We start from the raw sequence: 111,498 nt of genomic DNA, 5'->3' as shown, positions 1-111,498 counted from the left end.
GCGCTGTCGGGTGAACAGGCCGGCATCGTGCTTGGTGCCTTCGTCGGCGCGATGGTATTCGCCACGCTGCGCGCGGAAATGACCGTGCGTGAGAAGGTCTGGCAGGGCGTGCTGAGCTGGGTGCTCGGCATGATCGGCGCCGAGACGGCAGCCAAGGCCGTCGCCAAGGTGTCGCTTGGCGCTGTCGAGCCAAGCAACCCGGTCGGTGCCGTCATCGCAGCCACGGTGTCGCTGATCCTGCTGCGCGGCCTGATGAAGCTGGCCGACGGCAACCTGCTGAACAGCCTGATCGGCCGGGGAGGTGCGAAATGATCCTGCTGACCATCAATGCACTGATCTGCGCGGCCGCGTGCCTGCGGCTGATCACTTACCGTCGCGACGGCGCCAGGCATCGGGTGCTGATCTCGATGCTGGCCTACGTGCTGATCGTCGCCACCGGCACGGTCGCGCTGCGCACGTTGCTGGGCTTGTATCACGCACCGGTTGACCCGTCCGAGGTCGTAATCAACGCCGTGCTGTGCTTCGCCGTGTTTGGCGTGCGCGGCAACGTCGCCGAGCTGTTCCGCATTGCCGCTGGGCCGTGGGACGGACACGAGCGGCGCAAGGAGGTGTCACCATGATCTACAAGAACACGCCGATCGAATGGCCGCTGGATAGCAATGTCATCCGCCGAGGTTCGGTCGGCAATACCTTCGGCATGGTGCGCAACGGCGGCACACGGGCGCACCAGGGCTGGGACTTTTTCGCGCCGGCCGGCACGCCGTGCTACGCGGTCGCCGCCGGCAAGGTCGTGTTCGCCGGTGACCGCGGCGATTTCGGCGGGATGGTAGTGATCGAGCTCGCCGGCCTTGGCCTGTATGCGGCCTACGCGCATCTGTCGCGCATCGACGTGAAGCAAGGCCAAGCGGTGACGCTCGGCCAGCGCGTTGGAACGACCGGCTGCACCGGGAACGCTGCGGGCATGGTCGGCGCCGACCAGCACCTGCATTTCGAGATCCGGACGGAGCCGCTGCCCGGGCTTGGCCTTGGCGGGCGCATCAGCCCGCTGCAGGTGTTCGGCGTCTGCCCGATGACGAAAGCCGAGGTGCGCCATGCTTGAGCTGATTCCGTTGCAATATCGTGAGCTGGCCGGCGCAGTTGCGTGTGGATTGGCGGCGCTGGCGCTGATCGCTCTTGGTGGTGTCCTCAACGGCTGGCGCCTGACCGCAGCGTACGCCGGCGAGCTGGCCGACCTGAACTCGACCATTGCCCAGCAGGCAACCGAACTGGCCGCGCTGCGTACGAGCGTCGCTGCGCTCGACGTGGCGGCATCCGAGGCCGCGGCCCGGCGTGAGCGGGCCGAGCGTGAGGCGGAAACGCTACGCGCCCAAGCCAAGCGCAAAGCATCGTGGGTCGCGTCGCTGAATGCCTCGAGCTGCGACGACGTGCTGCGGCAGAGCTGGGGCCGGCTATGAGGGCGCTGCTGCTGGTCCTGCTACTAACCGGCTGCGCGTCGACGCCGGCACCGGTGCGCGTGCCCGTCGCCGTCTCGTGCCTCGGCCGCGACCCCGAGCCGCCGGTGTACCGCTACGGCATCGGCGATTACCCCGGCGCCACCGAAGCCGCCCGGTTTCTGGCTGCCGACCTGATCGAGGCGCAGCGCTATATCAGCGATCTGCGCAGGCAGATGGCGGGGTGCCGGTAGCCTGTGAATAACTGGCTATTGTAGAAGCTTCTACAAATGAACGGCCGCAAAGCCGCGTAGTTACGTCTTTTCCATATTCTTGGTCATCACCTTGCCGTTGATGAACTGGATGGTGATCGTCGTGCCGCGGCTCTTCCAGGTTGCGCTTTCGCCGCTGATGCCAAACACGCTGCCGCCATCGGTGGCGTCGGGTTCGCCGAGGAGGGTAACGACATCCTCGCGCGTCATTCCGGTCTGGAGCTTCTGGTAGTTCTCGCTGCTGACCTTGGAGCAGGCCATCAGCGTCAGCGAGAGGAGCAGGGCGGCGATCAGGCGCATGGACGGTTCCGGACAAGGTTGGATGGCCGCTACCATAGCAGATCACCGGCCGGCGGGGCGTGTCGGGCGTCACGCGTCATACGGGTAAGCGCTTATCAAACTGCCTGTCAGCCTGCTGCTAGCATGAAAGCTCGGCTTTCAATTCCGGGGGCAACATGAAGCACAGGGCATGGCTGGTCAGTATCCTGATGATGGCATCGTTCGCCGCGATCGCGAAACAGCCGGTGGCCACCGGCCACGGCGGCGCAGTGGCGACGATTTCCGATCCGGCGAGCAAGGCGGCGATGGACATCCTCAACGCCGGTGGCAATGCCGTCGATGCCGCGGTGGCCGCGGCCGCGGCGCTCGGCGTCACCGATCCGTTCAGCTGCGGCATCGGCGGCGGCGGCTTCATGATGATCTACTCGGCCAGGGACAAGCGGGTGATCACGGTCGACCACCGCGAGTCGGCGCCGCGCTCGTTCAGCCCGATGGTGTTCCAGAAGGACGGCAAGGCGATGGCGTGGGACGACGCGGTGCCCAACGGCATCGCCGTCGGCGTGCCGGGCACCGTGCGCGGCTGGGACGAAGCCTTGCGCCGCTACGGCACGATGAGCTTTGCCCAGGTGCTCAAGCCGGCGATCCGCATCGCCGAGCAGGGCTTCAAGGTCGAACCGAACTTCAACCGGATCAGCAAGCTCAACGAGGCCAAGTTCTCCCGCTTCAGCTCGACCAGCAAGCTCTACCTGAAGGACGGCAAGGCGCTGCCGGTCGGCACGCCGTTCCGCAACCCGGACATGGCGAAAACCTACCGCGCGATCGCCAAGGGCGGCGTCAACGCCTTCTATGAAGGCCCGATCGCCCAGGCCGTCGTCGATGCGGTCAACCTGCCGCCGGTCACCGCCGGCACCAAGGTGATGGCCGGTGCGATGACGCTGGCCGACCTCAAGGATTACGAGGCGCGTTTCCGCCAGCCCATCGTCTCGACCTACCGCGGCTACGAGGTCTACGGCATGCCGCCGCCGTCGTCGGGCGGGATTGCAGTCGCCGAGGCGCTGAACATCCTTGAAACCTTCGACTTCTCGCGGATGACGCGCGCGCAGGCGCAGCACCTGTATCTGGAGGCCAGCCGGCTGGCGTTTGCCGACCGCAATGCCTATGTCGCCGACGGCGAGTATGTCGACGTGCCCGTCGCCGGGCTGATCGCTAAGGACTTCGCCCGCGAGCGCGCCAGGCTGATCGACCCGAAGCGCGATCACGGCAAGATGGCGCAGGGCGATCCGTTCGCCTTCCAGCAGGACCCGTCGGTACCGCTGCGGCCGGCACCGAAACGCGCACCGGAGCCGGCGCACACGACGCACCTGACCGTCAGCGACAAGGACGGCAACGTCGTCGCCTACACGTTCACAATCGAGGACTGGGGCGGCAGCGGCATCGTCGTGCCGGGCTACGGCTTCCTGCTCAACAACGAGATGACTGACTTCGACTTCAGCGGTCCGCATCCCAACGTGGCCGAAGCCGGCAAGCGGCCGCGTTCGAGCATGAGCCCGACCATCGTGTTCAAGGACGGCAAGCCGGCGTTCACGCTCGGCTCGCCCGGCGGCTCGACCATCATCACCACGGTGCTGCAGACGATCTTCAACCACGTCGACCTCGGCCTGCCACTCGCCGACGCGCTGGCCGCGCCGCGGATGTCGCAACGCAACCGCGACAAGGTGCAGGTTGAATCGCTGCTCAACTTCATCGGTAGCGACGAGGCCAAGGCGCTCGAAGCCTACGGCCACGTCTGGGAAGACAGCGACCAGATCGGCGCCGCCAACGCGATCCGCTTCAACGATGACGGCAGTGTCACCGCGGTCAGCGAGCCCAGGCGGCACGGTGGCGGCAGCGCCATCGTCCAGCGCAAGTAATCTCTCAGTGCTTCAGGCAAAAGAGAAGGGCGGGAAAACATCCCCGCCCTTTTTCATTGCCTGCATCGCTTGCCGCAGTGCCTGTTTTGCATCGCGCCGCCTGACCTTCTCGGTCTTCTCGTGCGCACCGGCCTTGCGCCGGCTGGCCGCGGCCGCGAACGGATTGCGCGGCACCAGGGTGTTGCCGATTTTCTTCATGGATGTGTCCTTCAGATCGGGTTACTGCCACGCCGCAGCATACCGACGATGTTCAAACCGCGCACCAGATAGCCGGCGTAGCGTTCGGCCAGCGTGGTGGGCATGGTATCCGCTGCGATGCGGGTAAAGCCGATCTGGCCGTAGAAGCCTTCGAGATGAGCGTAAGGCAGGCAATAACACGGCCTGTCCATCATCGTCACAAGGGTGTGCAGCATTGCAGTACCGAGACCGCTGCGCTGCTGCGCAGGATGGATCTGCATACCCCGCAAGCACCAATCGTCGTCCAGCGGTGACAGCCGGACGACGCCGACGATTCCGGCGCCATTTCTAGCCAGCAAAACGCGATCCGCTGCTGCAATCGCATCGCCACCGTAGCCGCAGGCATCGTAGAAGCGCTGTGCTTCGTATACGTCTTCCGCAGTGGCGAGGGCGATGGTGTGCGTCAGCTGTTCGGCCATGGCGTGAGGATTTCAAAGCCGTCGTCGGTCACCGCGATCATGTGCTCCCACTGCGCCGACAACGAGCCGTCGCGGGTGACGACGGTCCAGCCGTCCTGCAGCTGCTGCACGCCGGCGCCGCCGGCGTTGATCATCGGCTCGACGGTGAAGGTCATGCCCTTCTTCAGCAACAGGCCGGAGTTCGGGCGGCCGTAGTGCAGCACCTGCGGGTCTTCGTGATAGACCTTGCCGATGCCGTGGCCGCAGTATTCGCGCACCACCGAGTAGCCGGCGGCTTCGGCCAGCGTCTGGATCGCGTGGCCGACGTCGCCGAGGCGGGCGCCGGGACGGACGGCGTGGATGCCGGCCATCATCGCGTCGAAGGTCACCTCGGCGAGCCGTTTCGCCGCCGGGCTCGGCGTGCCGGAGAAATACATCCGGCTGGTGTCGCCGTGCCAGCCGTCCTTGATCACGGTGACGTCGATGTTGATGATGTCGCCGTCCTTGAGGATGTCGCGCGGGCTCGGAATGCCGTGGCAGACGACGCCGTTGATCGACGTGCACAGCGTCTTGGGAAAACCGTGATAGCCGACGTTGGCCGGCGTGGCCTTCTGCTTTTTGGTGATGTGCTCGAAGCAGCGCCGGTCGAGCTCCTCGGTCGAGACGCCGGGAACGACGTACTCGCGGATCATCTCCAGCACTTCGGCGGCGAGCTGGCCGGCGACGCGCATCTTGGCGATCTGGGCTTCGGATTTGAGGCTGACGGACATGCGGTTTTCCTTTGTACAACGGCCATTGTCCCACAGCGGCGGCGGCTTGCGACCGATTCCCGTCCCGTGCGGATGCGTGGCGGATCGGCGACGTCGTGGGCGAAGGCGGCCGCAGCGCCACGGGCATTCCGTAAGATGGCGTTTTGCCCCCAGACGAGAAGCCCATGACCGGTTTGAGCCGCGTTTACGTCGGCTGCTACGGCGATGCCGAGCAAGCGACGATCCATGCCTTTGATTTCGATGCCGAAGCGGGCGTACTGGCACCGTTGCAGTCGCTGTCCGGCGTCGCCAACGCGTCGTATCTGCTCCCGGGCGGCGACAAGCTGTACGCGGTCAGCGAAACGTCCGAGGGCGAGGTGTGCACGCTGGCGGTCGACCCGCAGGGGCGCTTGGCGCTGCTGAACCGCGTCGGCAGCGGCGGTGATTCGCCATGCTACCTGTCGCGGGCCGGATCGGGAGGGGGGCCGGCGGGCGGCGCGCTGCTGGTGGCCAACTACTTTGGCCACAACGCGGCACTGTTGCCGCTGGACCACGACGGATTGGTACAGCCGCTCGCCTTCGAGGTTCGCCATCACGGTGCCAGCGGCGTCAACGCCGAACGCCAAGATGCGCCGCACCTGCACAGCATAACCCCCAGCCCCGATGGCCGCTATGCACTGGTCTGCGATCTGGGCCGGGACGAGATTGCCGTTTACCGCATCGACGGCACGACACTGCTGCCGCATGGCGTGGCCGCCACCGCACCGGGCGACGGTCCGCGTCATCTGGTCTTCGATGCCGCCGACCGCTTTGTCTATGTCGTCGGCGAACTGACCAGTACCGTGCTCGTTTACGCGTGGCACGACGGCGGGCTCGAACACCGCCAGACCGTCTCGTCGCTGCCGGCCGGTTTTGCCGGCGACAACACCGGTGCCGAGCTGCAACTGAGCCCGGATGGCCGTTTCCTGTACGCGTCGAACCGCGGCCACGACAGCATCGCGGTTTTCCGCGTCAACGACGGCCAGCTCGAAGCGGCCGGCCACGCGGCTTGCGGCGGCCGGATGCCGCGCAACTTCGCGCTGTCGCCGTGCGGCCGCTGGCTGCTGGTCGCGAACCAGGCCGGCGGTGTGCTGGTGCTGTTTTCCCGCGATGTGGCCAGCGGCGCGCTGACACCGGCCGGAGAAGCGATTGCCGTCGATCGGCCGGTCTGCGTGAAGTTTGCCTGAGCGGGCAATGGGCGACCTGACCCCGAGCGAGTTCCGACTCGCTCACCTTGAGGCTGGAAATTTCTAGCTTAGACCGCTCGGTTAGCCGAGGGATGCCATTCTCTTGGCGTGTAGTCGCCGCATTGTGGCATTACGCCGGATGGATGATCATCAAGTGTAACTAATGCGGCGCAATGCCTGCGGCGACTGCATCTCTGCCGAGATTGTTGTAACTATAGCCAATAAATTTGATTGTCTTATCTTTCAGAAAATATTGCAATAGATTGGTTTTTTGGTGCTTTTCTAAAAGAAAGATGCAGTTTCTTCGAAAAATTTGCCTGCAACCTCAATGGAGAGGTCTTTTTCATCTTGTCCATTGATAATTGCTTTTTGATCTGCGTATTCTTTGTAGTGATATATTCCGCTCGAAATCAATACTTGACCTTTGTATAAGTCTTTCTTTGAGCCTGAGTCCATGAGGGAGAAGGCCACATCTGTTCGTGTAGCACACCACGTTATATGGCACATTACGTGTCCAGTCCCGGACGATTAATCACGCGTTTATGGAATAGATCAGGCCGGTTCCGCGCCCAATCCTTCATTGCCTGAATCGGCGTTCGGTGCTGTAGCGCCAATTGCGGCAGGTGCTGGTTGTACAACCAAACGTATCGCATCAGCGTTTGTGCCAGATCTTCACCCGACGCGAAGCGGTGCGTCGCCAGCACGTCGGCAATCCGGCCGTTGAAGCGCTCGACCATGCCGTTGGTTTGCGGATGCCGTGGCTTGGTGAGCCGGTGCTCGATGCCCAAGGCGGTACACAGTCGATCAAACTCGTGCTCGCCGCTGGCCTGCTTTTGCTTGTTGAACAGCCGGTCGGTGAACTCGCTGCCGTTGTCGGTCAACAGCGTCTGCAGCTTGAACGGTACGGCTTGGCTCAGCGCCGCCAGGAAGGCTTTGGCAGCCGCAGCCGTCTTGTTGGGTTTGATCTGCACGAACACCCAGCGGGTGGCACGGTCGATCGCGACGAACAGGTAACGCCGTGTCGTCTCGTCGGCCATTTGCGGCAGGTATTTGACGTCGACGTGAATGAAGCCCGGCGCATAGTCCTTGAACGGTTTGCTGCGCGGTGACGGTACGGCCGGTTCGAGCGTCCGCAAGCTGCCAACGCCGTAGCGGCGTAGGCAGCGATCGAGGCCGGAACGGGAGACCGCAGGCGTGAGGAATTCGCGCACGACCACCAGCAGATCATCCAGTCCCAGCTTGAGCAGTTTGCGCAGTTCGACGGCGATGGCTTCCTGGGCCGGCGTCAGCGTCGTTTGCAAGCGGTGTGCGGTATGCGAGCGGTCCTGCACGGACTCTCGCCGACGCCACTTGGCGATGGTGGGCGAGCTGACGTTGTAGCGCCGGGCCAGCTCGGTATCGGTGATGCTGGCCGGTGCGGCCTGGATTTCGGCGCGGATGGCGGGTGTGGTGCGGGCGCGGCGGTGCAACTGGACGATCATCGGTTGGACTCGGAAAGCGAGGTGATCAGCGTAGCCAAAGCCGAGCGAGCCAGATAGAGCTGCCAGCTTCGGGGGCTTAAATTATCGTCCGGGATGCAACAATTACGTCCAGAGTTTCTGGGGTTTTTAACTTGAAAATCAAGTCGGCATTATTGATTTTGTCGACAACTTTTATGTTGTGCTTTTTGTAGGTGTTGCCAAGTTTTTCGGGGATTTCTTTTTTTACCCTTCTATTGAATTCGGAGATGCTTTGATTCATTGCTTCATTTAACTGGCTGGGGGTCCCGGCTTTGTTTCTTGTTATTTTTAGTTTGCGTGATTCGGCAGTATTTACCTCAATATAAATGCTGGTGTACTTTTTGTCAGTGCTTATTTTTTGGACGTTTCTCATCTGCCCCGCGCAAGCAGATAATGATATTGCCATAAAAATGCTGGTTATTGGTCTAGTGATTTGCCGTCTTCGTTTTTGGGTAGGCATGGTTGATTTTTATTTGAAGTTTTTGAGTCGGTAAGTAAATTGTCTCGGGTTGCTGGATTTTTATTGATCCGACCTTAGCGTAATTTATACCTATTTGATCGGCAAACACATCTTGGTGATGTGTTGCAGTTTGTCATCATGCAAAGCAGGCACTTATTTGCGACTTGAAAAACCGGCCATCTGGCCGGTTTTTTTGTTCGTGGAAGGCTGATCGGCCGACTCACTTTCGCGAATTGCGGAATATTCGGACCATGCGCCATCCTCGCCTCAGTTTTCCGTGAGCCACGAGTTCTGCGTTGTGTGGAACACGCGTTCCAGGGGCGGCATCATGATCGAGAGGGGCCGTCGGCGATGGTGACGCTGACTTGGTGCGCTTCGGAGTTCGAGGCACTCAAGGCCAATTTCAGCGAGCAGGAAATCGCCGAGCTGACCTATGCCGTGGCGCTGATGAACGCCTTCAACCAGCTAGCGGTGAGCATGCGGATGCCGGTGTCGGCGGAGGGATGAGTTCGCCGGTCAGAAGCGGACGTCGGCGTACTCATCACCTTTTTTCTTGAACACGCTGGCCGCAAACGGGCACAGCGGCAAAATCTTCATGCCGTTGGCCCGGGCATGGGCGACGGCGGCGTCGACGAGCTGGTAGCCGATACCCTGGCCGCCGTAGGCTTGGTCGACGTCGGTATGGTCGATGATGAAGCGGTCGTCGCCGAGTGGCGAATAGGTCATCTCGGCGATGACCTTGCCGGCGTCGGTTGCAACGAAGCGGGTCTGTTCCAGTTGGTGGACGATATCGACCATGAATGTCTCCGGGCGGGAATGGCGAGCGTCCAGCCTAGCACGGGCAAGAAAAAACCGGCCCAGAGGCCGGTTTTTTGTCGCGACGACCGAGGATCAGCCGACCCAGCGCCGCGCATTGCGGAACATCCGCAGCCATGCGCCGTCCTCGCCCCAGTTCTCCGGGTGCCACGAGTTCTGCACCGTGCGGAACACGCGTTCCGGGTGCGGCATCATGATCGAGAAGCGGCCGTCGGCGGTGGTGACGCCGGCGATGCCTTGCGGGCTGCCGTTCGGGTTCAGCGGATAGGTTTCGGTGACCTTGCCGCCGTGGTCGACGTAGCGCATCGCAACGATTGCCTGCTGCAAGTTGCCCTGCTGGCTGAAGTTGGCAAAGCCCTCGCCGTGACTGACGACCACCGGAACCTGCGTGCCGGCCATGCCGCCGAAGAACAGCGACGGCGAGTCGGTCAGTTCGGCCATGACGAAGCGCGCTTCGAACTGCTCGCTCTGGTTGCGGGTGAACTTCGGCCACGCCTGCGCGCCCGGAACGATGCCCGAGAGGTTGGCCATCATCTGGCAGCCGTTGCAGACGCCGAGGCCGAAGGTGTCGGCGCGGTTGAAGAAGGCTTCGAACTCGGCACGGGCGCGTTCGTTGAACAGGATGGACTTGGCCCAGCCCTCGCCGGCGCCGAGCACGTCGCCGTAGCTGAAGCCGCCGCAGGCGGCGAGGCCGGCGAAGTCTGCCAGCGAGACGCGGCCGGCGATCACGTCACTCATGTGCACGTCGGTCGCGGCGAAGCCGGCGCGGGTGAACGCGGCGGCCATTTCGACGTGACCGTTGACGCCCTGTTCGCGCAGTACCGCAACGCGCGGCTTGGCGCCGGTGCTGATGAACGGCGCGGCGATGTCGTCGGACGGGTCGAACGACAGCTTGGCGAACAGGCCCTTGTCGCCCTTGGCGTCGAGCTGTGCGTATTCCGAGTCGGCACAAGCCGGGTTGTCGCGCAGGCGCTGGATGCGCCAGCTGGTTTCCGACCACGCCTTGTGCAGCGCAACGCGGCCTTCTTCCAGCACCAGACGGTTGCGCTTCTTGATCTTGAGCTTGTCGTCGTGGTTCAGCGTGCCGATCACGTGCAGTTCGCTGCGGATGCCGGCGTTGGCGAACGCGGCGATCACCGCGGCGGTGTCGCTGCGCTTGACCTGCAGCACGGCGCCGAGCTCTTCGTTGAACAGCACGCCCATCATCCGGCCGTTTTCGGCACGGGCGATGTCTTCCGGTGTCAGCTCGTCTTCCTCGCGGCCGCGGCGGCGGCGCTCGATGCAGAGCTCGTCGATTTCCAGCGTCACGCCGACGTGGCCGGCGAACATCATCTCAGAGACCGCCGCGAACAGGCCGCCGTCCGAGCGGTCGTGATACGCGAGGATGCGGCCCTCAAGGTTGAGCTTCTGCACCGTTTCAAAGAACGACTTCAGGTGCGGCACATTGACGACGTCCGGCGCCCACTGGCCGACCTGTTTGTAGACCTGCGCCAGCGCCGAGCCGCCGAGGCGGCACTTGCCGTCGCCGAGGTCGATCAGGATCAGGTCGGTATCGGCTTCATTGCGCAGTTGCGGCGTCAGCACGCGGCGCACATCGGTGACCGGCGCGAAGCCGGTGATGACCAGCGACAGCGGCGCGGTGACCTGCCTGGCTTCGCCGTCTTCCGACCAGACGGTCTTCATCGACATCGAATCCTTGCCGACCGGGATCGAAATGCCCAGCTCGCGGCAGAGGTCGAGGCCGACGGCCTTCACGGTGTCATACAGGTTGGCGTCCTCGCCGGGGTGGCCGGCCGGTGCCATCCAGTTGGCCGAGAGCTTGACGTCGGACAGCTTGGCGATCGGCGCTGCGGCCAGGTTGGTCAGCGCTTCGGCCACGGCCATCCGGCCCGATGCCGGCCCCGAGATCAGCGCCAGCGGCGTGCGCTCGCCCATCGCCATCGCTTCGCCCAGATACGTGTCGTAGCCCATCGCGGTGACCGCGACGTCGGCCACCGGCACCTGCCACGGGCCGACGAACTGGTCGCGCGCGGTGTAACCGCCGACGGTGCGGTCGCCGATATTGATCAGGAACGATTTGTCGGCCACGGCGGGCAGCTGCAGCACGCGGTAGGCGGCTTCCTTCAGGTCGATGCCCGACGAGTCGAACACCTTCAGCTCAGGCTTCACCCGCGTTACGTCGCGGGTCATTTTCGGCGGCTTGCCGAGCAGCACTTCCATCGGCATGTCGACCGGCTTGTTGCCGAAGTGCGGGTCTTCGACGACGAGCTGCTTCTCGTCGGTGACGCGGCCGATCACCGCGTAAGGGCAGCGCTCGCGCTCGCAGATTGCCTCGAAGGCCAGCAGGTTGGCCGGCGAGATCGCCAGCACGTAACGCTCCTGCGATTCGTTCGACCAGATTTCCTTCGGGCTCATGCCGCGTTCTTCGATATTGACCTTGCGCAGGTCGAACACCGCGCCCTGGCCGGCGTCGTTGACCAGCTCCGGGAAGGCGTTCGAGATGCCGCCGGCGCCGACGTCGTGGATCGACAGTACCGGGTTGTGCTCGCCCTGCTGCCAGCAGCGGTCGATGACTTCCTGCGCACGGCGTTCGATTTCCGGGTTGCCGCGCTGCACCGAATCGAAGTCGAGGTCGGCGGCGTTGGCGCCGGTTGCCATCGAGCTGGCGGCGCTGCCGCCCATGCCGATCAGCATGCCCGGGCCGCCAAGCTGGATCAGCAGGCTGCCGTCGGGCAGGCCGTGCTTGCCGACGTGCAGCGCGTTGATGTTGCCCATGCCGCCGGCGATCATGATCGGCTTGTGGTAGCCGCGGCGCTCGCCGCCGAAGTCTTCCTCGAAGGTGCGGAAGTAGCCGGCGATGTTCGGACGGCCGAATTCGTTGTTGAACGCGGCGCCGCCGATCGGGCCTTCGATCATGATGTCGAGCGCCGACGCGATGCGGTCGGGCTTGCCGTAGGCCGGGTCTTCCCACGGCTGGATTGCGCCGGGGAGGTTGAGGTTCGACACCGTGAAGCCGGTCAGGCCGACCTTGGGCTTGGAGCCGCGGCCGGTGGCGCCTTCGTCGCGGATCTCGCCGCCCGAGCCGGTCGCGGCGCCGGGGAAGGGCGAAATCGCGGTCGGGTGGTTGTGCGTTTCCACCTTCATCAGGATGTGGGTGGTTTCGTCGTGGTAGGCGTATTCGGCACTGCCCGGCTGCGGGTAGAAGCGGCCGATCCGCGCGCCCTCGATCACCGAGGAGTTGTCCGAATAGGCGACCACCGTGCCGGCCGGCGCGGCCTTGTGCGTTTCGCGGATCATGCCGAACAGGCTGTACGGCTGCGCCTCGCCGTCGATCACGTAATTGGCGTTGAAGATCTTGTGGCGACAGTGTTCGGAGTTCGCCTGCGCGAACATCGTCAGTTCGACGTCGGTCGGATTGCGCTTCAGCTTGGTGAAGTTCTCGAGCAGATAGTCGATTTCGTCGTCCGACAGGGCCAGACCGAATTCGACGTTGGCTTTTTCCAGCGCTGGCCTGCCGCCTGCGAGCACGTCGACGGTGGCCAGCGGCGCCGGTTCGAAATGGCGGAACAGCTCGCGGCCGGCGTCGAGCGTCTCGAAGACCTGTTCGGTCATCCGGTCATGGATCAGCGGCAGCAGCAGGTTCTTCTCGGCACTCGACAGCGGTGCGCCGTTCTTGCTCGCGTAGACGGCGATGCCGCGCTCGATCCGGGCGACCTTGCCCAGACCACAGTGCTCGGCGATGTCCGAGGCCTTGCTCGACCAGGGCGAGATCGTGCCCAGGCGCGGCAGTACCAGCAGCAGCGAGCCGGCCGCCTGATCCGGATTACACGGCTCGCCGTAGTGCAGGATGCGCTCCAGCGTCGCGCGTTCCCCGTCGTCCAGTGGCGCGTTCACTTCCGCGAAATGCCAGAACTCGGCGTACAGCTCCGCGCTGATGCCGTTTTCCATCAGCGCGTTGCGCAGTTTGTCGAGCCGGAAGGCGGAGAGCGCGGTGCCACCGCGCAGCTGGAGAACGTCTGCCATGTCGTAAGGTCCGGAAATCATGGGTAAAAATCGGAGGCGCAATTGTACCGAAAATCCGGCTCGCCCGCTTTGTGCCGAACCGTCCGTCCGGCTGCACTTTTCTCGGGTTGTTGCGTGTCAGGAAAAGCGCAATCCGGGCGCTGTTCCACTTAAGCACTTGCTTCTACACTGTCGCAGTCGGGTGGCAAAGACCACCGTCCTACGAACCGGATAGAGGAAGAGAAAGATGACCCAGCCCGCAGGCAAGCAGCTGGCACTGCAATGGCAGTGCATCACCAATGCTCACAACGGCGACAACTTCATCGCCGAACTGACGCTGAGCAACCGCTCCGCCGCGCCGCTGGCCGGATCGGGCTGGGCGATCTATTTCAACACCTGCCGCAAGATCAAGCCCGAAGGCATCGAGGGCGGCGTGCAGATCGAACAGGTCAACGGCGACCTGTGGCGCATGGTGCCGGCAGCCGGCTTCGGCACACTTGCAGCCGGCGAAAGCCGTCTGATCCGCTACGAAGGCCTGTTCTGGGTGATCCAGGAGACCGACGCGCCGCTGGGTTTCTACATCGTTTACGGCGACGGCACGCCGCAGGCACGTGCCGAAGCGATCGGCGATCCGGTGATCCTGCCGTTCGTCACCGAGGGCCAGCGCCACCGCAACGCCAACGACAAGGTGCCGCTGGTGACGCCGGCGACGCGCTTTGCCGACAACGAAAAGCTGACGCTGCTGGCACCCGAGGCGGTCGGCAAGATCACCCCGACGCCGCTCGAGGCCAGCTTCGGGGGCGGCCAGTTCGTCATCGACGGCTCGACCGCCATCGTCCATCCGGATGCGCTGAACGCCGAAGCCGCGTTGCTGCAGGCTGCACTGGCCGACGTCGGCGTAGCGGCGCAGCGTGCCGCGGCCGGCAAGGGCATCGTGCTGCAGCTCGGCACGGTCAACGTTGCGCAGACCGGTGCGGCGGGCGAGGCCTATTCGCTCGAGATCGGTGCCGACGGCATCGTCATCACCGGCGCATCGGCGCACGGCGTGTTCAACGGCATCCAGAGCCTGCGCCAACTGCTGCCGGTCGATGCCTTCGTCAACCCGCTGCCGGCACTGGCCGTGCCGTTCGGCCGCGTCGTCGACGCGCCGCGCTTCGCGTATCGCGGCCTGCATCTGGACGTCGGCCGCAACTTCTCGTCCAAGCAAAGCGTGCTGCGCCTGCTCGAATGCATGGCGCTGTACAAGCTCAACCAGTTCCACTTCCACCTGACCGACGACGAAGGCTGGCGCCTGGAAATCCCGACGCTGCCGGAGCTGACCGAGATCGGCTCGGGCCGCGGCTACACCGCGACCGAAACCGACCATCTGGTGCCGTGCTTCGGCTCGGGTGCCGAGGTCGAAGGCTCGAGCGGCACCGGCTTCTACAGCCGCGCCGACTTCATCGAGATCCTCCGCTTCGCGACCGCGCGCCATATCGAGATCGTCCCCGAGTTCGACGTGCCGGGCCATGCGCGTTCGGCGATCAAGGCGATGAACGTCCGTTACGAGCGGCTGAAGGCCGCCGGCCAGCTCGAAGCGGCCGAGCAGTATCTGCTGACCGATTTCGCCGACAAGTCCGAGTACGAGTCGGTGCAGCTGTGGCACGACAACGTGATCTGCATCGCCCGCGAAGGCGCGTACAACTTCATCGAGACGGTGATCACCGACGTCAAGTCGATGTACGCCGAGGCGGGCGCACCGTGGACCACGCTGCATACCGGCGGCGACGAAGTGCCGCACGGCGCCTGGGAAGCATCGCCGATCTGCCAGGCGTTCATGCAGCAACACGGCATGACGACGATCCAGGAGCTGCAGGACCACTTCCTCGGGCGCTACCGCGACATCCTGAAGAAGCACGGCCTGACCTTCGGCGGCTGGGAAGAAATCGCGCTGAAGAAGGAAACCGTCGACGGCGTCGTCCATCACGGCCCGAACCCGAAGTTCGTCGACGCCAACTTCCGCCCCTATATCTGGAACAACATCTGGGGCTGGGGTCAGGAAGACTTTGCCTACCAGCTGGCCAACGCCGGTTATCAGGTCGTGCTGTGCAACGTGACCAACCTGTACTTCGACCTGGCCTACGAAAAGGATCCGGTCGAGCCGGGCTACTACTGGGGCGGCTTCATCAATACCCGCAAGGCGTTCGAGTTCTGCCCGCTGGACATCTACACGACGGCGACGCTCAATCTGTTCGGCCATGAACTCGGTGACTCGCTGAAGAACAGCGCGCGGCTGACCGAGCAGGGCGTCAAGAACGTGATCGGCATCCAGGGCGAGCTGTGGGCCGAGAACATCCGCGACGCCGGCCGCCTCGAGTATCTGGCGATGCCGCGTCTGGTCGCACTGGCCGAGCGCGCATGGGCGAAGGACCCGGGCTGGACCTTCGTCGCCGACAAGGCCGTGCGCGACGCACGGATGGATGCCGACTGGAACCAGTTTGCCAACCGCCTCGGCCAGCGCGAACTGCCGCGTCTGGATGGCCTGGTCGGCGGCTACGGTTACCGCGTGCCGGTGCCGGGCGCCACGGTCGACGGCGGCAAGCTGCTTGCCAATGTCGAGGCGCCGGGCTTCGTGCTGCGCTACACCACCGACGGCAGCGAGCCGACCAACGCGTCGGCGCAGTACACCGGCCCGGTGGCTGTCTCGGGCACGGTCAGGCTGGCGGCGTTCACGACCACCGGCCGTCGCGGCCGCGTTGTCAGCGTCGGCTGATCACCGTCACCGAGCCAACAAAAAACCCCGCGCATTGCGGGGTTTTTTGTTGGCCGAACCTGCCGGTATCCGGCTGGCCAGCTCGACCGCCAGCCTCAGCTGGCCAATTCGACCAGATGCAGCTCGATCTCGACGTTTTCGTCCGAATGGCGGATCTGCGCGAGCAGCACCGCGTCGACGAAGTTGGCGAAGCGGCGCAGCAGGATCGAGTTCGCCAGCGCCGGGACCATCTCGTTGCGGAAGCCCGACACGTAGCGCAGCGCGCCGACGCAGTTTTCCTCGAGCTCGTCCTCGTACTCGCCGAGCAGGTCCTTGATCGCCTTGCGAATTTCCTTCACTTCCTTGAACAGGTCGCTCGAGATGTCGCACAGGTCGGTAAAGCGCAGCGCGACGTCGATATGGCCGCGGCCGGCAACGCGGCGCGCTAGCGTGCGCGATGCCTCGCACAGCCGGTCGAGGTCGTGGTCGGACAGCTGGACGTCGTCGAGCGGGAAGTATTCGTGTACGGCGGCGAGCGCGTGGCGGATGCCATCGCTGTTTCGCAGCGACTCCGGCAGCGCGCTGCTGGCACGTGCGGTGATCTTGTAGATTTGGGCCATCTTGATGTCTCCTTTTCCAGGCGGTGCCGGTGCCCGATTTTTCGGCCAGACGGGCTGCGGCAGTGCAAGGCTACACCATCCGGATGGCGTCGGTCCTAACGGCGCTCGCGCTGGCGTAGCGACTGTGTCAACAGCATCAGTTCGCACAGGCGCTGCTGGCCGGTCTGCACCGCGATCGCGTACGGCGTGTCGCCGTCACGGTGCCGCGCCTCGGGGTCGGCGCCATGGTCGAGCAACCGTACGGCGACGTCGGTGTGCCGGTTGGCGACGGCCTTGTGCAGCGCGGTCCAGCCTTCCGGCGTGCTGGCGTCGACGCGGGCGCCGGCGGCGATCAGCCGCTTGACGATGTCGAGGTGGCCGCGGCTGGCGGCCTGGATCAGCGGGGTGAAACCGCTGTGGCTTGCCGCGTTGACGTTGGCGCCGCGGCCGACCAGCATGCCGGCGACGGTGTCGTAGCCGTTCAGCGCCGCCCAGTGCAGGGGCACGTAGCCGCCGCGGTCGCAGGCATGGATGTCGGCGCCGCGCGTCAGCAGCCATTCGGCCGACGCCGCACTGCCGTCGAAGCTCGCGCGCATCAGTGCCGTCCAGCCGTTGTCGTCGGCGCCGTCGATCTTGACGCCGGCGTCGAGGTAGAGCTGCAGCGTTTCCGGCGTGCTCTGGCCGATGCTGCGGTGAAAGTCGCCGACCGTGGCGCGCAGGCCCAGTTGCCCGAGCCGGTCGACCGCGGCTTCGCGCACGTGGTCCCAGACGTCGCCGCTGTCGGCCGGGCGGCGCATGATCTCGTCGTGGGCGATGCCGAAACTCATCAGTTCGAGGCCGATCTCGGGCGGAAAGCCCTGGCGGTCGGGGCGGTCCATGATCATCAGCGACTCGAGGTAGCCGTTGATGGCATCGGTGCCCCACAGCTCGGCCAGCCGGTTGGCGATGCGCGGAAAGCGCTCGATCAGGCGGACGGGGCTGCGCTGGGCTTGTCCATGTTGGTCCAGCAGCTTGTGCAAGGGATGAGTCATGGGGCAGGAAGGATTGGGCCGATCGCTTATTTAATAGCGAATTCGCCCGGCGGCACAAGGCAAGCATGACCATGGCTTTTTTCGATTCGGCGCTGGACAGCCCGGATGTGCTGACGTATAGTCCCGTCTCTCGCAAGACGCACCATCCTCAGCGTCGAGAGAGTTGCAACATCGATTGTGAATGCCGACATGGTGAAATTGGTAGACACGCTATCTTGAGGGGGTAGTGGCTTCGGCTGTGTGAGTTCGAGTCTCACTGTCGGCACCATTCAAATCGATGACAAGCCGAAGCGCATGCTTCGGCTTTTTTGTTGCCCGCACCGGCGCGGCAGTCAACGTATAATGAAACGCTGATTGACGGAGCGCGACGTGAACATCGCCAACGAGCCTGGATTCCACCGCGAGCTGCAGGGCGGCCAGATCGACACCGACTGGCACGCGCAGCGTGGCGAGCCGCGCTATCTGGTGCACTGGCGGGTTTCGCTGGTGTATCAGGATGCCGGCAAGCGCCAGACCTTCCGCGGCCGGATCTTCGACCTCTCGCCGTCGGGTTTCAGCCTGCTGTCCGATTACAATCTGCCGGTGTCCGATCAGGTCACCGTGCTGATCTCGGTGCCGCCGATGGTTGCCGGCCAGCGTGCCCGCATTCTCGAAGCCAAGAGCCGCGTGCTCTACACGGTGCTGTCGAACGAGTTCGACGCCTTCCGCATCGGCGTGCGCTTCCTCGGCTTCAAGGCCGACGGGCGCGACTTCCTCGAATCCAGCCTTGCCGCGCGCGTACCCGCACCCATGTCAACGCGGGGCGAGGCGTGACACGCTAGACTGGCGCATGCTGCGCATCAAACCTTCCTTCCGCCTGCTGTTGCTGCTGTCCTTCGTGCTGGCCGCGACGCTGCTGGGCGCGACCTCGCTGCGCGCGCTGTCGACGCTGGAGCGGGCGGCGGAACAGAGCCGCTCGCTGTCCGACGCGGCTGTCCGGCAGACCGAGGCCGTCGAACGGCTCGACGAGCGCACCCAGCTGTTCGAACGCAGCCTGCGCCAGTACCTGGTGCTCGATGACGCGAGCTTTCTGGCGCGGGCCAGCCAGGCGCGCGACGACGCGGCGGCCACGGTGGGCTGGCTGCACGCGCAGGCCGGTGGCGACGACACGCTGAAGGCGGCGCTGCTGCACTGGCAAACGCTGGCCGGCGACGCCCGCGACGCGATGGCGCACGACGTCATCCACGATCGGGCCGCACAGTTCGCGCTGCTCGAGCGGGTCACGCAATTGCGCGGGCTGAACGCGCAGATCGCCCAGGAAAGCCGCCGCGAGCTCGAGCGCCGCAACGATGTGCTGCTCGACGAACTCGACCGCGAACGCCGCACCATCTCGGTGATGATCGCGGTGGCGATCGGCATTGCCGTGCTGATCGCGCTGGCGCTGGCCGGCTGGCTGGCGCGGCCGCTGGCAAAGATCGAGGCGGCGATCCACCGGCTCGGCGAAGGCCGGCTTGACGCGGAGATCGTCATCCGCCGCGGCCCGGCCGACCTGCGCCGGCTGGGGACGCAGCTCGACTGGCTGCGGCAGCGGCTGGCCGAACTCGACGCCGAAAAGGCGCGTTTTGTCAGCCATGTGTCGCACGAACTGAAAACGCCGCTGGCGTCCTTGCGCGAGGGCGTCGCGCTGCTCGGCGACGAGGTGCCGGGGGCGCTCAACACCGGCCAGCGCGAGGTCGTGGCCATCCTCGAGCACAACGTCGCAGCCTTGCAGCGACAGATCGAGGACCTGCTGCGCTATCACGCCATGCAGTTTTCGGCGCGCACGCTGGCGCGGGTGCGGGTCGACCTCGCCGCGCTGATCGCCACCACCATCGCCGCACAACGGCTGCAGTGGCAGGCGCTGGCGCTGTCGGTGCAACTCGATGGCGCCGCGCCGGTCTACCATGGCGACACCGACAGGCTGGGCGCGGTGATCGGCAACCTGCTATCGAATGCGATCCGCTTCAGCCCGCGCGGCGGGACGATCCGTTTCGTGCTCGCCCACGCAGCCGGCACGACCACGCTCGACTGCATCGACCAGGGACCCGGCGTCGCCGATGCCGACGCCGAGCGGATCTTCCGGCCCTTCGTCCAGGGCGAACGCCAGCCCGGCGGTGCCCGCCGCGGCAGCGGCCTGGGGCTGTCGATCGTCAGCGAATACCTCGCGGCCCACGGTGGCCGTATCGCCCTGCTGCCCAGTGCACAGGGTGCCCACTTCCGGATTGAACTGCCCGATGATGAAACGACCTGAACTCCTGTTGCCGCTGGCGCTGCTGCTCGCGGCCTGCGTGAACCCGCCGGTGGCGCCGCCGCTGCCGATCGCCTCGGCGCCGGCCAAGGTCGCACCGGTTGCCAGCGCACCGGTGGCGGTGCCGTCCACCGACTGGCCGGCGCTGTTTGCCTACGCGGCGTCGTTGCACGCGCGGACGCCGGCGGAGCTGAACCGCGAGGTTGCCGGTCTGGCCAGCGAGGCAGGCGAGCTTGCCTTGATACGGCGGGCAATGGCCTATGCGCAGCTGCGCGGCAATGGCGACCTGAGTCGAGCGATCGGCCTGCTCGACAACGCACAGAAGGCGAGCGGACCGCAGGCCGCTACGCTGCGTCCGCTGGCGCAGTGGCTGTCGTCGGTCTACGCCGACCAGCGTCGCCAGGACGGCGAGACCGACAAGTTGAACCAGCAGCTGAAGGACGCACAGCGGCGCGCCAATGACCTCAACGACAAGCTCAACGCACTTAAGGCGATCGAGCACGGCCTGCCGCCCAAGCCGAAGGCCGCGCCATGAGCGGTGCCGCGCTACTGCTCGTCGATGACGATGCCGATTTGCTGCGCCTGCTGTCGATGCGGCTGACCGCCGCCGGCTACCGGGTGACGACCGCCGAAACCGTGCAGGCGGCGCTGGCGCAGCTGGCGGTGGCAACGCCGCAACTGGTGATCAGCGACGTGCGCCTGCCCGATGGCGACGGCCTGGCGCTGTACGGCGAAATCCGCGCGCGCCTGCCGGCTTTGCCGGTGATCCTGCTGACGGCCCACGGCACGATTCCGGATGCGGTCGAGGCGACCAGCCGCGGCGTGTTCGGTTACCTGACCAAGCCGTTCGACAGCAAGGTGCTGCTCGATAAGGTCAGGCAGGCGCTGAGCGTGTCGGCGGCGACGCCCGAAGCCGGCGACGACGCATGGCGCAGCGAAATCGTCAGTCGCAGCAGTGCAATGACCGAGCTCCTGACCGAGGCGAAAATGATCGCCGCATCGGACGCCAGCGTGCTGATCCGCGGCGAGTCGGGCACCGGCAAGGAGTTGCTGGCGCGGGCGATCCACAAGGCCAGCCCGCGTTCGGCCCGGCCCTTCGTCGCGGTCAATTGCGGTGCGATTCCCGAAGCCTTGCTCGAATCCGAGCTGTTCGGCCACGTGAAGGGCGCGTTCACCGGCGCGCTCGCCAACCATCGCGGCCTGTTCCAGGCCGCCGACGGCGGGACGCTGTTTCTCGACGAGATTGGCGACATGCCGCTGGCCTTGCAGGTCAAGCTCTTGCGCGTGCTGCAGGAGCGCGCGGTGCGGCCGGTCGGCAGCAGCGAGTCGGTGCCGATCGACGTGCGCATCCTCTCGGCGACGCACCGCGACCTCGACGCGGCGATGGCGGAGGGTGAGTTTCGCGAAGACCTTTATTACCGGCTCAATGTTGTCGCGATGACGCTGCCGCCGTTGTCCGAGCGGCGCGAGGACATCCCGCTGCTTGCCAACCACCTGCTGCAGCGGCTGGCCGCCAAGTACGCGAAAAAGCTCAACGGTTTTGCGCCGGACGCGCTCGAAGCGCTGTCGACGGCGGCGTGGCCGGGCAACGTCCGGCAACTGTTCAACGCGATCGAGCAGGTCTGCGCGCTGTGCACCGCCAGCATCGTGCCGCTGGCGCTGGTGCAGCGGGCACTGCGCCAGCCGTCGACCGAAGTGCTCGGTTACGCCGAGGCCAAGCGCCGCTTCGAGCTCGACTACCTGACGCGCTTGCTGAAGCTCACCGACGGCAACGTTGCCGACGCGGCCAAGCTCGCCGACCGCAACCGGACCGAGTTCTACCGGCTGCTGCAGAAGCATGCGCTGAACCCGGCGATGTTTCGCGGCGACGGTGTCGCCGAGTAGCGACTCGAAAATCATCCGTTGAAACAAGGGCTTGCTGCCGGTGCGGCCGTCGTTGTCGGCATTTGGCGACGATTTGCCCTTCCGGCCGCGTGCCGAGCGGGGCGGTCTGCCCCGGTTTGATGCCAGTCTGTTGATTTTCATCGGGTTTTTCACTCTGGCACGGCACTTGCATTAGTGAGGGCACCGGCGCATTTCGACGCCGGACAAAGCACCAATCACATCTGCAAGAGAAACGCCCCTGCCGGTCGACGACCGGCAGGGGTGTGGCCAGTCGGGCACGCATGCCGCGCCGGGCGCCGATGACCGTCGTCGAACCTACCGTGCAGGAGATGTCGTGAAAACCCGAACCAAGACCGCGCTGATCGCCACACTGTTGTCGCTGGGGCTGTATGCCCATGCGGCCGTTGCAACCGGTGACGCAGGGCCGTCGGACCCGCAGATTGCCAGGGCCGCGACGACGGCGCTGCAGCAGAACAAGCAGCTCAAGGCATTCGATTTGCACGCAGTCAGCCAGAACGGCGTGGTGACGCTCAGGGGCGTCGTCGATACGCCGTCGACCGGTGCGCTGGCGGTGTCGGTGGCGTCGGGCATCGACGGTGTGCGGGATATCCGCAGCGACATGCAGTTGCCGGGCGGGCCGCTGAAGATCTGACGGTTTGCCGCGGTTTGCCGTGGCGCGCTCGGCAGGGCGCCATGACCTTGCCGGGCGCTAGCCGGCCGCGCCGCACAGGCCGCTGGCGACATCGAAAAAGGAGCGCAGCAGCAGGCTTTGGCGACGCTCGGTCAGGCAGTAGAGATGCGTCTCGGTGCAGGCCGGATCGCCGACGAGCCGTACCGGCCGCAGCCGTTCGTCCGGAATGTACTCGGCCTCGGAGACCGCGCCGATGCCGATGCCGCGCGCAGCGGCTTCGCGCAGCGCTTCGCGGCTGCCGATTTCCATCGCAATGCGAGGCGTGATGCCGGCTTCCCGCAGGACTTTTTCCAGTGCCAGGCGGGTGGTCGAACCCGCTTCGCGCTGCAGCAGCGGCTGGTCGTGCAATGCGGCCAGCGGCACCGCGTCGCGGCCGGCAAACGGGTGGTCGACATGGACGAACAGGATGACCGGGTGCCGGGCGTAGTCGAGACTGGTCAGGTGCGGCGCATCGTGAAAGCGCGCCAGCACGCCGAGGTCGATGTCATAGTTTTCCAGCGCGGCGAGAATCTCGGCCGAGTTGCCGAGCTGGATCGCCACCTCGATCCGCGGATGGCTCCGGCGGTAGGCATCGACCATTTCGATCACGTGGATCGGGCTGACCGCGCCGACCTTGAGTTCGCCGCGGTTGAGCTCGCCGCAGTCGTGCAGCAGATTGTAGGCCTCGGTTTCCAGCGCGGCCAGCTGGCGGGCAATGGGCAGCAGCTGCTGGCCGACGCTGGACAGTTCGATGCGATGGCCGCGGCGGTGGAACAGCATGACCCGGTGCTGCTGCTCCAGCGCCTGCACCTGGGTGGTCAGCGTCGGCTGGGTCAGCCCCAGCGTGCGGGCGGCGGCGCTGAAGCTGCCGTGCTGGGCCACGGCCAGGAAGGCACGCAGTTTGGCGGCGGACATGTATAGCTCCGATCAATGGGTGCCTGAAAAACCGGATATTGAATCGATGGGATGACAGTCATGTGACCTTCCTACGCTGGTGGCTCCTTTCACCGTATGGAGCCGTCATGCACGTTTCTTCCCCTTCCCCTTCCCCTTCCCCTGTCTGGCGCCGGGCCGGTCTGGCGCTGTGTGCGCTGTGGCTGGCCGGTTTCGCCTCCGCCGGCGTACTCGATGCCTTTGTCCAGACCCCGAATGCCGCGATCCCGGGTCACAACCGCGAGCGGCTGCACAATGCCACGCCGGAAATGTGTGCCACCGCCTGCACCGACAGTGCGCGCGCCGGCTGGTGCGTATCGTTCGATCACCAGCGGGCCGAGCAGTGGTGCGACCTGAGCGACAAGCGCGCGGCCGATGCCGGCGGCCTGAAGACCGATTACCCTGGCAATCCGTACGACCACTACAGCCTCAGGCCCGATCCGCTCAAGGCGTTTTACCGCACGCCCGATGCGGCGATCTCCGGCTACAACAGCGCGCACCTGAGCAATGTGCAGCCGGCCGACTGCGCGGCGGCATGCACCGACACCAGCCGCAGCGGCTGGTGCAAGTCGTTCGACTACTACAAGAGCCAGCAGGCCTGCGATCTGAGCGACAAGCGTGCCGGCGAGGTCGGCGGGCTCAAGACCAGCTATGCCGGCAACCCTTACGACCACTACGCGCTGATCGCCGGGGCGGGGGTGCCGAATCCGCTACCGGGCAACAGGCATGTGTTGCTGATCGGCATCGACGGCCTGCGTGGCGATGCGGTGCTGTGCAGCACCTGCGTAGACACGCCGGCGATGGCCGCGCTGGCCTACGGTGGCGCGTATCACCGCAATGTGCTGGCCGGCGGCAGCCAGGCGACCGTCAGCGGCCCCGGCTGGGCATCGGTGTTCACCGGCTACTGGGCCGACCAGCACGGCGTGACCGGCAACGGCACCGGTCTGGTCATGGGCAAGCCTCACGTCTTCGACCGGATCAAGACCGCCTACCCGACGGCAACGGTGGCGGTGGCCGGTGACTGGTTCAACATCACCCACAACCTCAAGCCGGCCGGTGCCGATTTCGTCGTGGCGAACGCCGAGAAGCATTCGCAGCAGGCCACCGATGCGGTCAAGGGATGGCTGGCTTGGGAAAACGCCCCGACGGCGATCTTCTACTACCTGCACAACGTCGACATCCACGCCGCCAGCTACGACCCGGCCAACGCCCTCTACCGGAGCAAGATCGCGGCCGAGGATGCGCAGATCCAGCAGGTGCTGAACGCACTGGCGGCGCGTCCGAACTACGCCGGCGAGGACTGGCTGATCGTGATCACGTCGGATCACGGCGGCCTGGGCAGCGGTCACGGCGGGCAGTCGGCCAGCGAGCGCAATACCTTGCTGGTGCTCAACAACAGCTATCTGCGCTCGGGCAAGACACCGTACTGCAGCGGCGACCTGAGCGGCACCCCACTGACGCAGATCGACGGCACCACGCCGCACATTCTCGACTTCCTCGGTCTGGCCAACCCGACCCCCGGGCGGAAGCACCCTGCCTGCGGCGCCGGGCGCTAGCGCCCGACGCCCGCCGGCACGGCTGCCGGCGGGCGGTGCATGGCGAATGGGTATTGATGTTCTCAATCGTTTCAGGTCGAAACCTTTATCGAGTCGATGGGTTCGCTGTCACATTCGCTTCTTAAAGTGGCGGCGTTTCCCCCACAACTGGAGTGCATCGCATGAAACGCCTGCTGTCCCGGGCCCGTCTGGCCCTTGTCTCCCTGATGTTGACCGGCCCGTGTCTGGCCGCCCAGCCACTGAGCATCGGCCTGATCCCGGCCGAGGACTCCCAGGCCATGATCGAGTCGAGCCGCCAGGTGCTCGACGCGCTGGAAAAACAGCTGGGTACGCCGGTCAAGCCGTTCGTGGCGACCGACTACAACGGCGTGATCGAAGCGCTGCGCGCCAAAAAACTGGACGTCGCCTACCTCGGGCCGTTTTCCTATGTGCTGGCCAGTTCGGTTGCCGACGTCGAGGCCTTCTCGGTGGCCGTGACCAAGAAAACCGGCCAGAGCGCCTACAAGAGCATCATCATTGCCCGCAAGGACAGCGGCATCAGCACGCCGGCCGAGCTGAAAGGGCGCAACTTTGCCTTCGTCGACCCTAGCTCGGCTTCGGGCCACCTGTTCCCCAAGTCGGGGCTGCAGCAAGCCGGTTTCGATCCGGACAAGCTGTTCGGCCGCGTGCTGTTCTCCGGTTCGCACGATGCGAGCATTCTGGCCGTCGCCAACGGCAAGGTCGACGCCGCCGCCGTGGCCGACCGCATCTTCAATGCCGCGGTCGCCAAGGGCCAGATCAAGGCCGAGGACTTCAAGATCGTCTGGTCGTCGCGGCCGATTCCGGAGTCGCCGATGGTCTGGCGCAAGGACCTGCCGCCGGCGGTCAAGGACAAGCTGGCCAAGGCGCTGGCCAACCTCAAGGACGTGAAGTGGGGTGACCAGGGCATGCTCAACGGCTTCCAGCCGACCAATGACGCGGCGTATGACGTGGTTCGCGATACCGCCAAGGTGCTCAAGCTCGACCTGCGGAGCATGAAGTGATCCGCGTCCGCGAGCTGCACAAGCAGTACGGCGGCAACGCCGTATTGCGCGGGGTCGACTTCGACGCCGCACCGGGCGAGTTCGTCGTCATCCTCGGCCAGTCCGGCGCCGGCAAGTCGACGCTGCTGCGTTGCCTGAACGGGCTGGTCCGGGCGGATGGCGGCGAGTTGCGGATCGACGATCTGGACGTGATGGGTTGCCGCGACCTGCGCCTGCTGCGCCGCCACGTGGCGATGATCTTCCAGCATCACTGCGTGGTACCGCGGCTGTCGGTGCTGAAAAACGTGCTCACCGGCCGGCTCGGTTCGCTGCCGACGCTGAGTTCGGTGCTGCAGCTGTTCCGCGGCGAGGACGTGGCGCTGGCGATGGACTGCCTCGACCGCGTCGGGCTGGCGCACAAGGCCCGGCAGCGTACCGATTCGCTCTCGGGCGGGCAGATGCAGCGTGTCGGCATCGCCCGGGCACTGGCGCAGCGGCCCAAGGTCATCCTGGCCGACGAGCCCGTCGCCAGCCTCGATCCGCATACGGCCCGCATGGTGCTGCAGTACCTGCGCGATGCCTGCCGCGAGCTGGGCATTACCGTGCTGTGCAATCTGCATCAGGTCGAATACGCCCGCGAATTCGGCGACCGTGTCGTCGGTCTTGCCGCCGGCCGGGTGATGTTCGACTGCTGGCCGGAAGAGCTGACCGAAGCCGACCTGCACCGGCTGTATACCGGCAACGAGCAGTCGATCGACCTGGCGGCCAACGAGCCGGCACTGCCGTCGCCGGTTCTGGAACGGAGCGCCTGAGATGAATGAAGCCAATCGTTATCGCTGGGTGGTCGACCTGCCGCAGACACCGCGTGGCTGGAGCCTGCTGCTGGCCGGATTGATCGCTGCGTTGTGGCTGCTGCACTGGAGCGCACAGGGCGCGCAACTGAGCTGGCGCGAACTGATCGCCGGCACGCCGCAGATCGTCGATTTCATCGGCCGCACCGTGCCGCCCGATCCGGGCATCCTGGCGCGGCTGGTACAACCGGCAGTGGAAACCGTCCAGATCGCCGTCTGGGGCACGCTGCTCGGGATCATGGCCGCCGTGCCGCTGTCGTTCTTCGCCGCACGCAATATGCACATGCCGGGCTGGCTGTACCAGCTTACCCGGCAGGGGCTGAACGTCACGCGCAGCATCAACGAGCTGATCCTTGCGCTGGTGTTCGTGTCGGCCGTCGGTCTGGGGCCGTTCCCCGGTGTGCTGGCGCTGGCGCTGCATGGTGCCGGCATGCTCGGCAAGTTTTTCGCCGAGGCGATCGAGGAGATCGACGAAGGCCCGCTGCAGGCGCTGCGCTCGACCGGCGCCCGGCCGCTGCAGGTGATCGTGTTCGGCGTCCTGCCGCAGGTGATCACCGGCTGGATCGCCGTGGTGCTGTACCGCTTCGAGGTCAACCTGCGTTCGGCCACCGTGCTGGGCATGGTCGGCGCCGGCGGGCTGGGGTTCGAGCTGGTCGGCAGTCTCAAGCTGTTCAAGTACCAGGAAACGGCGACCTGCATCATCGTCATCACCGTCATGGTCATCGCCGCGGACATGGTTTCGAGCCAGTTGCGCCGGCTGATCCGCGAGAAGGGGCAACACTGAGATGTGGCATTACAACAATCCGGTGGTCGTGCATGCCGGTACCGGCAGCCTCGAACGTCTGCCGGCCTTGCTGGGCGCGCGCCGCGCCATCCTGATCGCCTTTCCCGAAGCGCACGTGCTCGGTCTGGTCGGACGGGTGCAGACCCTGCTCGGTGCACGGCTGGTCGCCGTCGAAACCGACGTCCGGCCCAATCCGGATGTCGCCTGGCTGGCGCCGATGTACGAGCGGCTCTGGCGCGAGCATGCCGACGCCGACTGCGTGATCGCGCTGGGCGGCGGCAGCAGCATTGATTGCGCCAAGGCCATGCTGACCGTGACGAAATCCGGCCGTTTCGACGAACTGCTTGCACACCTGAACGGCGCGCCACTCGCCGACGCCGGCCGCCATCGCGCGCTGATCGCGATTCCGACCACCGCCGGCACCGGCAGCGAAGTGACGCCGTGGGCCACGCTGTGGGATGCCGAAGCGGGGCGCAAGCATTCGCTGCACCTGCCGTGGACCTGGCCGGAAGCGGCGCTGATCGACCCGGCGCTGATGCTCAGCCTGCCGCACGGCGCCACGCTCGCCAGCGGTCTCGATGCGCTGTCGCACGCGTTCGAGTCCTTGTGGAACGTGCACCGGAATCCGGTCTCCGCCGCGCTCGCGGTCAGCGCCGCGCGCCAGATCGTCGCAACGCTGCCGGCACTGCTGCGCGCACCGCAGGACCTGCGCCTGCGCGAAGTGCTGGCACACGCCGCGCTGCTCGCCGGCATGGCGTTTTCCAACACCAGGACCGCGCTGGCGCACTCGCTGTCGTACGACATCACGCTGCAGCGGGGCACCGCCCACGGTATCGCCTGCTCGTTCAGTCTGCCGCGCATCCTGAGGCTGGCGTTCGGCCGAGATCCCGGCGTCGATGCCCAGTTGCTGGCGATCTTCGGCGCTGCGGATGCCGGGGCCGCGGTGGCCGCGCTGGAGCGCTTTCTCGCCGAGCTGGGCGTCAGCACCGATCCCGCCGACTACGGCATTGCCCACGACGATTGGGACCGTCGGGTCGGACTGGCACTGACCGGCCCGAGAGGCCGCAATTTCCTTACCGTTTCCGAGGTCTGAACATGAATGCACCACTCACTTCCGTACTGCCGTTGCAGGCGGTGATCTTCGACTGGGCCGGCACTCTGGTCGATTACGGTTCGCTCGCGCCGACGCAGATCTTCGTCGAAGCGTTTGCCAGCTTCGGCATTACCGTGACGCTGGCACAGGCCCGTGGCCCGATGGGCTTGTCCAAGCGCGACCACATCCGCAGCTTGCTGGCCGATCCGGCCATCCAGCAGCAGTGGCAGCAGCGCTTTGGCGCCGCGTCGGCCGACGCCGACATCGACGCGATCTATGAACGCTTCATGCCGATGCAGATCGCCAAGGTCGGCCAGTACTCGCAACCGATTCCCGGAGCCATCGACACGCTGGCCTGGCTGCGCGGGCAGGGGCTGAAGATCGGCTCGTGCTCCGGTTATCCGCGCCAGGTGCTGGACGTGCTGCTGCCGCTGGCCAGGGTACAGGGCATCGAACCCGACCATGTCGTGGCCGGTGACGATCTGGCGGCCGGCGGCCGGCCGGGGCCGTGGATGGCGCTGGCGAACGTCATTGCGCTGGCGGTCGGCGATGTCGGCCGGTGCGTGAAGGTCGACGACACGGTGCCGGGCATCCTCGAAGGCCGCAACGCCGGGATGTGGTGTGTGGGGCTGACGCTGTCGGGCAACGAGGTGGGCTGCACCGAACAGGAAGTGGCGGCAATGCCGGCCGAAGAGCGCAGCGCGCGGCGCAAGCAGGCTGCTGCCAGACTGTCCGCGGCCGGCGCGCATTATGTGATCGACTCGGTCGCCGACCTGCCTGCCGTGCTGCAGCAGATTGCACAGCGCTGCCGGGCGGAAGGGCATCGCTGAGGCCGGAGCGGCTCCGCCAGCGACGCACACGACAATGCCCCGGTCCTGCGACCGGGGCATTGTCGTATCCCGCTTGGCCGGCCTTCACCGCCAAGGGTGTCGGCCAGCCATGAGGGCTTAGTGCTGCATGGCCAGCATCAGGCCGTTCAGCCGCTTCACGAAGCCGGCCGGATCGTCGAGCTGGCCGCCTTCGGCCAGCAGCGCCTGGTCGTAGAGCAGGTGGGTCCAGTCGCCGAAGCGCTCGCCTTCAAGCTCCGCCTTGAGCTTCTGCACCAGCGGGTGGGCCGGGTTCAGTTCGAGGATGGGCTTGGCGCCGCCGACATCCTGGCCGGCCGACTTCAGCAACCGCTCGAGGTTGGCGCTCATGTCGTGGTTTTCGACCACGAGGCAGGCCGGGCTGTCGGTCAGCCGGGTGGTGACGCGCACATCCTTGATCTGGCCGTCGAGCGTGGTCTTGACCTTGTCGAGCACGGTCTTGAACTCGGTCTCGGCGGCTTCCTGCTGCTGCTTTTCTTCCTCGTCGGCAAAGGCGTCGAGCTTGAGCTCGCCCTTGGCGACCGATTGCAGCTTCTTGCCGTCGAACTCGGTCAGGCTCGATGCAAACCACTCGTCGACGCGATCCGACAGCAGCAATACCTCGATGCCCTTCTTCCTGAACACTTCGAGGTGCGGGCTGTGCTGCGCGGCGGCAAAGGTGTCGGCGGTGATGTAGTAGATCGCGTCCTGGCCCTCCTTCATCCGGCCGATATAGTCGGCGAGGCTGACGTTCTGCTCGTCGCCGTCGTTCGCGGTCGAGGCGAAGCGGGCGAGGCCGGCGATCCGGTCCTTGTTGACGAAGTCCTCGCCGACGCCTTCCTTGAGCACCTTGCCGAACGCCTGCCAGAACATGGCGTAGTCGTCCGGGCGGTTGTCGCGCAGGTCTTCGAGCAGGCCCAGCACCTTCTTGACGCAGCCGGTCTTGATCGCCTCGACGTCACGGCTCTGCTGCAGGATCTCGCGCGAAACATTCAGCGGCAGGTCGGCCGAGTCGATCACGCCGCGTACGAAGCGCAGGTATTGCGGCATGAGCTTCTCGGTGTCTTCCATGATGAAGACGCGCTTCACATAGAGCTTCACGCCGTGGCGGCGCTCGCGCTCGTACAGGTCGAACGGCGGCTGCTTCGGGATGTACAGCAGCTCGGTGTATTCCTGCCGGCCCTCGATGCGGGCGTGGCTCCACGCCAGCGGCTCGTCCCAGTCGTGCGAGACGTGCTTGTAGAATTCCTTGTACTGCTCGTCGCTGATCTCGCTCTTGCTGCGCGTCCACAGCGCATTGGCCTGGTTGACCGCTTCGAACTCGCCCGACGGCGGCAACGGTTTGCCTTCGTCGTCGTGTTCGGCGGGCTTGGCCATCAGGATCGGCAGGTTGATGTGGTCCGAGTAGCGGGTGATCACGCTGCGCAGGCGCCAGTCGTTGAGGAATTCGTCCTCGCCTTCCTTCAGGTGCAGGACGATTTCGGTGCCGCGGCCGGCCTTTTCGACGTCTTCGAGCGTGTATTCGCCGTCGCCGAGCGACTCCCAGCGCGTTGCGGCGGTTTCGCCGGCGCGGCGCGTGGTCAGCGTGACCTTGTCGGCGACGATGAAGGCCGAGTAGAAGCCGACGCCGAACTGGCCGATCAGGTGCGAGTCCTTGGCCGAGTCGCCGGTCAGCTGGCTGAAGAATTCCTTGGTGCCCGAGCGGGCGATGGTGCCGATATGGGCGACGACCTCGTCGCGGCGCATGCCGATGCCGTTGTCGGCAATGGTGATCGTGCGCGCATCCTTGTCGAACGAGACCCTGATGTTCAGCTCGCCGTCGCCCTCGTAGAGGTCGGTGTGCTGGGTCGCCTCGAAGCGCAGCTTGTCGCAGGCGTCCGAAGCGTTCGAGACCAGCTCGCGCAGGAAGATTTCCTTGTTCGAGTACAGCGAGTGGATCATCAACTGCAGCAGCTGCTTGACCTCAGCCTGAAAGCCCAGTGTTTCCTTGCTCATGGGTGCTCCTTGCATTCAAAACGGTCGGGGGCTTGGCCCCGGAGTGGGGAAGAACGTGGGGGCGTGATGTCCCTTTTCAAGGCAGGGTCAATCAGCGGCATGACGGTGGCGCCAAACGCAAAAACGGAGCCCGAAGGCTCCGTTCTCGTTGACGCCACTTCCAAACGATCGGTGATCGGTTAGAAGTAGGTACGCACACCCAGGATACCGCGTTGGGTGTCTTGACCCGCTTCGGTAGCGCTGTAGTTGTACAGATCGTCGTCGGCGCTGTACGACGAGTTTTCGTCGTTCTTCACGTAGCGGTATTCGGCGTACGCGAAGGTGTTCTTCGACATGTGGTAGTTGTACCGCAGCGAAAGCGCTTGAGCACCCGAGTCGGACGGTGCGCTGCCACCCTTCAGGTCGTCCAGGTAGGTGTACGCGGCGTACACGTCGTGACGGCCCTGGTTGTACGACAGCATCAGGTTGTACATGTTCTGATGGTAATCAGCACCGGCGTCCAGCGCCTGGCCACCGTAGGTAGCGCCAGCGGTATTCGGGGTGAATTCCATGTACTTGTAGCCGCCGGTCACGCCGAAGCCGTTCTGGAACTTGTACTGCACGCCGACGTAAGCGGTCTGGCTGTCGGTATCGTCCGAACCGCCGTTCAGGCTGTTGCCGTACTGGTAGGAACCGTCGGCTTGCTCGTACGAAGCACCTGCGGTTGCATCCTTGGTGCCGTCGAAGCCTTGACGACCCTGGTAGCCGCCCAGAACCTTCAGGCCGCCGTTGGTGTAGGTACCGGCAACGTCGTAACCGTTGCTGCTGGACTTGCCAGTGCTCTGGTTCTCGAGAATGTAGTCGGCCGACAGCTGGAAGCCGCCGAACACCGGGCTGGTGTAGCCGACGATGTTGTCAGCACGCTGATCCATGCCGCGACCGTAGTCGGAGAAGAACCAGTCAGCACCGGTATCGCCGTACAGATCGTCGGTCAGTGCGTACACGCCGGTACGGAACTTACCGACGCGAACGGTACCGAAGTCGCCTTCCAGGCCGCCGTATGCATCGCGGTTGCCCCAGGTCGCCGAAGTTGCGCCGTCGGCGTTGATGTTGTTGACTTCCTGGTTCAGGGTCCAGATGAAGTTCATGCCGTTGTCGAGCTTGTCACGGCCGCTGAAATCGATTTCGCCTTGGTACTTGACGGCGCCTTGGGTGCTGTCGCCGGTGTCGCGTGCTTGAACACCGAAGTCAGCCTTACCGCTGATGGTTACTTCTGCCTGTGCAAGGCCTGCGGCGCCGAATGCCAGAGCGATGGCGAGAGCTGCATGCTTCATTTTCATTTGGTTTTTCTCCTTCGAGGGAAAGGGTCTTTGCACGTCCGGTTCGAAACTCCCGAACCACGCTGTGCAGTCTACGAACCCCGCGAAAGCGAATCCGGTAACTATTTCCACTATTGAATCGGTAATTATTACTGCCGCATGGCAAGGCTTCGTCCCTTACGCGCGCGCGGAAACGTGCGTGCTATATTTGCTGCGGCGCAATCGGCGTCTTGGCAGGATTCAGCGATGCTTCGTCGGGTGGTTTTCAACCAGAAGGGCGGCGTGGGCAAGTCCACGATCTCGGTCAACCTTGCCGCGGCTGCGGCGCAGGCCGGCCGGCGCGTGCTGGTCGTCGATCTCGACCCGCAGGGCAATGCCAGCCGCTACCTGCTCGGCGATGCGCTCGAATCCGCCACGCCGACGCTGGCCGGCTTCTTCGATCAGGTACTCAATTTCAGCTTATACGCCAAGCCGACCTCGGCCTTCGTGCATCCGACGCCATTTGCCGGACTGTCGGTCATGGTCTCCGATCCGGAGATCGCCGAGCTCGAGGGCAAGCTCGAATCGCGCCACAAGATCTACAAGCTCAGGGAAGCGCTGGCCGAGCTGGCCGGCGATTTCGACGAGGCATGGATCGATACCCCGCCGGCGCTGAATTTCTTCACGCTTTCGGCACTGATCGCCGCCGATGGCTGCCTGATTCCGTTCGATTGCGATGCATTCTCGCGCCACGCGCTGCTGTCGCTGATCGGCCGGGTCGACGAGATCCGCGCCGACCACAACGCCGGGCTGGCAATCGAAGGCATCGTCGTCAACCAGTTCCAGCCGCGTGCGAGCCTGCCGGTGCGCATGGTCGAGGAACTGGCCGAGCAGGGGCTGCCGCTGTTGCCGACGCGGCTGTCGAGCTCGGTCAAGGTGCGCGAATCGCACGAGCGCTCGGTCCCGCTGCCTTTCCTCGACGCACGCCACAAGCTGGCGGTCGAGTTCACGTCGCTGTACGCCGATCTGGCCGGTACACGGGCTTGACGGGTATGCTGTCGGCTAACGGTTAGCAGACAGGGAGAAGACATTGCCGGACGCCCGTATCCTCGTCGTCGACGACGAACCGTTCAATCTGGAAATCCTCGGCGAACACCTGACCGACGTCGGCTACGAGGTCGTCACCGCCGAGGACGGCGAGGCGGCGTGGTCGCTGCTGACGCACGACCGCGATTTCGACGCGATCCTGCTCGACCGGATGATGCCGCGCATGGATGGCATGGCCCTGCTCGCGCGGCTGAAGCAGTCCGAGCTGAACCAGGTGCCGGTGATCATGCAGACCGCCGTCGGCGCCGCCGAAAACGTCCGCGAGGGCCTGGCCGCCGGCGCCTACTATTACCTGATCAAGCCGTTCCAGCGCGACATGCTGCTGGCCATTGTCGCCGCAGCGGTCAAGTTCTTCCGCGAAAAGCGCCAGCTCGAGACGCAGCTCGAGGCCCAGGCGTCGACGTACCGGCTGCTCGAGCGCGGCGAATTCCGCTTTCGCACGCTCGACGAGGCGCGCCAGCTGACCCTGCTGCTGTCGAACGCCTGTCCGGAGCCGCAACGCGTCGCGGTCGGCCTGTCCGAGTTGCTGATCAACGCGGTCGAGCACGGCAATCTGGGTATCAGCTACACCGACAAGACCCGCCTGCTGCAGCAGGGGCGCTGGCAGGAGGAGATCGAGACCCGGCTGCAGAGCGCCGATTTCCGCCGCCGCAATGTCCACGTCGCGTTCGAGAAACGCGCCGACGCGCTGGTGTTCACGATCACCGACGAGGGCGACGGCTTCGATTGGCAGCCTTTCCTCGAGTTTTCCCCCGAGCGTGCGTTCGATCCGCACGGTCGCGGCATTTCGATGGCGCGGATGCTGTCGTTCGACAGCGTCGACTATCAGGGGCGCGGCAATGCGGTGATCGCGAGGGTACGGATCGCCGGCGACTGAGCGCGCGCGCTGGCCATGCCATCGAGAACCCCGGCCCAGGCCGGGGTTTTTTGTTGGATGCCGGTCAGGCCAGCACTTCGACCGGCATGCCGACGGCGATCTCGCCGGCCGTTTCGGCGATGACGTTCTGGCCGAACAGCACGCCGCCTTCGCCCTTGCGGCGCTTGGCCAGCGTGCGCAGCGGCTCCTGATCGGCCGATTTCTCCCCGGTGTCCGGGTCGACCGTCGTGAACACGCAGCGCGTGCATGGCTTGACCATGCGCAGCACCACGTCGCCGATGCGGATGCGTGTCCAGCCGTCTTCGGCGAAGGCATCAAAGCCGTCGACGACGAGATTGGGGCGGAAGCGCGCCATCGCGAAATCCTGGCCGGCCCAGTCGGACAACTGCCGGCGCGAGGCCTCGCCGATCAGCAGCAGCGGGTAGCCGTCGGCAAACGACAGCGGGATGTCCGGATGGTGCTTGACCCGGCGCTGGCTCTCGTCGCCGGTGTACAGCAGCCGCGCCTCGGTGCCGAGATAGCCGGACAGCCAGCGATCGGCCTCGAGCGGGCCGTGCCAGGCGCCGAATTCGTCCTTCCACACCTGCGCCGGATGCGCGCTATCGAACGCCGCGCGGGGGACGGTCAGCGTCGGCATGCCCGGCGCGTTCAGCGTCAGGCTCGTGGTGCCGACGTCGGCGCGGACGCGAACCAGTTGCGGCCAGTCGCGTCCGGTCATGAAGCGGCCGTTGCGGTCGGCGACCAGCCAGGCGCGGTCGTCGGGCAGGCCGGTCGGGCCGATCGCGCTGTGCGTCAGGGCTTCGCCGTGGATCGATTTCACCGGGTAACGGTACAGTGCGCTCAGGGTCGGCATGGTCGGGCTTTGCATGGGGATGGCGAGAGTGCCGACTCTATCAGTCGGCGGGGCCGCTGTTCAGTGACAGTTGCCCGCCGGCCCCGGCCGACCAGTAACGGCGGTGCCCGGCACGCCAGCGATGCACGCTTAGGCCGCTGCCGACGTCGAAGGTGACCGCGCCGTCCTGGTCGGTGCGCAGGATCGTACTGCCGGCACCGGCGTAGCGTTCGACGACGTGCGGGTGCGGATGGCGGAAGCGGTTCAGGTAGCCGCTGGAAAACACCACCCAGTGCGGCGCTGTCGCGTCGACCAGCGCTTGCGACGATGACGAACGGCTGCCGTGATGCGGTGCGACGACGATGTCGGCCGGCGAAAGCCCTTGCGACACGAGGCCGGCTTCCTCGTGGCGGCCGATGTCGCCGGGCAGCAGCAGCGTGCGGTCCGCCGCACTGCGGATGCGCAGGGTGCAGCTTCTCGCATTGTCGCTGGCCGCGGCCAGCCCGGCCGCCGGCCAGAGCACGTCGAAACGCACGCCGTCCCAGGTCCACGTCTGCCCGGCGCTGCAGTCGCGGTGCATCGTGGCGGCTGCGCGCGCCGGATGGCCCGGTGGCAGCGTCGAATGCAGCTGTCCGACGGCCAGCGCCTGCAACACCGCCTCGGCGCCGCCGCTATGGTCGTTGTCGTCGTGTGACACGGTCAGCGTGTCGATCCGCCGGATGCCGAGCGCGCGCAGCGCCGGCAGCAGCGCACGGTCGCTCGCGCCCGGCGGCCCGGTGTCGTACAGCAGGGTGTGCGAGCGCGTCTGTACCAGCACCGCCAGGCCCTGGCCGACGTCGATCACCGTTGCGCGGAATGTGCCGTGTTCAAGCGTTGCCGCCGGTGGCGCGAGCAGCGGCAGCAACAGCACCGGCGCATACAGCCGGCCCGGCAGGCCGCGGGGCGACAGCCACAGCACGACGCCGAGCGCCGCCGGCAGCCACGCCCACGCCGGCGGTGCCGCCACCGTCAGCACCGGCGCTTGGGCGCACAGCTGCAGGTAGCGGTCGGTCAGCGCGAACGCGCGCTCGGCCAGCCACGGCAGGCTGCCGGTCGGATCGAGCACGCCGGCCAGTGCCAGCGGCGTGACGACCATGCTGACCAGCGGAATCGCCACGGCATTGGCAAGCGGCGACACCAGCGGCAGTTGCTGGAACACCAGCGCAAGTACCGGGAAGCTCGCCAGCGTGGCAACCCATTGCGCGCCGATCCAGCCGTGCCAGCGCGGCGCCTCGCCGAGCGTCGCGGCACAGCCGTAGAGCAGGGCGCCGACGGTGAGGAAGGACAGCCAGAAGCCGACCGACAGCACCGAGAACGGATCGAACAGCACGACCGCTGCCAGTGCGACCAGCCAGGTCACCAGCGGCGTTCCGCTGCGGCCGCGCCAGAGCCCGGCGGCGGCGATCAGCAGCATCAGCAGGGTGCGCTGCGTCGGCACGCTCAGGCCGGACAGCACGCTGTAGCCGAGCGCGGCGAGCACGCCGGCGGCCAGCGCCGCGCGTTGCGCCGGAACGCGTGCGGCCAGCCAGGGCACGCGGCGCCAGCCGAGGTTGACCAGACCGCCGAGCAGCGTTGCCCACAGCGTGATGTGCAGCCCCGAGACGCTGATCAGGTGGGTGACACCGGTTGCGGCAAAGCGCTGCCACTGGTCCTTCGGCACGCCGCCCTGATCGCCGATCGCCAGCGCGACGATCACGCCGGCATACGGCGCGTCGCCGAGCTGGCGGTGCAGGCGGTCGCGCAAGGCGTCGCGCAGCCGGTCGACGCCGGCCTGCCAGGCGTGACCGGGCAGGCGCTCGGCAGCTTTGACGCTGGCGGTTGCGCCGATTCCCTCGGTCAGCAGCCAGCGCTCCAGATCGAAGCCGCCGGGGTTGGCCAGGCCGTGCGGGCGCTTCGGCCTGAGCGTCAGCCGCCAGCGCTCGCCGGTACGTGGCTGCAGCCGGTCGCCGTAGCTGCTGACCTGGACGCGTTCGGGCAGCCCTGGCGGATCGCTGTGTTCGACGACGAGGGTAAATCGCCAGCCGTAGCGGTTTTGCTGCGGCAGACCGGCGATATGGCCGTCGGCGACGACGCTCTGCTGCTCGAGCGCCGCCGGCAGGCGATCGGCCAGCCGCCACCGGGCGCGCAGGTCGGCGTAGCCAAAGCCGGCGCAGACGGCCAGCACCAGCATGGCAAGCGGGCGCCAGCGCACCGAGCCGAGCGGGACCATCGCCAGCGAGGCGACGAACAGCGGCTGCCACAGCGGCGGTAGCACGGGAAGCGCCTGCAGCGCGCAGACACCGGTGACGAAGGCGATGAGGATCAGGCAGGAAAGCACGCATCAGCGTAGATGCGGCATTTCATTCGGGCAAACCGGCCTGCTACACTCTGCGCCATGCATTACGACGCAGATATCCTGATCATCGGCGGTGGCCTTGTCGGAACCGCACTGGCCGCGGCACTGGCGCCGGGCGGGCATTCGGTGCTGCTGCTCGAAGGCCGTACGCCGCAGACCGAGGCGCCGAGCGCGCAGTGGGACAACCGTGTCTACGCGATCAGCCGCGCCAGCGAGAAGCTGCTGCGCGAGATCGGCGCGTGGCAACGGCTCGACATCGACCGAATCCAGCCGGTTTCGCAGATGCGGATCACCGGCGACGACGGCCGCAGCGGGCTGAAGTTCGATGCACTCGATGCCGGCATCGACGCGCTGACGACGATCCTCGAAAGCGGCAATCTGCAGGCCGCGCTGTGGCAGACCGCGCTGGCGGCGCCGAATGTCGGCGTTCTGGCGCCGGCCGAGCCGACCGCGTTTGCCCACGACGCCGACGGTGTTACCGTCTCGCTCGCCGATGGCCGCGTGCTGCGCGCCCGGCTCGCGGTCGGTGCCGACGGCGCCAGCTCGTGGCTGCGCCGCAGCGCCGGGATCGACAGCACCGCACGCGCGTACGAACAGTGGGGCGTCGTCGCCAATTTCGAGACCGAGCGGCCGCACTATGGCGTCGCACGGCAATGGTTCTTCGACGACGGCATCCTCGCCTGGCTGCCGCTGGCCGGCAAGCGCATCTCGATCGTCTGGTCGTGCGTCGAGGCGCGCAAGGATGAACTTCTGGCGCTGCCGGCAGCCGAACTCGACGCCAGGGTGGCCGCGGCCGGTGGTCGGGCGCTGGGCGAGCTGCGCTGCATCACGCCGGCGGCGGCATTCCCGCTGCGGCTGACGCATGTGCGCGAACTCGTGCGCGAAGGCGTGGCGCTGGTCGGCGACGCCGCGCACACGGTGCATCCGCTGGCCGGGCAGGGGGTCAACCTCGGTTTCGGCGACGTGGCCGAGCTGGCGAAGCTGCTGGCGGCCACCGAGACGCGACTGCTCGGTGACCGGCTCAACCTGCGCCGTTACGAGCTGGCGCGGCGCGAAGCGATTTACCTGATGCAGGGCGCGTGCGACGGCCTGCAGAAGCTGTTCAACAACCGCAACCCGATTTTGAAAACGCTGCGAAACGCCGGGCTGGGCCTGACCGATTCGCTTCCCTGGATCAAGCAGCAGTTGATACGCCACGCGATGGACGCGTGAACGCTACAAAGGAAACCGCATGAAGTTGACCCGCATCACCAAGAGTCTGGCCGTCATCGGCATGGTCGCCCTGACCGCGTGCTCGGCACAGGCCGACAGCAAAACCGACGTGAAGCAGATCCGCGACAAGCTGGCGCCGACGCTGCAGGGGCGCGAGATCACCGCGGTGAACCCGAGCCCGATCAAGGGCGTGTACGAAGTGGTGATCGCCAACCGCCAGATCGTCTACACCGACGCCAAGGCCAACTTCGTCATCGTCGGCGACATGGTTGACGTGGCCAAGAAGGAAAGCGTCACCGAGCGCCGCATGGCCGAACTGATGAAGACCGACTTCAGCAAGCTGCCGCTGGATCAGGCGATCAAGGAAGTGCGCGGCAACGGCGCGCGCAAGCTGGCGGTGTTCTCCGACCCGGACTGCCCGTTCTGCAAGCGGCTCGAGCAGGAAAGCCTGAAGGGTGTCGACAATGTCACCATCTACACCTTCCTGTTCCCGCTCAACATCCACCCGGACGCCGAGCGCAAGTCGAAGCTGATGTGGTGTGCCGACGACAAGGCGGCCGCATGGAGCAACTTCATGAACAACGGCAAGCTGCCGGAAGGCAAGGCCGATTGCGCCAACCCGATCGAGAAGAACCTGGCGCTGGGCGAATCGCTCGGCATCACCGGCACGCCGGCGCTGATCTTCGGCAACGGCCGCATCGTCTCCGGCGCGATTCCGCGCCAACAGATCGAACAGCTGCTCGACGGCAAGTAATCGCAACTGCTGTGGCGAAAAAGCCCACCGAACGGTGGGCTTTTTTGTATTTTTCTGTCTGACTGATAGTTGTAAGTCGTGCTCCACGGAGGCCACTACGTGTACACTTTTAGGCAGTAAATTGTTGAATTTATGAAAGAATGTGGCGTGTTGCAGGTGTTATCGGATATGTCGAATATATTTTCATTTGTCGTGTTATGCGCCATGGTGCATACACCACGTTAGGTATCTTCCAAGATGCAGTCATTTAGCCAGCGAAAAGGTCTGAAGCCAGTTTCGGAAATCATCCAAGCTGATTCTATGAACAGCGACCTTCGCAATTCGATTTGGAATGCCCTAGACGTTGCACTCTGGTCAACGACGGGATTTCTTTGGAAACAGTACGGTGTCCCTGGAATGGAGCCACTGAGCAGGGCGCTCTGGTTCAATCACTTTAAAAAGCCGCTGGACTCGCGGCCTGATAGCAAGCAGCGGGTACTGGCGGCGCTTCGCAAGTATTTCTTTGAATGTGAGTGGTTCGAAGCATATGACTTTCTTGAATTCATCCTCAAATTTTACGAACATTCAAATTCACGTCTGATCGATTTTGTGAACGGCATACTTGAACGAGAACTATCCGCCTATCGCTTTGTTTCGGGTCATTTGTCTGACATCACAGACGCCCAAGAACTCGCGATGTTGAACGACGCCCTCTTGGATTCACGATTTGCCGGAACCACGGCACATCTCCAGAGAGGGTTCGAGTTGTATGCTGATCGCGAAAGACCCGATTACAGAAATTCGATCAAAGAGTCTATTTCTGCAGTTGAGAGTATGGCTAGGATTGTTGCCGAGAGCCCGAAGGCAACGCTGGCCGATGCTCTCAAAGCAATCGAGAAACGCGGGGCGTTACATCCAGCATTGAAGGACGGTTTCGTCAAGCTCTATGGTTATACAAGCGACGAAGGCGGTATCCGTCATGCCATGCTCGATGAACCGAATCTCACGCAATCGGACGCGCGCTATTTTCTGTTGTCGTGTACTTCGTTCATCAATTACCTGAAAGCACAACTGGTGTGACGCGACCCCTCCCTATCATTCCACCGTATCTGTGCGAAAAGACCCGCAGGCGGGTAAATTCAGCCCGTAGGTTGGGCTGAATGAAATGAGGCCCAACGCTCAATCCATCACTTTATGGGGCGTTGAATCATGCGCTCTCGACGGGCTCGTTTGAAAGGCGGTGCTTATTTTAGGCCAAACTGGCTGACTGCACGTCAAGACAGACTGACCTGCCATATTTTTCAAGTAGGGCGGGGTGAGTGTCAACGTTGGACTTCATTTTATTCGGTCCAATCTACGTGCTGGTGTATGGATAGCAGGATTTATTTCTGATGGGTTCAGATTTGCAGGTTCAGCGTTTCACAACAGGCTGGCGTCTTGTATTCCTGATGCAGCTGATGCTGCTCGGCGTTTGCGTGTGGATGTCCTGGGATGTTTATTATGATCCGTATGGCGGGTTTTATCAGGATCTGCCCGGCATTATTCTTTTCAATTTTTGTTTCTTTTTCATGAGTTTCGTGATCGCTGCCGGTATTGGTGTTCAGCGAGTCTGGCTGGATCGGGGGCGGAAGAAACTGGTTTATGCCAATTATTCGACCTGCCATCGCTGGAAGGAAGTCGATGTTGCCGATGTCCAGCGTGTTTCCATATGGTCAGCCTCGCGCTCGACGGAGGCGCTGGTGGACTCGCTGCTTGTCGTCGTCCGTTCCCACCAGCCGGATCGGCCGCCTGCAGGGGTGACATTGTTGGACTACCGGATTACGCCCGTGAACAGGAAAAGCCATTCGCCGCTGTTTGTCGCGGTCATTGATTTCATCAGGGAGTCGAATCCGGACTCCGATCTTCCAGTCTTGCAGTAGTACGCTGCCAGTGGCTCTTGCGGTCATGATCCACGCCTGTGCCGCAAACATAATTCCGAGTAAACCACACGCAGGTTCGCATGCTGATTACCAATATTGTCTTTGCATTGTTTTGGCTGGCTGTTTTTGTCGCCGAGCTGCTGTTCGGCTTCTTCGCTGCGCCAGGCTACTTGTTTGCCGCCGTCGGCTTTGCGGCTGCGCTGTCCACGATCCTCTCCACCCGGTCTCTTCAGGCAAGCCATCCTGTCGCCCTGGCTGGCTTGGTGAGCAACGCCGTACTTTGCGCTGGAATCGTGCTGTTTTCGGTACGGTCACTTGCCGGTGGCAATCCGGTCGGAAGTATCGTCATTGCAGTGCCGGGTTTGATCGCAATGAGGAATGTGCTGTGGCACCTTTCCTCGCTCCGACGGCTGAAAGTGGTGACTGCAGCGGTGACCCGACCGGATTCCTCAGCCCGCTGAAGCCGGTGAAGTACCGGCCTGCCGCATCATGGTGTTGCACAATCGCTGTGTTCACCCAGTGGACTTGCTATCGCTTCAGCAACGCCGGTGCCGAGTGCGCAACGAAATCCGCCAGCAGCGCACTGGCGCCGTCCCAGACGATCTGCACGCCGAGGCAGAACAGGATGAAGGCCGAGAGCCGCAGGAAGACGATGGTGCCGGTGCTGCCCAGTAGCCGCATGATGCGCTCGGCGTAGCGGTAGCAGAAGTACAGCGAGTAGGCGACCAGCGCGGTGGCGATGATGCTGGCGATCGGCATGTCCAGCCGGTGCAGGAGGCCCGGGCCCTTGAGGCCGGCGCCGAGGGTGATGGCGACGGTGATGGTGCCGGGGCCGACGGTGATCGGGAAGGTGAGCGGGTAGAAGGCGCGCGAGCGCAGTTCCTCGGTGCTGTGTTCGAGCGCTTCGGCCTGCTCCTCGAGCTTGCGGTTGCTGCTTTTGCCTTCTTCGGACAGCAGCTTCCAGCCGGCCGCGGCGACGAGCAGGCCGCCGGCGACACGGATGATCGGCAGCGAGACTTCGAAGAAATCCAGCACGTAGCTGCCGGTGAACATGCTCACCAGAATCAGGAAGAAGCTGTAGATGCCGACGCGGCGGGCGAGGATGGCTTTTTCCTGCTCGTTGTACGCCGTCGTCATCGACAGGAAGATCGGCGCGTGCCCCGGCGGGTTGAGGATGGGCATCAGCGCGGCGACAACCAGCAGGATGTTGCCGAGGAAGGTGGTGATCGTTTGCAGCATGCAGCAAGCTCCGGGAGCCGTGGCCGGGCGGCGCCGGCAATGTCCCGATTGTAGTGCCGCCAGCCAGTGCCGTGCTGCGGGTTTCCCGCCGTCATCCCGCCGGCGTGACAAATTCACCAGCTGACATGCGTAAGGCTGGCCGCACGCCGCGCCCGTGCGCAGGGTGCGCGGTGCCTGGGCGGGGATGGCGCTGGCACGCCGCCGCCGGTGGCCGGTGCCTACTTGCTGCGGCCGTCGTACTGCCGGATCTGCAGCTCGCCGATCTCGATGCCTTCGATGCAGCGGACGTTGACCGCGGCGATCGGGTTGCCGGCCGGATCGACACCCTCGCCGAACGGGCCGCAGCCGCAGGTCGGGCAGAAGCGGTGCTGGATCACGTGTTTGTTGAAGGTGTACGTGCTCATGTCCGCTTCCGGCGTCAGCAGCCGGACGCTGGCGCGCGGCACGAACCACAGCAGGTGGCCGCGGCGCTGGCAGATCGAACAGTTGCAGGCGGTCACCGGGCCGATTTCGCCGTCGACCTCGAAGGCAATGCGGCCGCAGTGGCAACTGGCGCGATGGGTCATGGTTCTTCCTTATGTCGATGGCGGGGTGGCCGTGTTTTTATAGAGCGCGCCGCAGCCGGCTTCCAGCCGGCCGGGGCCACGGTGGAATGCGGATTGGATATAATTCATCTGTAAGTAAGAAAATTACAAAATACTAATGTGACACGAAGCCCGCCACGAGCGGGCCATACCACGTCAAACCGCCTCGTCAGGGAGGCGCTGGAGCAAGCCAATGAAGCTATCCACCCGTCTGGGGCTGATCGTCGTCTGTGCGGTCGTCGGCCTTGTCATCATCGCGGGCTATGCCCTGCAAACCATCCGCTCGAGCATGATGCAGGAGCGCCGTGCCGAAATCCGCCTGCTGCTCGATCTGGCGGCCAACCAGATCCGTTCGTTCCAGAAGCTCGAGCAGAGCGGCAAACTGACGAAGGACGAGGCGCAGGCGCGCGCGATCGAGGCTGCGTCCGGGCTGGCGCAGGGCGATGACTACATCTTCATCCGCAGCATGGACGCGAGGATGCTGGTCCACCCGGATCCGCGCAAGGTCGGCAAGGTCAGTCAGGGCAGCAAGCTGCCCGACGGCCGGACCACGCACGAGGCGTATCTGGAGGTGCTGTCGAAAGGCGACTTCGGCTACACCGACATCGTTACCAAACGCCCCGGCAGCGATGTCGAGGTGTCCAAGGTCAACGGCGTGATCAAGATCGCCGGCTGGGACTGGATCGTCGGATTCGGCCTGTTCACCGACGACATCGACCGCGCCTACTGGCACTACGCGCTGACCTTCCTGATCATCGGCCTTGTCGTGCTGGCGGTGGTCGTCACCGTTGCGGTGATGATGTCGCGGCGCATCTACGGCCGGCTCGGCGGCGAACCCGACTACGCGGCCGAGGTGGCGCAGGCGATCGCCGGCGGCGACCTGAGCCGCAGGATCGACGGCAAGGTGAGCCGCGACAGCCTGCTCGGCGCAGTGGCGGCGATGCAGGCCAGCCTGCGGCAGATGATCGAGGGCATCCAGCAGGGGGCCGGCAGCCTCGGCCAGGCAGCGGCGAGCCTCTCGGGGCAGATGACGCAGATCAACCAGGCGGCGCGGCAGTCGTCCGATGCGACCGCGGCGACCGCGGCGGCGATCGAGCAGATGTCGGTCAGCGTCGACCAGATTTCCGAGAGCGCCCGCGAGACCGAGAGCAATTCGTCGCGCTCGACCGAGCTGGCCGGGCAGGGCGAGGCGCTGGTCAACGATGCGTCGGCCGAAATCCAGCGGGTGTCGGCGCAGATCGGCGAGGCGTCGGTGCTGATTGCCGGGCTGGTCGAGCGCTCGCGCGAGATCGACGGGATCGCCGCGGTGATCAAGGACATTGCCGACCAGACCAACCTGCTGGCGCTGAACGCGGCGATCGAGGCGGCGCGCGCCGGCGAGCAGGGACGCGGCTTTGCCGTCGTCGCCGACGAGGTGCGCAAGCTGGCCGAGCGGACCACGCAGGCGACCGGCGAGATCGCCGCGATGACGCAGGCGATCCAGGCCGATACCGGCTCGGTGGTCGACAGCATGGAGTCGGTCAGGCCGCAGGTGGCGCGCGGCGTCGAGCTGGCCGGCCAGGCCGCCGGCGCGCTGCGCGAGATCAGCGCCGGCTCGGCGGCGACGCTGGGCAAGATCCGCGATGTTGCCAACGCGACGGCGGAGCAGAGCACGGCCAGCGCCAGCGTCGCCAGCAATGTCGAGCGGATTGCCAATATGGTCGAATCGTCGGCCGACTCGGTCGCCGCGGCCAACCGCAACGTGCACGAGCTCGAGGCGCTGTCGGCACAGCTGAAGGACTCGGTCGCCCGTTTCCGGCTCTGATCGCGCCCGGCTGGCGCAAAGAAAAACGCACATTACGCGTTATGCGGAGCAAAAACGAATATATTTGTTCGTAAGCCAGTGGTAGCAATGATTTCGTATTGTTAATAGCAATACATCGGCCAGCCTTTGTGCTGGCCGATTTCATTTGAAGCTCTAGCCTTAGCTCTGAGGATCATTTCACTGATTGTGGATTCTAGCCAACATGACCACCCGCTCTGATCATTCGTGACCGCCTCGCGGTTCACTCATGCGCAGGCTACGGGTTAACTGATCTTCATCTATTCTTCTGCAAATCGGCCAGAGCTGCCTTTGGTTTGAGGAGCGTTTGGGGCAGCAATGTGCAGGTTACCTGCCGCACAGGTCAGGAGTTTTGTCAGCTCGGATACGATCGTCGCCACGAAAGCTAATGATTAGGCCGCGCTAGCCTGTGGGGAGCTAGAATATCCTTATACTTTGAAGGAAGTTGTTAGTTGCCGATTTCTTCTGAGCTGAGCCTGCAGCATCGACTATCGGATTCATGGTGATGAGTGGGAGTTGTGTGCCCGTCACTCTTACCAATTCGTTGTATGCGTTGGCGGCTTCAAACATTTGAGCTTGAAGTTCATGCATTGGATCTTCGGCCAACACAGCCCTACTCAAAGTAATTGGGTGTCCGTCCAAGTCCGTGACCCAGCGAATACATAGTGGATATTCGAACATCGTTTCTACGATGTGCTGCTGCCCATCAGGAGATGTTCCGAGGTCACGAATCCAGCTGAACCAGCTTGATGGGTAGTTCATCGACAACGTTAGCAATACCACGCAATCTCCAAAGGCCCCTAGGATGTCGTCCAGCTTGAGGTACTCGGTGCCCACCGTAAAAGCCTCAGCATCAAGGTGTGCACCAATCTTGTTGCGAACCCACCTAACGGGACCCTGCAGACGACTTTTCCTTAAGCGCTTAGCTACCTCGTGATAGGTCTTTCGATCTGCATTTAGCCACTGAGCACGGGCGTCGCGGGTTGTTTTGTCATTCATTCTCGACACTAGAAGAGCCGTAACGTCCATGAGTTTGCAGACAGGCACAGTGACGCCCCTCATGGCTCTCCGTCGTGTCTTCGAGTCAATCAGGCGTTCTGAGTAAAACGTAACATCACGACATGCTTCGGCGGCAAGCACGAACATGCCAGTTCGATCGTCGTTAGGCATCCAACGAGAAATGGTGTGATCGGCGTCAAGTAGGTCAACAGTACCCGGAGCCAGCATTTTTCCGTCAGGCCCCATAGTGATTGGTAGACCGGTAAAGCTGGCTACAATTCGTTCGAGCATGCTCTCATCGATGATTAGCTTTGGCATGGCCATTTTAATATGTCATCCATGAGTTTACGACGGTATGGGTCATGCCATGTCTTCCAGAATTTTAGTCCGCAGAGAGCCCAAGGCCACTTGACGCTGTGACGGCGCTTCGAGGATTTGCGGGGCATGCTTTCCAGGTGGGCTCAGCTCCATCTGTTGTTGGTCAGAGAGATTGTTAACTGAACTCATAGTAGTAGTACAAATACTCCATACATGTTGGGTTTCGTCTGATTGGCTTCCAAAGCGCAGCTGGCCACTCTTCCAGGCACGCGCGCTTTTGCGTACCTTGATCACTCAGTCTGTCAATGCGAGCCAGCCATGAGCCACCGCCTGCACAGCAATGCCCGCACCACACCGCTCACCCGCGAGGAAATCCGCCACTCCAGCCTCTCGCAGCGCGAGCTGATGCTGCGCTACAGCGTCGGCAAGGACACCATCCGCAAATGGCAAACGCGCGACGAATTCACCGATCGGTCGCACCGCCCGCATACCCTGCACACTACCTTGTCCCAGACGCAGGAAGCGCTGGTGCTGATTCTGCGCACCACCTTGCTGCTGCCGCTCGATGACCTGGCCGCGGTGGCCCAGCGTTTCATCAACCCGAACGCCACCCGATCCGGCATCAACCGGCTGCTGGTGCGCGAAGGCGTCGGCAACCTCAAGACACTGCAGGCGCAACTGCAGCCGGAAGAACCCGCCGCGCCCTCCAAGGGCTTCAAGGACTACGCACCGGGCTACTTCCATTTGGACATCAAGTACTTGCCGCAGATGCCCGACGAAACCTCGCGCAGCTACCTGTTCGTCGCGATCGACCGGGCCACCCGCTGGGTGTTCCTGCACATCTACCCGGATCAGTCCGAAGCCAGCAGCGTCGACTTCCTGCAGCGCCTGTACAAGGCGGCGCCGATGAAAATCGAGAAACTGCTGACCGACAATGGCAGCCAATTCACCGATCGCTTCACCAGCAAAGCCAAGACCCCGAGCGGACGGCACGTGTTTGATCGCCGTTGTGCAGCCTTGGGGATCGAGCATCGGCTGATCCCGCCGCGCACGCCGCAAATGAATGGCATGGTCGAGCGTTTCAACGGCCGGATCAGCGAGCTGGTGAAGCAGACCCGCTTTGCCAGTGCAGCGGAATTGGCGCAGACGTTGGACGATTACCGGAACGCCTACAACCATCACATCCCGCAAAAAGCGCTGGGCTTCCGGTCACCGATCGAGTCGCTGAAAATGTGGCAAACAGAGCGACCGGAATTGTTCAAGAAAAAAATCTACAAACAAGCGGAACCCGACACATACAAACTCAACGTCAAACCCAAAAAAACCGCCTCTTGGTGCAGAAGCGGTATTTTTGGCCCTCAAATATTAGTGGTCAGTGACTTCACATAACCGTGGATGTGCGTTTTTTCATCGCCGCTGCGTGTTCAGACCTTTTTCAGGAAACAGGCCTTGAGCATGAACTGGCCGGCGTCGAGTTTGCAGTCGACCTCGTGATCGCCGCTGCCGACGAGGCGGATGCTCTTGACCTTGCTGCCCTGCTTGAGCGTGATCGACGAACCCTTGACCTTCAGGTCCTTGACCAGCACCACCGCGTCGCCGTCTTGCAGCACCGTGCCGTTGGCGTCGCGGACCACGCGGGCCTCGTCGTCGCTGGTGCCGGCCGCCTGCGGGTTCCACTCGTGGCCGCAGTCGGCGCAGACATACTGCTCGCCGTCCGGATAGGTGTTCTCCATCGCGCATTGCGGACAGGCGGGAAGGGTGGACATGGCGGGCTCCGGTTCGGTTGTCTGGGCCGGCAGTATAGCCGGCCACTCCCTTTGTCCCGGCGGGCAGTATGCACAGTCGGCCGGCCGTTTCGCGGGTCCGCACCGCGATCAGCGCGGCGTGGCGAAGTGCCCGAGCAGGTCGAGCGCGGTCTGCGCCAGCCAGGCGGCGCCGAGCGGTAGCGCGGCCTCGTCGACGATCATTTTCGGGCTGTGCAGCGAGTACGGGCTGCGCTCCGGCCCCTGCGTGCCGAGCAGCGCGAAGCACGACGGCACTGCCTGCGCGGTGAACGAGAAGTCCTCGCCGCCCATCAGCGGCGGCAGCTCGATCAGCGCCGCATCGCCGAGCACGGTGCGCGCGGCGCCGCGCGCAATGGCGGCGATGCCGGCGTCGTTCATCGTCACCGGGTAACCGTTGGCGATCCGGCAGTCGACCGTGGTGCCGTGCATCGCGCCGGCGTGCTCGCAGATCGCGGCGACGCGCGCATGGACGTTGGCGCGCGTCTCGGGATTGAGCGTGCGGATCGTCCCGGTCAGACGGACCGCCTCGGCGACGATATTGGTCGCCGTGCCGCCCGAGATCGTGCCGACGCTGACGACGGCGGTATCGGTCGGGCCGACATTGCGCGCGACGATGGTCTGCAGCGTGGTGACGATCTGCGCGGCGATGACGATGGCGTCGATGCCGGCCTGCGGCGACACGCCGGCGTGCGCGGCGCGGCCGTGGACGACGATCTCGAACTCGTCGCTGGCGGCCATCACCGCGCCGTCGCGGATGCTGATCCGCCCGGTCGGCATGACCGGCACCTGGTGCAGCGCGATCGCCGCGCTGGCACCGAGGTGCACGCCTTCGCGGACCATGCGCTGGCCGCCCGAGCAGCCGTCCGGATCGTCGTAGCAGCCTTCTTCGGCCGGCTGGAACACGAAGCGCACCGTACCGGCGAAATCGGCGTCGAGCAGCAGTCGCGCCGCGCCGAGCCCCATCGCGACGTGGGTGTCGTGGCCGCAGGCGTGCATCACGCCGGGGTGTTGCGACGCGAACGGCAGGCCGGTGTCCTCCATGATCGGCAGCGCGTCCATGTCGGCGCGGATGATCACGGTTGGCCCGTCGCCCTTTTTCAGCTCGGCGACGACGCCGGTACCGGCAATGCCGCCGCGGTAGGGCAGGCCCAGCGCGGTGAGCTGCGCGATGACCTGCTGCGCGGTGCGCGTTTCGCGGTAACCGAGCTCCGGGTGCTGGTGCAGGTCGCGGCGGATCGCGACGATGTAGTCGCGGAGGGCTTCGGCTTGGGCGCGCATGGTGAACTCCTTTCCGCTGGCCTTGAGGGTAAAGCTGGCTTTGAGGGTAAACGATTCAGTCGGCGAGCGAGCCAAAACAGTTTGGTCCCGCCCGAAGCGCAGAAACCGGCATGGACTCTGAGTCTACGAGGATGATCGAAAATTCTGTACCGAGCGAGCGGAAAAACCCAGCGCAGCGGTGCTGGCAAGGCGCACGCGCGTAGACAGTACAAACGGGTACGGCAAGCGCGTGCAACGCCGCCAGCAGGGTTTTGCCGTTCGCGACTACAGGGCGGGGCTGTGATATTGACGGTATAGCTTTTCGATGCCGGCTTCGAGTTCTTCGGACAGCACGATTTCGCTGCTGCCGATGTTCTCGGAAAGCTGCGCGAGCGTCGTCGCGCCGATGATCGTGCTGGCGACGAACCAGCGGCTGTGGACGAAGGCCAGCGCCAGCTGCGTCGGCGTCAGCCCGTGTTCGAGCGCGAGCTGCGCGTAGGCGGCGACCGCGTCGTCGACGAACGGCTTGCGGTAGCGCGAGCCGAAGGCAGGAAAGCGCGTCAGCCGGGCGTCCGCCGGGTGGTCGGCGATGTACTTGCCGCTCAGAAGGCCGAAGGCGAGCGGACTGTAGACCAGCAGCGACACCTGTTCGCGGTGGCAAGCCTCGACGAGGCCGGTCTCGAAGGTCCGGTTGATCAGGTTGTAGACGTTCTGGATCGTCCTGATCCGCGGCAGGCCGGCGGCATCGGCGGCCGCACCCCATTTTGCGACGCCCCAGGCCGTCTCGTTCGACGTGCCGAGGTAGCGGACCTTGCCGGCGGCAACCAGTTTCGACAGCGCTTCGAGCTGTTCGTGGATCTCCGGCGTACCGGGTTTCTCGTCGGCCGGATCGTACTGGCTGGTGCCGAACATCGGCACCGCGCGTGCCGGCCAGTGGACCTGATAGACGTCGATGTAGTCGGTCTGCAAGCGGGCGAGCGACGCATCGCAGGCTTTGATGATCTGCGCGGCATTCAGTTGCGGACCACCGCGTATCCAGTCCATGCCGCGGTTCGGGCCGGCGACCTTGGTCGCGACGACGACCTTGTCGCGCGGCTGCTTCACCAGCCAGCTGCCGACGTATTCCTCGGTGCGGCCCGCCGTGTCGGCCTTGGCCGGCACCGGGTACATCTCGGCGGTGTCGATGAAATTGACCCCAAAGGCGGTCGCGGCGTCGAGCTGGGCGTGCGCGTCGGCCTCGCTGTTCTGCTCGCCGAAGGTCATCGTGCCGAGGCAGATCGACGAGACTTCGAGCTCGGTGCCGGGCAGGGTGCGGTAGTGCATGAACCGGTTCTCCAGAATGCAGAAAGCCGGGAGGCCCGGCTTTCTTTGTCGTGGTCAGACTACTACTTGCGCTTGCGGTCGTCGATCGGGGTCAGCGTGTAGCCCTGCTTCCTGAGCTGGGCGACGAGGCCGGTCTTGCCCGGCAGGTGCAGCGCGCCGACGGCGATGAAGCTGCCGCCCTTGGCCAGTTGCGGCTGCATCCGTTCGGCCATCCGGTCGTTGCGGTCGTCGATCAGCGTCTTCTGCTTCCAGGTGTTGAAGAACGCCTGGTCGGCGGCCGGCAGCGTCACTTCGTCCTTGTCGGCGAAGCGGACGATGCCTTCGATGTCGCGCTGCACGTACATCGCGATCAGCTTCTTGTAGTAGGCGTCGACGTCGGGCTGCTGGTCGATCAGCGCGTACAGCAGCGTCTTCTGCTTGTCGGCCGGAATCGCTTCGAACACCGACGCCTGCTCGGAAATCGTTTCGAGCCCGGTGTATTCCTTGCTGCCCTCGATCGCCATCTTCGCCAGCATCAGGTCGAGCGGCAGGTCGCCGGCCTTCTTCTTGGGCACCATCAGCAGCATCGCCGCGGCCCACGGCTTCATGCGCTTGGCGGCGACTTCGGGGTAGTCGCGCGCAGCGAGTTCGGGCAGCAGCTTCTTGTAGTGGTCGGCGTCGATCTGGTTGGCGAGCAGCTCGCCTTCGGGCATCAGCACGCGCTTGGCGAAGTCCATCATGCCGTTGAAGTCGATGCGCACTTCGGTGGTGACGGTGTCGGCGTCGTCGAACGCCTTCTGCACCTGCGGCGACAGCTGCGTGACCTTCGGGTCGCTGACGTGGGCGGTGCCGAACAGGTACGACGGCTTCTTGGTGCCGGGCTTCTCGATCTTCCACAGCACCGCGCGCGGGAAGGTCTCGGCCTTGGCGGCGGCCAGCGCCGGCAGCGGCGCCAGCAGCGAAGCGGTACAGAGTGCGGCGGTCAGTGCCGCAAGGGGCGAGCGAAGGCGGGCGAACATCCGGCGAGTCTCCTGATTTGTACGGGCATCGTGCCCTGTGGTCGACCGCCAGTATAAACATGCCCGGCCCGCCGCCGAAGCACCGTGGCGCCGGCGTGACGATCCGGCCCCGCTCCGGACGCTACAGCCCGGTCAGCACCTTGACCGCCTGGACGAACTCGTCGGCGTAGGGGCCGGCCTTGCGCGATTCGCGCAGCGCCATGTTCCAGCGTGCGATCGCGTTCTTCAGTGTCGTCGTGTCCGACACGGCCTCGATCTCGCTGATCAGCCCGCGGCCCATCAGGCCGAGGAAGGTCTGCGCGCTCTCGGTCATCAGTTCCTTGGCCTTGACGATGCGGATCGGGTCGACCGCGTCGATCGGCCGGGGCTGCTGCGTCGCCGCCGCCGGTGCCACCGGCGCGGGAGACGGCGCCGGCGTCACTGGCGCTTCGGTCGCGATCCCGGACTGGTCCGGCGCGGCGATGCAGCCCTGCGCCTGCAGTTCGGCGAGCAGCGGTGCCAGCCCGGCGTGGCCGAGCGCCGCGGCGATGTCGGCCAGCGTGCGCCGGCCGTCGATCAGGATCAGCAGCCGGCGCGCCCTGGCCGACAGGCCCAGGCTGCGCGCGTCGATCTCGGCCTGCCCGACGGCGGTCTTGCTGTAGACGGTGTGCGGCATGGTCGTCGCTCCTCGGGGCGCCCGGACGGTTGAAGCCGGCGAGGCTAGCAGCGGCGTGTTTCAATCCTGCGACGCCGGCCCGGGCGAACCCCCAATGGCATGCGCTCGCCGCATCGTGCTACCTACTTGGTCGCGATCAAGGCGGCCCGGCGCCGCCTTGGGCATCATCGTGGGCAGACTCGACGGATGACGACATGGCGGTACGCAGGAAGGACACGATTTACCAAGAGCTCGAACGGCTCACCCGGCAGCTCAAGGCGCAGGCGCTGCGCGACGGCGGCGGCATCGACGCCGAAACCATCGGCTACAACCTCGGCGTGGCCCGCAACTCGGTCAGCAAGGACCTGACCGAGCTGTGCAACGAGGGCAGGGTCATCAAGATCAAGAGCCGGCCGGTGCTGTTCCTGCACCGCGCCGCGACGGCCGAGCTGCTCGGCGCCGAGCTGGACCCGGCGCTGAACGAGGTGCGCGAGCTGGCCGAGCTGCTGGGCGAGCGGGACGAGGCGCTGGAGGCCGACCCGTTCACCGCGCTGATCGGTTACGACCAGAGCCTGAAACAGGCGGTCGAGAAGGGCAAGGCCGCGGTGCTGTACCCGCCCAACGGGCTGAACGTGATGCTCACCGGGCCGTCCGGCGTCGGCAAGACCTACTTTGCCGAGCTGATGCACCGTTTCAGCGATTACGCGCGCGACACCGCCGTGCCCTTCGTTTACTTCAACTGTTCCGAGTACTTCAACAACCCGGAGCTGCTGACTTCGCACCTGTTCGGTCACCAGCAGGGCGCGTTCACCGGCGCCGGTGCGGCCAAGGAAGGGCTGGTCGCCAAGGCCGAGGGCGGTTTCCTCTTTCTCGACGAAGTCCACCGGCTGCCGTTCGAGGGTCAGGAAAAGCTGTTCTCGATCCTCGACAAGGGCGTGTACCGGCGGCTGGGATCGAGCGACAAGGAGATCAGCAGCAACGTCCGGCTGATCTGCGCGACCACCGAGAACATCAGGTCGACGCTGCTGCGCACCTTCCTGCGCCGCATCCAGGTGGTGATCGACCTGCCGGCGCTGGCGGCGCGCTCGTTCGACGAGCGGCTGGACATGATCGTGCGCTTCTTCCACGCCGAAAGCCGCAAGACCGGGCTGACGCTCAAGGTGGCCAAGCCGCTGCTCGGCGAGCTGCTGTGCCGCGAGTACGAGGGCAATATCGGCGAGCTGAAAAGCGACATCCAGTTCATCTGCGCGCAGGCCTACGCCAACCAGTTCGGCAGCCGCAGCGCGGTGCTGACCGTCGATCAGGCGCAGCTGGACGGCAAGGCCGCGCACTACGACATCCGCACCCGGCTGATCCTCGACGAGCTGGTCGGCGGCGACTGGCTGTCGATCGCACCGAGCGACGTGCAGAAGCTCGAACGCACCGCGCTGCTGCCGCTCGAACGCAAGGACGCCGACCTTTTCTACGCCTATCTGGCCGACGAATACACGCAGCTGCAGCACAGCAACATCCCGGCCAACGAGATCAGCCTGATCCTGCGCAAGAAGCTGCAGACGGTGTTCGAGCACAAGATCCACCACGCCGCGGTCGAGCCGCTGCCGACGCTCGACGGCGTCTACGGCCTGCAGATCGAGCAGAAGATCAAGCTGCTGACCGCCTTCATCGACGGGCTGGCCGGCTACAAGATGAGCGACACCGTCGCCGGCCATCTGCGCAACCACCTGATCACGCTGCTGGCCTATGTGAAGAAGGGCAAGGTGCCGGGGCTGTACTCGGCGAACCTGATCGCCGACGCGGCCAAGGCCGAATACGAGAACGCCCGGCTGGTGTGCAGGAAGATCGAGGAAACCTTCCTGATCGTCTGCCCGTCGGCCGAGCTGATCTTCATGTGCCTGCTGCTGGCCGAACTCAAATCGCAGCGCCACGCGCACCGGCTGCAGCAGGATTGCGGCGTGATCCTGATCTCGCACGGCGACAGCACCGCGAGCAGCATGGCCGGCTACGTGAACCGGCTGATCGGCCGCGAGCTGGTGACCGCGATCAACATGCCGTTCGAGCAGTCGGTGCACGACACCCTGGCGCTGTTCCTCAAGGAAGTGGCGCGCTACCAGTACCGGAAGCTGATCCTCGCGGTCGACCTCGGCTCGCTGGTGCACTTCGGCGCGGTGGTGCGCAAGATGTTCAAGGTCGAAACGCTGCTGATCCGCAACGTGACGATGCTGGGCCTGCTCGAGGTGGCGATGAACCTGTCGTACGAGACGACCGAGCTCAGGGCGCTGGGCGAACTGCTCGAGGCGCAGGGGCTCGAGCACGACCTGTACGACGCCGCCGGAGCCGACGAGGTGCGCGTGGTCGTCGTCTCGTGCGTCACCGGCCTCGGCACCTCGGTGAAGATCCGCAAGATGATCGAGGATGTGTTCGACGACATGATCACCGACCGGGTGCGGCTGGTCACGCTCGACTACGCCGAGATCGAACAGCTCGACCGGCTGAGCCAGCACATCGGCGAGAACGAGCGGCTGGCCGGCATCATCGGCTCCTTCCTGCCCAAGCTGCCCGACGTGCCCTTCCTGTCGCTCGAGGAGCTGTTTTCCGAGCACGGCGCCGAGCTGGTGATGGACATGCTCGACGTCGACATGGCGCCGGACGAGCGCGAGCTGATGCTCGAGAAGGTGTCGATGAAGTTCATCTCGACGGTGACGATCGAAAGCATCATCAACCAGATCTCGGTGCTGAACCCGCACCGGGTGCTGCAGGAAATCGAGGGCGTCTACCACCGGATCTGCAGCGAGCTGGACATCAAGCCGTCGCGAAAGGTGACACTGCGCTTCATGATCCACTGCTGCTGCATGGTCGAACGCATCGTGATCGAGCGCAAACCGTTACAGATGACGCTGCCGCAGGGCGCGATCGTCAACGATGCGGCATTTGCCGTCATCAAGGCCGCGTTCGCGCCGATCGAAACCGCCTACAACATCCGGCTCTCGGACACCGAGCATTTCTACATCTACGAACTGCTGTTCAGGTAAGCGCGGCCGGCGGCGGCGCCCACCTGCCGTACTTGCGCACGGCCCCGGTGCCGTGCGCCTTGCCGGAACCGCTGCGCCGGCTTCGTCGCGCCCGCCGGCACCGGCCGCCGCACACACCGGCCCGCGCCGGTACCGTGACACTAGCCTGCATTTGCCCCCGGTTTGCCCGTCCGCATCTGTCACGCCGCCTGGCGTGACTGGCATTTTCATGGCTTTTTTCGCCGTTCCGGGTTGCGGCTGTTTTTCTATCTTGCTGATTTTGTTGTTGTTTTCTCCGTTTTTCGGCCGGCGTGACAGATGCTGGCACGCATCTTGCCCTTATCGGGTCAGGGCGGCGCAACGATGCATTTGCGCTGCAAGCAACCGACAGGAGAAGAACCGATGACCCAACCCGTATCCGAAATCCTCACGCTCACCCACGGCGGCTGGGGCGCCAACCTGATCGACTGCCTGAAGATGGTCGCCGGCGAAATCCACGGCGTATCCGATCTGGCGCTGATGCCGGTCGACACCATGGGCGAGTTCTACGAGAAGGTGAAAGCCCGCGTCGAGGCGATGCCGGCCGGCTCGCTGATCATCGCCGACTTCACCGGCGGCTCGACCTCGAACGTCGCCGCGCGCCTCTCCGCCGATTTCGACATCGGCGTGATCACCGGCCTCAACGCCACGCTGATGCTCGCCGCGCTCGACCTGCGCGACGAAGGGCGCCTGGCCGATCAGGTCGACGACCTCGTCGACGTCGGCCGCAACAGCTTCAAGAACATCGTCAAAAGCCTGCAGCAACGCTGAACCTCATTCAATTCCAGGGAGAACCATCATGGCCAAAATCGTCCTTTGCCGTATCGACAGCCGCCTGATCCACGGTCAGGTCGTCACCAAGTGGGTCGGCCAGTCTCAGGCCAACCGCATCGCCGTGGTCAGCGACGAACTCGACGCCGATCCGTTCATGAAGAACATCTTCATGATGGCCGCGCCGCCCAACATCAAGGTCGACTGTTTCGGCGTCGCCGGCTTCTGCCAGCAATGGCGCGAAGACCAGCTCGGCAGCGGCAACGTGCTGGTGCTGTTCCCGAATCTGGCATCGGTGCGCCAGGCGGTGATCGACGGCTTCGACATCGCGCAGATTCAGGTCGGCGGTCTCGGCGGCGGTCCGGGCCGCAAGGTGGTGTTCCAGAACATCACGCTCGACGACGCCGACGAGGTCACGCTGCGTGACCTGCAGGAGCGCGGGGTCGACGTGTACTTCCAGACGATTCCGGAAGACAAGCCGCAGAAGCTGGCCGACATCCTCAAGCGTCTGTAACCCACCCTGAACGAGGAGCCTCGTCATGAGTACCCTGATGCTCGCGACCCTGATGGGTCTGTACTACTGGTTCGCCCGGCTGCGGCTGGGTTACACCTTCTCCGGCATGCTGGTGCAGCCGATCGTGATCGCCGTGTTCGTCGGCCTGATCACCGGCGACATGCAGACGGCGATGATCGTCGGCGCCGGCATCCAGCTGGTCTACCTCGGCGTGACGTCGACGCCGGGCGGCAACGTGCCGTCCGACCCGGCGCTGGCGGCGTGCATCGCGCTGCCGATCGCGGTGAAGACCGGCATGGACGCCAATCTGGCGATCGCGCTGGCGATTCCGTTCGGGGTGATCGGCGTCTTCGTCGACCAGCTGCGCCGGACGATCAACGCCGCGTGGGTCCACATGGCCGACAAGCACGCCGAGACCTGCAACACCGCCGGCATCATGCGCTGCGCCTTCCTGTGGCCGGCACTGATGGGCTTCGTGATCCGCTTCCCGGTGGTGTTCGCGGCCAACTACTTCGGCCAGTCGGTGGTCGAGCAGTTCCTGGCCTTCATGCCGCGCTGGCTGACCCACTCGTTCGAGATCATGGGCGGCATCCTGCCGGCGCTGGGCTTCGCGATCACCATCATGGTGATCGGCAAGAAGACGCTGATTCCTTACTTCGTCGCCGGCTTCTTCGCCGTGCTCTACCTGAAGGTCGACATCATGGCAGTGGCCATCTTCGGCACCTGCATCGCCTTCCTGATCCGCAGTTTTGGCAAGAACGAGGAAGCATGATCATGAACGCTACCGTTACCGACAAGGCCGTCACCGATGTCCAGCATGGTCCGCTGCTGACCAAGGCCGACATCACCAAGTCCTGGCTGATCTACTACATGGGCGCCGAAGTCTCGAACTCGTACGAGCGCCTGCAAAGCCTGATCTTCTGCGCGTCGATGACGCCGGTGCTCAAGAAGCTCTATCCGAACAAGGAAGAGCAGGCCGAAGCGCTGAAACGCCACCTGAACTTCTTCAATACCGAAGGCGTGATGGGCGGGATCATCCAGGGCGTGGCGATCGCGATGGAAGAGCAGAAGACCCGCGGCGAGCCGATCACCGATTCGTCGATCATCGGCATCAAGACCGGGCTGATGGGCGCCTTGGCCGGCGTCGGCGATTCGATCATCTGGGCGGCGCTGATGCCGCTCCTGATCGCGCTGTTCATCCCGTTCGCCGCCAAGGGCAGCGCCATGGGCGGGATTGCGCCGCTGGTGCTGTACACCGGCATCACCATCGGCATCAGCTACGCGCTGTGCCACAAGGGCTACAAGCTCGGCCGCGAATCCATCGTCACGCTGTTGCAGGGCGGCAAGATCAAGGAGCTGATCTACGGCGCCAACGTGCTCGGCCTGATCATGATGGGCGCGCTCGCCGCCAGCTACGTCAAGCTGACCACGCCGCTGAAGTTCAGCTTCCTGCAGGGCTCGGAAGTGGTGGTGCAGCAGGTGCTCGACTCGATCGTGCCGGGGCTGCTGCCGCTGGCCGCCGTGTTCGCGATCTACCTGTACATGCTCAAGAAAGGCCCGCGCTACACGGTGATCCTGCTGTCGGTCGTCGCCTTCAGCCTGGTCTGCTCGATCACCGGCATTCTCTAAGGGGATCATGATGAACATCTACGAGCGCATCGGCCTGAAGCGGGTGATCAACGCCTGCGGCAAGATGACCATTCTCGGTGTCTCGGCCGTCGACAGGACGGTGATGGACGAAGTCGCCGAGGCCGCATCGAACTATGTCGAGATCGACACGCTGATCGACCGCGTCGGCGAGCTGATCGCCACGCATACCGGCGCCGAAGACAGCTGCGTCACCTCGAGCGCCTCGGCCGGGATCGCGATCTCGGTCGCCGCAGTGATCTCGAAGGGCGATCCGAACCTGGTCGAGCGTCTGCCCGACAGCTCGGGCCTCGCCAACGAGGTGATCCTGCTCAAGGGCCACAGCGTCAATTACGGCGCGCCGGTGACGACGATGATCCGCCTCGGCGGCGGCGTGCCGGTCGAGGTCGGCCAGGCCAACGAGTCGGAAGCCTTCCATGTGGCATCGGCGATCACCGGGCGCACCGCGGCCATCCTGTACGTGAAGTCGCACCACGCGGTGCAGAAGGGCATGGTGCCGCTGGCCGAGATGATCCGCATCGCCCACGAGCACGGCTTGCCGCTGATCATCGACGCCGCCGCCGAGGAAGACCTGAAAAAGTACGTCGCTGCCGGTGCCGATCTGGTGATCTACAGCGGCGCCAAGGCGATCGACGCACCGACCTCGGGCTTCATCACCGGCCGCAAGGCGCTGATCGGCGCGTGCAAGGCGCAGTACCACGGCATCGGCCGGCCGATGAAAATCGGCAAGGAATGCATGCTGGGTCTGGTCAAGGCGCTGGACCGCTACGCGGTGCACAAGCACGATGGCCGCGCCGACATTCCGGCGCTCGAAGCGGCGATTGCCGAGATCAACGGCATCCGTGGCCTGTCGGCCGAGCTGGAGCAGGACGAGGCCGGCCGCGAGATCTACCGCGCCCGAGTCCGTGTCCATGCCGACGTGCTCGGCGTCGACGCCGCAGCGATCGAAGCGCAGCTGCGCGGCGGCAGTCCGGCCATCTACACCCGCAAGTATTACCTCAACGCCGGCGTGTTCAGCATCGACCCGCGACCGCTGCAGGGCGATGACCTCGCCGTCATCGTCGCGCGGCTGCAGCAACTGGCCGGTGAGTGCACGAAGGAGAATGCATGATGCAGCAAGCCATTTCGTTCTATCACGATCGCGTCGCGATCAACGTGCTGGCCCGCGACCTCGACAACGCCGCCGCCGCTTTCGAAGCCGCCGAAGGCCATGCCGCCATCGGCCTGCTGTCGGCACGCTTCGACACGGTCGAGGAGGGTGTCGTCGCCGCAAGGCAGTGGCAGGACCGGGTCTGCGTGTCGGTCGGTCTCGGCGCCGGCGATCCGACCCAGTACTACAAGGCGGCGATGATCGCCGCGGCGACCGCGCCGGGCCATGTCAACCAGACCTTCAGCGGCGCCGGCTTCGCCGCCGGGGCGCTGGCGGCGCGCGGCGTGACCAACACCCGGATCAACGCGCTGATCCGCCCGACCGGCACACCGGGCAAGGTGATCGTCTCGACCGGCGTTGCCGGCAGCGGTGCCGAGGTCCCGGCGCTGGTCGATACCGACACGGCGGTGCTGATGATCCGCGACCAGGGCGCGCATGCGGCCAAGTTCTTCCCGATGGGCGGGCTGAAATCGCTGGCCGAGCTCGAAGTGCTGGCGAAAAGCTGCGCACGCCACGGGCTCGAAATGATCGAACCGACCGGTGGAATCGATCTGGCCAACTTCGGCGAGATCCTGCAGGTCTGCCTCGACGCCGGCGTGCCGAAGGTCATGCCGCATGTCTACAGCTCGATCATCGACAAGGAAAGCGGCAACACCCGGCCCGCCGACGTGGCCGAACTGTTGCAGATGGTGAAGCAACGGGTGTGATACCCCCCACGACCCGTGATTGACGCCGCCGGCCCTGCCGGCGGCTTTTTTCATGCGTGCCTACGGGGCGTTCGTCCGCTTGATCGACCTGATGACCTGCCTGAAGATGACATCGTGCAGCCGGTTCGCCTTTTCGGAGGCACTCCACTGGAACGCGCCCTGTTCCGTTCGGCGGATGTCGTCGAGCAGGCCCACTTCCTTCAGCCGGTTCAGGTTTTCCTCGGAAACCTCTTCGCCGTGGTACTGGATCGGACCGCGCTCCTTGCCGATCACCAGAAAGAGCTGCAGCTGGGTGTCATTCAGCATCTGCAGCGCGGCGAGCTCGTCCGACAGGTCTCCCGCGCTGGCCTTGGCCCGCAGCGAAACCTCGAAGCTTCCGGCCCTGACCGTCGTGTCACCGCTGCCGACGACGTCGAGCAGCGGCTCCTTCACGTAAAACAGCCACGAGATGAATGCGGCGCCGAGCACGAGATAGACGACGGGCCGGATGGCATGTTCGATCAGGGCAACGACGATTTTCTCGGACACGGGCATCTCCTCTGCGGATCACCGCGTCGGCGCGGGGCGATCCTCCTGTATTCCAAGTAGACCAAACGCCGCGGGTTTTCAGCCCGGTCATCGGCAAGGCGCGCGGCAGCACCGACGACGCGGCCGGGCTGTTGCAGAGGCGGAAGCAAAGGGGGGACTCCCCGGGCGGCGGATCCCCGGGTCGAGGCCGCTAGCCGGCGTTCATGCCTGCCTGACGGCCCGCGTCGCCAGAAACGTCGGCATGTAGCGGTCGAGCAGGAAACGCGGCCGGGGCTGGGCATCCTCGTAGAAGCCGGTGATCGCCAGCCCGGCGTCGGTCTGGCCGGCGATCAGCTCGGTCAGGCTGTGGCCGAAGACCAGCGCCTCGCCGTTCTGCCGCTTGGCGTCGAGCGCGTCGGCATCCAGATCGGCGAGATCGGAATAGGGCAGCGCGTAGCGCGGCTTGACCACGCCCTGTTCCAGCCAGGCCGGGTCGCGGTCGCCGACGAAGACCACCGGGTTGTAGAAGCTGGCGAGCAGCGCGCCGCAGGGCGAGAGCACGCGACGGCACTCGCGCCAGACCGGGCGGACGTCGGGCACGTAGAGATTGGAAATCGGGTGGACGATCAGGTCGAACGACGCATCGGCAAATGCCGACAGGTCGCGCATGTCGCCCTGCACCGTGACGAGCTGCAGCCCGTCGCGGTCGGCGACGAAGCGGTCCTGCGCCAGCTGTTCGTCCGACAGGTCGAACACGGTGACCTCGGCGCCGGCGGCGGCGAGCACCGGTGCCTGCTGGCCGCCGGCGGCGGCAAGGCAGAGGATGCGCCGGCCGCGGACATCGCCGAGCCAGTCGCCGGGCAAGGGCCGCGGCGTGATGTGGACCTGCCACCGGCCGGCCCGCGCCGCGGCGATGACGTCGCTGCCGACGGGAAGCGACCACTCGCATTGCTGCCGGGCCTGCCGGTTCCACGCCACGCGGTTGTGGGCGATGAGTTCGGTAGCGTGCATGGCTGCTCCTGTCGTTGCGCAAAACCGCATCATAGACCCGTGCCGCTGCGGCCTGGCGCCCGGTCGCATTGTTCACGCATCGGGATGAGGCCGTGGCTGCGTCAGCGGGGCGCGGTGTAGGCTAGCGCGATGTAATGCCCGACCCGCAGGGCCGTGATGTCGTCAATGCCATGGAGCTTCAGATGGCGACGCATCTTCCCCTTGCCTTCGAGCAGGCCGTACTCGTCCGGCAGCGACGCGCCATGGCTGAATTCGATCGATACATGGTTGGCGTAGGCAAACACGCCGCAGAAGGGCTGCGGGGAGCCGAACAGGATGCCGCCGTACTTGACCTGTTCGGTGACGTCGTCCCCGATGGCGAGCACCGCGTGTCGAACGGCCTGCACGATGGCGTAATGGCGGTCGCTGGACAGGCTGATGTCCTGCAACAAGGTAGTAATCCGTTCGTCCTGCATGGCGTTTCCCCGGTGGTCTGGCTAGCGGCTGTGCCCGAGCCGTATCGGACATCGACGCGGCGCAAAAGCTTGCCGGCATGGCGGGTTTTTGCGGCTTCTCATGGATGTGGCGCGAGATCGGCCCGGTGAACTCGCGCGTCGCCACACGGTCATGCTCGGGGGAACAGGCAAGCCCATCATCCGTCGCAAACCGCGGCGACACGCAAACCAGGAGTCGATCATGCCCAAAACCGTCCTCAATCCCGACAGCGTATTCGATTCGCGGCAATACGGCTTCAGCCAGGCCGCGATCGTAACCGGGCAACGCAGGCTGCTGCTGTCCGGTCAGGTCGGCGTCGATGCCAGCGAGCGGACCGTCGGGCCCGGACTGCAGGCGCAGACCGAAGCGGCGCTCGACAATATCGAGCGTGTGCTGGCGGCGGCGGACGCCAGGCTGGAACAGGTGGTGATGTTGCGGATCTATATCTGCGAAGCCGCGAGGGACGAGCAGGACGTCATCGCAGACGCGCTACGGCGGCGTTTCCCGACCGATCCGCCGCCGTCGTCATGGATCATCGTCAGCGGACTGTCTTTGCCCGAATGGCTGATCGAGATCGAGGCGGAAGCCATCTTCGACTAAGCGCGGGCATCAGCGCAGCGCACTCACGGCAATCCGGGTCGCCGCCGCAATCACCTCGTCCTGCCACTTCGCTTTGGCATCCGGCTGGGTGAAGTAAACGGCGAGGACCACGGGTGCGCGGCCCGGCGGCCAGAGTACGGCGATGTCGTTCGTCGTGCCGTAGTCGCCCGAACCCGTCTTGTCGCCGACCCGCCAGCCGGCCGGGACGCCGGCGCGGATGCGCTTGTCGCCGGTGGTATTGCCGCGCAGCCAGTCCTGCAATTGCGTGCGTTGCGGTAGTGGCAGCGCGTCGCCGAGCGCCAGTGTCTGCAGGCTGCGCGCCATGGCGGCCGGGGTCGTCGTGTCGCGCGGATCGCCGGGGATGGCGGAGTTCAGCGCGGTTTCCCAGCGGTCGAGGCGGAATTCGCGGTCGCCGATCGAACGCGCGAACGCGGTCACGGCCGCCGGCCCGCCGAGCAACTTGATCAACAGGTTGGCGGCGGTGTTGTCGCTGTACTGGACCGCTGCCGCGCACAGCCCGGATACCGTCATGCCGTCGGCGACGTGCTTGCCGCTGACCGGCGAGTAGCTGACGACCTCGCTTTGCTTATAGCTGATCCGTTGCTGCAGCAGTCCGGCAACCCGGGTGCTGCGCTCGAGGATCGCCCCGGCCAGCATCACCTTGAAGGTACTGCAGAAGGCAAAACGCTCGTCCGCACGGTAGCCGGTTTGCACGCCGCTGGCGGTATCGAGCAGGCACACGCCCAGACGGCCGCGGTATTTCTTTTCAAGCGCCGAGAACTGCGCCGATGCCGCGTTCGGCGCCGATGCTTCGCCCGCGCGAACCTTGGCGAGTGCCAGGGCGAAAGGTGTCGTTGCTGCGGCCAGCAACAGGGTGCGGCGGGTCGGGGAATGGTTCATGGGGTTCGCCCTTGCAAACGGGTTGATCGGGAAACGGCTTGCGAGGTCCCGACTATCAGCGCTTTGCAGCGCGTTTACAAACGAGAATAATTGCGCCCTGACAAAAGAAAATCTTCAGGCCGGGTGTGATGCGATCCCATTTACCGCTGAACGCGCTGCGGGCGTTCGAGTCATCGGCCCGGCATCTGAGCTTCACGCGCGCGGCGCAGGAGCTGAACGTCACGCAGGCCGCCGTCAGCCAGCAGGTGCGGGCGCTCGAAGCACGGCTCGGCTGCGTCCTGTTCAAGCGCCTGCCGCGCGGGCTGGGGATGACCGACGAAGGCCGGGCGCTGCTGCCGGTCCTGAGCGATGCATTCGGCCGGATCGAGCGCGTGCTCAAGCAGTTCGACGGCGGACATTTCCACGAAGTGCTCACCGTCGGCGTGGTCGGCACCTTCGCCATCGGCTGGCTGATGCCGCGGCTGCGGCTGTTCCGGGAGGCGCACCCCTTCGTGGTGCTGCGGCTGCTGACGCACAACAATCTGGTCGATCTGGCGGCCGAGGGGCTCGATTTCTCGATCCGTTTCGGCGAAGGCGGCTGGCCGGGCACCGACAGCACCCTGCTGCTCGAGGCACCACTGGCGGTGCTGTGCGCCCCGGAGATAGCAGGCCGCATCGCCACGCCGGCCGATCTGGCCGGGGAGACGCTGCTGCGCTCGTACCGCAGCGACGAGTGGCTGGACTGGTTCGCCGCCGCCGGGCTGACGCCGTGGACGGTGAACGGCCCGGTGTTCGATTCGTCGCGGCTGATGGTGGAGGCGGCGATGCAGGGGGCCGGCGTCGCCCTGGCACCGACCGGGATGTTCGCCCGCGAGCTGCAGGCCGGCGCGCTCGTGCGGCCGTTCGATCTCGAGCTGCATGCCGGCGGCTACTGGCTGAGCTGGCTAAAGTCGAGGCCGGTGTCGCCGGCGATGGCGTCGTTCCGGCAGTGGATCGCCTCTCAGGCTGGCGACGGCCTTGCCGGGGCGGCGGACGACTGATTCATCGGTTTGTCCGGCTGGGCGCCTTTTCAGCCGGCGGCCAGGGGAGGCGGCGTGAGTTTTGTAGGGAGGTGTTTGGCGGCAGAGCGGGCGGGCAGAGCGTGAAGACGCCGACGCCATGCCGTTGTTCTAATTTGCGAATTTTCCTAAAGTTGCCATCCGGCTGGTCGTAATAGGCAATGCGGGGCGCATAGACGCCGGCGCATGACCAATAAGGAGAGATGCAATGAAAACACTGGTTTTTTCGGGCCTGTTTCTCGGGAGCGTCTTCACCGCGGCCTACAGCGGTGCAGCGGACGGTACGATCCATTTTGTCGGCAGCATCGTCGAAAGCCCTTGCGCGGTAGAGCATGTGGCCAGTTACAGCCTGAGCCCCGCCCCCAGGGGCGCGACCTCTACCGCGGACCCGCTGTTCCAGTCGGCGAACATCTCGATGGGCCTCGGGGCCTGCCGGTCACAAGCGCCGGTCACGCTCTCGCTGGCGCTGACCGATCCGGCGCTGCTGCTGCGCAATGCAGCCGGCAAGCCGGTGACCGCCGAGCGCCAGCGGCTTGCGTCGGGTGATCGGGCATCGTTCTACGTCGCTCAAGCCGCGAACCAGGCCGGTAATCGTGGCAGCATCCTGACGGTGGAATACCACTGAGCGGTATTCCACCGTAGTCCGGGCGGTGGCACCCCTGCGGTGCCTTTGCGCCCTTCTGGCTTGGCCGGCCCTGCATGCCCGTGTGCGGTAATCCACGGATGAGCAATCGTCACTTGCAGGCCCGCATGGCCGGGAGATTCGGACAGCCGCGGTGCCTCAGGCCCGCTCCAGGTTACCGAGCATCGTTGCAAGAACGTCCATCATCGCCTGAAGCGCTTGGATCACGACCGTACATTCATCGGCACACTCCGCCGGTGCGCGGCTGCCCAGCGCGGTTTCGAGCGTGTCGCAGGTCGCCGCCAGCACTTGCTCACCGAGCAGCAAAGCACCGCCCCTGATCTTGTGCGTCGCGCGGGCCAGCGCTGTCACGTCATTCCTTGCCATTGCCCCGATGAAATCGGCCATGTCCTGCTCGGCGGTCTTCAGCAGCACCGAGAGATACCGGATGGTCAGATTCCGGTCACCCCGGCAGACGGTGAACACGGCCTGCTCAAGGGCAGCCCGACTGCCCGCCACGGCCGGGGCCGGTGGTTCCGTCTTGATTGGTTGATCCGCACGGCAGAGCGCGCGCTGCAGCATGTCAATGCTGACGGGCTTGAGCAGGTAATCGTCCATGCCGGCGGTTAGCGCCCGCTTGCGCGCTTCGTCGCGCGCATCGGCCGAATAGCCGATGACCACGAGGTGCACCCAGTCCGGATTGGCGCGAATGCGTTGCGTCAGTTCATAGCCATCCACGTTCGGCATTGCGCCGTCGGTCAGTACCAGATCGAACGGCTGCTCGGCCAGCCGGGTCAGTGCCTCGGCGCCATCCGCGGCGGTGACGATGGTGCCGACGCCGAGGAAGGTCAGTTGCTCGGCGATGAGCATCCGGTTGGGTGGGTGGTCATCGACGACCAGTACGCGTTCGGCTTGCACTGCGCCAACCGACTCGGTCGGCTGCGGCGGCTCGTCTTCTGCCTCGGACAGTTGCAGTGGCAGTGTGACGGTAAAGCGTGATCCGTGCCCGGCTTCGCTGTCGACCGTGATCGTGCCCGCCATACGGTCGACGAGATGCTTGCAGATCCACAGACCGAGACCGGTGCCGCTAAGCTTGCCCAGCTGGTCGCCCTGCGCCTGCTGGAAGGGTTGGAACAGCCGGGCCTGCACGTCGGGTGGCATGCCGATGCCGGTATCGCTGACCCTGATGACGAGCCTGCCGCAAGCTGTATCAAACGCTTGCCAGCTGGCGTTGAAACCGACTTCACCCTGTGTGGTGAATTTGAATGCATTGGTCAGCAGGTTGCTCAGTACCTGCCGCAGCCTGAGTCCATCGACCTGTACCCACGCCGGCAGGTCGGCCGCAAGCTGCGCGTTCAACTGCAACTGCCGTTCCTTGGCCATCGGCCGGTAGATCGTCAGTAATCGCTCGAACTCGACAGCCAGTGCCGTTGGCCGCGGGTGGATCGACAGCTCGCCGGCTTCGATCTTGGCCTGATCGAGCACGTCGTTGAGCAGCCCCAGCAGCGAGTAGGCACTGGCATGGATCGTGTCCAGCGCCGCCTTGCTCGCCGGACCATGCCGGCGGACTTCCAGCTCCAGCAGGCCGAGGATGCTGTTCATCGGCGTACGGATTTCATGGCTGATCGTCGCCAGGAAGGTGCTCTTGGCGCGGTTGGCCTGATCGGCCTCCAGCCTTGCAGCGGCAAGTTCACGCTCCGCCTGCTTGCGATCGCTGATGTCGATCCAGCCGCCCATCAGGTCCTGCCGGGCTGCGTCCTGCAGTGGTATCGCCCAGAGAAACAGGTCCCTGCTGCCTTGAGGCAGCGCAAGCTGTACGTCGGCCTGGGTGTATTCGCCGTGTTGCTGCGCGGTGCTGCACAGGTGGTTGAGGCTTTCGATCAGCGGGAACGCGTCGAGCGCCGCGAGCCGGTCGGCCGGCTGGCCGGCCAATGCCTCGGCATTCAGGCCGAATGCGGCAGCGAAATGCGTATTGCAGGTGACGATGACCCCTTGTGCATCTTGCATGAACACTGCGAAAGGCAGTCCGTTGAGTACGGTCTGCTTGATGGCCAACCGAGCACGCAAACGGCGTTGCTTCACCGCATTGCGCCACCCGTTGAACGCGAATGCCGCCAGGCCCAGCACCACGAGCAGCGCGCCGAACAGCAGTAGCAACCGGAGCTGGCGGTCGGCATGCACGCGCTGTGTATCGGCGAACTCCGACTCCGTCCATTCATGCTGCATGGCTTTCAGTTCGTTGCGGGGAATGCTGTCGATTACCTTGTTGATGATGCCGACCAGTTCGGGGTGCTGCTTGTTGACGGCGAAGGCCAGTGGGTCGGGCTGGCTGCCGACGGTAAACGCCAGCTTCAGCTTCCCGGGGTAATGCTGTGCCGCCAAGATCCGAACGGTTGACGGATAGCCGGAAATGGCATCGATCCTGCCTTCGACCAACCATTGCAACAGCTTCAGCATGTCCGGTGCGATAACAAACCGCACGTTCAGGCTGCGGGCTGGCGCCAGCGCTGCCATTGCCTCTTCGGTTTCAGTCCGCTGCAGCAGGCCGACTCGCTTGCCCGCCATATCGTCGAGGCCGCTGATCCTGTTGTTATTGCTCAGTACGAAAATGCCGGCGGGTGCTGCGGTATAGGGCGTGGAAAACAGGTAAAGCAGTCGGCGGTGCTGGGTGGGAGATAACTGGGGCAGCAAGTAGCTGCGGCCTTCGATCACACTCCGGTGCGCGGCCTCGGCCGAGGCGGCGAGCACGGGCTGGAATGTCAGGCCGGATTTGGCCGCAATCAGCGCGATCAGACTGACGCTCAACCCTTCCAGCCGGGGATTCGGTCCCTTGCAGGCTGATTCGTCCCTGCAGAACGCATAGGGCGGAATATGCGGCATCACGCTATAGGGCACGGTCTTGTGTTGCGCAATCCATTGCCTCTCCCGGCCGGAAAAAACAATCTGCTTCATTGGCAAAAACCCTTCCAACGTGCCCTGCCAGCGTTGCTGAATATCGATCCGGATGAGTTCAGGGAGCTGTTCGATGGCTTGATCAAGCTGCTGAAGCAGGAGCGGGCTGTTTGCCCGGACGACAAATGCGCTCGGCGCTCGACTCAGTGGCGAATAAGCAGAAATCTCCAGCTCTTGAAAATGCTGCTGGCCAATGAGGTAGACCGCACTGACTCCGCTGCCGACATATAGATCGGACTCGCCCTGTGCTACCGCATTGAATGCAGAAATCTGGCTGTCGTAAACGCCGATTTCGGCATCCGGATAGTGTGTTTTCAGGATCGCCGGCGCGATATCGTCAGCCAGTACGGCAACCCGACGTGCATCGGGGCGAGTACCGACATCCAGATTTTTGCGGCGAACCTCGACCTGCAGGTCATCAAAGTACGGCTTGCTGCTGGTCAGCCCATCAGATCGAACCATGCCCGCCAGGCTACCCGGCACCATATCGACATCGCCTCGCCGCAACGCTGCGATGGCTTCTGCTTGCGCCCCGAATGCGTAAATTACCGGCGACGCATTCAGCGTTCGGGCAAGCGCCGCGACATAGTCGGCGGTAATGCCTTCAAAAAAACGCGAGTTCTTGTTGAAGTGAAAGGGTGCAAGTGTTCGCGTCACAACACCCAGTCTCAACTCAGTCCGCTCACCGGTCTGCTGCCCGGCACCTGCCGGTGCAGTCGGGCTGGCGAAGACACTGCGTAATTGCAATTGCATTGTTGCATCTATCGGTAATGCACCCCAGACCGATTGAACCGCAAGCATCAGAATCAGCGCCAGCAGGTGCTTGCTACAGCAGGTCATGATCGTTGGCGTAGGCAATCAGCTCGGCCACAGAATGGATGCCCAATTTGGCATAGATATTGGCCTTGTGGGCGCTGACGGTCTTGTTGCTGATAAACAGCCGTTCGCCGATGTCTTTGTTGCTCAGGCCGCTGATCAAATGGCGAACAATCGAAATCTCCCTGTCCGTCAATGGCACGGCAGAACCCAGGCCTTTCTTTTCCGCGGTGCGGGCGGCCTGCAGCGCCTGCGGTGAAAAGGCCGTGTAACCCGCCAGAATGCTTTTGGCCGCCATGGCGATCCTGTCCATACCTTCCTCTTTGCTGATAAAGCCGCTGGCGCCGGCCATGAAAGCGCGGCTGGCATAGACGGATTCTTTCTTTGACGACAGAAAAAGTACCTTGATACGGGGGTCGAGATGCTGGATTTGCTTCATGACCTGAAAGCCGTCGGCACCGGGCAATTCGATATCGAGAATGACCAGATCGGCCCCGTTGTTGCGCAAATGCTGAATGGCAGCGGTATTGTCATCGGTCGCCAAAGTGACCTCGATATCGTCGTCGCGCTCGAATAGCAGTTTGAGCGAAAAGGAGACAATCGGGTGGTCGTCAATGATGATAATTGATTTTTTCATTCGGTCATTTCTCGTCTGGGGATGGGCAAGTTCAAGCATAGCAGAAAAAAACAATGTTCATATAGGAAATGGACTATGTGCAAGTATGAATTCAGGCCGATGAATTGGTCTGTCTCCTATGTTGACAACAAAATTTGGTGCGTAGAGTGGCACCCTAATTCGTTCAGGTTGAATGCCGTTGAAAGAGAGGGGCTGCACACTGTGCCCTGTTACGTATCGAAGATGCTATTAGCTGGATTTTTCTGGAGTCAATAATAGATGAGATTGAACCTTGCAGTCGTCGCTGCTGCAATATCGGCGGGTTTTGCCATTTCAGCGGCACCTGTGCAGGCCGGAGGGTCGATTGCAGTTGTCGGCGCAGTCAATAGCAGTACTTGCGTGGTTGACGGTGCGGCTGCCGGCCAAGCCGTAGTATTGCCATCGGTAGGGGTCTCCGCATTGCCCAATCTTGCTGATACCGCCGGCGACACCCCTTTCAGCATTTCGATGACCGATTGCGCGGTGGATGCCGGAAAAACGCATCTGGTTCACGCGTTTTTTGAGGCCGGCCCGCGCACCAATAGCGAAGGGCGCCTGACGCCAGACCGTGATACGGGCGGGGCCGACGGGGTGGAGATCGAGGTGCTGAATGAAGACCGCACCCCCGTCAGGTTGGGTTGGGATGATGCCTCGCAGAATTCGCAAAAAGTGGTGGTCAATGCGGATGGCAGCATTCAAATGCAATATGTTGCTCGTTATTACCGATCCGGCGAACTCCGTCCGGGCGAGCTGGATGCCAGTGTGCAATATTCGATTGTTTATGAGTGAGGAAAGAAGCTTGTAGTTTGATTCTGTTTGTTTTTGTGGATAAATTTGGATGAAAAATTTTTACTTGCGGCTTCAATTGCGGCCGCCTTTGGTATTTCGTCGTCATTGGTGCAGGCGTCCGACGGAACGATTACGGTCAGTGGTTCGGTCAATGCTGGCACTTGTGTGATTGGCGGTGCCGGGGCCGATCAGACCGTGGCATTGCCATCAATCGGCACGACGGCACTGGCAGCGGTGGCCGATACCGCAGGCGCCACGCCGTTTTCCATTGCCCTGACCGGCTGCGGAATTCTGAAGTCGGTGCATGCGCACTTCGAGCCGAGCGACAAGACCAATGATCAGGGTCGTCTCAAACCGAAATTCAAGCTGCTGAGTGGCGCGAGCGGCATTGAACTTGAAATTCTGAATGGCGATGGCTCGTTGATCAAGCTCAATGAGGCGAGTGACGCACAGAATTCAAAAAGCGTGATTTCGGGGGTCGACGGTTCCGCTACGATGAAGTATATCGCCCGTTATTACCGCTCTGGCACGCTGAAGGCGAGTAACGTGAATGCCAGTTTGCAATATTCGGTTGCTTATGATTGATCAGTTTGCTGTTGGCGGTACAAGGCAGTTGTTCGTGAGGTCGGCCTGCGAAGGGTAGGAATAATCCTACCTTTTGATCGGAAAATGGTGCGTCAGACATGCGCCGCGGCTGATTAATTGATTTGCCGAGTATGTGTAAAGTGTTGCTTGTTGAGAGGGGATGTCCTTCCGTGATTATTGGTAATAAATTGGTAGTTCGGTTTGATTTACCTTTTGCTATGCTTTGTCGGCTGTGCCGGCTTGATTTTTGATTGATGAAAAGGTTTGTTATGAAAGCAAAAATGACGCTTGCTGCAATTGCCATTGCGGCCGGTTTTTCGGCGATGAGTGCTTCGGCTGCGGACGGGACTATTTCGTTCACGGGTGAGATCAGCGCTTCGACTTGCGAGGTAAGCGGCGCATCTGGTGCTGTGGATGTGACTCTACCAACGGTGGGCCTGACCTCCCTGAAGGCGGCTGGTGATACCGCCGGTGCAACGCCGTTCAGCATCAGCGTGACCAATTGTGCCATGGGCGGCAAGACCTATGCCTATTTCGAGGCGGGAGCCAATACCAACAGCCAGGGCCGGCTGGATTCGACCGGCTCCGCTACCGGTGTCGAAGTCGAGATCCTGAACAAGGATGAAACGCCGATCAATGTGGGTGGCGCCGGTGATCAGGGAGTCGCCAAGGTGGATGTCGATGCCTCTGGTGACGCCACGCTGCAATATCTTGCACGTTATTACGCAACTGCAGCAGCTGGTGCGGGTAATGTGGCGACCTCTGTCCAGTACTCGGTGATTTACGAGTAATTGCAGCAATAAGGCCATAAAAATGGGCTTGTCCTTTTTTATGGCCTTTTGGAATCGGTTATGTTCATATTTTTACGTTCAAGTATCATCCGACGGTTTTTGCTATGCCTCGGGATTGGTGTGGTGCTGTTGGTGCCGGCGCAGGCCGCCATTGTCATTTCCAATACCCGTGCCATTTTCAATGGTGCGGATTCTGAAGTAACGGTTAAGTTGCAGAACGCCGGCGAACGTCCGGTGTTGATTCAATCCTGGCTGGACAAGGGCGACCCGAAGGCAGAGCCCGGTGCGGTGGATGTGCCGTTTATCGTGACGCCGCCCATTGCCCGTGTTGACCCTAATGGCGGGCAGGTGCTGCGCATTGTGCGGGCCGAAGAGACGCTGCCGCAAGATCGTGAATCGGTATTTTGGCTCAACGTGCTCGAAGTGCCGCCCAAGGCGGACAAGCCGGATGTCAATACGTTGCAACTGGTGGTGCGTACCCGGATCAAGATGTTCTATCGCCCTGAGGGGCTGGCCGGCAATGTCAAGGATGCCCCGGGGCAATTGCAATGGCATGTCAAAACTGAAGGCAGCAAGCAGATGTTGTCGATCAACAATCCTGGTCTTTATCACGTTTCCATTGTGGATGCAAAACTTGTCAGTGGCGGAAAAGATATGCCGCTGGACGAAGTCGGCATGATTGCACCGGGCGAAACCAGAGAGGTCGAGTTGAAGGCGGGTGTGGCCAATGGTGGTGGTGCAAAAGTCGAATTTGGTTCGATCAATGATTACGGCGGCACCGATGCCAATGAAGCCGAATTGAAATAAATGGCGCCATGTTCTGCAAGGTGTGTCGGCGGATAGAAAGTATTCGGCAGATTGCCGATTGGCACCGTTGCTGCAGGTGCTGTTTCTGATTCTTTGATAAAAATGGAGCCCGATTCCTGTTTTTTTTGGGGGGGTATGGAGTAATTGCTGGTGTTGGTCGGACGCAATGAATTTGCCCACTTTAGGGTTCGCAGAGGATATGCCGCATTGTGCGCAGCCTTTGCGGTGAGTGTTTCACCCGCTTGGGCGGCGGGCGAAATTGCCGTTACGCAGGTCGTGGATTTGCAATTCGATGCCTCGATGCTGCGCGCATCGGGCAATACCCGGCCGGATGTCAGTCAGTTCGGCAAAAAGAACGTGGTATTGCCGGGTACCTACCGCGTCGATGTCTACATCAACAACGCATGGTACGGCCGCAAGGACATCAACATGCGCGATCAAGATGGCGAAACGCGGCCCTGCATCAGTCGGGATCTATTGGAAAAAGCCGGCATGAATTTCGGTGTACTCCCGCCCGAGACCGCGCAAAAACTGGCCGAGATGGATGCAAGCTGCATTCGGCTCGACCAACTGGTCGACAAGGCCGGCAGCAGCTTCGATGCCGGCAAACAGCGGCTGGACATCAGCATTCCGCAGGCGGCGCTGAAGCAGGCGGCGCGCGGCGAGGTAGACCCCGAATCGTGGGACGACGGCGTGCCGGCGGCCATCCTGCAATACAACGCCAACGTCTACCACACCGAAAGCAACGGCTACCGTGATACCCAGAGCTATCTGGGTCTGGATGCCGGCTTCAACCTCGGCCCGTGGCGCTTCCGCCATAGCGGCAGTTACAGCTATAGCGACAGCAGCGGCAGTGATTACCAGGCCTCGCGCACCTATCTGCAGCGCGCCATTGCGCCGCTGAAGAGTCAACTGACCTTGGGCGATGCCTATTCGGACGGTACTGTGCTCGACAGTTTCGGCTTCCGTGGCGTACAGCTCGGTTCGGATGACCGCATGTTGCCGCAATCGCAGCGTGGCTATGCGCCGGTGGTGCGCGGTACCGCCAATACCAACGCCAAGGTGCAGGTCAAGCAGGGCGGCAACATCCTCTACGAAACCACCGTGGCGCCGGGTGCGTTCGAAATCACCGATCTCTACCCGACTGGCTACGGTGGCGACCTCGAAGTCATCGTCACCGAAGCCGACGGCAGCGAGCATGTCTCCCGCGTTCCGTATGCCGCCGCCGTGGCGGCGCTGCGGCCCGGCATCACGCGCTACAACGCGCTGGTCGGCGAATACCGCGACAGCCGGATGGAGGGCGATGCCCCGCTGGTCGGACAACTCACATTGCAGCACGGCTTTACCAACCTGCTGACCGGCTACGGCGGCCTGACCGTCGCCGAGGGCTACACCGCCGCCGCGCTGGGCGTGGCGCTGAATACCGACTACGGCGCTTTCGGCTTCGACGTCACCGCCGCCCGCACGCAGCTGGACAACGAAGCAGACCGCAGCGGCCAGAGTTACCGCTTGAGCTACTCAAGGCTGCTGCCGACGGACACCAATATCTCCGTGGCCGCCTACCGCTACTCGACTGAGGGCTATCTGAACCTGTCCGACGCCATGTATCTGCGCGATCTGGATGCCCGCGGCATCAGCCACGGCATGACCGGCATCTCGCGCGGCCGCCTGCAGCTGACGCTGAACCAGGCGCTGCCCGAAGGCTGGGGCTCGTTCTACCTCAGCGGCTCGTCGCAGACCTACTGGAACCGCGCAGACCGAGATACCCAGTTCCAGTTCGGCTACAACAACCGCTTCGGCAACATCAATTACAACCTCTCGCTCTCGCGCGATTTCGACGCCACGCGGGACGAATGGGATAACCGCGCCATGCTGAACGTGTCGATCCCGCTCGGCGGCGGCTATGGCAGCGGCTACGCCAACAGCAATACCTCGGTCCAGTACGATTCGGCCAGCGGTGACTACAGCGCGCGCGAATCGCTGTCCGGCTCGCTGGGGCGCAACCGCGACTTCAGCTACGGCCTCAGCGCCGGCTACGCCAGCCGCGGCGACGATGGCGGCCAGACCGATATCAACGGCAATATTGGCTACACCACGCCCATTGCCCGCCTGAGCGCCAGCGCCGGCAAGAGCGGCGACAGCAGCCAGGCCAGCGTCAGCGCCAGCGGCAGCATGGTGCTGTACGGCGGCGGCGTGGCGTTCAGCCCGGACAGCAGCGACACCTTTGTGGTGGTCGAAGCGGACGGCGCCGCCGGCGCCCGGGTGCTGAACGGCAGCGGCCTGCGTGTCGACCCCTGGGGGCATGCGCTGATCGCCGGTGCGCAGGCTTACAGCCAGAACGACATTGCCCTCGACCCTAAGGGCATACCACTCAACATCGAGCTGCAATCGACGCTGGAACACGCGGTGCCGACTGCCGGTGCCGTGGTGCCGGTGAAGTTCAAAACTACAGACAAGGGCCGCACGGTTAGCTTCAAGCTCCGCCGTGCCGATGGCCAAGCCATCCCGTTCGGCGCCAGCGTGGTCGATGCCGATGGCAATGAGCGCGGGGTGATGGCGCAAGGTGGACGGGTGCTGGTCAAGGGACTGAATTTAGGTCTGAGCTACCTGACGGTAAAAATGGATGGAAAGGAAGCATCAAGGTGTGGATTTACTTATGAGCTACCCGCTCAGGTTGAAAGCGAGCCAGTTAAATTGATTCATCAGCCGATGGTATGTCAGTAATTTTCGGCCGATTTGGTATTCGGCATCAGCGCCTGGAAAGTCGGGGTAGTGGGAGAGTATTAAATGAGAAACCCAATGAATATTTTGGTAGGTTTGGCTGTTTCGATATTGCTGCTGGGGGGAGGGGCGTACGCTGCACAAGAGGAGACTCGCTATTTTGGCTGCGATTCTGGTACATTGGACGCACATGCAAACGGATTAAGTATTTCCGGATTGTCGCTTTCGCCTAGTCGTCAAACTGCTGTCGGGACAGTTGTTTGGTCAAACGTTGTTAGGAGCCCGACTTACAGGTGCTGGAGAAGGGCTGCTGAAGGTGGGGACGTAAATAATTTAGATCATGTCATGTTTAATCATGTAACAAGTGCCTTTGTTGGTGGCGAAAGAATTCTTCCGATTGGGCAAGGATATTTTGGGTTGCGGATTGATGCTCTGGCGCCTGAAGCGGAATACCCAGGCGTTGTTACGAATACCGATTCGTTTTATGGTGGTGATCGAAGAATTCGATTGACTAATTTTGAAAATATTTCAGGGTTCGAAACTTTATTTCAGACTTCGGTGAAGTACGAGCTTGTGCTAATTAGGCCATTTTCTGGGGGGTATAGGGGGGAGTCTATCAATTCGACCATTTCTAGTTTTGAGTTGATAGACTTGATCGAGAGGAAAAGGTTTGGTTGGCGATCGATTAAAATTGCTGCAAGCATTAGCGTGGCGGCACCAACTTGCAATATTCAGATATCTTCCGTGAACGTGAATGTCCCGCTGGTTGATACTTTGACAAGTGATTTTAAAGGGCCGGGGTCCGTATCAAAATCCAGTAACTTCAAGGTTGGCGTGATTGGATGCGACCCGGATACCCGCATCAAGGCGCTGATAGTGCCGCGTACTTCGCAGGTTTCGGAGGTGGTCGGCGCATTTGCAATAAATACCGGTGGCAATGCCGCAACCGGCGTCGCAATTCAAGTCTTGAAGGAGGATGGTGTGACTCCTTTCCCGTTGGGGACGACAACCGCTGTTACACAGGCTGGCTCCAGCGGCGGCTCAGCTGATTTAAAATTCAATGCCCGGCTCTATCAGACAGCAACTAAGGTTACCGCAGGTACTGTCGCGGGTATGTTGGATTACACGCTGTCTTATGAATAGCGGATTCGCCATCGCCCCCCCCAAGCTGCTTGACTGACGGCTATCAAGTAATGTGCCCACCGGCGAGTGCTGGGACAGAACGACTGGGACTTTCCATGCAGTGTGCGGTAGTCATCGACGATCACGCCCCGCAGCGTTTGGCCATGAGCGAAATGCTGCGGCAGGCCGGCGTGGCGGAGGTGCTGACCTTTGCTGATGCGGCATCGGCCTGCGAAAAACTGGCCACGATGCCACAAGGCTCGGTCGATCTGATCGTGCTGGATTTGCAGATGCCCGAAATGGACGGCATCGAGTTCATTCACTGGCTGCGGCACTGGGGCGCCGCGGCGCCGCGACTGATCGTGACCAGCGCACACGATGCCCAGCTGCTGGATGTGGCGGTGCGGCTGGCGCGGGATTATGGTGTGCCGGTGCTGGGCGGGCTGAGCAAGCCGATATCGGCGCTGAAGCTGCAGGCGCTGCTGCGGCAGTCGGTGGATGCGCTTCCCGATGTATCCGGCCAACAGCCCCGGTCGCCACGGCTCGGGCTGAGCGAAATCGGCCCGGCCATCGCAGCCGGGCAGTTCGTGCCGTATTACCAGCCCAAGGTCTGCCTGAAGCATGGCCGCATCGTCGGCGCCGAAATGCTGGCACGCTGGCAGCACCCGCAGCATGGCGTGCTGGCGCCGGCGGCCTTTGCCGCGGTGTTCGACGACGTGCCGTTGCTGAGTGCGCTGACGGATGCGCTGGTGGCCCAGCTGATGGCCGATCTGCAGGCCTGGCAGGCGGCGGGCTGTGCGGTGCCGGTGTCGATCAATTGCGACTGGCCGATGTTGCAGGATTTGGCGATGCCGGACCGGCTGCTCGGGCTGGCGCGGCTGCACGGCGTGGCGCCGGCCTTGCTCGAACTCGAGATCACCGAGTCGGCCCGCCCTGCGGCCAGTGCCGTGGCACTGGGCAATCTGGTCCGGCTGCGGCTGGCCGGTGTGGGCGTAGTGCTGGACGATTTCGGCAACGGATTCGCCAATTTGCGCTGGCTGGGCGAATTGCCGCTGACGCACGTAAAGCTCGACCGCAGCCTGGTGCACGACGCCGCCGGCAATGCGCGGGCAACGCAGTTACTGGATTCGGCCATGCGCATGGCGCAACGACTGCAATTGACCACCGTGGTCGAAGGCGTTGAACGCCTTGCGGATCTGGCGCTGGCCAAGGCTGTCGGTTGTGATCAGGTACAGGGTGCCATTTTCAGCATGCCGGTGCCGGCGGATGAATTGCTGGCACAGATCCGGCAGCGGGCCCCGCAATCGCCCGTTTGAATGCCGGTGCTGCCAAGCCTGCGCGGTTGTTTCTTGATGCCATCTTGAATTGGAGATCGTAATGAAATTGTTGACCTATGTTTTTCTGAACGGAAAATGTGAAGAAGCTTTGGATTTCTATACCAAGGCCGTGGGTGCCAAGGCGCTGTGTGTATCGCGGTTCAGCGATGCGCCGGCCAATCCGGGCATGACGGTACCGTCCGGCTGGAAAGATAAAATCATGCATTCGCTGTTGCAGGTGGGCGAAACGCAATTGATGTTGTCCGATTGCGATCTGAGCGCTAAGGCGCACCAAGGTTTTCAGTTGACGCTGTGTGTGGAAAGCCGCGACGAAGGCGAGCGGCTTTTCAATGCCCTGGCGGATGGCGGCGCCATTGAAATGCCGTTCGGCCCGACCTTCTGGGCGCTGGGCTTCGGCACGCTGGTCGACCGCTTCGGTATCCGCTGGTCGATCAGCGCCGGTGAACAACCGGCATGAATATGCATTGTCCAGCTGCCGGATTTCGGGAGAGGGCGGCTGGTCTGCCCGCGCTTCCGGCGCGCTGGCCCGCAGCGGTAGCAAGGCCAGTACCGAAAAAACCTGGGCATTGCCCTTGCACAACCGTAGCAACCGGATTGCCCTGATCGGGCGATGTGCAAACCGGCATGCCGGGATAAGGAATCACTTGAGCAACGTTTGCCCGGCCTTTGGCCGGGTTTTTTTTCGTGGCCGGTCAGTTGCCCGGTTGTGGCGGTTTTGCGGTGATGCCTGCACTTCTTTAAGAAGCGGCTGATGATTTTTCGGTGTCTGTTGTGATGTCATGCAGTTTGCTGATTGCCTGACTGGGAATGAGGATGCAACCGAAAGTATCAATGCCGCTTGGAAAGATTGTACGCTCCGGCGATGTATGTCCGTGCAACGGCCTATGGAAGCCGCTGATTGTCAAGCCAAAGGTCGAGGTGATCAGGCGGAATACGATCATGCCCGCCCGCAAGGGCAAGGTCGTGTTCTGGAGCCTGCACGGTTATATCGATTGATCTGGACTGATGTACCCGTGCAGAGGCAGCGGGCCATTGTCACGGCAATCGGCCGGCGTTGAGCGCCGGCCTTGGTTTTACCAGCTTGATTCGCGCTCCGGGCTCGCGCTGATCTTGTGGATCGACAGATCGGCGCCGTTGAATTCCTCCTCGTCGCTCAAGCGCAGGCCGACGGTCTTTTTCAGCGCACCGTAGACGATCAGGCCGCCGACAAAGGCGATCACCACGCCCAGCAGCGTGCCGACCACTTGCGCCCAGAAGCTCACGCCGCCAGCGCCGCCGAGTGCTTCGAGACCGAACAGCCCGGCGGCGATGCCGCCCCAGGCGCCGCAGATGCCGTGCAGCGGCCACACGCCGAGGACGTCGTCGATCTTCCAGCGGTTCTGCACCACGGTGAACAGCCAGACGAAGCCGGCGCCGGCGACGCCGCCGACGACCAGCGCACCGAGCGGGTGCATCACGTCCGAACCGGCGCAGACGGCGACCAGGCCGGCGAGCGGGCCGTTGTGGATGAAGCCGGGGTCGTTCCTGCCGGCCCACATCGCGGTCAGCGTGCCGCCGACCATGGCCATCAGCGAGTTCATCGCGACGAGGCCGGAGATGCCGGCGATCTTCTGCGCACTCATCACGTTGAAGCCGAACCAGCCGACGATGAGGATCCACGCGCCGAGCGCGAGGAAGGGGATGCTCGATGGCGGGTGTGCGGCAACGCCGCCGTCCTTGTGGTAGCGGCCGCGCCGCGCGCCGAGCAGCAGCACGGCCGGCAGCGCGATCCAGCCGCCGACCGCGTGGACGACGACCGAGCCGGCGAAGTCGTGGAACGGCGCGCCGAACACGGCCTTGAACCAGTCCTGCATGCCGAAATTGTTGTTCCACATCATCCCTTCGAAAAAGGGATAGACGAAGCCGACCAGCAGGAAGGTGGAGGCCGATTGCGGGTGGAACCTGGCGCGCTCGGCAATGCCGCCGGAGACGATGGCCGGAATCGCCGCGGCGAAGGTCAGCAGAAAGAAGAAGCGCACCAGCTCGTAGCCGCTGTCCTTGGCGATCTCGTGGACCGGGCCGAAGAAGTGCGTGCCGTAGGCGATGCCGTAGCCGATGAAGAAATACGCGATCGCCGAAATGCCGAAGTCGGTGAGGATCTTCACCAGCGCGTTGACCTGGTTTTTCTTGCGGACGGTGCCGAGCTCGAGGAAGGCGAATCCGGCGTGCATCGCCAGGATCATGATCGCCCCGAGCAGGATGAACAGCACGTCGGTGCTGGTTTGGAATTGGCTCACTGCATGCTCCCTGATATTGGCGCCTTGAATCGGTGCGCCTTGTGTGGCGTGCACCGAAAGCAAGCAGCGTGCCGGTGTGATCAGGTGGCTGTTTTCAAAGGAAATTTGCCAGATTTTGGGGCCGGATCGGCAGAATGGCTGCGCCGGTTTGGTGCGGCGCCGGCCAGGGCCTTGGCCGTGTTGCACTCAAAAGGTGCCGTGTGGCGATGCTGGTGCGCGTGCTGCACGGATGTAAAAAAAGCCCGCATCGAGCGGGCTTGAAACCGTACAGGAGACGCGCTTAGAAACCGGTCCAGGTGCCGAGCAGCAGCCGGTACGAGTCGGTGCCGGCTTTCGTACCATACGAGGTACCGTAGGTGGCACCGATGTTGCCGTTGGTATCGTTGGTGCTGTAACGCACGTCGAAGTAGCCGGAGGTGTTCTTCGACAACGTGTAGGTATAGCGCCCCAGCAAGGTCTGGCTGTCGCTGTCGTCGATCTTGTTGCCGTTGATGTCCTCGGCGCCCCAGAAGTAGTTGTAGCCGAGCGCAAAGCTGTTCTTGCCGAAGGCGTAGATGCCCTGCACCCAGGCGTGCTGCTGTTCCGGGCCAGTGAAGTAGTTGCAGCCGCCGACATTGGTGGCAAAGCCGCCGCCTTCGCCGGCACCGGCCTTGGCCGACGCCGTGCACTGCCACCACTTGTAGCCGCCGCGCAGGGTGAAGCCGCTGTCGCCGAAGGTGTAGCCGCCGGCGATGAAGGCGAATTCGTCGTTGTCTTCGCTGACGTGGCCGTCTTTCAGCCGCGGCTTGGCCTGCTGGTAGCCGACGTTGACGGTCGCACCGTAGCCGCTGTAGCCGGCGGTGATGTCGGCGAAGTATTCGTTGCCGTTGCCGTCGACCTGGTTCGCCTGCGTGCGCAGCGCGTACATGCCGGAGACGGTGAAGCCGCTCAGATTCGGCGAGTCGTAGACGATGGCGTTGTCGATGTTGAAGCCGAGCAGGCCGACTTCCTCGACGTGCATCGAGCCGCCCTGTGCGGCGTACGGCCAGTCGAGCACCATGTACGACGGCGAATAGATCTTGCCCAGACGTACCTGGCCCCAGCCGCCTTTCCAGCCGCCCCACGCTTCCCGGTTGCCCCAGGTCCGCGAACCGTTGCCGCTGTTGTTGTCGTTGTTGGTGGCCGAGTCGCTGCGGTAGTTTTCGGCGCCGGTCCAGATCTTCCAGATCACGCTCGAGCCGTTGTCGAGCTTGTCTTCACCGGCGAAGAAGAGCCGCGGTTCGACGTCGAGCTGTACGTTGTCGCGGAAGCCGTCGGCCTCCGAGCCTTCGAGCAGGATGTCGGTTTCGATCGAGCCGCCGATGGTGACTTCCGCCCAGGCGGGGCTGGCAAGGCCGGCTGCAAGCAGCAGGACGGAAAGGGTGTGGCGGCGCAGCGTACGGATTTGCATGAAAGCTCCTTGTCGGTTCGACCCAAGTCTTCAAGATCAATTGGCCTGGCTGCAATCGCGGTATGTCGGCCGAAAAATCGTGAAATCAGATTGATTCGGCTTTGTCGTTGCGCCAAGCCCATATGCATAATGCAAATTTTTATTTGAAATTACAAATTTTTTCAAAATACCCATTTCATTTGTGTTGCATTAGTAAGCATGGCCGGTCGAGCCCGGACGAATGGCGGCGCAGTGGGGGGGGATCGCTCGTGCGGTGTGACCGGTGCGGGTGGGGGGCTGAGCGGGCTTTGGCGAAGGCTTGGGGCGGGGGACAGGCAAAAAAAAGCCCGCTGGCGCGGGCTTTTTGTCGGGGCAGGGGGCTGGCTCAGAAGCCGGTCCAGGTGCCGATCAGGATACGGTACGAATCGGTGCCCGGCTTGTACGAGGTGCCGTAGGTGGCGCCGATGGTGCCGTTGGTGTCGTTGGTGCTGAACCGGGTGTCAAGGTAGGCCGAGGTGTTCTTCGACAGCGCGTAGGTGTAGCGCGCCAGCAGCGTCTGGCTGTCGCTGTCGTCGATCTTGTTGCCGTTGATGTCCTTGGCGCCCCAGAAGTAGTTGTAGCCGACCGAGAAGCTGTGCTTGCCGGTGGTGTAGATACCCTGGACCCACGCCTGCTGCTGTTCCGGGCCGGTGAAGTAGTTGCAGCCGCCGACGTTGTCATCCAGCCCCTGATCGGTGCCGGCAGCGCCGTTGGCCGCGGCCGAGGCCTTGCAGTCCCACCACTTGTAGCCGGCGCGCATCGTCCAGCCGCTGTCGCCGAAGGTGTAGCCGCCGGCGACGAAGGTGAACTTGTCGACATCGTCGCTGACGCCGCCGCTCTGCAGCCGCGGTTTGGCCTGCTGGTAGCCGACGTTGACCGTGGCATTGTGGCCGCTGTAGCCGCCGGTGATGTCGGCGAAGTATTCGTTGCCGCCGCCATCGACATTGTTCTGTTGCGTACGCAGCGAGTACATCGCCGAGACGTTGAAGCCGTTGATCACCGGCGAATCGTAGACGATCGAGTTCTCGACGTTGAAGCCGAGCACGCCGACCTCCTCGACGTGCATCGAGCCACCCTGCGCCGCGTACGGCCAGTCGAGCGCCATGTAGGACGGTGCGTAGATCTTGCCGAAGCGCACCTGGCCCCAGTTGCCTTTCCAGCCGCCCCACGCTTCACGGTCGCCCCAGGTGGCCGGGCCGTTGCCGCCGTTGACGTCGTTGTCCTTGCCGGTCCGGTAGTTTTCGGCGCCGGTCCAGATTTTCCAGATCACGCTCGAGCCGTTGTCGAGCTTGTCGTCGCCCTGGATGAAGATCCGCGGCTCGACGTCGAGCTGGGCGTTGTCGGCGAAGCCGTCGGCATTCGAGCCTTCGTAGAGAATGTCGGTTTCCATCGACCCGCCGATGGTGACCTGGGCCATGGCCGGCGCGGCGATCCCGGCGGCGAGCAACAGGGCGGAAAGGGTAGTGCGATACAGCGTCTTCACGAAATGACTCCTTCTCTGCGTGAGCAAATGTTTCAGCGCCAGCTGCTTTGTTGTTACTAGCAGCGGCTTTTTGTGTGAAAAGTTGTGAAACTCAACGAGAAGGACTGTATGCCTAAGCCAATATTGTTTCAAATGTAATTGATTACATTGATACGGTATCAATAAACAACCCGTCATCCATGCGTGGCGGGGCAGCGGCAACGATGGCGCGGCCATGAAAAAAGCCGGTCGACAGACCGGCTTTGCATGGCGCGGAAGGCGGATCAGCCTTTCTGGGCGCGCTCGAAGCTCGTGACGATCTCGGCCTGGGCGGCGGCCTTGTCGCCCCAGCCGGTGACCTTGACCCACTTGCCCTTCTCCAGATCCTTGTAGTGCTCGAAGTAGTGCTTCACTTGCGCGAGCAGCAGTTCCGGCAGGTCTTCGAGCTTCTGGATGTGGGCATACATCGCGCACACCTTCTCGACCGGCACGGCGATGACCTTGGCGTCCTGGCCGGCTTCGTCTTCCATGCCCAGCACGCCGATGGCGCGGCACTTGATGACCATGCCCGGCGACAGCGGGAACGGGGTGTGCACGAGCACGTCGACCGGATCGCCATCGAGCGACAGGGTGTGCGGCACGAAGCCGTAGTTCATCGGGTACGACATCGAGGTGCCGACGAAGCGGTCGACGATGATGCAGCCGGCTTCCTTGTCGAATTCGTACTTCACCGGCGGCGCGTTGGCCGGGATTTCGATGATGACGTTGAAGTCGTTCGGCAGGTCCTTGCCGGCCGGGATCTTGCTGATGTCCATGCTGCGTCCTGGAAGGGTGTGGGAGGGAAACGGCGGAATTATAACGGTAGGTGATTTCGGCCGCATCCGGCGCAATCAGGCGGTGGCAGAATGCGGCTGAATTGATCTGCCGCAGCGCGCGTCGTCGCGCTGCATTTAGAATGACGGCATAGACGGCAAGGGCCCGCGCCATGAAAAAACACTACCTGACCCCGCTGTTCGATCCGCGTTCGGTGGCGGTGATCGGCGCATCCGATCGTGCCGGCTCGGTCGGGGCCGTGGTCCTGGCCAATCTGCTCGAGTCCGGCTACTCGGGCAAGGTTCATCCGGTGAACCTGCGGCATGCCAGGGTGCAGGGCGTCGCCGCGTTCAGGCATGTGCGCGACATCGGTAGCCCGGTCGAGCTGGCGCTGATCACCACGCCGTCGAAAACCCTGCCCGACGTGATCGACGAATGCGGCCGCGCGGGGATCAAGGCCGTGGTGATCATGAGCTGCGATTTCGTCGGTACCGACGCCAGAACCCGCAAGCTGCTCGACCGCATCCTCGTGCGGGCGCGCCAGTACGGCATCCGCCTGATCGGGCCGACGGTGTTCGGCATGGCGCGCGGCGCCAGCAAGTTCGCCGCAGCCAATTACCTCGGCAAGATCAAGCCCGGCAATATGGCACTGGTGTCGCAGTCGTCGTCGGTGACGTCGGCGATCCTCGACTGGGCCGAGTCGCACGACATCGGTTTCTCGTCGGTGGTGTCGCTCGGCGTGGCCGCCGATGTCGACGTCGGCGAGACGCTGGATTACCTCGTTGCCGACAACAAGACCAAGAGCATCCTGCTGTACATCGAAGACGTGCGCGAGGCGCGCACGCTGATGTCGGCGCTGCGCGCCGCGGCGCGCTCCAAGCCGGTGCTGGTGCTCAAGGTCGGCCGCTACGACGACGAGGTCAAGCTCGGCCGCACGCACTCGGAACGGCTGATCGGCCGCGACGACGTGTTCGACAACGCGCTGCGCCGCGCCGGCGTGCTGCGGGTCCGTTCGATCAACCAGATCTTCACCGCCGCGCGGGTGCTGACCAACAACTACCGTGCCAAGGGCCGCCGGCTGGCGATCCTGACCAACGGCATTGGTGCCGGGCTGATGGCGGTCGACCGCGCACGCGACCTGAACGTGCCCTTGCCCAAGCTATCAAACGACACGGTGGCGCGGCTCGACGCGATCATTCCGGGCCAGACCAGCCGCGACAATCCGGTCGACATCGTCGGCAACGCGCCGGCGTCGCGCTTCGAGGCGGCGACGAACATCGTGCTCGACGATCCGGATGTCGACGGCGTGCTGGTGATCTTCACGCCGCAGGCCGGTACCGATCACATGGAAACCGCCAGGCTGCTCGCCGCGCTGCACAAGGCGCACGACAAGCCGATCCTGTTCGCGTGGATCGGCGGCAAGAAGGTCGAGGCCAGCCGCAACCTGCTGGCCAAGGCCGGCTGCGCTTACTTCCATGCGCCGGAACAGGCGATCGAGGTGTTCTATTCGCTCGCCGCCTGGCAGCACAACCAGCAGCTGCTGCTGCAGACGCCGGGACCGATCGGCGAGTGGGATGCGCCCGATCTGGATACCGCCCGGCTGATCATCGACGGCGTGCTCGCGAGCGGGCGCAGCGTGCTCGACGAGATCGAGTCCAAGGCCATCCTGCGTGCGTTCAACATCCCGGTCACGCTGACGATGCGCGCCGCCAGTGCCGACGAAGCGGTCAACGCGGCAATGGGCATGGGCCTGCCGGTGGCGCTGAAGATCGACGCCGAGGGCGTGCTGCACAAGACCGACGTCGACGGCGTTGCGCTGGGGCTGACCAGCCTGGTCCAGGTCGCGGCCGAGGCGAACAAGATGCTCGCGCGCGCGCGCGACCGGCTCGGCGACAGCCTGAAGGGGCTGACGGTGCAGCCGATGCACGGCAAGAAGAACGCCCGCGAGCTGATGGTCGGCGTGGCCCACGACCGCGCCTTCGGCCCGGTGATTACGTTCGGCGCCGGCGGCATCGCGGTGGAAATCTTCAACGACGTCGCGGTGGCGCTGCCGCCGCTGAACGAATACCTCGCCGAGAACCTGATCCGCCGCACCAAGGTCAAGAAAATGCTCGAGACCTTCCGCAACCAGCCGGCGGCCGACGTCGATGCGATCAAGGCCGTGCTGCTGCGCGTGTCGGAAATGGTCTGCGAGCTGCCGCAGATCCAGCATCTCGACATCAATCCGCTGGTCGCCGACGAGGGCGGCGTGATTGCCGTCGATGCACGGATCATCGTCGCGCCGGTGGCGCCGGACGCGCGCCGCTACGGCCACATGGCGATCCACCCGTACCCGTCGCAACTGGTGCAGGTGGCCCAGTTGAAGAACGGGATGCCGGTGACGATCCGGCCGATCCGCCCCGAGGACGCCGAGCTGATCATCGCCTTCGTCGCCAGCCTGTCGGAGGAGACGCGCTACAACCGCTATATGAGCACGCTCAAATCGCTGCCGCAGATCCAGCTCGCGCGGTTCACCCAGATCGACTACGCGCGCGAAATGGCCCTGGTCGCCGCGGTCGAGTCGGGCGGCGGCGAGGCGATCGTCGCGGTCGCGCGCTTCGTCGTCAATCCGGACTACGACAGCTGCGAGTTCGCGATCGTCATCGACGACGCCTGGCAGGGCAAGGGACTCGGCAACCGGCTGATGAACGCGCTGTTCGACGCCGCACGCGAAATGCGCCTGTCGGTGGTCGAGGGCGAGGTGCTGACCAGCAACAAGACCATGCTGTCGTTCATGAAGTCGCTCGGCTTCGCCATCAAGCCACACCCCGACGACGATGGCCTCAAGTGGGTGGTCAAGCCGCTCTGACGGTACCGGGGGAGGGCGGGAATTTGCCGGATTGCCGGTGGCTGGCAAACCGGTCACGCTTTGCCGCCCGGCGAATGGCGCCGACCGCCGAAGCCCCGCTGAAAAAGGAAATCGTTTGACCGCCTTGCCCAGCCTCATCGCCCTGTTCGCGTCCGCTGCCGCGGCCTGCCTTCCCTTCGTTGCTCACGCGGCCGACGACGACGCCCGAATCCGCGGCATCGTCGATGCGGCAATGCGCCCGGTGATCCAGCAGTATGACGTGCCCGGCATGGCCGTCGCGGTCATCGTCGGCGGCCGGCCGCACTTCTTCAGCTATGGCGTTGCGTCGCGGCAGGACCATACCCCGGTCAGCGAGAACACGCTGTTCGAACTCGGCTCCGTCAGCAAGACGTTCACGGCAACGCTGGCGCTGTACGCGCAGGAAACCGGAAAGCTGTCGCTGGGCGATCACCCCGGGCGATTCATGCCGGCGCTGGCCGGCTATCCGGTCGACAAGGCCAGCCTGCTTGAACTGGGCACCTACAGCGCCGGTGGCTTGCCGCTGCAGTTTCCCGATGCCGTGTCGGACGATGCGCAAATGATCGACTACTTCCGGCAGTGGCAGCCCGATGCCGAACCCGGCGTGCAGCGCCGGTATTCCAACCCCAGCATCGGTCTGCTCGGGCATGTCATCGCGATCGCACTGAAAAGCAATTTTGCCGACGCGGTGGAAACCCGGCTTTTCCCGGCGCTAGGGCTGAATCAGAGTTATGTCCGTGTGCCGCAGGGCGAGATGGCCCGCTATGCATGGGGCTACGACAAGACGAACAAAGCCATCCGGGTGAATCCGGGCATGTTCGATGCCGAAGCCTACGGCATCAAATCCACGGCCGCCGACATGGCCCGTTTCGTACAGGCAAACATCGATCCGGCCAAGCTTGAAGGGCCGATGCGGCGCGCCGTCGAGGGTAGCCATACTGGCTACTTCAGGATCGGCGACATGGTGCAGGGCTTGGGCTGGGAGCAGTATCCGTATCCGGTTTCGCTGCAGCGACTGCAGGCCGGCAACTCGCCGGAGGTGAGCATGAAACCCAATGCGGCGGTGAAGCTGACCCCGCCGCGCAAGCCGTCAGGCGCGACACTGTTCAACAAGACCGGCGCAACGAACGGATTCGGCGCCTACGTGGCTTTCGTGCCCGAGGAGCGGATCGGTATCGTGATGCTGGCGAACCGGAACTTCCCGATTCCGGCCCGGATCAATGCGGCGCATGCAATCCTGAGCCGGCTCGCGCCCGACACGAAGCAGCGCTGAACATCGGGCGGGAACATCCGCCCAGTCGTTGATTCGGTCAGCGAAGCCCCCGGCTGCGATGGCCCGGCGCTTCACCGGCCGGCGACCTTGACCGTACGGTCAAGGTGACGGCCATCAGGCGAGGTCGAACACCAGCACCTCGGCCTGCCTGCCGCCGGCGACACTCACCGCCGCCTCGTCGCTGAGCATCAGTGCGTCGCCGGCCTCCAGCGCAATGCCGTTGACCTCGACGCTGCCGCGCGCGATGTGGACATAAGCGCGGCGATCCGGTGCCAGCGGCAGCGTCGCGGACTCGGCGCCGTCGAACAGCCCGCTGTACAGCCGGGCATCCTGATGGATCGTCACCGAGCCGTCGGCGCCGTCACCGCTGGCGACCAGCCGCAGGCGGCCGCGCTTTTCCTCGTCGCCGAAATGCGTTTCCTCGTACGACGGCGTCACGCCCTTGCGGTCCGGGATGATCCAGATCTGCAGGAAGTGTGCGGCGTTCTGCCTGGACGGGTTGAACTCCGAATGCCGCACGCCGGTGCCGGCGCTCATGCGCTGGACGCTGCCCGGGCGGATCACCGAACCGTTGCCCATGCTGTCCTTGTGCTCGAGCTCGCCGTCGAGCACGTAGCTGACGATTTCCATGTCGCTGTGCGGGTGGGTGCCGAAGCCCATGCCCGGTGCGACGCGGTCGTCGTTGATCACCCGCAGCGCACCGAAGTGCACATGGGCCGGGTCGTAGTAGCCGGCAAATGAAAAGCTGTGCCATGAATCGAGCCAGCCGTGGTTGGCGTGACCGCGTTCGTTGGCTTTGCGCAGCTTGATCATCGTGATCTCCTTCTAAGTTGTTGAACCAGTGATGCCATGCTAATTCTTGACTTGCCGCGTTGATAGCGAAAAGATATGGACATCTTGTTCAAATTTATGAATGGAATATCGCCATGCTCAGGCTCAACCTCGAATCGCTGGAAATCATCGACGCGATCGCGCGCAAGGGCAGCTTTGCCGCCGCCGCCGAGGCGGTGCACCGGGTGCCCTCGGCGGTGACCTATATGGTCAAGAAACTGGAGGATGAGCTGGATGTGCAGCTGTTCGACCGCAGCGGCCACCGCGCCAGGCTGACGCCGGCCGGCGAAACGCTGCTCGAGGAGGGGCGCCACCTGCTGCGCGCGGCCGGCGACCTGGAGTGCCGGGTCAAGCGGGTGGCGACCGGCTGGGAAACGGAACTCAATATCGCGATCGATGCGCTGATGCCGCTGTCGCTGCTGCACGGCTGGATCGCCGAGTTCGACGCGCTCGAATCCGGTACGCGGCTGCGCTTCTCGCGCGAAACGCTCGGCGGCGTCTGGGAGGCGCTGGTCGACCACCGCGCCGACCTGGTGATCGGCGCGTCGCTCGACGGCCCGCACGGCGGCGGCTACGCGACGCACTATCTCGGCGACTGCGAGTTCATCTTCGCCGTCGCGCCGCACCATCCGCTGGCGGCGCAGGCCGAACCGCTGCCGGCGGCGCAGATCCAGCAGCATCGCGCCTGCGCGATCGCCGACAGCTCGCGCCACCTGATGCCGCGGACGGTCGGTATCCTTTCGGGGCAGGAGACGCTGACGGTGCCGGACCTGGCGTCCAAGCTCGAAGTCCAGCTGGCCGGACTCGGTTGCGGCTACCTGCCGCGCTGCGTCGCCGCACCCTATCTCGCGGACGGGCGGCTGGTACAGAAGGCGCTGGCGGAGCTGAAGGCGCCGACCCGGCTCTACGCCGCCTGGCGAACCAGTGGTGCGGGCCGGGCCTTGCGCTGGTGGCTCGATGCGCTGGCCGGCGACGACCGGATCGGTCGCTGGCTCGCCGGGCGTTAGTGCTCCGCACGCAACAAATCTTTCGTTTTTTGGCGTGCCTTTTTGCGTGACGCTACGTTGCTCGTCGTCGCCATAGCTACGGCTATGACTCCTCCTCGCGCCTTGATTCACACAAAAATACAACGCCCTTCACGAACGATTTGTCACGTGCAGAGCACTAGTTCGCGACCTTGCCCTTCTTGGTGGCGACGGCCGGCGTTGCCGGTTTTTTCGACGAGGTCGTTTTCTGCGGTGCCGGCTTGGCCGGGGTGTCGTCGGGCACGATCTCGATCGATTGCACCGCGACGCCGACACAACTGAGTGCGCGATCGATATCGCCGATCAGGCGGACCTTGGTCCGGTCGTTGACGGCCTCCTTGGGCCAGTGTTCTTCGTCGATGTCGACACCGATTGCGCCGCTCTTGTCGCGGAATTCGTAGCGCTCGCCCTTGAGCTTGCGCATGACATAGCCCTCGAGGCTGACCGGGGTCTTGTCCGGTGCCTGCAGCGCGGCGGTGACGGTGTCGACGTCGGTGGCGTCGCTGCCGGGGCCGCTGTAGCCGGCCAGTGCCGGCGGCAGCAGCAGCCCCGTCAGCAGGGCGACGCAGGCGATCGAAGGGGTGGATGTGCCTTTGCTCATGATGACCTCCTAGTCCCATGACAGGGCTCGTTCGCGCGTGTTTTTCGCTTCCCTCGTGAAAACTTGTCGCTGGCCCATGTGCTTACAGCATAGGCACGGCCTTTCACGGCCGAGGCCGGCAAACAAGCAAAAACCCGCGGCGAGCGCGGGTTTTTTGCAGCGGGCAGACAGGCGGTTTTATTGCTTGCCGGCCTCGACCTGGATCGTCAGCTTGACTTCATCGCCCACGGCCGGCAGGTAAGCTTTCATGCCGAAATCGCTGCGCTTGAGCGTCGCGGTGGCGGCAGCGCCGCACCATGCCTTCTTCATCATCGGGTGCTGGCCGCACTTGAAGTTGTTCACGGCCAGCGTCAGCGGCTTGGTCACGCCAAGCAGGGTGAAGTCGCCGTCGACGGCGACGAGCTTGTCACCGTCGAACTTGAGGTTCTTGGACTTGAACGTCGCGGTCGGGTATTTCCCGACGTTGAAGAAGTCCTCGCCCTTCAGGTGTTTGTCGCGTGCATCCCAGCCCGAATCGAGGCTGGCGGTGTCGACGATGATATCGACGCTGCCGGTCTTCTTCTCGGCGTCGAGCACGATGCTGCCGCTGGTCTTGTCGAATGCGCCGTACTGGGTCGAGAAGCCGAGGTGGTCGACCGCGAAGTGCGCGGCGGTGTGCGACGGGTCGATCGAATAGGTTTCCGGTGCGGCGAAGGCGGCCGAAGCAACGGTGGCGAAGGCGGTGGCGAGGATCAGTTTTTTCATTGGTGGTGACTCCAGTAGTGGGGCGGGAAAAGATTTACTTGCCGGCCTTGCCGCTCAGCACGAAGCGGTACTTGACCAGCACTTCGTCGGCCACGGCGCCGGTATCGGCCCAGTCGCCGTCACCGAGCTTGTATTGCAGCCGCAGCAGCGGGAAGCTGCCGTCGAGCTGCAGCTCGGCGCCGCTCTGTTTGGCGGTGAAGGTCGAGACGATGTCGCGGCTCACGCCCTTGATCGTGAGCGGGCCACGCGCTTCGAACTTGCCGTTGCCGAGCGCCTTGACGCTCTTGGCGGTGAACGTCGCTTTCGGCGTGGCCGCGGTGTTGAACCAGGCTTTCTTCTTGGCCTCGCTGTCGCCGTCCGGGCTACCGGTGTCGATGCTGGCGAGGTCGACGGTGAACTCGGCCTTGGTGGCTTCCGGCTTGGCCGGGTCGAAATCGACGCTGGCGGCAAAGCGCTTGAAGCTGCCGTCGCTCGGCGTGTTCATCTGCTTGAACGTGAAGCCGATCTGGCTCTTGCCGGCGTTCAGCGTCTGCGCGGCCTGGGCCGGAACGATCACGGCGGCGGCGAGCGCCGCGGCGATCAGGGTGGTACGGAAACGGGTCATCGAGTTCTCCTTGTGGATGTCCGGCGCCGGATCAGCGGCCCCAGGGCAACATGCGCGACAGGGTGGCGTCGCGGTCGATCAGGTGATGCTTGATGGCGGCTGCGGCATGCAGCACCACCAGTGCCAGCAGCGTATAGCCGAGGTAGTAGTGGATCTCGGCCAGCGTCTCGCCGAGTTCGGCGTTCTTGCCGACCAGGTCGGGCAGCGGCCACTCGCCGAACAGCACGACCGGATAACCCTTGGCCGAACTCATCAGCCAGCCGATACAGGGCAGCGCGAACATCAGCAGATACAGCAGGTGGTGGATGCCGGCGGCAGCCTTGAGCTGCCACGCCGGCTGGCCCGGCAGCGGCGCCGGTGCGCCCCGGCCGAGCCGCCACGCCAGCCGCAGGATCAGCAGGAACATCACGCTGATGCCGGCCCATTTGTGCCAGGCGATCACCTGGAACTTGAGCTTGAACGTCTGCGGGCCGAGCTCGAGGCTGTTGAAGTACCAGATCAGGCCAAAGGCCGAGAAGATCAGCAGCGCCATCAGCCAGTGCAGCGACATCTGCAGCGGGTCGTAGCGGTCTCGCGACATGAAGAATCCTTATTCAGAATTATTGATCTGTGGCAAATAGTATTGCCTTGGGCTTGTGACGGGATAGCGAAAAATATGCAATAGATAGTTCAAAAAAATAGAACAATCCGGGCCGCCGATTCCGTCCAATGTAGCCGGCTGCTTCGGCCGGTGTCGAGTTCGCAGACAGGTTCTTACACAAGGCCAAAGGCGATGCCGCGCCGCAACAGGTAGAATCCCCAACCGGGATGTTTACACCCCGTGCCCATTCCGGCGGCGCGGAACGTCATGGAATCTACTGAGCATGAAAGACATCGAAAAGTTCATCGGCGGCTTCCGCCGCTTCCAGCACAAGTACTTCGGCGAGGACACCAAGCTGTTCGAAAGCCTCAAGCGCCGGCAGAAGCCCAAGACGCTGCTGATCGGCTGTTCCGATTCGCGCGTCGACCCGGCGATCCTGACCGATTGCGACCCGGGCGACCTGTTCGTCGTGCGCAACGTCGCCAACCTGGTGCCGCCGTTCGAAACCGGCGGCCAGTACCACGGCGTGTCGGCGGCGATCGAGTACGCGGTCAAGAGCCTCAAGGTCCGGCAGATCGTCGTGATGGGCCATTCGGCCTGCGGCGGAATCGGCGCACTGATGGCCGGTGACGATGCATCGAGCGGAACCGACTTCATCGGGAGCTGGGTCAGCATCGCCGATCCGGCCAGGCAGCGGGTGCTGGCCGAACTGGACTACAAGAGTCCCGAGGCACAGGTCCGCGCCTGCGAAATGGCGGCAATCATCGTCTCGCTCGACAACCTGATGTCGTTCCCCTTCGTGTCCGAGCGCGTCGCGGCGGGCGAGCTGGCGCTGATCGGCTGGTACTTCGACATCCAGCAGGGCGCGCTGTACCAGTTCGACCCGGAGCAGAACGCTTTTGAAGCCGTGGTCGAGGCGCCGGAAGCGGGTAGCGAAGCCTAATAGCCGTTCTCGGGACCGTTCCCGGACGGGGCGGCCCGGCGATAGCTGTCGATGGCTGCGGCGAGGTCGCGTTCCTCGTCGCAGCTGCCGCAGAGTCCCCGCAGCTGGTCGAGCAGTGCCTGCGCCTTGTCGGGCTGGCCGGCCAGCAGCCACGCTTCGCCAAGGTACTCGTGTGCACCGAGGTGGCGCGGGTCCAGCCGCAGTGCTTCGTCGTAGGCGGCGAACGCCTGTTGCAGCTTGCCGCGCTTGCGCTCGCAGTAACCGGTCCAGTTCCACAGGTCGGCATTGCGCGGGTCGCGCTGCCGCGCCGCGTCGAGTACCTGCAGCGCCTTGTCCCACTGCTGCAGGTCGATGTACTGGCGGGCGCTGGCGATCGCCCTTGGCGCTTCGTCGTCGCTGCGGACCGGCCGGCTGCCACCGCCACCGGCCGCCCACGCCGTTGCACTCAGCAGCAGTGCGGCGACGGTCATCGGAATGCGTTTCACGGCAACGACTCCGGATCGGATCATCTTTCCAGCATGGCAAAACGCGCCGGCAGCGGGGCTGCGGGCGCGTTCGGGGCGGGACGGGCGGCGGTGCGGCTTAGCGCTCGAGCCTGAACAGCTCGCGCAGCTTCAGCGCCACGGCTGCGTCGGTATTGCGGCCGATCTGCGGCACCTCGGGCAGCAGCGCCACTAGCTTCGGATTGGCATTGCCCATCATGAACGGATGGCCGGCGGTGCCGAGCATTTCCAGGTCGTTCAGGCCGTCGCCGAAAGCGACGCAGTTCGCCATCTGCAACTGCAGCGAATCGAGCACCACCTGCAGGGCGTGGCCCTTTGAAACGGTCGGTGCCATGATCTCGAGGCAGTCCGGCAGCGAGTAGGTGATGTAGAGGCCGTGGCCGAAGCGCTCATACAGCTTCGCTTCGATCTTGGCGAGGTGCTCGGGCTCGGCGATGTACAGCACCTTGCCGACGCCTTCGCCGCTGTGGTTCGGCAGGTCGGCGACGCGGTAGGTGAAGCCGGAATCCTTGTGCATGTCCATCAGCCACTCGCACGGCGCACCGATCAGCCATTCCTCGTCGAGATAGAGGTTGACGGTGGCGCCGTCGCTGAACTCGGGCTGCATCATCTCGCGCACGATCGCCGGCGCGATGTTCTTCGCGTACATCTGCTGGTTGTCCGGATCGTGGACGCGGGCGCCGTTCGACGTGATCAGGTGGGCACGGATGCCCAGCGCGGCGCGGATGCCGCGGACGTCGCAATAGTGGCGACCGGTGGCGATGATCAGCGGAACGCCGCGTGCCTGCAGCGCTTGCAGCGTCTCGGCGGTGAAGGCCGAGGCGGTGTGGTCGCCGTCGAGCAGCGTGCCGTCGAGGTCGGAGGCAATAACCTTGTACATGGGGACTCCGGGCAGAAGGATGTACGTATTCTACCGGGCATAGCCGCTTGATTTGCAGTCAAGAATGCCGGTGGGCTGCTGTCGCGGCTAACGGATTTCCCCGATGCAAATCTTGTTGCAATCCGTATTCATGGCTCTGGCCGCTGATGGCTGAGGCGTCCACGCTGAACCGACAATGAACCGAGATCGGGAGTCCGCGCTATCAGTGCCCAGGCAGGCTGTCCTTCGGCTGGCATGAACGACACAACCCGAAGGCCGTTGCTGAGTGAAAGTACGATCTCGGGCAGATGGCCGATGAGCTCGATTTGCTCGGCGTGGGCGCCTGCGAGTTGATTAAACATACTCGGCCAGCGCCGCTCGTCACTCCAGCAACCTCCGAGTATTGAACGGGGCCGTTCGATCCTCCAGCCCCACTCGATCATCAACGTAATGGCGCCTCGATCGTTGGCCGGTGTGCCGTCCCGCCGCTGCTTTGGCGTGAGCGGACCAAACTCGATAAAAAGGGCAGAACCGTGTCCGCGCCAGACATGACTAACGGGCTGACCGATGAGTGCTGTGGCAAATGGCTCAAGCAGTCTGTTGCCGGTGCCGCCGGTCAAAAACCCGACCCCGGCTGGGCCAGATAGTCGGCCTCATCGGCCGTGTGCGCGCGGCCGAGCGCCTCGTTGCGATGCGGAAAGCGGCCGAAGCGGGCGATGACCTCGTGGTGCAGCACCGCGTAACGGTGGAATTCGCCGAGCACGTCGTCGCCTTGCCACTGCTCGGTCAGCGAGACCATGCGCTCCTGGTCGGCCAGCGATTCCGAGTGCTCGAGCGGCAGGAACAGGAACAGCTGTTCGACCGGCGACAGCGTCTGGTGCCAGCCGGCGTCGAGCGCGGCGTGCGCCAGCCGGCAGGCGATCTCGTCGCCGGCAAAGGCGCTGGCACTGCCGCGGAACAGGTTGCGCGGAAACTGGTCGAGCACGATCAGCAGCGCCAGCGTGCCGTGCGCATCGCTCGCCCAGTCGTCGCAGTCGCCGGTGAGCGCTGCCTCGACCGTGGCGAGAAAGCGCCGGCGGATCGCGGCGTCGAAGACCGGGTCCTTGTTGAACCACGCCGTGCGCGGCTGCAGGTAGTCCGGGTCGTCCGGGCAGCCGAACCAGAACGCCAGCACCTCGCCCGGCGTGGCCACGGTGTCGCGGCCGGCCTTGACGCGGCCGCCCGTGCCCCGGCCGCTCTTGACTTGACCCTCCGGGCTGGAACGGCGAATCAGCTGGCTCATGACGCTTTCCTGTCGGATGGTTGATCTCCGCAGTGTAAACCGCGCTGGCTGCGGGGCGGCTACAATCGCCGCTTGCCGGGAGAAACAATGGAACGCAAGACGATCGACGTGGTGGTGCTCGGTGCCGGTGCCGCCGGAATGATGTGCGCGGCGACCGCCGGTGCGATGGGGCGCAGCGTCGTGCTGATCGACCACGCCAGCAAGCTCGCGGAGAAGATCCGCATTTCGGGCGGTGGCCGCTGCAACTTCACCAACCTGAATGTACGGCCCGAGTGCTATCTGTCGCAGAACCCGCACTTCGTCAAATCGGCGCTGGCGCAGTACACCCAGCACGACTTCATCAAGCTGGTCGAGTCTCACGGGCTGAGCTACCACGAGAAAACGCTCGGCCAGCTGTTCTGCGACCAGGGCTCCGGCGCGATCATCGACATGCTCAAGGCCGAGGTCGACCGGGGCGGGGTGGTCTGGCGCATGCAGACCGGGATTGCCGAGGTCCGGCGCGTCGATGGCGGCTTCGAGGTCGATGCCGGCGGCGAGACCTGGTGCTGCGCGTCGCTGGTCGTTGCGACCGGCGGGCTGTCGATTCCGCAGATCGGCGCAACCGGCATCGGCTACGACCTTGCCCGGCAGTTCGGGCTCGGGATCGTGCCGACCGCCGCGGCGCTGGTGCCGCTGACCTTCCAGCCGCAGGACCTGTGGGGCGAGCTCGCCGGTGTCGCGCTCGAATACGCCGAGGTCAGCGCCGGCAAGGCGCGGTTCCGCGAGGACGTGCTGCTGACGCACAAGGGCGTGTCCGGCCCGGCGATCCTGCAGGTGTCGTCGTACTGGCAGCCCGGCGAGCCGGTGCATATCGACCTGCTGCCCGACGACGACCCGGCCGATTTTCTTGCGAACGCCAACCGCGACGCGCTGCTGTCGACGGTGCTCGCCGAGCGGCTGCCGCGGCGCTTCGCGCAGGCGCTGGCGGCGCAGTTCGGCGAAATCCGGCCGCTCAAGCAGTACCTGCCGAAGCAGCTGGCCGAGATCGCGGCACGGCTATCGGACTGGCAGGTCGTGCCGTCGGGGACGCTCGGCTACAAGAAGGCCGAGGTCACCAAGGGCGGTGTCGACACCGGCGGGCTCAACTCCAAGACCATGATGGCGCGCGACGTGCCGGGCCTGTTCTTCATCGGCGAGGTCGTCGACGTGACCGGCTGGCTGGGCGGCTACAACTTCCAGTGGGCATGGTCGTCGGGCCATGTGGCGGGAATGAACGCCTAGTGCTACGGTGGAAATGTAGGTGAGGGCGCAGGCCGGAGTATTGCCGACGCCCTGTGCAGCCGGTTGAGTTGGAGCCGGCCATCGGTCGGACTGCGGTTCGGCCCGGAACCTGCCGGCGGGAATCGGGGCGAAATGTGCCTTCGGTTACGGTGCTGCCGGTCTCGTTCCAGCGGGGCGCCATGCGGCGCCCTGTTTTTTTGCCGCTTGCTGCTGGAGTCCTGTCCGTGCCGTCCTCACGCCCCGTCCACCATGCCGACCATGGATTCCGCAATCCGGACGGCATCACCCGCCCCGGGTTCGGCGCCTTTCTGCGCTGGCAATGGGCGCGCTGGCTGGGCGCGCGTGCGGAGCACCGGCCCGAACGCATTGCGGTGATGCGGCCGGCGCCGATCGACGTGGCCGCCGAGCCCGACGCGATCGCCGTGACCTGGATCGGCCACGTGACGCAGCTCATCCAGATCGGCGGGCTGAACGTGCTGACCGACCCGCTGTTCTCGTATCGCGCGTCGCCGGTGCAGTGGGCGGGGCCGAAGCGGCGGGTGCCGTTGCCGGCAACGCTGGCCGAGTTGCCGCGCATCGACGTCGTGCTGCTGTCGCACAACCACTACGACCACCTCGACGCCGGCTCGATCCGCGCGCTGGCGGCCCAGCCCGGCGGGCCGCCGCGTTTTGTCGTGCCGCTCGGACTCGGCGCCTGGCTTGCCGCCGCCGGTTTGCCCGAGCCGGTCGAACTCGACTGGTGGGACAAGCTCAAGGTCGGCGCCGTCGAGCTGACCTTCGTGCCGGCGCAGCACTGGAGCAAGCGGCGGCTGTGGGGCGACGAGAACGCATCGCTGTGGGGTGGCTTCGTGATCGCGCATGCCGGTTACCGGCTCTGGTACGCCGGCGATACCGCCTACTCGCCAAGGCTGGCGGAGATCGGCCTGCGTGCCGGGCCGATCGATTTCGCGATGATCCCGGTCGGCGCGTACGAGCCGCGCTGGTTCATGCGCAACCAGCACGTCGATCCGTTCGAAGCCTTGCGGCTGTTCTGCGACGTCCGGGCGCGGCAGGGGATGGGGGTGCACTGGGGCACGTTCGCGCTGACCGACGAGGCGATCGACGCGCCGCTGGATGTCGTGCCGCAGGCGAGGGTGGCCGCCGGCGTGGCCGCGGAGGATTTCACGCTGTGGGCGATCGGCGAGACGCGGCGCCTGCGCTGATCCTCGCCGCCCAATGAAAAGGGCGCCGGTGGCGCCCTTTTTTTCCGTTTCGGTACCGCGCTCAGCGCAGCCCGAGCACGTCCTGCATGTCGAAGAAGCCCGACTGCTTGCCGGCAAGGAAGCGCGCGGCGCGGATGCTGCCCTGCGCGTAGATCGTCCGGTTGCTCGCCTTGTGGCTGATTTCGACGCGCTCGCCGAGGCCGGCGAAGATCACCGTGTGATCGCCGATCACGTCGCCGCCGCGCAGCGTCGCAAAGCCGATCGTGCCCGGCTCGCGCTCGCCGGTGATGCCCTCGCGGGCATAAACGGCGGCATCCTTGAGCGTGCGGCCCTGCGCACCGGCAACGGCCTCGCCAAGCATCAGCGCGGTACCCGACGGGGCGTCGACCTTCATCCGGTGGTGCATTTCCAGCACTTCGACGTCGTAGCCTTCCGGCAACGCCTTGGCGGCGACTTCGAGCAGCTTGACCAGCAGGTTGACGCCGACGCTCATGTTGTACGCGTGGACGATGGCGATGTCGCCGGCCGCTTCGCGGATCGCAGCGCTGCCGGCATCGTCGAAACCGGTCGTGCCGATGATCATGTTGACGCCGTAGGCACGGCAGGCGGCGACGTGCGCCAGCGTGCCTTCCGGACGGGTGAAGTCGATCAGCACGTCGGCACCTTCGAGCGCCTTGAGGTCGGCGACGATGGCCACGCCGCTTTCCCGGCCGAGAAAGGCCGCGGCATCCTGGCCGAGCGTATCGGCGCCCGGACGGTCGAGCGCGGCGTGCAGCGTGCAGTCCGGCGCGGCCAGCGTCGCTTCGACCAGCATCCGGCCCATGCGCCCCGAGGCGCCGGCAATCGCGATACGGAGGGACATGGCTTATTCCTTGATCAGCGGTTTGACTTCCTGGGTCGGGCTGTCGGCCGAGCCGGGGGCGGCGGTGCTCTGCATGTCGTTGCTGCGCGGCTCGGCGCGGGTGTCGAGCATCTTGGCGTCCTTGGCGCGAACCGCCTCGGGCAGCGTGTCGCCTTCCCAGCGGGTCAGGCTGTCGCCGTCGAAGAAGACGGCGAAGGTCTTCTTCTGCTCGAGCGTGCCGCCGCGCGCATCGCTGTAGACGTAATCCCAGCGGTTGGCGTGGAACGGGTCGGTCAGGAGCGGCGTGCCGAGCAGGAAGCGGACCTGCGCGCGCGTCATGCCGGGCTTGAGCTGGCCGACGAGATCGGCGGTGACCTCGTTGCCTTGCGGAATGTCGAGTTTGTACGGTGTCAGCCAGTTCATGACGCCGCAGCCGCTGAGCATCAGTGCCGCGACCAGGGGAGCGATCAAGCGAAGTTGCATGGGGCCTGCAATCCGTGGAGTTGGACAAGTCGGCGCGCCGGCCCCGGTTGGAGTCGGCGCGGTAAACGCTATATCATACCGGTAGTCGCCCAGGCCCGCAGCCACGGCGGCACTCCTTGCCCGGATACGGACTCCAATGAGCAAAGCCAACGACCTCAAGGGCATGGGCCTCAAAGCTACCGGCCCCCGCCTGAAAATCCTCAACCTGTTCGAAACCAGCGAGCAGCGCCATCTCTCGGCCGAAGACGTCTACCGGGTGCTGATGGCCGAACATACCGATATCGGTCTGGCGACCGTGTACCGGGTGCTGACGCAGTTCGAGCAGGCCGGCATTCTCGAGCGCCATCACTTCGAGTCGGGCAAGGCCGTGTTCGAGCTCAACCAGGGCGGCCACCACGACCACCTGGTGTGCGTGAAGTGCGGCAAGGTCGAGGAGTTCTGCGATCCGGAAATCGAGCAGCGCCAGGAGGCGATCGCCAAGGCGCACGGCTTCGAAATCCAGGACCACGAGATGTACCTGTACGGCATCTGCAAGGATTGCCAGCAGCAGAAAAAGTAATCCCCCTTCCCCGATGATCGCCTGGCTCGACCGTACGCTGCGGTTTCCGCCGCTCGAGCATGCACTGGCCGATCCGAACGGCCTGCTCGCGGCCGGCGGCGATCTTGGCGCCGGGCGCCTGCTGGCCGCATACCGCGCCGGCATCTTCCCTTGGTACATGCCCGGCGAGCCCATCCTGTGGTGGAGCCCCGATCCGCGCATGGTGCTGGTGCCCGACGAGCTGTATGTCGGCCGCTCGCTCGCCAAGGTCATCCGTCATCGCCCGTATGAAGTCCGCTTCGACACCGCGTTCGACGCGGTGATGCAGGGCTGTGCCGCGCCGCGTGGCGCCGATCACGGTACCTGGATCAGCGACGAGATTCGCGCAGGCTATGGCGAGCTGCATGATCTCGGCCACGCCCACAGTGCAGAATGCTGGATGGACGGCGAGCTTGTCGGCGGGCTTTACGGCGTTGCCATCGGCAGGATGTTCTACGGCGAATCGATGTTCGCGCGTGCGCCGGATGCGTCGAAGATCGCCTTCGTCCATCTGGTGCGCTGGCTCCGGCATCAGGGCTTCGGACTGATCGACTGCCAGATGCGCACCGATCATCTGGCGCGATTCGGTGGCCGGGAAGTCCCGAGGGCCGATTTTGTTGCTAGGCTGAGAAAGCTTACTGCCCAACCAGACCTACCCGGACCATGGTTGTACCGGGCGCAGGGGGAACCAAGATGAACCCGCGCATTCAGACCTTGCAATTGCAGTTCTACGCAACCGCGCCGTATCCGTGCAGTTACCTGCCCGAGCAACTGGCGCGCTCGCAGGTGGCGGTGCCGTCCGAGCTGATCGACGCCCAGAGCTACAGCCAGCTGGTGCAGATCGGCTTTCGACGCAGCGGCCAGTTCGTCTACCGGCCGCACTGCGACCGCTGCACGGCCTGCGTGCCGGTGCGGATCCCGGTGAACGAGTTCGAGCCGGACCGCAGCCAGCGGCGGGCGCTGCAGCGCCACGGCGAATTGCGGGCCCGCCTGCTCGGGCTTGAATACGCCGACGCGCATTTCCAGCTGTACCAGCGCTACCAGGCCGCGCGCCACGCCGGTGGCGGCATGGACCAGGATGGCCGCGAGCAGTACGAGAACTTCATCCTCAAGAGCAACGTCGCCAGCTTTCTGGTCGAGTTCCGCGAGGCTGGCCAGTTGCGCATGGTCAGCCTGATCGACCAGCTCGACGACGGCATGTCGTCGGTCTACACCTTCTACGACCCGGATGTCCCCGGCGCGAGTTATGGCGTGTACAACGTGCAGTGGCAGGTGAGCCTGGCGCGCCAGTTCGGCCTGCCCTACCTGTATCTCGGCTACTGGATCGAGCGCTGCGGCAAGATGGCGTACAAGACGCGTTACCGGCCGATCGAGGGCCTGATCGACAGCGAATGGCGGCGGCTGTAGCGGTAGAAAGCCTATTTGCTTTCAGGCAATCCCTTGATCTCGGTCACCTGCAGCTGGGCGCGCAGCAGCCCTTCCCCGGGCAACCGTGCCACCGTGCCGCGTACGCGCACGGCCTTGTTCTGCAGCGGAACGTACTGCTGCTGCTTCAGCCCGGTCAGTTCCCATTGTTCGGACTGTCCCAGCAGCACCGGAACCGCGAAAGGCTCGTTTCCCTTGAGCACGAGCTTGCCTTCGGCGGTAACGGGCTGACCCAGGGTGTAGGCGGGGCTGGCGCAGGATGCCAGTAGCGGCAGTACGGCCAGGACAGGCAGGGCAATCCATCGGGACAAATGCATCGGTTTCCTCCCAAGCACAACGGCCATGGTGCATGCCATGGCCGTTGTGACAGTCTGTTGTCGACTCAGTTCACGATGACCGAAAGGCTCGTACCGGCCGGCACGATCAGCGTTTCGGCGTAGCCGGCGCCGGCCGGCTTGCGCACCAGCGGGAAGTGGGCGTAGCCCTCGAGCATGGCCGGCACACTGGTCGGCAGCTTGCGGATGCCGGTGTAGTTCGAACCGTTGAGCCCCGGCAGCGTGAAGCCACTGTCGACGCGTTGCGGATAGCCGAAGCCCGTGGGCGACGTCGCGGATGGCAGCAACGCAATGCTCGCACCCCAGCGGCGCAGCGCTTCGGCGTAGCCACGGCCGCCAAACTGCCTGATGGAGCTGTCGAGCAAGGCAACCGGCTGGCTGCCCGCATTGAAGCTGGTATTGCGCAGGAAGTGCTTGTAGAAGCCAACCCCGTACTGGCGCAGCAGGTAGGCGCCGAAGCTGCCGGCTACGTTGTAGCTGAAGCATTGCGATTTCGTATCGCTGATCCAGTTCAACGGGTTGCAGTTGTACGCGCCTTGAGCGAGCCATTCCGGGAAGCGGCCGTCGCGGATCGGGTGGTAAACGGGATCGAGTCGCGAGCCGATGATGTCTTCCATCATCATGGCGCTCATTTCTTCCCAGCTGGTATCAAACGTGTTGTCGGTGTTGGCGCTGTTGAGCACGACGCCGCGCTGATAGAAGTTGATCATGTGCACGAATTCGTGTGCCAGCGTGCTGATCTCTTCCTTGATGCCGATTTCACCACCGAGGTAGACGGTCTCGGTGTCCATGTAGAACGACAGCGACTGGTTGCTGTTCTTGAGCTGGGCGTGATTGTTGTCCTTGAGGAAGTTGTTGAGCGACCAGAAGTAGCCCATCAGGCCAAAAGGCTTGTTGTTGCGGTCGAAGTTGACGAAAACGATGTCGATTTCCTGATTGGCCGGAATCAGGTCGTTGTACGGATGCACGCCCCAAGGTTGGCCCGCGATACCGGTCACCATCGAGTACACCGAGTTGCTGCCGTCGGTGAAACGGCTGGCGAGCGTGTCGAGTTGCGCCGCGGTCAGCTTGCCGACGCCGAATTCGCCGCTCTCGACCCAGAAGTTGACGACACGACCGTCGGAGGCGGTGGCCTTTTTCTGCAGCACGGCGCTGCGCGTTTCCAGCGTATCGTTGACACCGTTGTCGACGGTCCACATACGGGAAGCGCCGACGACGGCGGCGGTGGGCGCCTTGATCGCGCGCCGTGCGCCGGCAGGGGCCGTTTGCAGCGCAGGGCGGTTGCGGTTGAACTCGCGGATGCGCTCGGGGATCTGGTTGATGCGTTCATTCGCGTCGGCAGTGGCCGACTTGAGCGAAGCCAGCGACTGTGATGGTGCGAGCGTGATGGCCGGCATGGCGACCGGGTTGGGCGTCTGGTTGGTGTAAACCAGCGTGACAATCTTGCCTGCAACGCCACCCAGAGCCACCGCTACGTTGGCAGGGGCCGACGTGGTGTTGGTGTAACGCCATGCGCCGACACCGCTACCCGAATAGACGACGCTGTTGGTGCCACAGTTTTCACCGATGCAATCCGCGCCAAAGGCGTTGTCGTTCACGAGTGGCGGAGGCGTGGGGGTCGGTGTTGGTGCCGGCGTCGGGGCTGGCGTCGGGGCCGGCGCAGGTGACGAATCGCTACCACCACCTCCTCCGCCGCCGCAAGCGGCAAGGAGGGTTGCGGTAAGGATGGAAGCCAGCTTCAGTGTACGGGTCTGGGGGCTCATGGCGGGATCTACGAGAGTTTTATGATTGGGTGAGTGCGCTGCATATAAGCCATCGATGATAAATTTGCGTAATTTTTTTGTAAACAAATGTGAGAGTCCGGGCCGATTGTGATGTTTTTTGGTCAAGATGGCCGTTCGGCCCGGCAGGAGGGCCGGATGTCTTGAGAATTTTCTTACACATCAAGAATTTTCTTACTATTCGCTGTCCAATAAAAAAACCCGGCCAGGCCGGGTTTTTTTGCTTCGTGGCAGCGCCGGATCAGCCGGCCAGCCCGTTGTGTCGCAGCAGGGCGTCGATTTCCGGTTTGCGGCCGCGGAAGGCGGTGAAGCTCTCGAGCGCCGGGCGGCTGCCGCCGCGGGCGAGGACTTCGCGGCGGAAGCGTTCGCCGACCGTGGCGTCGACGACGTTGCCGGTCTTGCCGGCGGCTTCCTCGAACGCGGCGTAGGCGTCGGCGCTGAGGACTTCGGCCCACTTGTAGCTGTAGTAGCCGGCCGCGTAGCCGCCGGCGAAGATGTGGCTGAAGCTCTGCGGGAAGCGGTTGTAGTCGGGCGGCAGCGGGATGCCGAGTTCGCCCTGGATCATTTCGGCGAGCCGCTTGATCTCGATCGGTTCGGTGCGCTGGTGCAGCTCCATGTCGAAGATCGAGAAGTAGAGCTGGCGCTGCATGCCCGAGCCGCTCTGGAAGTTCTTTGCCGCGAGCATCTTGTCGTACAGCGCGCGCGGCAGTGCGGCGCCGCTGTCGGCGTGGCGGGTCAGCTGCGGCAGCACTTGCCATTCCCAGGCGAAGTTCTCCATGAACTGGCTCGGCAGCTCGACCGCGTCCCATTCGACGCCGGAGATGCCCGATACCGACAGTTCGTCGACCTCGGTCAGCAGGTGGTGCAGCGCGTGGCCGGCTTCATGGAACAGCGTGATCACGTCGTCGTGCGGCAGCAGCGCCGGGCGGCCTTCGACTCCCTTGGCGAAGTTGCAGACGATCAGCGCCACCGGCGTCTGGATGCGGCCATCGGCCTGCTTGCGCCGGCCGCGGACGTCGTTCATCCACGCGCCGCCCTGCTTGCCGTCGCGCGCATACAGGTCGAGGTAGAGGCCGCCGACCAGCGAGCCGTCGCGGTTCTTCAGCTCAAAAAAGCGCACGTCCTGATGCCAGACCGGTGCGTCGGCCGGGACGAACTGCAGGCCGTAGAGCTGTTCGACCAGATGGAACAGGCCGGTCAGCACGGTCGGCTCGGTGAAGTACTGTTTCACTTCCTGTTCGCTGAACGCGTACTTCTCTTCACGGATGCGTTCGGAGACGAAACCGACGTCCCAGGCTTCGAGCTTGCCGTAGCCGAGCCGCTCCTGCGCGTAGCGTTCCATCTCGGCGCGGTCGTTGATCATGTGCGGCTGCGCCCGCTCGGCCAGGTCGCGCAGGAAACCGAGCACTTCGTTCGGGGTGTCGGCCATCTTGGTCGCGAGCGACTCCTCGCTGAAACTCTCGAAGCCGAGCAGCTTTGCGCCTTCCTGGCGCAGCGCGTGGATTTCCTCGATCAGCGGCGTGTTGTCGCGCTCGGCCGGGCCGAACTCGGACGCGCGGGTCACGTAGGCGTGGTACAGCGTCTCGCGCAGCTGGCGGTTCTCGGCGAACTGCATCACCGGCAGGTAGCTCGGCATTTTCAGCGTGACCTTCCAGCCGGTCTTGCCGTCCGCCTCGGCGCCGATGCGCGCGGCGGCTTTCCAGTCGTCAGGCAGGCCGGCGAGCTCCGACTCGTCGTCGACATACAGCGCGAAGGCATCGGTGGCGTCGAGCACGTTCTGGGCGAACTTGGTCGTCAGCTCGGACGAGCGCTCCTCGATCTGCATGAAGCGTTCCTTCTGCTCGGCGGGCAGCTCGGCACCGGAGAGCTTGAAGTCGCGGATCGCGTGCTCGACGATGGTCCGGCGGGTCTGGTCGTAGCCGGCGAATTCGTCGCTGGCGGCAAGCTGTTTCCAGCGTGCGTAGAGCGCCTCGTTCTGGCCGAGTTCGGTATAGAAGTTGGAAATGCGCGGAATGTTCTGGTTGTAGACCTCGCGCAGTTCGGGGGTGTTGACCACCGACTCCAGATGCGCGACGGCGCCCCAGGCGCGGCCCAGGCGCTCCATCGCGTCTTCGGACGGCGCGACGAAGTTGTCCCAGCTCGGCGTCTCGACGGATTCGGCCTGGGCGACCGCGGCGCGCGCCTGTTCGAGCAGTACGTCGAGCGCCGGGTTCACGTGTTCGGGGCGGATGGCGTCGTACTGCGGCAGGCCGGCCAGGTCGAGCAGCGGGTTGGTCTGGGTCATCGTGTGGTCTCGGGTAGAATCGTCGTAACAGCGTAGATGCGCCTTGCGCGCGTGCTTTTCAAGGTCAAACCACGACAGGATTTCAAGGATAGTCATGGCCATCGAACAATTCGACGGAATCACGCCGGTACTCGGCGACGGTGCCTGGGTGCATGCCAGCGCACAGGTGATCGGCGACGTTTTTCTTCGCAGCAATTCCTCCATCTGGCCCGGCGCGGTGCTGCGCGGCGACGTCAACCACATCCAGATCGGCCACGATTCGAACGTGCAGGACTGCAGCGTGCTGCACGTGACGCACAAGCGCCCGGACGATCCGGACGGTGCACCGCTGATCATCGGCGACCGCGTCACCATCGGCCACGCGGTGATCCTGCACGGCTGCACCATCGGCAACGAGGTGCTCGTCGGCATGGGCACGATCATCCTTGATCGCGTCGTCGTGCAGGACCGGGTGATGATCGGCGCCGGCTCGCTGGTCCCGCAGGGCAAGGTGCTCGAATCGGGCTACCTATATCTGGGCCGCCCGGTGAAGCAGGTGCGGCGGCTGACCGACGACGAACTGGCGCACTTCAACTATTCGGCCGCGCACTACGTGAGGCTGATGAAGAAGTACCGCGACCAGCCGGCGGGCTGCTGACACTGCTGGCCGTGCTTGCCGTTGTACTGTTGCGACCGAAGGAAGTCCCCGTGGGACGCTTCGGACCCTAAAGGGCCCCTTGCCGGCACCGCTGCGCTGGGTTTCTCGGCAGTCCGTCGAGGTCTTGGCTGCGCTGTCGGACGGGGCGCTTGGCGAGCATGCGGCTATGAGTGGGCTCGGACGGTATGAGACAATCGGCTGCATGTCTGAACACCTTTCCGAACAGAACTTGCTCCCGGCGCGCTTCATCAGCGTCGAGGGCGTCGATGGCGCCGGCAAGAGCACCCAGCTCGCATGGCTGGCCGACTGGCTGCGCGCCCAGGGCATTGCGCCGCTGCTGACGCGCGAGCCCGGCGGCACGCCGCTGGGTGAAAAGCTGCGTACGCTGTTGCTGTCCGAGACGATGGATCTGGAAACCGAAGCGCTGCTGATGTTCGCCGCACGGCGCGAGCACCTGGCCTGCGTGATCGAACCGGCGCTGGCGCGTGGTGAATGGGTGATCAGCGACCGCTTCACCGATGCGACCTGGGCGTTCCAGGTCGGCGGGCGCGGGCTGGATCCGGCCAAGTTCGCCGCGCTGGAAGAGTGGGTGCAGCGCCGCGGCGAAGCGCTGTTGCAGCCGCACCTGACGCTGGTGTTCGATGTGCCGCCCGATATCGGCCGGGCCCGGATGGCCGGGCGCGATGCGCTCGACCGCTTCGAGCAGGAAGCCAGCGACTTTCACGCACGCGTTCGCGCGGCCTACCTCGAGCGCGCCGAGGCCGACCCGCAACGGGTCAAGGTGATCGACGCGACCGGTAGCATTGCCGACATCCAGGCCGGGCTGGCGGCCGATCTGCCGCGCTGGTTGCGGGGCGAGGCATGAGCGACTACACGCTGTACCCGTGGCAGGCCGAGCCGTGGCGGGCGCTGACGGCGAATATCGCCCGCTTGCCGCACGCGCTGCTGCTGACCGGCGCCGCCGGCATCGGCAAGCGGCGCTTCGCCGACCGGCTGGCGGCATCGCTGCTGTGCGAGTCGGCCGACCGTGCTGCTGCACCGTGCGGTGTCTGCGACGGCTGCCGCTGGTTTGCCGCCGGCAACCACCCGGACTACCGCGTGCTGGCGCCGCAGGACGTCGACGACGAGCCGGCCGAGGATGCCAAGCCGGCAAAGAAAAAATCGTCACTGATCACCGTCGACGACATCCGCGAGCTGGGCGACTTCGTCAACCTGACCGCGCACCGCGGCGGTGCCCGCGTCACCGTCGTCTACCCGGCCGAGGCGATGAATACCGCCGCGGCCAACGCCTTCCTGAAAACGCTCGAGGAGCCGCCGGCCGGCGCGCGCTTCATCCTCGTTTCGCACCAGTGGCGCCGGCTGCTGCCGACGATCCGCAGCCGCTGCCGGATCTTTCCGCTGCCGACCCCGGCGCCCGAGCTGGCCGCGCAGTGGCTGGCCGGGCAGGGCGTCGTCAACCCGCTACTGCATCTGGCCCACAGCGGCGGCGCGCCGCTGGCGGCGCTCGACGACGCGTCGGCCGAGTGGCTGCCGTACCGCACCAGGCTGCTCGACGCGCTCGCGAATCCGGGCGGGCTCGACGTGATCGGGCTGGCCGCCGAGTTCGACCGCGCCAAGGTCGAGATGACGCTGATCGTCGACTGGTTGCAGAAATGGGTACACGACCTCGTTGCGAACGCGATGGCCGGCAAAGTCCGTTATTATCCGGATCGCAGCGAGGCGCTGGCGCGGCTGGCGCCACGTGCCGCCGAACTGCCACGGTATGCCGAACGGCTGATCGACGCGCGCCGGCTGGCGACCCATCCGCTGAATGCGCGCCTGAACATCGAGGCGCTGCTTTACGATTATCTGGCGGCGCTCAAGGGCGCCGCGCTCAAGGGAGAGCGACGATGAGCGAAGACTACCGCCAGCAAACCTCGCGCCCCGGGGTGCTGTCGCTGAACATCAAGGAAAAGGCCGCGCTGTACGCGTCGTACATGCCTTTCGTCAAAGGCGGCGGCATCTTCATTCCGACCGGCAAGCCGTACCGGCTCGGCGACGAAGTCTTCATGCTGCTGTCCCTGCTCGACGACCCGGCCAAGATCGCCGTCTCGGGCCACGTCGTCTGGCTGACGCCGGCTGGCGCGCACAACAACCACCAGCAGGGCATCGGCGTGCGCTTCTCCGGCAACGAGGCCGGCGCGCAGGCCAAGGCCAAGATCGAGGGCCTGCTCGGCGGCTACCTGCAGAGCGCGCGGACCACGCACACGATGTAGCGATCGCGCTGGCCGGACGCAAAGCCCGACGTGAAAACGCCGGGCTTTTTTGTGTCTTATCCGGCTGCCTGCAACGCTTTCTGCCGCATCAGCAGCGCATGCAGCATTTCGGTCGACAGCCCGTGCAGCACCAGCCGGTAGCCGGCGCGCAGCGTGCTCATCGGCAGCAGCGGATGCTTGTTGTTCAGCAGGATCAGGTGCTCGGGCCGCCCCAGTAGCGTGGCGGCGTAGAGGCCGATGGTCTCGTCGAGCTGCAGCGAGTTGGCCGCGCGCCAGAAGTCGTTGTCGGTCAGGAACAGCTGGTAGACCGGCGTGAAGCACTCGATCGCGGTCTGCAGGTCGACGAAATTGAGCCTGCCCTGCGGGAGGTCGGCGAGTTTCAGCGGCGGTTCGCCGATCATGCTGAAGTCCGGCTGCGCTACCGGGCCGAGTTCCGTTTCGGCAAACCGCAGGCCCTGGCCCAGCCGGATGACGAAGTTGAACAGGTTGAGGTCGTGCTTGAGGAACAGCTCGTCCTTCAGGTCGTCGAGCACCAGCGGTTTCAGCGGCGATGTCTCGACCGGCACCGGGGCATTGGCGGCGATGAACTCGAGGATCTGCGCGCCGAGGTGGAAGTGGCGCATCACCAGCCAGTTGGCCTCGGGCGAGACCAGCCGCTTCAGCCCTTCGGCCAGCAGCCAGTGCAGGCTGCGCGACGCGGCCCAGCGCCGCGGCAGTACCGCCTTGACGATCTGGATCAGCACGATCAGCACGCGCGCCAGTGGCCGGATGAAGGGCAGCAGGAACTGGCGCGATGCCGAGCTCGAATCGGCCAGCCAGGCCTTCTTGACGTGATCGGGCAGCGGCGTGCTCTGGTCGAGGTAGAGCGCCAGCCACGGGCTCGGGTCGCGCGGGTCGTGCTCTTGCGCGAGGAAGTCGGGGAGTTCCTTCATGCGGTGGTTCCGATGTGTTCGAACTGCATCAGGTAGAGCTGGGCGGTGCGCCGGGCCGTCGCCAGGATCGCCGGCGCGGCGGCCGGGTCGATGTCGAGGACGATTTCCACTGCCGCAAGCCAGCGGGCGAGATGGTGTTCGTCGTTGGCGCCGTGGTATTCGAGGAAGCGGAAAGCGGCCGGCGGCAGGTCGAGCTGCCGGCGCAGCAGTGGCAGCAGCGCCGGCACGATGCGCTGGCCGGTACCTTCGATGATGTAGATTGCGCCGAGCAGGCCGACCGGATTGTCGGTTGCCGCGAGCGCATGCAGGTAGGCGTTGAGCGCTTCGCCGCCCGGATTGCGCCGCAGGGCGTCGAGCGGCTGGCTGCCGCCGGCGGCAAGGTAATCCTGGTACAGGATCATGAAGTCGTTCTGCTCCTCGCCGGCGTGGGTTTCGATCAGCTGCGCCAGCAGCGCGTACGGCCCGGTAAGCGAGGCGACGGCTTCACGCATCCACAGGCTGCCTTCGCGCACCTGCGGCACCCATTGCGCGGTCCAGTTGCGGTAGGCGGCGACGTCGAAGCGGCCGGCGACAAGCTGATGCACCACCGGGCTGCGCCACACCTGCGAGCGGTAGTCCTGCCACAGGCCGGCGAGCTGGGTCAGCAAGGGCTGGAGCGGGGCGGGGGCCGTGGCGGGGTCGTGCGGTGCGGCGATGCCGGCGGCGGGCGTGCCTGCCGGCGTTTCTACCGGTACGCGCGGCGGTGCGAGCGCTGCGTCGGCGGCTTCGGCTTCGAGCAGCATGTAGGCGGCGCTGATCCGGCCCGACTCGGGGATGAAGCAGAGGATCTGCTCGCCGGGCCTGACCGTTCGCGTTTCGAGGAATTCGGCCAGCATCACGAAGATCGACGCCGCGCCGGTGTTGCCGCGCGTGTTGAGGTTGCTGTACCAGCGTTCGCGCGGAATCGTCAGTCCGGCCTTGTCGAGCAGATCCTCGACCACCGGAATGAACTTGTCCGACGAGTAGTGGC

The 111,498-nt window shown here is 64.3% G+C and carries 109 protein-coding genes, 1 tRNA gene and 1 pseudogene (2 of these 111 cut by a window edge); 62 read left to right on the top strand and 49 right to left on the bottom strand.

The annotated features are described in order from the left end of the window. The 5 genes in view from BJP62_RS06275 to BJP62_RS06255 are tightly spaced (each overlapping or abutting the next) and all read left to right on the top strand, a layout consistent with a single transcriptional unit that may run on beyond the window. Positions 1–312: the 3' portion of a putative holin gene (locus tag BJP62_RS06275; RefSeq protein WP_070527923.1), read on the top strand. The gene continues 66 nt to the left of window position 1, outside the view; 312 of the gene's 378 nt are visible here — the last part of the coding sequence; its start codon lies beyond the left edge, outside the window; it ends in the stop codon at positions 310–312. Continuing rightward, positions 309–620: a phage holin family protein gene (locus BJP62_RS06270; RefSeq protein WP_070527920.1), complete on the top strand. Its 312-nt coding sequence runs from the start codon at positions 309–311 to the stop codon at positions 618–620. The genes BJP62_RS06275 and BJP62_RS06270 overlap by 4 nt, the downstream gene beginning before the upstream one ends. Next, complete coding sequence (locus BJP62_RS06265; protein ID WP_070527917.1) at positions 617–1,099, top strand: M23 family metallopeptidase; 483 nt, start codon at positions 617–619, stop codon at positions 1,097–1,099. The genes BJP62_RS06270 and BJP62_RS06265 overlap by 4 nt, the downstream gene beginning before the upstream one ends. Next, entirely contained in the window at positions 1,092–1,454 is a 363-nt protein-coding gene (locus BJP62_RS06260; RefSeq protein ID WP_145927128.1) for a hypothetical protein, read from the top strand. Before BJP62_RS06265 ends, BJP62_RS06260 begins: the two co-directional genes overlap by 8 nt. Further along, on the top strand, positions 1,451–1,684 hold the full coding sequence (locus tag BJP62_RS06255) for a hypothetical protein (protein WP_070527911.1): 234 nt from the start codon (positions 1,451–1,453) through the stop codon (positions 1,682–1,684). Before BJP62_RS06260 ends, BJP62_RS06255 begins: the two co-directional genes overlap by 4 nt. Positions 1,685–1,744: 60 nt before the next feature. Here the strand turns inward: BJP62_RS06255 and BJP62_RS06250 are convergent, their stop codons facing one another. Continuing rightward, on the bottom strand, positions 1,745–2,002 hold the full coding sequence (locus BJP62_RS06250; protein WP_083300749.1) for a DUF3862 domain-containing protein: 258 nt from the start codon (positions 2,000–2,002) through the stop codon (positions 1,745–1,747). A gap of 155 nt (positions 2,003–2,157) precedes the next feature. Between BJP62_RS06250 and ggt the strand changes: the two genes are divergently transcribed. Next, the gene (gene ggt / locus BJP62_RS06245; protein WP_070527906.1) at positions 2,158–3,891 is read left to right on the top strand and encodes a gamma-glutamyltransferase; all 1,734 of its coding nucleotides are present in this window, start codon (positions 2,158–2,160) and stop codon (positions 3,889–3,891) included. Positions 3,892–3,903: 12 nt separating this feature from the next. On the opposite strand, the gene BJP62_RS06240 is transcribed toward ggt, so the two are convergent. The 3 genes from BJP62_RS06240 to map are packed head-to-tail and all read right to left on the bottom strand — an operon-like array spanning position 3,904 to position 5,296. Next, positions 3,904–4,089: a hypothetical protein gene (locus BJP62_RS06240; RefSeq protein WP_070527903.1), complete on the bottom strand. Its 186-nt coding sequence runs from the start codon at positions 4,087–4,089 to the stop codon at positions 3,904–3,906. A gap of 11 nt (positions 4,090–4,100) precedes the next feature. Then, the gene (locus BJP62_RS06235) at positions 4,101–4,547 is read right to left on the bottom strand and encodes a GNAT family N-acetyltransferase (protein WP_070527901.1); all 447 of its coding nucleotides are present in this window, start codon (positions 4,545–4,547) and stop codon (positions 4,101–4,103) included. Then, positions 4,532–5,296 (bottom strand): type I methionyl aminopeptidase, encoded by a 765-nt coding sequence (map, locus tag BJP62_RS06230; protein ID WP_070527898.1) that lies wholly within the window; start codon positions 5,294–5,296, stop codon positions 4,532–4,534. Before map ends, BJP62_RS06235 begins: the two co-directional genes overlap by 16 nt. 164 nt (positions 5,297–5,460) lie before the next feature. Between map and BJP62_RS06225 the strand changes: the two genes are divergently transcribed. Beyond that, a complete protein-coding gene (locus tag BJP62_RS06225; RefSeq protein ID WP_070527895.1) occupies positions 5,461–6,501 on the top strand; it encodes a lactonase family protein in 1,041 nt (346 codons plus the stop codon). A 282-nt stretch (positions 6,502–6,783) separates the two neighbouring features. Here the strand turns inward: BJP62_RS06225 and BJP62_RS18335 are convergent, their stop codons facing one another. The 3 genes from BJP62_RS18335 to BJP62_RS18330 form a co-directional block, all read right to left on the bottom strand. Then, positions 6,784–6,972 (bottom strand): hypothetical protein, encoded by a 189-nt coding sequence (locus tag BJP62_RS18335; protein WP_145927127.1) that lies wholly within the window; start codon positions 6,970–6,972, stop codon positions 6,784–6,786. A gap of 35 nt (positions 6,973–7,007) precedes the next feature. Then, positions 7,008–7,982, bottom strand: a complete 975-nt coding sequence (locus BJP62_RS06220; RefSeq protein ID WP_070527892.1) for an IS481 family transposase — start codon at positions 7,980–7,982, stop codon at positions 7,008–7,010. A 76-nt stretch (positions 7,983–8,058) separates the two neighbouring features. Next, entirely contained in the window at positions 8,059–8,460 is a 402-nt protein-coding gene (locus BJP62_RS18330; RefSeq protein ID WP_145927126.1) for a hypothetical protein, read from the bottom strand. Positions 8,461–8,811: 351 nt separating this feature from the next. On the opposite strand from BJP62_RS18330, the gene BJP62_RS18325 reads away from it, so the two are divergent. Further along, positions 8,812–8,967 (top strand): hypothetical protein, encoded by a 156-nt coding sequence (locus BJP62_RS18325; RefSeq protein WP_205700973.1) that lies wholly within the window; start codon positions 8,812–8,814, stop codon positions 8,965–8,967. Positions 8,968–8,976: 9 nt separating this feature from the next. Here the strand turns inward: BJP62_RS18325 and BJP62_RS06215 are convergent, their stop codons facing one another. Together BJP62_RS06215 and purL are read right to left on the bottom strand one after the other, a co-directional pair. Then, positions 8,977–9,258, bottom strand: a complete 282-nt coding sequence (locus BJP62_RS06215) for a GNAT family N-acetyltransferase (protein WP_070527890.1) — start codon at positions 9,256–9,258, stop codon at positions 8,977–8,979. 93 nt (positions 9,259–9,351) lie between these two features. Beyond that, positions 9,352–13,299 (bottom strand): phosphoribosylformylglycinamidine synthase, encoded by a 3,948-nt coding sequence (purL, locus tag BJP62_RS06210; protein ID WP_070527887.1) that lies wholly within the window; start codon positions 13,297–13,299, stop codon positions 9,352–9,354. Between the two features lie 226 nt (positions 13,300–13,525). Between purL and BJP62_RS06205 the strand changes: the two genes are divergently transcribed. Next, on the top strand, positions 13,526–16,030 hold the full coding sequence (locus tag BJP62_RS06205) for a family 20 glycosylhydrolase (protein WP_070527884.1): 2,505 nt from the start codon (positions 13,526–13,528) through the stop codon (positions 16,028–16,030). Positions 16,031–16,125: 95 nt separating this feature from the next. Here the strand turns inward: BJP62_RS06205 and BJP62_RS06200 are convergent, their stop codons facing one another. Together BJP62_RS06200 and BJP62_RS06195 are read right to left on the bottom strand one after the other, a co-directional pair. Next, a complete protein-coding gene (locus BJP62_RS06200) occupies positions 16,126–16,629 on the bottom strand; it encodes a hypothetical protein (RefSeq protein WP_070527881.1) in 504 nt (167 codons plus the stop codon). A 95-nt stretch (positions 16,630–16,724) separates the two neighbouring features. Further along, a complete protein-coding gene (locus BJP62_RS06195; protein WP_083300748.1) occupies positions 16,725–17,639 on the bottom strand; it encodes an ankyrin repeat domain-containing protein in 915 nt (304 codons plus the stop codon). A 183-nt stretch (positions 17,640–17,822) separates the two neighbouring features. Between BJP62_RS06195 and BJP62_RS06190 the strand changes: the two genes are divergently transcribed. The 6 genes from BJP62_RS06190 to BJP62_RS06165 all read left to right on the top strand — a co-directional run bounded on the left by BJP62_RS06190 (position 17,823) and on the right by BJP62_RS06165 (position 22,441). Continuing rightward, positions 17,823–17,907: transfer RNA gene (locus BJP62_RS06190), tRNA-Leu, on the top strand. Between the two features lie 101 nt (positions 17,908–18,008). Then, positions 18,009–18,452, top strand: coding sequence for a PilZ domain-containing protein (locus BJP62_RS06185; RefSeq protein WP_168163807.1), 444 nt, complete (start codon positions 18,009–18,011; stop codon positions 18,450–18,452). Positions 18,453–18,468: 16 nt separating this feature from the next. Further along, entirely contained in the window at positions 18,469–19,908 is a 1,440-nt protein-coding gene (locus BJP62_RS06180) for a HAMP domain-containing sensor histidine kinase (RefSeq protein ID WP_070527872.1), read from the top strand. Then, positions 19,895–20,440, top strand: a complete 546-nt coding sequence (locus BJP62_RS06175) for a hypothetical protein (protein ID WP_070532399.1) — start codon at positions 19,895–19,897, stop codon at positions 20,438–20,440. The genes BJP62_RS06180 and BJP62_RS06175 overlap by 14 nt, the downstream gene beginning before the upstream one ends. Beyond that, positions 20,437–21,789: a sigma 54-interacting transcriptional regulator gene (locus BJP62_RS06170; protein WP_070527869.1), complete on the top strand. Its 1,353-nt coding sequence runs from the start codon at positions 20,437–20,439 to the stop codon at positions 21,787–21,789. Before BJP62_RS06175 ends, BJP62_RS06170 begins: the two co-directional genes overlap by 4 nt. 334 nt (positions 21,790–22,123) lie before the next feature. Beyond that, positions 22,124–22,441: a BON domain-containing protein gene (locus tag BJP62_RS06165; RefSeq protein ID WP_070527866.1), complete on the top strand. Its 318-nt coding sequence runs from the start codon at positions 22,124–22,126 to the stop codon at positions 22,439–22,441. Positions 22,442–22,498: 57 nt separating this feature from the next. Here the strand turns inward: BJP62_RS06165 and BJP62_RS06160 are convergent, their stop codons facing one another. Further along, positions 22,499–23,374 carry a LysR substrate-binding domain-containing protein gene (locus BJP62_RS06160; RefSeq protein WP_070527863.1) on the bottom strand — a complete coding sequence of 292 codons (876 nt, stop codon included), beginning with the start codon at positions 23,372–23,374 and terminating at the stop codon, positions 22,499–22,501. 107 nt (positions 23,375–23,481) lie between these two features. On the opposite strand from BJP62_RS06160, the gene BJP62_RS06155 reads away from it, so the two are divergent. From BJP62_RS06155 to phnX, 6 genes are all read left to right on the top strand, one after another. Next, positions 23,482–24,948, top strand: a complete 1,467-nt coding sequence (locus BJP62_RS06155) for a PAN domain-containing protein (RefSeq protein ID WP_083300746.1) — start codon at positions 23,482–23,484, stop codon at positions 24,946–24,948. A 161-nt stretch (positions 24,949–25,109) separates the two neighbouring features. Continuing rightward, the gene (phnD, locus tag BJP62_RS06150) at positions 25,110–25,970 is read left to right on the top strand and encodes a phosphonate ABC transporter substrate-binding protein (protein ID WP_083300745.1); all 861 of its coding nucleotides are present in this window, start codon (positions 25,110–25,112) and stop codon (positions 25,968–25,970) included. Then, positions 25,967–26,761, top strand: coding sequence for a phosphonate ABC transporter ATP-binding protein (gene phnC, locus BJP62_RS06145; protein ID WP_070527857.1), 795 nt, complete (start codon positions 25,967–25,969; stop codon positions 26,759–26,761). The genes phnD and phnC overlap by 4 nt, the downstream gene beginning before the upstream one ends. A gap of 1 nt (position 26,762) precedes the next feature. Continuing rightward, positions 26,763–27,584 (top strand): phosphonate ABC transporter, permease protein PhnE, encoded by an 822-nt coding sequence (phnE, locus tag BJP62_RS06140; protein WP_070527854.1) that lies wholly within the window; start codon positions 26,763–26,765, stop codon positions 27,582–27,584. A 1-nt stretch (position 27,585) separates the two neighbouring features. Beyond that, complete coding sequence (psrA, locus tag BJP62_RS06135; RefSeq protein ID WP_070527851.1) at positions 27,586–28,677, top strand: iron-containing alcohol dehydrogenase PsrA; 1,092 nt, start codon at positions 27,586–27,588, stop codon at positions 28,675–28,677. Between the two features lie 2 nt (positions 28,678–28,679). Then, the gene (phnX, locus tag BJP62_RS06130) at positions 28,680–29,507 is read left to right on the top strand and encodes a phosphonoacetaldehyde hydrolase (protein ID WP_070527848.1); all 828 of its coding nucleotides are present in this window, start codon (positions 28,680–28,682) and stop codon (positions 29,505–29,507) included. A 117-nt stretch (positions 29,508–29,624) separates the two neighbouring features. Here the strand turns inward: phnX and htpG are convergent, their stop codons facing one another. Next, positions 29,625–31,517, bottom strand: coding sequence for a molecular chaperone HtpG (gene htpG / locus BJP62_RS06125; protein WP_145927125.1), 1,893 nt, complete (start codon positions 31,515–31,517; stop codon positions 29,625–29,627). Between the two features lie 179 nt (positions 31,518–31,696). Next, a complete protein-coding gene (locus tag BJP62_RS06120; protein ID WP_070527839.1) occupies positions 31,697–32,836 on the bottom strand; it encodes a porin in 1,140 nt (379 codons plus the stop codon). Between the two features lie 225 nt (positions 32,837–33,061). Here BJP62_RS06120 and BJP62_RS06115 point away from each other — a divergent pair, with 225 nt between their 5' ends. After that, positions 33,062–33,841, top strand: a complete 780-nt coding sequence (locus BJP62_RS06115; protein ID WP_070527836.1) for a ParA family protein — start codon at positions 33,062–33,064, stop codon at positions 33,839–33,841. Between the two features lie 43 nt (positions 33,842–33,884). Further along, the gene (locus BJP62_RS06110; RefSeq protein WP_070527833.1) at positions 33,885–34,778 is read left to right on the top strand and encodes a response regulator; all 894 of its coding nucleotides are present in this window, start codon (positions 33,885–33,887) and stop codon (positions 34,776–34,778) included. Between the two features lie 64 nt (positions 34,779–34,842). Here BJP62_RS06110 and BJP62_RS06105 read toward each other — a convergent pair whose 3' ends face one another. Both BJP62_RS06105 and BJP62_RS06100 read right to left on the bottom strand, forming a co-directional pair. Continuing rightward, positions 34,843–35,631, bottom strand: a complete 789-nt coding sequence (locus BJP62_RS06105) for an MOSC domain-containing protein (RefSeq protein ID WP_070532393.1) — start codon at positions 35,629–35,631, stop codon at positions 34,843–34,845. A 40-nt stretch (positions 35,632–35,671) separates the two neighbouring features. After that, the gene (locus BJP62_RS06100) at positions 35,672–37,966 is read right to left on the bottom strand and encodes a DNA internalization-related competence protein ComEC/Rec2 (RefSeq protein WP_083300743.1); all 2,295 of its coding nucleotides are present in this window, start codon (positions 37,964–37,966) and stop codon (positions 35,672–35,674) included. Between the two features lie 57 nt (positions 37,967–38,023). Between BJP62_RS06100 and BJP62_RS06095 the strand changes: the two genes are divergently transcribed. From BJP62_RS06095 to BJP62_RS06075, 5 genes are all read left to right on the top strand, one after another. Continuing rightward, positions 38,024–39,196, top strand: a complete 1,173-nt coding sequence (locus BJP62_RS06095) for a UbiH/UbiF family hydroxylase (RefSeq protein ID WP_070527830.1) — start codon at positions 38,024–38,026, stop codon at positions 39,194–39,196. Between the two features lie 19 nt (positions 39,197–39,215). Further along, positions 39,216–39,950, top strand: a complete 735-nt coding sequence (locus tag BJP62_RS06090; RefSeq protein ID WP_070527828.1) for a DsbC family protein — start codon at positions 39,216–39,218, stop codon at positions 39,948–39,950. Between the two features lie 237 nt (positions 39,951–40,187). Continuing rightward, on the top strand, positions 40,188–41,009 hold the full coding sequence (locus tag BJP62_RS06085) for an AbiJ-NTD4 domain-containing protein (RefSeq protein WP_070527825.1): 822 nt from the start codon (positions 40,188–40,190) through the stop codon (positions 41,007–41,009). A gap of 311 nt (positions 41,010–41,320) precedes the next feature. Continuing rightward, positions 41,321–41,848 carry a hypothetical protein gene (locus BJP62_RS06080; RefSeq protein ID WP_070527822.1) on the top strand — a complete coding sequence of 176 codons (528 nt, stop codon included), beginning with the start codon at positions 41,321–41,323 and terminating at the stop codon, positions 41,846–41,848. A gap of 80 nt (positions 41,849–41,928) precedes the next feature. Then, positions 41,929–42,309 (top strand): hypothetical protein, encoded by a 381-nt coding sequence (locus BJP62_RS06075; protein WP_070527819.1) that lies wholly within the window; start codon positions 41,929–41,931, stop codon positions 42,307–42,309. A 67-nt stretch (positions 42,310–42,376) separates the two neighbouring features. On the opposite strand, the gene BJP62_RS06070 is transcribed toward BJP62_RS06075, so the two are convergent. Both BJP62_RS06070 and BJP62_RS06065 read right to left on the bottom strand, forming a co-directional pair. Beyond that, positions 42,377–43,087 carry a MarC family protein gene (locus BJP62_RS06070; RefSeq protein ID WP_070527816.1) on the bottom strand — a complete coding sequence of 237 codons (711 nt, stop codon included), beginning with the start codon at positions 43,085–43,087 and terminating at the stop codon, positions 42,377–42,379. A 218-nt stretch (positions 43,088–43,305) separates the two neighbouring features. Beyond that, a complete protein-coding gene (locus BJP62_RS06065; protein WP_070527813.1) occupies positions 43,306–43,653 on the bottom strand; it encodes a GFA family protein in 348 nt (115 codons plus the stop codon). Between the two features lie 211 nt (positions 43,654–43,864). Here BJP62_RS06065 and BJP62_RS06060 point away from each other — a divergent pair, with 211 nt between their 5' ends. Continuing rightward, on the top strand, positions 43,865–45,475 hold the full coding sequence (locus BJP62_RS06060; protein ID WP_070527810.1) for a methyl-accepting chemotaxis protein: 1,611 nt from the start codon (positions 43,865–43,867) through the stop codon (positions 45,473–45,475). Positions 45,476–45,910: 435 nt separating this feature from the next. Here the strand turns inward: BJP62_RS06060 and BJP62_RS06055 are convergent, their stop codons facing one another. Then, a complete protein-coding gene (locus tag BJP62_RS06055) occupies positions 45,911–46,783 on the bottom strand; it encodes a hypothetical protein (RefSeq protein WP_145927124.1) in 873 nt (290 codons plus the stop codon). A gap of 345 nt (positions 46,784–47,128) precedes the next feature. On the opposite strand from BJP62_RS06055, the pseudogene BJP62_RS06050 reads away from it, so the two are divergent. Next, positions 47,129–48,091, top strand: a pseudogene (locus tag BJP62_RS06050) (IS481 family transposase); the annotation flags it as partial. A gap of 143 nt (positions 48,092–48,234) precedes the next feature. On the opposite strand, the gene BJP62_RS06045 reads toward BJP62_RS06050, so the two are convergent. From BJP62_RS06045 to BJP62_RS06025, 5 genes are all read right to left on the bottom strand, one after another. Beyond that, positions 48,235–48,576, bottom strand: coding sequence for a zinc ribbon domain-containing protein YjdM (locus BJP62_RS06045; protein WP_070527802.1), 342 nt, complete (start codon positions 48,574–48,576; stop codon positions 48,235–48,237). A 108-nt stretch (positions 48,577–48,684) separates the two neighbouring features. Next, a complete protein-coding gene (locus BJP62_RS06040) occupies positions 48,685–49,872 on the bottom strand; it encodes a M20 family metallopeptidase (protein ID WP_083300741.1) in 1,188 nt (395 codons plus the stop codon). A 264-nt stretch (positions 49,873–50,136) separates the two neighbouring features. After that, positions 50,137–51,174, bottom strand: a complete 1,038-nt coding sequence (locus BJP62_RS06035; protein WP_070527796.1) for an aldo/keto reductase — start codon at positions 51,172–51,174, stop codon at positions 50,137–50,139. 62 nt (positions 51,175–51,236) lie between these two features. Next, the gene (locus BJP62_RS06030) at positions 51,237–52,172 is read right to left on the bottom strand and encodes a TraB/GumN family protein (RefSeq protein WP_070527793.1); all 936 of its coding nucleotides are present in this window, start codon (positions 52,170–52,172) and stop codon (positions 51,237–51,239) included. A gap of 121 nt (positions 52,173–52,293) precedes the next feature. Further along, positions 52,294–52,827, bottom strand: a complete 534-nt coding sequence (locus BJP62_RS06025; protein WP_070527790.1) for a hypothetical protein — start codon at positions 52,825–52,827, stop codon at positions 52,294–52,296. Between the two features lie 194 nt (positions 52,828–53,021). Between BJP62_RS06025 and BJP62_RS06020 the strand changes: the two genes are divergently transcribed. The 7 genes from BJP62_RS06020 (at position 53,022) to BJP62_RS05990 (ending at position 60,642) form a co-directional block, all read left to right on the top strand. Beyond that, positions 53,022–55,835 (top strand): sigma 54-interacting transcriptional regulator, encoded by a 2,814-nt coding sequence (locus BJP62_RS06020; RefSeq protein WP_070527788.1) that lies wholly within the window; start codon positions 53,022–53,024, stop codon positions 55,833–55,835. A 381-nt stretch (positions 55,836–56,216) separates the two neighbouring features. Further along, positions 56,217–56,624 (top strand): PTS sugar transporter subunit IIA, encoded by a 408-nt coding sequence (locus BJP62_RS06015; protein WP_070527786.1) that lies wholly within the window; start codon positions 56,217–56,219, stop codon positions 56,622–56,624. 28 nt (positions 56,625–56,652) lie between these two features. After that, complete coding sequence (locus BJP62_RS06010) at positions 56,653–57,138, top strand: PTS sugar transporter subunit IIB (protein WP_070527783.1); 486 nt, start codon at positions 56,653–56,655, stop codon at positions 57,136–57,138. A 25-nt stretch (positions 57,139–57,163) separates the two neighbouring features. After that, entirely contained in the window at positions 57,164–57,910 is a 747-nt protein-coding gene (locus BJP62_RS06005) for a PTS sugar transporter subunit IIC (protein WP_070527780.1), read from the top strand. A gap of 2 nt (positions 57,911–57,912) precedes the next feature. Beyond that, positions 57,913–58,767 (top strand): PTS system mannose/fructose/sorbose family transporter subunit IID, encoded by an 855-nt coding sequence (locus BJP62_RS06000; protein WP_070527777.1) that lies wholly within the window; start codon positions 57,913–57,915, stop codon positions 58,765–58,767. 10 nt (positions 58,768–58,777) lie between these two features. Continuing rightward, positions 58,778–59,896, top strand: coding sequence for a DgaE family pyridoxal phosphate-dependent ammonia lyase (locus tag BJP62_RS05995; protein WP_083301035.1), 1,119 nt, complete (start codon positions 58,778–58,780; stop codon positions 59,894–59,896). Beyond that, positions 59,893–60,642 carry a KDGP aldolase gene (locus BJP62_RS05990; protein ID WP_070527771.1) on the top strand — a complete coding sequence of 250 codons (750 nt, stop codon included), beginning with the start codon at positions 59,893–59,895 and terminating at the stop codon, positions 60,640–60,642. The genes BJP62_RS05995 and BJP62_RS05990 overlap by 4 nt, the downstream gene beginning before the upstream one ends. A gap of 60 nt (positions 60,643–60,702) precedes the next feature. Here the strand turns inward: BJP62_RS05990 and BJP62_RS05985 are convergent, their stop codons facing one another. The 3 genes from BJP62_RS05985 to BJP62_RS05975 form a co-directional block, all read right to left on the bottom strand. After that, positions 60,703–61,170 carry a hypothetical protein gene (locus BJP62_RS05985; RefSeq protein ID WP_145927122.1) on the bottom strand — a complete coding sequence of 156 codons (468 nt, stop codon included), beginning with the start codon at positions 61,168–61,170 and terminating at the stop codon, positions 60,703–60,705. Positions 61,171–61,371: 201 nt separating this feature from the next. Beyond that, on the bottom strand, positions 61,372–62,160 hold the full coding sequence (locus BJP62_RS05980; RefSeq protein ID WP_070527766.1) for a class I SAM-dependent methyltransferase: 789 nt from the start codon (positions 62,158–62,160) through the stop codon (positions 61,372–61,374). A 101-nt stretch (positions 62,161–62,261) separates the two neighbouring features. Beyond that, the gene (locus BJP62_RS05975; RefSeq protein WP_070527763.1) at positions 62,262–62,615 is read right to left on the bottom strand and encodes a DUF1801 domain-containing protein; all 354 of its coding nucleotides are present in this window, start codon (positions 62,613–62,615) and stop codon (positions 62,262–62,264) included. A 220-nt stretch (positions 62,616–62,835) separates the two neighbouring features. Between BJP62_RS05975 and BJP62_RS05970 the strand changes: the two genes are divergently transcribed. Next, positions 62,836–63,234, top strand: coding sequence for a RidA family protein (locus BJP62_RS05970; RefSeq protein ID WP_070527760.1), 399 nt, complete (start codon positions 62,836–62,838; stop codon positions 63,232–63,234). 9 nt (positions 63,235–63,243) lie between these two features. Here the strand turns inward: BJP62_RS05970 and bla are convergent, their stop codons facing one another. Continuing rightward, complete coding sequence (bla, locus tag BJP62_RS05965) at positions 63,244–64,134, bottom strand: class A beta-lactamase (RefSeq protein ID WP_070527757.1); 891 nt, start codon at positions 64,132–64,134, stop codon at positions 63,244–63,246. A gap of 128 nt (positions 64,135–64,262) precedes the next feature. Between bla and BJP62_RS05960 the strand changes: the two genes are divergently transcribed. Both BJP62_RS05960 and BJP62_RS05955 read left to right on the top strand, forming a co-directional pair. Further along, on the top strand, positions 64,263–65,153 hold the full coding sequence (locus BJP62_RS05960) for a LysR family transcriptional regulator (protein WP_070527754.1): 891 nt from the start codon (positions 64,263–64,265) through the stop codon (positions 65,151–65,153). 226 nt (positions 65,154–65,379) lie between these two features. Continuing rightward, positions 65,380–65,796: a hypothetical protein gene (locus tag BJP62_RS05955; protein WP_070527751.1), complete on the top strand. Its 417-nt coding sequence runs from the start codon at positions 65,380–65,382 to the stop codon at positions 65,794–65,796. A 156-nt stretch (positions 65,797–65,952) separates the two neighbouring features. Here BJP62_RS05955 and BJP62_RS05950 read toward each other — a convergent pair whose 3' ends face one another. Both BJP62_RS05950 and BJP62_RS05940 read right to left on the bottom strand, forming a co-directional pair. Further along, entirely contained in the window at positions 65,953–69,498 is a 3,546-nt protein-coding gene (locus BJP62_RS05950; RefSeq protein ID WP_168163806.1) for an ATP-binding protein, read from the bottom strand. Positions 69,499–69,571: 73 nt separating this feature from the next. Continuing rightward, positions 69,572–70,198, bottom strand: a complete 627-nt coding sequence (locus tag BJP62_RS05940; RefSeq protein ID WP_070527742.1) for a response regulator — start codon at positions 70,196–70,198, stop codon at positions 69,572–69,574. A gap of 258 nt (positions 70,199–70,456) precedes the next feature. On the opposite strand from BJP62_RS05940, the gene BJP62_RS05935 reads away from it, so the two are divergent. From BJP62_RS05935 to BJP62_RS18320, 9 genes are all read left to right on the top strand, one after another. Next, positions 70,457–71,005: a fimbrial protein gene (locus BJP62_RS05935; RefSeq protein WP_083300739.1), complete on the top strand. Its 549-nt coding sequence runs from the start codon at positions 70,457–70,459 to the stop codon at positions 71,003–71,005. 45 nt (positions 71,006–71,050) lie between these two features. After that, complete coding sequence (locus tag BJP62_RS05930; protein ID WP_070532384.1) at positions 71,051–71,590, top strand: fimbrial protein; 540 nt, start codon at positions 71,051–71,053, stop codon at positions 71,588–71,590. Positions 71,591–71,844: 254 nt separating this feature from the next. After that, positions 71,845–72,381 carry a fimbrial protein gene (locus tag BJP62_RS05925; RefSeq protein ID WP_083300737.1) on the top strand — a complete coding sequence of 179 codons (537 nt, stop codon included), beginning with the start codon at positions 71,845–71,847 and terminating at the stop codon, positions 72,379–72,381. A 123-nt stretch (positions 72,382–72,504) separates the two neighbouring features. After that, complete coding sequence (locus tag BJP62_RS05920) at positions 72,505–73,188, top strand: fimbria/pilus periplasmic chaperone (RefSeq protein WP_205700971.1); 684 nt, start codon at positions 72,505–72,507, stop codon at positions 73,186–73,188. A 276-nt stretch (positions 73,189–73,464) separates the two neighbouring features. Beyond that, positions 73,465–75,912 carry a fimbria/pilus outer membrane usher protein gene (locus BJP62_RS05915; RefSeq protein WP_168163805.1) on the top strand — a complete coding sequence of 816 codons (2,448 nt, stop codon included), beginning with the start codon at positions 73,465–73,467 and terminating at the stop codon, positions 75,910–75,912. 75 nt (positions 75,913–75,987) lie between these two features. Beyond that, positions 75,988–77,052, top strand: a complete 1,065-nt coding sequence (locus BJP62_RS17920) for a fimbrial protein (protein ID WP_168163804.1) — start codon at positions 75,988–75,990, stop codon at positions 77,050–77,052. A 29-nt stretch (positions 77,053–77,081) separates the two neighbouring features. Further along, the gene (locus BJP62_RS05910; protein ID WP_145927120.1) at positions 77,082–78,347 is read left to right on the top strand and encodes an EAL domain-containing protein; all 1,266 of its coding nucleotides are present in this window, start codon (positions 77,082–77,084) and stop codon (positions 78,345–78,347) included. Between the two features lie 61 nt (positions 78,348–78,408). Beyond that, positions 78,409–78,825: a VOC family protein gene (locus BJP62_RS05905; RefSeq protein ID WP_070527733.1), complete on the top strand. Its 417-nt coding sequence runs from the start codon at positions 78,409–78,411 to the stop codon at positions 78,823–78,825. A 356-nt stretch (positions 78,826–79,181) separates the two neighbouring features. Continuing rightward, positions 79,182–79,364, top strand: a complete 183-nt coding sequence (locus BJP62_RS18320) for a hypothetical protein (RefSeq protein WP_145927119.1) — start codon at positions 79,182–79,184, stop codon at positions 79,362–79,364. Positions 79,365–79,441: 77 nt separating this feature from the next. Here BJP62_RS18320 and BJP62_RS05900 read toward each other — a convergent pair whose 3' ends face one another. The 4 genes from BJP62_RS05900 to ppa all read right to left on the bottom strand — a co-directional run bounded on the left by BJP62_RS05900 (position 79,442) and on the right by ppa (position 84,368). Further along, positions 79,442–80,644: an ammonium transporter gene (locus tag BJP62_RS05900; RefSeq protein ID WP_145927118.1), complete on the bottom strand. Its 1,203-nt coding sequence runs from the start codon at positions 80,642–80,644 to the stop codon at positions 79,442–79,444. Positions 80,645–80,924: 280 nt separating this feature from the next. Further along, positions 80,925–82,073: a porin gene (locus tag BJP62_RS05895; RefSeq protein ID WP_070527730.1), complete on the bottom strand. Its 1,149-nt coding sequence runs from the start codon at positions 82,071–82,073 to the stop codon at positions 80,925–80,927. A 364-nt stretch (positions 82,074–82,437) separates the two neighbouring features. Then, the gene (locus tag BJP62_RS05890) at positions 82,438–83,574 is read right to left on the bottom strand and encodes a porin (protein WP_070527724.1); all 1,137 of its coding nucleotides are present in this window, start codon (positions 83,572–83,574) and stop codon (positions 82,438–82,440) included. Between the two features lie 263 nt (positions 83,575–83,837). After that, positions 83,838–84,368, bottom strand: a complete 531-nt coding sequence (gene ppa, locus BJP62_RS05885; RefSeq protein WP_070527721.1) for an inorganic diphosphatase — start codon at positions 84,366–84,368, stop codon at positions 83,838–83,840. A gap of 170 nt (positions 84,369–84,538) precedes the next feature. Here ppa and BJP62_RS05880 point away from each other — a divergent pair, with 170 nt between their 5' ends. Continuing rightward, complete coding sequence (locus BJP62_RS05880; protein WP_070527718.1) at positions 84,539–87,214, top strand: bifunctional acetate--CoA ligase family protein/GNAT family N-acetyltransferase; 2,676 nt, start codon at positions 84,539–84,541, stop codon at positions 87,212–87,214. A 115-nt stretch (positions 87,215–87,329) separates the two neighbouring features. Further along, entirely contained in the window at positions 87,330–88,505 is a 1,176-nt protein-coding gene (gene ampC, locus BJP62_RS05875; RefSeq protein WP_374749751.1) for a class C beta-lactamase, read from the top strand. A gap of 114 nt (positions 88,506–88,619) precedes the next feature. Here the strand turns inward: ampC and BJP62_RS05870 are convergent, their stop codons facing one another. After that, a complete protein-coding gene (locus BJP62_RS05870; protein ID WP_070527715.1) occupies positions 88,620–89,318 on the bottom strand; it encodes a pirin family protein in 699 nt (232 codons plus the stop codon). A gap of 113 nt (positions 89,319–89,431) precedes the next feature. Between BJP62_RS05870 and BJP62_RS05865 the strand changes: the two genes are divergently transcribed. Beyond that, on the top strand, positions 89,432–90,343 hold the full coding sequence (locus tag BJP62_RS05865; protein WP_070527713.1) for a LysR family transcriptional regulator: 912 nt from the start codon (positions 89,432–89,434) through the stop codon (positions 90,341–90,343). A 157-nt stretch (positions 90,344–90,500) separates the two neighbouring features. Here BJP62_RS05865 and BJP62_RS05860 read toward each other — a convergent pair whose 3' ends face one another. The 4 genes from BJP62_RS05860 to BJP62_RS05845 all read right to left on the bottom strand — a co-directional run bounded on the left by BJP62_RS05860 (position 90,501) and on the right by BJP62_RS05845 (position 92,890). After that, positions 90,501–90,962: a YgiW/YdeI family stress tolerance OB fold protein gene (locus BJP62_RS05860; RefSeq protein ID WP_070527710.1), complete on the bottom strand. Its 462-nt coding sequence runs from the start codon at positions 90,960–90,962 to the stop codon at positions 90,501–90,503. A gap of 177 nt (positions 90,963–91,139) precedes the next feature. Next, positions 91,140–91,706 (bottom strand): YceI family protein, encoded by a 567-nt coding sequence (locus tag BJP62_RS05855; protein ID WP_070527707.1) that lies wholly within the window; start codon positions 91,704–91,706, stop codon positions 91,140–91,142. 34 nt (positions 91,707–91,740) lie between these two features. Next, positions 91,741–92,310, bottom strand: a complete 570-nt coding sequence (locus BJP62_RS05850; protein WP_070527704.1) for a YceI family protein — start codon at positions 92,308–92,310, stop codon at positions 91,741–91,743. A gap of 31 nt (positions 92,311–92,341) precedes the next feature. Then, positions 92,342–92,890: a cytochrome b gene (locus BJP62_RS05845; protein ID WP_070527701.1), complete on the bottom strand. Its 549-nt coding sequence runs from the start codon at positions 92,888–92,890 to the stop codon at positions 92,342–92,344. A 283-nt stretch (positions 92,891–93,173) separates the two neighbouring features. Between BJP62_RS05845 and BJP62_RS05840 the strand changes: the two genes are divergently transcribed. Continuing rightward, a complete protein-coding gene (locus tag BJP62_RS05840) occupies positions 93,174–93,833 on the top strand; it encodes a carbonic anhydrase (RefSeq protein WP_070527698.1) in 660 nt (219 codons plus the stop codon). Here the strand turns inward: BJP62_RS05840 and BJP62_RS05835 are convergent. From BJP62_RS05835 to BJP62_RS05825, 3 genes are all read right to left on the bottom strand, one after another. Continuing rightward, positions 93,830–94,318, bottom strand: coding sequence for a tetratricopeptide repeat protein (locus BJP62_RS05835; RefSeq protein WP_070527695.1), 489 nt, complete (start codon positions 94,316–94,318; stop codon positions 93,830–93,832). The two genes, BJP62_RS05840 and BJP62_RS05835, sit on opposite strands and share 4 nt — an antisense overlap. A 97-nt stretch (positions 94,319–94,415) precedes the next feature. Beyond that, entirely contained in the window at positions 94,416–95,216 is an 801-nt protein-coding gene (locus tag BJP62_RS05830; RefSeq protein WP_070527694.1) for a Cof-type HAD-IIB family hydrolase, read from the bottom strand. 595 nt (positions 95,217–95,811) lie between these two features. Then, a complete protein-coding gene (locus tag BJP62_RS05825) occupies positions 95,812–96,477 on the bottom strand; it encodes a DUF924 family protein (protein WP_083300731.1) in 666 nt (221 codons plus the stop codon). An 87-nt stretch (positions 96,478–96,564) separates the two neighbouring features. Here BJP62_RS05825 and BJP62_RS05820 point away from each other — a divergent pair, with 87 nt between their 5' ends. Together BJP62_RS05820 and BJP62_RS05815 are read left to right on the top strand one after the other, a co-directional pair. Beyond that, positions 96,565–97,737 (top strand): NAD(P)/FAD-dependent oxidoreductase, encoded by a 1,173-nt coding sequence (locus BJP62_RS05820; protein WP_070527690.1) that lies wholly within the window; start codon positions 96,565–96,567, stop codon positions 97,735–97,737. A 224-nt stretch (positions 97,738–97,961) separates the two neighbouring features. After that, positions 97,962–98,939 (top strand): MBL fold metallo-hydrolase, encoded by a 978-nt coding sequence (locus BJP62_RS05815; RefSeq protein WP_168163803.1) that lies wholly within the window; start codon positions 97,962–97,964, stop codon positions 98,937–98,939. A 61-nt stretch (positions 98,940–99,000) separates the two neighbouring features. Here the strand turns inward: BJP62_RS05815 and dapB are convergent, their stop codons facing one another. After that, positions 99,001–99,801 carry a 4-hydroxy-tetrahydrodipicolinate reductase gene (gene dapB, locus BJP62_RS05810; protein ID WP_070527687.1) on the bottom strand — a complete coding sequence of 267 codons (801 nt, stop codon included), beginning with the start codon at positions 99,799–99,801 and terminating at the stop codon, positions 99,001–99,003. 3 nt (positions 99,802–99,804) lie between these two features. Then, complete coding sequence (locus tag BJP62_RS05805; protein WP_070527684.1) at positions 99,805–100,263, bottom strand: outer membrane protein assembly factor BamE; 459 nt, start codon at positions 100,261–100,263, stop codon at positions 99,805–99,807. A 136-nt stretch (positions 100,264–100,399) separates the two neighbouring features. Between BJP62_RS05805 and fur the strand changes: the two genes are divergently transcribed. From fur to BJP62_RS05790, 3 genes are read left to right on the top strand one after another with little or no spacing between them, the layout of a single operon-like run. Further along, positions 100,400–100,822: a ferric iron uptake transcriptional regulator gene (gene fur / locus BJP62_RS05800; protein ID WP_070527681.1), complete on the top strand. Its 423-nt coding sequence runs from the start codon at positions 100,400–100,402 to the stop codon at positions 100,820–100,822. Between the two features lie 13 nt (positions 100,823–100,835). Further along, complete coding sequence (aat, locus tag BJP62_RS05795; protein WP_070527678.1) at positions 100,836–101,537, top strand: leucyl/phenylalanyl-tRNA--protein transferase; 702 nt, start codon at positions 100,836–100,838, stop codon at positions 101,535–101,537. After that, positions 101,534–102,247, top strand: a complete 714-nt coding sequence (locus BJP62_RS05790) for an arginyltransferase (RefSeq protein WP_070527674.1) — start codon at positions 101,534–101,536, stop codon at positions 102,245–102,247. The genes aat and BJP62_RS05790 overlap by 4 nt, the downstream gene beginning before the upstream one ends. A gap of 11 nt (positions 102,248–102,258) precedes the next feature. Here BJP62_RS05790 and BJP62_RS05785 read toward each other — a convergent pair whose 3' ends face one another. The 3 genes from BJP62_RS05785 to BJP62_RS05775 form a co-directional block, all read right to left on the bottom strand. After that, on the bottom strand, positions 102,259–102,582 hold the full coding sequence (locus tag BJP62_RS05785; protein WP_070527668.1) for a hypothetical protein: 324 nt from the start codon (positions 102,580–102,582) through the stop codon (positions 102,259–102,261). A gap of 65 nt (positions 102,583–102,647) precedes the next feature. Beyond that, positions 102,648–104,489 carry a hypothetical protein gene (locus BJP62_RS05780; RefSeq protein WP_205700969.1) on the bottom strand — a complete coding sequence of 614 codons (1,842 nt, stop codon included), beginning with the start codon at positions 104,487–104,489 and terminating at the stop codon, positions 102,648–102,650. Positions 104,490–104,622: 133 nt separating this feature from the next. Beyond that, entirely contained in the window at positions 104,623–106,665 is a 2,043-nt protein-coding gene (locus BJP62_RS05775) for a M3 family metallopeptidase (protein WP_070527664.1), read from the bottom strand. A 94-nt stretch (positions 106,666–106,759) separates the two neighbouring features. On the opposite strand from BJP62_RS05775, the gene BJP62_RS05770 reads away from it, so the two are divergent. The 4 genes from BJP62_RS05770 to BJP62_RS05755 all read left to right on the top strand — a co-directional run bounded on the left by BJP62_RS05770 (position 106,760) and on the right by BJP62_RS05755 (position 109,557). After that, complete coding sequence (locus tag BJP62_RS05770; RefSeq protein WP_070527660.1) at positions 106,760–107,302, top strand: gamma carbonic anhydrase family protein; 543 nt, start codon at positions 106,760–106,762, stop codon at positions 107,300–107,302. Positions 107,303–107,504: 202 nt separating this feature from the next. Continuing rightward, positions 107,505–108,167 carry a dTMP kinase gene (gene tmk / locus BJP62_RS05765; protein WP_070527653.1) on the top strand — a complete coding sequence of 221 codons (663 nt, stop codon included), beginning with the start codon at positions 107,505–107,507 and terminating at the stop codon, positions 108,165–108,167. Next, positions 108,164–109,195 carry a DNA polymerase III subunit delta' gene (holB, locus tag BJP62_RS05760; RefSeq protein WP_070527650.1) on the top strand — a complete coding sequence of 344 codons (1,032 nt, stop codon included), beginning with the start codon at positions 108,164–108,166 and terminating at the stop codon, positions 109,193–109,195. The genes tmk and holB overlap by 4 nt, the downstream gene beginning before the upstream one ends. Continuing rightward, positions 109,192–109,557 (top strand): PilZ domain-containing protein, encoded by a 366-nt coding sequence (locus tag BJP62_RS05755; protein ID WP_070527648.1) that lies wholly within the window; start codon positions 109,192–109,194, stop codon positions 109,555–109,557. The genes holB and BJP62_RS05755 overlap by 4 nt, the downstream gene beginning before the upstream one ends. Before the next feature lie 56 nt (positions 109,558–109,613). Here the strand turns inward: BJP62_RS05755 and BJP62_RS05750 are convergent, their stop codons facing one another. Further along, entirely contained in the window at positions 109,614–110,489 is an 876-nt protein-coding gene (locus BJP62_RS05750) for a hypothetical protein (protein ID WP_070527645.1), read from the bottom strand. Beyond that, positions 110,486–111,498, bottom strand: partial view of a StlD/DarB family beta-ketosynthase gene (locus BJP62_RS05745; protein WP_070527639.1) — the 3' portion only. Its footprint extends 871 nt past the window's final position; the window shows 1,013 of its 1,884 coding nt (coding positions 872–1,884); its start codon lies beyond the right edge, outside the window — the gene reads right to left on this strand; it ends in the stop codon at positions 110,486–110,488. Before BJP62_RS05745 ends, BJP62_RS05750 begins: the two co-directional genes overlap by 4 nt.

The sequence above is a fragment of the Jeongeupia sp. USM3 genome (genome assembly GCF_001808185.1).
In the GTDB taxonomy this organism is placed as follows: domain Bacteria; phylum Pseudomonadota; class Gammaproteobacteria; order Burkholderiales; family Chitinibacteraceae; genus Jeongeupia.
The sequence above is the reverse complement of the archived record's forward strand: the minus strand, read 5'-3'. Positions and strand labels throughout refer to the sequence as shown.

Bases quoted from the DNA above. Each gene is read 5' to 3' on its own strand.
- BJP62_RS06005 (WP_070527780.1), top strand. From the start codon at position 57,164: ATGAGTACCCTGATGCTCGCGACCCTGATGGGTCTGTACTACTGGTTC.
- BJP62_RS06040 (WP_083300741.1), bottom strand. From the start codon at position 49,872: ATGCGCGCCCAAGCCGAAGCCCTCCGCGACTACATCGTCGCGATCCGC.
- BJP62_RS05840 (WP_070527698.1), top strand. From the start codon at position 93,174: ATGAAAGACATCGAAAAGTTCATCGGCGGCTTCCGCCGCTTCCAGCAC.
- BJP62_RS05825 (WP_083300731.1), bottom strand. From the start codon at position 96,477: ATGAGCCAGCTGATTCGCCGTTCCAGCCCGGAGGGTCAAGTCAAGAGC.
- fur (WP_070527681.1), top strand. From the start codon at position 100,400: ATGAGCAAAGCCAACGACCTCAAGGGCATGGGCCTCAAAGCTACCGGC.
- phnE (WP_070527854.1), top strand. From the start codon at position 26,763: ATGAATGAAGCCAATCGTTATCGCTGGGTGGTCGACCTGCCGCAGACA.
- BJP62_RS06160 (WP_070527863.1), bottom strand. From the start codon at position 23,374: ATGTCCGCCGCCAAACTGCGTGCCTTCCTGGCCGTGGCCCAGCACGGC.
- BJP62_RS05855 (WP_070527707.1), bottom strand. From the start codon at position 91,706: ATGAAAAAACTGATCCTCGCCACCGCCTTCGCCACCGTTGCTTCGGCC.
- BJP62_RS05790 (WP_070527674.1), top strand. From the start codon at position 101,534: ATGAACCCGCGCATTCAGACCTTGCAATTGCAGTTCTACGCAACCGCG.
- BJP62_RS17920 (WP_168163804.1), top strand. From the start codon at position 75,988: ATGAATATTTTGGTAGGTTTGGCTGTTTCGATATTGCTGCTGGGGGGA.
- BJP62_RS06265 (WP_070527917.1), top strand. From the start codon at position 617: ATGATCTACAAGAACACGCCGATCGAATGGCCGCTGGATAGCAATGTC.
- BJP62_RS06220 (WP_070527892.1), bottom strand. From the start codon at position 7,982: ATGATCGTCCAGTTGCACCGCCGCGCCCGCACCACACCCGCCATCCGC.
- map (WP_070527898.1), bottom strand. From the start codon at position 5,296: ATGTCCGTCAGCCTCAAATCCGAAGCCCAGATCGCCAAGATGCGCGTC.
- BJP62_RS06020 (WP_070527788.1), top strand. From the start codon at position 53,022: ATGGCGGTACGCAGGAAGGACACGATTTACCAAGAGCTCGAACGGCTC.
- BJP62_RS06205 (WP_070527884.1), top strand. From the start codon at position 13,526: ATGACCCAGCCCGCAGGCAAGCAGCTGGCACTGCAATGGCAGTGCATC.
- BJP62_RS06055 (WP_145927124.1), bottom strand. From the start codon at position 46,783: ATGCTCGAACGAATTGTAGCCAGCTTTACCGGTCTACCAATCACTATG.
- BJP62_RS06065 (WP_070527813.1), bottom strand. From the start codon at position 43,653: ATGACCCATCGCGCCAGTTGCCACTGCGGCCGCATTGCCTTCGAGGTC.
- BJP62_RS18320 (WP_145927119.1), top strand. From the start codon at position 79,182: ATGCAACCGAAAGTATCAATGCCGCTTGGAAAGATTGTACGCTCCGGC.
- BJP62_RS05995 (WP_083301035.1), top strand. From the start codon at position 58,778: ATGAACATCTACGAGCGCATCGGCCTGAAGCGGGTGATCAACGCCTGC.
- BJP62_RS06120 (WP_070527839.1), bottom strand. From the start codon at position 32,836: ATGAAAATGAAGCATGCAGCTCTCGCCATCGCTCTGGCATTCGGCGCC.
- BJP62_RS06010 (WP_070527783.1), top strand. From the start codon at position 56,653: ATGGCCAAAATCGTCCTTTGCCGTATCGACAGCCGCCTGATCCACGGT.
- BJP62_RS05785 (WP_070527668.1), bottom strand. From the start codon at position 102,582: ATGCATTTGTCCCGATGGATTGCCCTGCCTGTCCTGGCCGTACTGCCG.
- BJP62_RS06080 (WP_070527822.1), top strand. From the start codon at position 41,321: ATGGGTTCAGATTTGCAGGTTCAGCGTTTCACAACAGGCTGGCGTCTT.
- tmk (WP_070527653.1), top strand. From the start codon at position 107,505: ATGTCTGAACACCTTTCCGAACAGAACTTGCTCCCGGCGCGCTTCATC.
- BJP62_RS05970 (WP_070527760.1), top strand. From the start codon at position 62,836: ATGCCCAAAACCGTCCTCAATCCCGACAGCGTATTCGATTCGCGGCAA.
- ppa (WP_070527721.1), bottom strand. From the start codon at position 84,368: ATGGACATCAGCAAGATCCCGGCCGGCAAGGACCTGCCGAACGACTTC.
- BJP62_RS06035 (WP_070527796.1), bottom strand. From the start codon at position 51,174: ATGCACTACCGCACCCTGCCCGGCACCGAGCTCGAAGTCTCGTCGATC.
- BJP62_RS05955 (WP_070527751.1), top strand. From the start codon at position 65,380: ATGAAAACACTGGTTTTTTCGGGCCTGTTTCTCGGGAGCGTCTTCACC.
- BJP62_RS05960 (WP_070527754.1), top strand. From the start codon at position 64,263: ATGCGATCCCATTTACCGCTGAACGCGCTGCGGGCGTTCGAGTCATCG.
- phnX (WP_070527848.1), top strand. From the start codon at position 28,680: ATGAATGCACCACTCACTTCCGTACTGCCGTTGCAGGCGGTGATCTTC.
- BJP62_RS05865 (WP_070527713.1), top strand. From the start codon at position 89,432: ATGCTCAGGCTCAACCTCGAATCGCTGGAAATCATCGACGCGATCGCG.
- BJP62_RS18325 (WP_205700973.1), top strand. From the start codon at position 8,812: ATGGTGACGCTGACTTGGTGCGCTTCGGAGTTCGAGGCACTCAAGGCC.
- psrA (WP_070527851.1), top strand. From the start codon at position 27,586: ATGTGGCATTACAACAATCCGGTGGTCGTGCATGCCGGTACCGGCAGC.
- BJP62_RS05925 (WP_083300737.1), top strand. From the start codon at position 71,845: ATGAAAAGGTTTGTTATGAAAGCAAAAATGACGCTTGCTGCAATTGCC.
- BJP62_RS06235 (WP_070527901.1), bottom strand. From the start codon at position 4,547: ATGGCCGAACAGCTGACGCACACCATCGCCCTCGCCACTGCGGAAGAC.
- BJP62_RS05750 (WP_070527645.1), bottom strand. From the start codon at position 110,489: ATGAAGGAACTCCCCGACTTCCTCGCGCAAGAGCACGACCCGCGCGAC.
- BJP62_RS05775 (WP_070527664.1), bottom strand. From the start codon at position 106,665: ATGACCCAGACCAACCCGCTGCTCGACCTGGCCGGCCTGCCGCAGTAC.
- BJP62_RS06155 (WP_083300746.1), top strand. From the start codon at position 23,482: ATGCACGTTTCTTCCCCTTCCCCTTCCCCTTCCCCTGTCTGGCGCCGG.
- BJP62_RS05870 (WP_070527715.1), bottom strand. From the start codon at position 89,318: ATGATCAAGCTGCGCAAAGCCAACGAACGCGGTCACGCCAACCACGGC.
- BJP62_RS06180 (WP_070527872.1), top strand. From the start codon at position 18,469: ATGCTGCGCATCAAACCTTCCTTCCGCCTGCTGTTGCTGCTGTCCTTC.
- BJP62_RS06175 (WP_070532399.1), top strand. From the start codon at position 19,895: ATGAAACGACCTGAACTCCTGTTGCCGCTGGCGCTGCTGCTCGCGGCC.
- BJP62_RS06215 (WP_070527890.1), bottom strand. From the start codon at position 9,258: ATGGTCGATATCGTCCACCAACTGGAACAGACCCGCTTCGTTGCAACC.
- BJP62_RS06025 (WP_070527790.1), bottom strand. From the start codon at position 52,827: ATGCCGCACACCGTCTACAGCAAGACCGCCGTCGGGCAGGCCGAGATC.
- BJP62_RS06060 (WP_070527810.1), top strand. From the start codon at position 43,865: ATGAAGCTATCCACCCGTCTGGGGCTGATCGTCGTCTGTGCGGTCGTC.
- BJP62_RS06225 (WP_070527895.1), top strand. From the start codon at position 5,461: ATGACCGGTTTGAGCCGCGTTTACGTCGGCTGCTACGGCGATGCCGAG.
- BJP62_RS06270 (WP_070527920.1), top strand. From the start codon at position 309: ATGATCCTGCTGACCATCAATGCACTGATCTGCGCGGCCGCGTGCCTG.
- htpG (WP_145927125.1), bottom strand. From the start codon at position 31,517: ATGAGCAAGGAAACACTGGGCTTTCAGGCTGAGGTCAAGCAGCTGCTG.
- dapB (WP_070527687.1), bottom strand. From the start codon at position 99,801: ATGTCCCTCCGTATCGCGATTGCCGGCGCCTCGGGGCGCATGGGCCGG.
- BJP62_RS06000 (WP_070527777.1), top strand. From the start codon at position 57,913: ATGAACGCTACCGTTACCGACAAGGCCGTCACCGATGTCCAGCATGGT.
- purL (WP_070527887.1), bottom strand. From the start codon at position 13,299: ATGGCAGACGTTCTCCAGCTGCGCGGTGGCACCGCGCTCTCCGCCTTC.
- BJP62_RS05905 (WP_070527733.1), top strand. From the start codon at position 78,409: ATGAAATTGTTGACCTATGTTTTTCTGAACGGAAAATGTGAAGAAGCT.
- ggt (WP_070527906.1), top strand. From the start codon at position 2,158: ATGAAGCACAGGGCATGGCTGGTCAGTATCCTGATGATGGCATCGTTC.
- BJP62_RS05880 (WP_070527718.1), top strand. From the start codon at position 84,539: ATGAAAAAACACTACCTGACCCCGCTGTTCGATCCGCGTTCGGTGGCG.
- BJP62_RS05975 (WP_070527763.1), bottom strand. From the start codon at position 62,615: ATGCAGGACGAACGGATTACTACCTTGTTGCAGGACATCAGCCTGTCC.
- holB (WP_070527650.1), top strand. From the start codon at position 108,164: ATGAGCGACTACACGCTGTACCCGTGGCAGGCCGAGCCGTGGCGGGCG.
- BJP62_RS06075 (WP_070527819.1), top strand. From the start codon at position 41,929: ATGCTGATTACCAATATTGTCTTTGCATTGTTTTGGCTGGCTGTTTTT.
- BJP62_RS06200 (WP_070527881.1), bottom strand. From the start codon at position 16,629: ATGGCCCAAATCTACAAGATCACCGCACGTGCCAGCAGCGCGCTGCCG.
- BJP62_RS05770 (WP_070527660.1), top strand. From the start codon at position 106,760: ATGGCCATCGAACAATTCGACGGAATCACGCCGGTACTCGGCGACGGT.
- BJP62_RS05860 (WP_070527710.1), bottom strand. From the start codon at position 90,962: ATGAGCAAAGGCACATCCACCCCTTCGATCGCCTGCGTCGCCCTGCTG.
- BJP62_RS05845 (WP_070527701.1), bottom strand. From the start codon at position 92,890: ATGTCGCGAGACCGCTACGACCCGCTGCAGATGTCGCTGCACTGGCTG.
- BJP62_RS06045 (WP_070527802.1), bottom strand. From the start codon at position 48,576: ATGTCCACCCTTCCCGCCTGTCCGCAATGCGCGATGGAGAACACCTAT.
- BJP62_RS06255 (WP_070527911.1), top strand. From the start codon at position 1,451: ATGAGGGCGCTGCTGCTGGTCCTGCTACTAACCGGCTGCGCGTCGACG.
- BJP62_RS06115 (WP_070527836.1), top strand. From the start codon at position 33,062: ATGCTTCGTCGGGTGGTTTTCAACCAGAAGGGCGGCGTGGGCAAGTCC.
- bla (WP_070527757.1), bottom strand. From the start codon at position 64,134: ATGAACCATTCCCCGACCCGCCGCACCCTGTTGCTGGCCGCAGCAACG.
- BJP62_RS06195 (WP_083300748.1), bottom strand. From the start codon at position 17,639: ATGACTCATCCCTTGCACAAGCTGCTGGACCAACATGGACAAGCCCAG.
- BJP62_RS06240 (WP_070527903.1), bottom strand. From the start codon at position 4,089: ATGAAGAAAATCGGCAACACCCTGGTGCCGCGCAATCCGTTCGCGGCC.
- aat (WP_070527678.1), top strand. From the start codon at position 100,836: ATGATCGCCTGGCTCGACCGTACGCTGCGGTTTCCGCCGCTCGAGCAT.
- BJP62_RS06250 (WP_083300749.1), bottom strand. From the start codon at position 2,002: ATGCGCCTGATCGCCGCCCTGCTCCTCTCGCTGACGCTGATGGCCTGC.
- BJP62_RS06105 (WP_070532393.1), bottom strand. From the start codon at position 35,631: ATGCCGACCCTGAGCGCACTGTACCGTTACCCGGTGAAATCGATCCAC.
- BJP62_RS06090 (WP_070527828.1), top strand. From the start codon at position 39,216: ATGAAGTTGACCCGCATCACCAAGAGTCTGGCCGTCATCGGCATGGTC.
- BJP62_RS05820 (WP_070527690.1), top strand. From the start codon at position 96,565: ATGGAACGCAAGACGATCGACGTGGTGGTGCTCGGTGCCGGTGCCGCC.
- BJP62_RS05940 (WP_070527742.1), bottom strand. From the start codon at position 70,198: ATGAAAAAATCAATTATCATCATTGACGACCACCCGATTGTCTCCTTT.
- BJP62_RS06015 (WP_070527786.1), top strand. From the start codon at position 56,217: ATGACCCAACCCGTATCCGAAATCCTCACGCTCACCCACGGCGGCTGG.
- BJP62_RS18330 (WP_145927126.1), bottom strand. From the start codon at position 8,460: ATGCCTACCCAAAAACGAAGACGGCAAATCACTAGACCAATAACCAGC.
- BJP62_RS05895 (WP_070527730.1), bottom strand. From the start codon at position 82,073: ATGCAAATCCGTACGCTGCGCCGCCACACCCTTTCCGTCCTGCTGCTT.
- BJP62_RS05950 (WP_168163806.1), bottom strand. From the start codon at position 69,498: ATGCAATTGCAATTACGCAGTGTCTTCGCCAGCCCGACTGCACCGGCA.
- BJP62_RS05830 (WP_070527694.1), bottom strand. From the start codon at position 95,216: ATGTACAAGGTTATTGCCTCCGACCTCGACGGCACGCTGCTCGACGGC.
- phnD (WP_083300745.1), top strand. From the start codon at position 25,110: ATGAAACGCCTGCTGTCCCGGGCCCGTCTGGCCCTTGTCTCCCTGATG.
- BJP62_RS06070 (WP_070527816.1), bottom strand. From the start codon at position 43,087: ATGCTGCAAACGATCACCACCTTCCTCGGCAACATCCTGCTGGTTGTC.
- BJP62_RS06085 (WP_070527825.1), top strand. From the start codon at position 40,188: ATGCAGTCATTTAGCCAGCGAAAAGGTCTGAAGCCAGTTTCGGAAATC.
- BJP62_RS06095 (WP_070527830.1), top strand. From the start codon at position 38,024: ATGCATTACGACGCAGATATCCTGATCATCGGCGGTGGCCTTGTCGGA.
- BJP62_RS05935 (WP_083300739.1), top strand. From the start codon at position 70,457: ATGAGATTGAACCTTGCAGTCGTCGCTGCTGCAATATCGGCGGGTTTT.
- BJP62_RS06170 (WP_070527869.1), top strand. From the start codon at position 20,437: ATGAGCGGTGCCGCGCTACTGCTCGTCGATGACGATGCCGATTTGCTG.
- BJP62_RS06030 (WP_070527793.1), bottom strand. From the start codon at position 52,172: ATGTTCGCCCGCCTTCGCTCGCCCCTTGCGGCACTGACCGCCGCACTC.
- BJP62_RS05805 (WP_070527684.1), bottom strand. From the start codon at position 100,263: ATGCAACTTCGCTTGATCGCTCCCCTGGTCGCGGCACTGATGCTCAGC.
- BJP62_RS05990 (WP_070527771.1), top strand. From the start codon at position 59,893: ATGATGCAGCAAGCCATTTCGTTCTATCACGATCGCGTCGCGATCAAC.
- BJP62_RS06260 (WP_145927128.1), top strand. From the start codon at position 1,092: ATGCTTGAGCTGATTCCGTTGCAATATCGTGAGCTGGCCGGCGCAGTT.
- BJP62_RS05755 (WP_070527648.1), top strand. From the start codon at position 109,192: ATGAGCGAAGACTACCGCCAGCAAACCTCGCGCCCCGGGGTGCTGTCG.
- BJP62_RS05980 (WP_070527766.1), bottom strand. From the start codon at position 62,160: ATGCACGCTACCGAACTCATCGCCCACAACCGCGTGGCGTGGAACCGG.
- BJP62_RS05850 (WP_070527704.1), bottom strand. From the start codon at position 92,310: ATGACCCGTTTCCGTACCACCCTGATCGCCGCGGCGCTCGCCGCCGCC.